The organism is Micromonospora aridisoli (assembly GCF_056150025.1).
The window spans coordinates 62246-177588 of the sequence record NZ_JAXCFK010000011.1 but is presented as its reverse complement, the minus strand read 5'-3'; the positions used below and the strand labels follow the sequence as shown (position 1 = coordinate 177588).

Genomic DNA, 115343 nt, shown 5'->3' with positions numbered 1-115343 from the left:
GGCGAGGTCGAGGACTACACCCGCGTCACCGTGCTGCCGATCGGCGGTGTGTCACTGGCCGGACGGGCCGTGGGTGACGTGATCCACCTGCTCGCCGAACTGATCGAGAACGGCCTGTCGTTCTCCCCGCCGCACACCACGGTCGAGGTACGCGGACAGTTGGTCGCAAACGGCTTCGCCATCGAAATCGAGGACCGTGGTCTCGGCATGACCGAGGAGGACCTCGCCGCGGCCAACCACCGCATCGTGGACCGCTCCGAGCTGAACCTCGCCGACGCGTCCCGGCTGGGCCTCTACGTGGTGAGCCGGCTGACCGACCGGCACGGTGTACGGGTGCGGCTCAAGGAGTCCGCGTACGGCGGGACGACCGCCGTGGTGCTGATCCCGACCAATCTGATCATCGTGAACGACACCGAGCCGAGTGTCCCGGTCGGTACCCGCAGGGACGCCCCGGCGCTGCCCGCCGGACCGGCCGCGACGGGGCCGGCCGAGCGGGCCGCCACGCCCGTGGCCCTCGCCGCACCGGCGGCTCCCACCGCACGGTCGGCGGCCGAGCTCGCCACACAGTCGGACACCGCCGCCGACCGCGATCAGACCGAGGCCGTCCGCGACACTCCGGCGGAAGCGCAGCTGGCTGCCGGCGACGATGCCGACGGATCCGGGCTGCCGACCAGATCGCGACGTCGGCCGGGGCACTCCGCGGCTCTGGACGGGCCGACCATCCCGATCGGACTGCCGGTCACCTCCGCGCCCGGCGAGGGCATGCCGTGGCCGCCGCGCCGGCCGGCCGATCTCGGACCGGGAGTCGACGCCGGCGGGAGCCCCGGCGGGGGCGAGTCGGCCGAGTCGGCGACCCCGCCGGGGCCGGGCGGCCCCACCGCTGCCGAGATCGAGGCGGACCGCACCGAGTCCGGCCTGCCGGTCCGGGTACGCCAGGCGAGTCTGGCACCAGCGCTGAGGGGCGAGCCCGAGGCCCTGGAGGAGGACGACGTGATCCGCGAGCCCGAACAGGTTCGGCGCATGATGAGTTCGTACCAGACCGGCACCCGGCGGGGACGCTCCGACGCCGCCCGGCTGCTCGGTGGTGGCGGTCGGCCCGGACCCGACGAAGAGTCCGACGACGCCGATCAACAGGCGACCTGACCGGGGTGTAGCTGGCCCGGCGAGCCGGGCGAGAACGGTCAGGCCCAGATGAGCACGGCGAAGAGCCGGGGGAGAAGAGGACGACGAAGTGGCGCAGAAGACGGCTTCGAGTGCCGACCTGACGTGGTTGCTGGATGACCTGGTCGGCCGGGTCAAGCAGGCCGAGCACGCGGTCGCGCTGTCCGCCGACGGTCTGCTGATGGCCTCCTCGCAGGGGCTCAGCCGCGACGACGGCGAGCACCTGGCGGCGATGGCGGCCGGCATCCAGAGCCTGGCCCGCGGCGCGGGCAAGCGGTTCGGCGGCGGGCAGGTGCAGCAGACAATCATCGAGATGCAGTCGTCGTTCCTGTTCGTCACAGCCGCCGGCCGCAATGCCTGCCTCGCGGTGCTGGCGAGCGAGGACGCCGACGTCGGTCTGATCGCGTACGAGATGGCCATGCTCGTCACCCGGGTCGGCAAGTACGTCGCGTCGCCGTCACGGTCAGCCGAGCAGACCAACGGGGAGAAGTAACCCATATGACGGTGCAGGGAGACTCCGCCGACCACCAGTGGGTGGACGACCATGCTGGTCCGGTGGTTCGTCCGTACTTGGTGACCGGCGGCCGGGCCCGTCCGGTCACCGGCACGTTCGATCTGATCTCCCTGGTGACGGCGACCCGCAAGGACGTCTCTCCGGAGGTCGGCCTGGGCCCGGAGCACCTGGCGATCGTCGGACTGTGCCAGCGGATGCAGTCCGTCGCCGAGATCGCGGCACACCTGGACCTGCCGGTAGGCACCGTGCGGGTCCTGCTCGGCGATCTGGTGGCGCGCAACCTGGTACAGATCCGCGAGCCGCACACCACTGTCGGACTACCCGACCACAGCATCTTCGAGGCGGTTATCAATGGACTACGGGCACTCTGAGCGGCCGTCGGGCGCGGCCGCGCTGCCCACAGCGATCAAGATCCTGGTCGCCGGTGGCTTCGGGGTGGGCAAGACCACGCTGGTCGGCGCGGTCAGTGAGACGCGCCCGCTGCGGACCGAGGAGGTGCTGACCGAGTCGGGGGTGGGGATCGACGACCTCGCCGGGGTCGAGACGAAGCGGACGACCACCGTGGCGATGGACTTCGGTCGGATCACCATCAGCGAGGACCTGGTGCTGTACCTGTTCGGCACCCCGGGCCAGGACCGGTTCTGGTTCGTCTGGGACGAGCTGGCACTCGGTGCCATCGGTGCGGTGGTGCTGGCCGACACCCGTAGGCTGGCCGACTGCTTCCCCTCCATCGACTACTTCGAGGGACGGGGGACACCGTTCCTCGTCGCGGTCAACTGCTTCGAGGGAGCCCGGCAGTACCGGCTCGACGAGGTGCAGGCGGCGCTCAACCTCGACCCCGAGGTGCCGGTGCTGCTCTGCGACGCCCGGCAGCGGGAGTCGGCCAAGGAGGTGCTCATCACGCTGGTGGAGCACGCCATGAAGATCCGGGACGCCCGCCGCGCCGAGTGACCCGGACGCCAGACGACCGAGGGCTCCCACCCGGCACGGGTGGGAGCCCTCATGGCATCGCGGTCAGTTGGAGATCATGCGGCGCAGCACGTACTGCAGGATGCCACCGTGCCGGTAGTAGTCCGCCTCGCCCGGGGTGTCGATCCGGACCACCGCGTCGAACTCGACGCCGCCGTCGGTGCTGACCCTCACCGTGCGCGGGGTCGAGCCGTCGTTGAGCGCGGTCACCCCGGTGATGGTGAACGTCTCGGTGCCGGTCAGCCCCAGCGACTCGGCGTTCTCCCCGGCCGGGAACTGCAACGGCAGCACGCCCATGCCGATGAGGTTGGAGCGGTGGATCCGCTCGTAGGACTCGGCGATGACCGCCTGCACGCCGAGCAGCATGGTGCCCTTGGCCGCCCAGTCCCGGGACGAGCCGGAACCGTACTCCTTGCCGGCCAGGATGACCAGCGGCACGCCCGCCTCCTGGTACGCCATGGCGGCGTCGTAGATCGAGGTCTGCTCCCCGGTCAGGTGGTTGACCGTGAAGCCGCCCTCCACGCCCGGTACCAACTGGTTACGCAGCCTGATGTTGGCGAAGGTGCCCCGGATCATCACCTCGTGGTTGCCCCGGCGGGAGCCGTAGGAGTTGAACTCGTGTCGGGGCACGCCGTGCTCGGCGAGGTACGTTCCGGCGGGGGAGTCGGCCTTGATGGAACCGGCCGGCGAGATGTGGTCGGTGGTCACGGAGTCGCCGAGCTTGGCCAGCACCCGGGCACCGGCGATGTCGGTCACCGGCTCCGGCTGCTGCCGCATGCCCTCGAAGTACGGGGGCTTGCGGACGTAGGTGGAGTCGCCGTCCCAAGCGAAGGTGTCCCCGGTCGGGGTCGGCAACGACTGCCAGCGCTCGTCACCGGCGAAGACGTCGGCGTACGCGGAGCTGAAGCCGGTGGCGCCGATCGCCGAGGCGATGACGTCCTGGATCTCGGCGGTGTTCGGCCAGATGTCGCGCAGGAAGACCGGGTTGCCCTCGCTGTCCTCACCGAGCGGCTCGTTGGCCAGGTCGATGTCCATCGTGCCGGCGAGGGCGTACGCGACCACCAACGGCGGCGACGCCAGGTAGTTCATCTTCACGTCCGGGTTGATCCGGCCCTCGAAGTTGCGGTTGCCGGAGAGCACCGAGACGACCGCGAGGTCGGCCTCGTTAACCGCGGCGGAGATCTCCTCCGGCAGCGGGCCGGAGTTGCCGATGCAGGTGGTGCAGCCGTAGCCGACCAGGTGGAAGCCGAGCTTCTCCAGGTACGGGGTGAGGCCGGCCCGCTCGTAGTAGTCCATGACGACCTTGGACCCGGGCGCGAGGGTGGTCTTCACCCACGGCTTGCGGTTCAGGCCCTTGTCCACGGCGTTGCGGGCGAGCAGTGCCGCGCCGATCATCACCTGCGGGTTGGACGTGTTGGTGCAGGAGGTGATGGCGGCGATCACCACGGCGCCGTGGTCCAGCTCGTAGGTGTTGCCGTCGGCGCCGGTGACGTGGATCGGGTTGCTGGCCCGCCCGCCGGACCCGACCGCGGCGGTCACCAGGTCACGCGGGGCGTCGGCCGGGTCGTTGATCTCGTTGGCGGGTGCGTCGCTGGCCGGGAAGGACTCGGCGCTGGCCTCGTCGGCCGGGCCGGCGGTGCCGAACGGCTTCTCCTGCTGCGGCACGCCGGGGCGGCGGCCCGGGTCACCGCCGGTCTCGTCGGCCGCGACGTAGTCGGTGAGCGCGGCCCGGAAGAGCGTCTTGGCGCTGCCCAGGGGCACCCGGTCCTGCGGGCGCTTCGGGCCGGCGAGCGAGGGCTCGATGGTGCCCAGGTCGAGTTCCAGGTGCTCGGAGTAGGCGGGCTCGTGGGCCGGGTCGTGCCAGAGTCCCTGCTCCTTGGCGTACGCCTCGACCAGCGCCACCTGCTGCGGATCGCGGCCGGTCAGCTCCAGGTAGCGGACGGTCTCGGCGTCGATCGGGAAGATGGCGACGGTGGAGCCGTACTCCGGGGACATGTTGCCGATGGTGGCCCGGTTCGCCAGCGGCACCGCGCTCACGCCCGGGCCGTAGAACTCGACGAACTTGCCGACCACGCCGTGCTTGCGCAGCATCTCGGTGATGGTGAGCACCAGGTCGGTGGCGGTGGTGCCGGCCGGCATCTCGCCGGAGAGCTTGAAGCCGACGACCCGCGGGATCAGCATGCTGACCGGCTGGCCGAGCATCGCGGCCTCGGCCTCGATGCCGCCGACGCCCCAGCCCAGCACCCCGAGCCCGTTGACCATCGTGGTGTGCGAGTCGGTGCCGACGACGGTGTCCGGGTACGCCTGGCCGCCGCGCTCCATGATCGTGCGGGCCAGGTACTCGATGTTGACCTGGTGCACGATGCCGGTGCCCGGCGGGACCACCTTGAACTCGTTGAACGCGCTCTGCCCCCAGCGCAGGAACTGGTAGCGCTCCTTGTTGCGCGCGTACTCCAGCTCGACGTTGCGTTCGAAGGCGTCCTCGCGGCCGAACAGATCGGCGATGACGGAGTGGTCGATGACCAGCTCGGCGGGGGCGAGGGGGTTCACCTTGGTCGGGTCCCCACCGAGGTCGCGGACGGCCTCACGCATGGTGGCCAGGTCGACCACGCAGGGTACGCCGGTGAAGTCCTGCATTAGCACCCGGGCCGGGGTGAACTGGATCTCGACGTTCGGGTCCGCGGTCGGGTCCCAGGCGCCGAGCTGGCGGATGTGCTCGGCGGTGATGTTCGCGCCGTCCTCTGTCCGCAGCAGGTTCTCCAGGAGGATCTTCAGGCTGTAGGGGAGCCGTTCGTGACCCTCCACCTTATTGATCTTGAAAATCTCGTAGCTCGCGTCTCCGACGCGTAGCTGGGTCTTCGCACCGAAGGTGTCGAGGCTCGCCACGTCGTACTCCTTCACACCAGCGACCGTGAGTAGTCCTGAGCAGTCTTTCGTACCGGCCGGAGCGCCGCCGTGCTTAGGCAACACTTACCGCCGATTCTCGCCGTCAACAAAACCGTACGTCCGTCTTGCTATTCGTGCAACCCGGTGTCATCGTTCGGACGTTCGGACTGGAGGTGCACACATGATTCACCACGTCCAGCTCGCCTGCCCGCCGGGCTCCGAGGAACTGTCGCGGGCCTTCTACGTCGGGGTCCTCGGCCTGACCGAGCTGGCCAAACCGCCCGCTCTGGCGGCCCGCGGCGGTTGCTGGTTCCACGGGTACGGAGCCGAACTCCACCTCGGCGTGGAGGACGACTTCCGCCCGGCGCGCAAAGCGCATCCCGCTCTGCTCTGGCCCGATCCGGACGCCCTCGCCGCTCTCGCCGCCCGGCTGGCAGCCGCGGGATACCCGGTCACCTGGGGTGACGACGAACTGCCCGGGCTGCGCCGCTTCCACACCCAGGACGCCCACGGCAACCGCCTGGAGTTCCTCGCCCCCGCCCCCTGACCCACGACCCCCCGCCCATGCCCCCCGCGGGACCGGGAGACGCGTCCTCGCTGGGGTGGGTGGGGATGACGAAGGGCCGACCCCGGGTGGGGTCGGCCCTTCGTGGTGTTCGGTTGGTCAGGAGGTGGCGTAGCCGCGGGTGGCGATCCAGTTGGCCAGGTCCTTGGTGGTCATCCAGTAGGACGCCTGGTTCGGGTCGGCCGAGTCGGCGATCTTCACCTGCTCGCCACCGTCGCGGTAGCCGACGACGCTGACGTAGTGGCCACCCTCGAAGCTGTGCATGGTGCCGTCGATGTCGGTGGCGGTACCGGCGATGTTGGCGACGATGGCCCGACCGGCGTCCACCGTGCGGACGACGTCCTCGCGCAGCTTGTCGGCCTGCTTGGCGTCGGCCTTGGCGCCGGAGATCTCGACCGACTTGTAGACGTCCTTGCCGGTCTCCTTGTTCAGCACCGGGGTGATGTCGTTGATCGAGTTGGTGCCGGCCTCGGTGGTGCCCATCCGCTTGGCCATGTCGTGCTGGTCGATGTTCTTACCCTGCACCGACAGGGCGTTGCGGGTGGCGGCGGGGCCACAGTAGTAGAAGGTGTCCTGAGCCTGGTAGCGCACGTCGAGCTGACGCTCGCCGCCGGGCTTGCGCTCGGCCTGCACCTGCACGACCGGCTTGGTCGCGGGAGCGGCCTGGGCGGCGATGGCGGGGCCGGCGATGCCACCGGCGGTGGCGGCGGCTGCGGCGATGGTCAGGGCGGTCTTGCGCAGGATGGTGGTAGCCATGATGATCTGCACCTTTCGGTCGGGGGTGCGCGGCGCGCGCCGCAGGGGGGTGCGGTGGGCCGCGTTCAGAAAGGGGATGTTGGTCGTCGGGGGATCGGGGATCCTGCTCGCGACGTCCGGGGATGTAACGCCCGGGGGTTGGGGGTCATTCCGGTCCCGGGGGGTGCGGCGCGGGGGGCGCTCGCGGTTACCGGGGATGTAACGCCGGGCGGCGGGGGGTCATTCCGGCCGGCCCGGGGGCCGCGCTCGGAGGCGCCGTGGTTACGCCATGTACAACGACGCGGGTGCGGGCCGGATTCCGTCGTGGCGGTGACCGGCCTCACCGCGAATCAACCCATAGCGGACATGTGGCACCACGGTGCCGGACACCCCGCGCTGGCACCGATCACCGGGCCCGGGGCGGGGTGCTACCGGAGCCGGGGCAACCGCCGGACGAGATGGCGGTGTGTCCGGCTTCGGGGTCGAGATACCGGGCGGGCGTTTTCGGGCGGGGCGAGGGGGAAAGCCGGCGGACGGAGCGGCCACGAACGAGGGAGGGGCCCAGTGCGGCAGCAGGACCGGTCCATCGCCATCGAGGAGCGCCGGTCGCCGGTCGCCGGGGCACCGTTGTGGTGCGACGCGCAGGATTTCGGACTTCGGGGCGACGGCGTGACGAACGACCAGCCTGCGCTCTCCGCTCTGGTCGACCGCCTCGGCGAGGGGTACGCGGCCGATGGCCGGGCCCGGGTCATCTACTGCCCGCCGGGGATCTACTCCATCCGGGACGCGGGGACGGTCTGGCGCAGCGGGGTGTCCCTGGTGGGCGCGGGGTCCGGAGCGACCCGGTTCATGCTGAGCAACGAGGGTAACCGTGCCGATCCGACGCCGCTGGCCTTCTGGACCACCGTGCAGCACGGCGCCGACCGGGACCGGCACATCGCCGACTGCACCTTCGCCGACTTCGAGATCGACGGCTCGGGCGTGGCCATGGCGGAGTACAACTATCTGGCCAAGGGACTCGGCCTGCAGTACGTCGTACGGGGTGTGTTCCGCAACCTCTACATACACCACACCGGCGCCACCGGACTCGGCTGCGACTTCCTGCAGGACAGCCTCATCGACGGCGTGGTGGTGGTCGGCTGCGGACGGCTGGACAACGGTGAGGAGATGGGTGGCGCGGGCATCGGGATCGGGATCGGGGGCTGGGGTGCGGTGGAGCGTTGCACCATCAGCAACTGCACCACTCTCGGTAACGGCACCAACGGCATCTTCCTGGAACTGCAGAAGTCGTACTGGACGCCGCCGCGCGGGTACCGCATCATCGGCTGCCACAGCCAGGCCAACCGGTTCGGCATCTCGGACTGGGGCGCTGACGGTCTGATCGTCTCGGCCTGCACGCTCACCGGCAACCTGGAGGCTGGGTTCGACGTCTCCGCGAACGGCACCGCGGGAGTCGCCGGCCGTGGCGGCATCCTCAGCGACTGCGTGATCGACCGGAACGTCCGCGACGGGATCAGCATGGGCAACACCCCCGGGCCGTACACGATCCGGGGCAATCGGATCAGCGGCAACGGGTGGTACGGGTACCACCAGCACGATCTCGGCAACGGCTATCAGGGCCCGTCGTCAGACGTGGTGATCGACAGCAACGAGTTCTGGGACAACGGGTTGGACGGTATCCGGGTGGACCGGCCGATGGTCGACGCGACGGTGGTGGACAACCGGATCCGGAACAACGGCCGGCAGTGTGCCCCGGCGGCCGGCGGCTCCGGTGAGTCGGTGCGGTACGCCCGGCGGGCCGTGTCGGACCGGTCGGCGGTGTGGCCGCCCGACGGGCACCGCGGCAAGCTGCTGCGGGTGGGGTCCCGGCTGGCCCTGGTGGTCGGTAACACCGACACCGAACTGGACCTGGCCGACCTGCGCCCGGATGCGGCAACCGCCTGGAACGAGGACGTGCCGCCGCCCGGGGCGTGCTACGAGTTGCCGGCGGCGGCACCGGTACGGGCCGGCATCGCGGTCAACGCCCACTTCGAGTCGGCGACGGTACGCGGCAACCGGATCTGGGACAACCGCGACGACCCGACGCAGAGCTACGGCATGTGGATCACCGAGCGGGGCAGTTGCGTCTCGTGCCGGATCGAGGACAATGACCTCGCCGGCAACGCCGAGGCGGCGCTGCGGCTGGACAGCCAGCCGGTGGGCGGCCGGTGGGACCGCAACCACGCCGAAGTGGACTGAGAGAAAGCTCAGTCGGCCGGGGAAATCGAGGTGGCCTCCGCGTGCCGGTCGCGCAGCCGGGCCCGGATCTCCTCCGGGGTGTACGCGCGCCGTCGCCGTTCGGCGCGGGCGATCACCACGCCGGAGGCCGCGACACCGGCCAGACCGGCCAACCCGAGAACCTTCCACCACCGCATCCCTCGCCGCATCCGCTTAGGGTAGTCCTTCATGAGCATCAGCCTGGACGAGGCGGTAGAGCTGACCCGTACCGGCGATCTGTGGGTCTTTCGTGGCCGCAGCGTGCCCGATCGGGCCATCCAGTTGACCACCAACAGCCCGGTCAACCATGTGGGTATGGCGGTGGTGCTGGACGACATGCCGCCGCTGATGTGGCATGCCGAACTGGGCCGGTCGTTGCCGGACATGTGGACCGGAGGCCACCAGCGTGGCGTGCAGCTGCACGATCTGCGGGACGCGGTCTGCGTCTGGGCCAACCGGTACGGCCAGCGAGGCTGGCTGCGTCAGCTCGAACCGCCGGCCGACGCGGAGATGGAGCGGTCGGTGCTGCGGACCATCGCCCGGTTGGACGGCACGCCGTTCCCGTCCACCGCCCAGTTGGCCTGGCGGTGGTTGCGGGGCCGGGTACCGTCGCCACGGTTGCCGCTGCCGGCGGTCCGGCGTGTTCCGGCGGCGCGGGACATGGCGCTGGAGACCGCGTACTGCGCGGAGGTCGTCGCGGTCACCTACGAGGCGATGGGCCTGCTGCCGGCGGGACGACGACCGAACTGGTACGACCCGGGCCGGTTCTGGAGCGGCGACGACCTCGGACTGCATGGCGGCGCGCGACTGGGCAGCGAGATCGAGGTGCGGATTCCGCCGCGTTGAGGTTTCGCCGAGGCGCGCCCCGGCAATTGCTTGCGGCGTGACTGCTTCCACCGATCTCGACACGCTCGCCGACTTCTTCGACCGGTACGGCGTGGCGCTGACCGCCGGGGACCTGCCCGCGATCACCGGCTGTTACGCCCTGCCCGGGCTGGTGGTGGCCGACACCTACAGCTTCTCCTTCAACTCCGCGGCGGCCGTCGCGCTGTCCTTCGTGGGTGCGGCACCTGACTACACCGAGCGTGAGCTGATCGCGGCGCATGCCGACATCGAGCAGGTGCAGCAGGTCTCCGCCCTGCTGGTGGAGGTGGCCGTGCGCTGGGAGTTCCTGGACAGCCAGGGCCGGCAGGTGCCCGGCGAGCGCTACCGTTACCTGCTGCGCAGCACCGAGGACGGGCCGGCCATCTGCACGGTCGTGCGGACGGGCTGAGCCGACCGGGTCGCCGCGGCCGTCAACCGGCCAGGCCCGCCACGTCGATGCGTCCGGGTCGGACGCCTTCCGCCCCCACCCGTTTCGCGTCCCGGGCGGACGTGACTAGGCTGGCGCGTGGGCGACGACGAGTGGGGACCTCAATGTCAGTGCGGCCGTCCGGTGATGCCACCGGTGACCGGGATGGTGACGCCATCGGTGACGAGAATCGGGACGTCACCGGTGACGAGAACGGTGACGCCCTCGACGGGGCGGCCCGTGGCAGCGCCGCGGCCCGGATGATCGCTTCCGCGCCCTGGGTGATGGTGCTGGTCGGTGTCGCGATGCTGGCGGTGCTGCTGGTGGTCGCACTGCTCGCGTTCCGTGCCCCCGAGCGGCCGGAGGCCCGGACGCCGGGCCCCCCGCTGGTGCTGCCGACAGCTGTCGGGGGCACCGAGGGGTCCGCGGCGGGCTCGACCACCCCGACCGGCTCCTCGCCCGCACCCACGGCCTCGGTCACCCCGACCGGCTCGCCCTCGCAGGTCGGGTCGCCGGCACAGCCGGTCGAGCCGTCGCGTACCGGTGCGCCCGCGCGGTCGGAGGCCACCCGGTCACCGAGCGCGTCCGCCCCCACGCCACCGGCCGGTCAGACCGGGGCGGTCACCGCCACCTACCGGGTGCAGAACAGCGGCGACGCGGACTACTTCGAGGCCCAGCTGGTGGTCCGCAACGGCACGGGACGGTCGAGCGACTGGCAGGTGGAGTTGCGCTTCAGCGGCGGCGTCACCGGCATCCGGGCCTCCAGCGGCCCGGGCGTCTCGGTGACCATCAAGGGCAGCGGCTGGTATCTGCTCAGCGGAACCGGCCAGCTCGCCGCCGGGGCTCAGCAGACGGTGCAACTGCGTTTCACGCGTACCGGCGGCGGGGAGTATCCGGCACAGTGCACGGTGAACGGGACCTCCTGCGGCGTCGGCTGACTCGACTGTCAGCTCCGTCGGGCACTTTCCGGCGCGGCTGAAGATCGTTACGCTTGCCGGGCTGCCCGCTGAGGAGAGACATGTCCGGTATGCGTCGAGCTCCGCGTCAGTTTCCGCCGCACGGTGCCGCCGTTGCCTCCTCGCCCTGGATCCTGGTGTCGGTCGGGGTCGTCATCATGGCGGTGCTGCTCGTCATCGCGGTCGGCGCGTACCGGGGCCCCGGACCGGACTTCCAGCCGGTGCCGCCGGGGCAGCCACCGGTTGCCGCCGCGCCTGTCCCGGAGCGGGCCTCGTCGACGGGGCGAGAGGCGGTGCCACCGTCCGTGGCGGTGCCGGGGCTCTCCCCACGCCGCACCGATCCACCGAGTCCGACGCCGACACCCTCGCCGGACGCGTCCCCGGCACCACCGCCACCCCCGTCCGCCGCACCGACCCGCACGGCGACTCCGCCCGCGCCCCCACCGGTTCCGCTGGAGGCCCACTACCGGGTGCTGAACACCTTTCAGGGCGGCTTCATCGCCGAGGTGCTGATCCGCAACGCGTCCCGGCGTGACCTGGCCTGGGTGGCGCGGGTGGACTATCCGGGCGGCCGGGTGGTCACGGCCTGGCTGGAAGGCGTTCCACAGGGGACGTTCAGCGGTGCCGGTGGGACCCTCGTCTACCGCAGCGGTCCGGACCTGGCCGCGGGCGCGTCGGTGTACCTGCGTTTCCACATCGAGTCCGCCCGTTCCCGCCCGGCGAGTTGCGCAGTTTCCGGACGCAGCTGCGGCGGTCTCTAGCGGACGGCACCGGGACGGCAAGCGGTTTCTCCTCTTGCGCAAGGAACTGCTGTGTTGCCGGCTTGTTTGCAAGGTATTGCAGAATGTTTCGGCAAGAGCTAGCGTGCGGGCCAATCAGCGACCAGAGGAAGGCCGTCGATGAAACCCCCGCCGACACCGCGCAAGGTCCTGCTCGCCCTCGTCTTCCTGCTCACCGTCACCCTGGTCGGCACGCCGGTCGCGGTGACCCCCGCCGCCGCCACCGCCCGGCCCGCCGCCGGAACACCGAGCGCCACCGGTGCCGTCACCTGGCGTACCGAACCCTCCGCCACGGCCCTGCTCGACGCGGGCCGCAACCGGGCGAAGGCCGAACAGTTCTACTTCGTGCTACCGGACCGGTTCGCCAACGGAGACCCGCGCAACGACCGGGGCGGCCTGACCGGGGACCGGCTGCGCACCGGGTACGACCCCACCGACAAGGGGTTCTACCAGGGCGGCGACCTCAAGGGACTGACCGAGCGGCTCGACTACATCGAAGGGCTGGGCACGACCGCCATCTGGCTCGCCCCGGTCTTCAAGAACCGGCCGGTGCAGGGCGAGGGCGACGACGTGTCGGCCGGCTACCACGGCTACTGGATCACCGACTTCACCCAGGTCGACCCGCACTTCGGCAGCCCCGCCGACCTGAAGAAGCTGGTGCAGCTCGCCCACCGGCGCGGCATCAAGGTCTACCTCGACGTCATCGTCAACCACACCGCCGACGTCATCACCTACGCCGAGGACCGGTTCAGCTACGTGGACAAGGCGACCACGCCCTACCGCGACGCGCAGGGCCGGCCCTTCGAGGACCGCAACTACGCCGACGGCAGCCGGAACTTCCCGACGGTCGACGGCGACTCCTTCCCGTACACCCCGGCCTTCGAGACCCCGGCCGACGCGAAGGTCAAGGTCCCGGCGTGGCTGAACGATCCCACCATGTACCACAACCGCGGTGACTCGACGTTCGTCGGCGAGAACAGCGAGTACGGCGACTTCTTCGGCCTCGACGACCTGTGGACCGAGCGGCCCGAGGTGGTCCGCGGCATGACGAAGATCTACGCGGACTGGGTGCGGGCCACCGGTGTCGACGGGTTCCGGCTGGACACCGTCAAACACGTCAACATGGACTTCTGGCCGCAGTTCAGCCAGGGCGTGCAGCAGGCGGCGGCCCGCGCCGGCAAGAAGGACTTCTTCATGTTCGGCGAGGTGTACAGCGCCGACCCGGAGATCGCCTCCAGCTACGTGCGACAGGGTGGACTGCCCGCCACGCTGGACTTCGGCTTCCAGGAGGCGGCGCGTGGCTACACCGCGAACGACGGATCGGCCAAGGCGTTGGCCGACGTCTACGCCCGCGACGACCTCTACGCCGCCCGGGACACTCACGCCGGCCGGCTGACCACCTTCCTCGGCAACCACGACATGGGCCGGATCGGCTCGTTCATCGCGAACGGGCCCACCGATGCGGGTACGCACCTGCGTCGCGACCAGCTCGCCCACGAGCTGATGTTCCTCACCCGCGGCCAGCCGGTGATCTACTCCGGTGACGAGCAGGGCTTCACCGGTGCCGGCGGCGACAAGGACGCCCGGCAGCCGATGTTCGCCTCGCGGACGCCGGACTACCTCGACGACGACCTGCTCGGCACCGACCGCACCCACGCGGTCGACCAGTTCGACCGGACCCACCCGCTCTACCGCACCATCGCCGAGCTCGGCCGGCTGCGCCAGGCCCACCCGGCGCTGCGCGACGGCGTGCAGGTCACCCGGTACGCTGCCGACGGGCCGGGCGTCTTCGCCGCCTCCCGGTTCGATCCGGACGACCGCACCGAGTACCTGGTGGCGGTCAACAATGCCACGAGCGCGCAGACTGTCACGGTGGACACCTGGTCGGCCGGCGCCACCTTCGCCGGCATCCACGGCACCAGCGCCCGGCCGGTGGCCGCGGGCGACGGCCGGCTGACCCTGACCGTGCCGCCACTGTCGGCGGTGGTGCACCGGGCCGGCACGCCGGTCGCGTCGCCCGACGCCAGGCCGGGCATCACCATCACCGCTCCGCAGGGGTCGGCGGCCACCCGGGCCGAGGTGACCGCCCAGGTCACCGGGGATCCGCTGGCCACCGTCACGGTCGCCAGCCGGGTGGCCGGCGGGGCGTGGACCCTGCTCGGCTCCGCCCACCGCGCGCCGTACACCGTGCACCACGACCTGACCGGCCTGGCCGCCGGAACGAAGATCGAGTACAAGGCGGTGGTCCGCGACGGACGGGGCCGGACCGCGACCGCCCGCTCCACCGCCAGCGTGGGCACCCCCGAGCTGTCCGGCTCGTCACGCGACTGGCTGGTGGTCCACCACCAACGCCCCGACGGCGACTACGACGACTGGGGGCTGTACGCCTGGGGCGACATCGACCCGGCGTACGTCACCGAGTGGCCGCAGGGGCAGCCGTTCGCCGGCACGGACGCGTATGGGCGGTTCGCCTGGGTGAAGCTCAAGCCCGGGGCGAAGACGGTCGGTTTCCTGGTGGTCGACGCCGACGGCAACAAGGACGTCGACAACGACCGGACCGTCGACGTGACACAGACCGGTGAGGTCTGGGTCAAGCAGGGCGACCCGGCGACGTACCAGACCCGGGAGGAGGCCGCGGGCGGACCCGCCCCGCCGGTCGAGGAGGGCGTGGCGGTCATCCACTACCACCGGCCCGACGGCGACTACGACGGCTGGGGCCTGCACCTGTGGGACGGCGCGGCCACCCCCACCGACTGGGCGAAGCCGATGCCGCCGACCCGGATCGACTCCTTCGGCGCCGAGTTCCGGGTGCCGCTGGCCGAGGGCGCGACGGGGCTGAGCTACATCGTCCACAAGGGGGACGAGAAGGACCTGCCGCAGGATCAGCGGCTCGACTTCGCCGACGCCGGCCGGGAGGTCTGGTTGCTCGCCGCCACACCGGGCCGGCTGCTGCCGGCGACGGCCGCCGGCACCGGTACGGACACCGACATCAGCCGGCAGAAGGCGCACTGGATCGACAGGTCCACCGTGGCCTGGCGCACCGGCCCCACCGACGGGAAGGCGTACGCCCTGGTCACCGCGCCCACGGGCGGGGTGCGCGTGGTCGACGGCGAACTGGTCGGGACGTACACCTCGCTGCCGTTGACCGCGCGGCGCAACGGGCTCACCGAGGCCCAGCGCGCCGCCTTCCCGCACCTGTGGGACCACCGCACCTTCACCCTGGACCGGCGTGACCTGGCCAAGGTGCCGGCGGCGCTGCGCGGGCAGGTGCTGGTGACCGAGCGGGCCGCCGACGGCACCCTGCTCGGTGCCACCGGCGTCCAGGTGCCCGGCGTGCTCGACGACGTGTACGCACCGGCCACCAAGGCCAATCTCGGTGCCACGTTCTCCGGCGGGGTGCCGACCCTGTCGGTCTGGGCGCCCACCGCCCGGACGGTGTCACTGGAGCTGTACGACTCGCCGACGGCCACCGCGCGCCCGGTGGCGATGCGCCGCGACGATCGCACCGGCGTGTGGTCGGTACGCGGTGCCCGTGACTGGAACGGCAAGTACTACCGCTACCGGGTGCAGGCCTGGCAGCCGGCGGCGCAGCAACTGGTCACCGCGTCGGTCACCGACCCGTACTCGGTGGCGTTGGCGGCGGACTCGACGCACAGCCAGATCGTCGACCTGGCCGACCCGGCGTTGGCTCCGGCGGGCTGGGCACGGCTGCGCAAGCCGGCCGCGGTGCCTGACGCCAAGGTGCAGATCTCGGAGCTGTCGGTGCGGGACTTCTCCATCGCCGACGACACCGTGCCGCAGCCGCGGCGGGGCACCTTCCTCGCCTTCACCGACCCGGCCACCGCCGGCATGCGGCACCTGAAGGCGATCAGCGATGCCGGGGTGACCCACCTGCACCTGCTGCCCGCCTTCGACTTCGCCACCATCCCCGAACGGCGGGCCGACCAGCGACAGCCCGACTGCGACCTGGCGGCCCTGCCGCCGGACTCGGAGCGGCAGCAGGAGTGCGTGGCCGCGGTGAGGGAGACCGACGGCTACAACTGGGGGTACGACCCGCTGCACTACACCGTTCCCGAGGGCGGGTACGCGGTCGACCCGCAGGGCGCGGCACGCACCACCGAGTTCCGGCAGATGGTGGCCGGGGTCAACGGCGCGGGCCTGCGGGTGGTCATGGACGTGGTCTACAACCACACCTCGGCCGCCGGCACCGACCCGAAGTCGGTGCTGGACCAGATCGTGCCCGGCTACTACCACCGGCTGCTCGACGACGGCACGGTGGCCACCTCCACCTGCTGCGCGAACACCGCACCCGAGCACGCCATGATGGGCAAGCTGGTGGTGGACTCGCTGGTCACCTGGGCGAAGGCCTACAAGGTCGACGGGTTCCGCTTCGACCTGATGGGCCACCACCCGAAGGCGAACATCCTGGCCGTACGCGCCGCGCTGGACCGACTGACGGTGGCCCGCGACGGCGTGGACGGGAAGAACATCCTGCTCTACGGCGAGGGGTGGAACTTCGGCGAGGTGGCCGACGACGCCCGCTTCGTGCAGGCCACGCAGGCCAACATGGCCGGCACCGGGATCGGCACGTTCAACGACCGGCTGCGCGACGCGGTACGCGGCGGCGGCCCGTTCGACGACAACCCCCGCCGGCAGGGCTTCGCCTCCGGGCTGTTCACCGACCCCAACGGCGATCCGGTCAACGGCTCGGCGGCCGAGCAACGGGCCCGGCTGCTGCACCAGCACGACCTGGTCAAGGTGGGGCTGGCCGGCAACCTGCGCGGCTACCGGTTCACCGACTCGGCGGGCCGGACGGTGACCGGCGCCCAGGTCGACTACAACGGCTCGCCGGCCGGCTACACCGACGCCCCGGGGGAATCGGTCACCTACGTCGACGCGCACGACAACGAGATCCTGTACGACGCGCTGGCGTACAAACTGCCGCAGGCCACCTCCGTCACCGACCGGGCCCGGATGCAGGTGCTCGCGTTGAGCACGGTGGTGATGAGCCAGGGGGCCGGGTTCGTCACCACCGGCACCGAGCGGCTGCGGTCGAAGTCGCTGGACCGCAACTCGTACAACTCGGGGGACTGGTTCAACCAGATCCGCTGGGACTGCGCCCAGGGCAACGGCTTCGGCATCGGATTGCCGGCGGCCGAGGACAACCGCGACAAGTGGCCGTACGCGAAGCCGTTGCTGGCCGACCCGACGCTGGTGCCGGACTGCGCGGCGGTCGAGTTGACCGACGCCCGGTACGCCGAGTTGCTGCGGATCCGGGCCTCGTCGCCGGTGTTCGGACTGTCGAACGCGAAGGAGGTGCAGCGACGGGTGGCCTTCCCGCTGTCCGGTGTGGACGAAACGCCGGGGGTGCTCACCATGACCCTGGACGCCCGTGGGCTCGACGGGGCGTGGCGGTCGGTGACGGTCGTCTTCAATGCCACCCCGAAGTCCGCCACGCAGCGGCTGGCTGGGCTGCGTGGGGCGGACGTGACGCTGCACCCGGTGCTGCGTACCTCGGCCGACCCGGTGCTGCGGACGGCGGCCTTCGACCGGTCCAGCGGCACGTTCACCGTACCGGCGCGCAGCGTGGCGGTCTTCGTCCAGCGGTAGGCCGATGCGAGCCGGCCCCCTCCCGCGGCTGCGGGAGGGGGCCGGTCTGCTTAACCCCGTGCGGTCGGTGACCGCCCGTGAGGTGGTCAGCCGAAGCAGTTCGGGACCGGTGTGACGGTGCCCTCGCAGTTGGTCGGCTTGTTGGCCGTGATGGCCGACTTGTTGTCCACCTCGATGTCGGTGCCGAGGCTGAACACGCCGCCCGGCGGGTTGGTCGCGAAGTTGTACGCCACCTTGGTCTTCTCGAGGTCGATCTCGCCACCGATGGTGAAGATGCCGCCGCCCACGCCCAGCGGACCGACGGCCCGGTTGCCGTTGATCGTGCTGTTGCGGAAGGTGGCCTGACCGAAGAGGTTGAACACTCCGGCGCCGAAGAATCCGGCCTTGTTGTCGTCGATCTTGCTGTCCTCGACGCTGGCGATCGCGCCGAAGGCCAGGGCGAGACCGCCGCCCACGCCGACGGTGGTGTTCTTGGTGACCTCGACGTGCTTCAGCTCCAGGCTGCTGTCACCCGCCGCGGCCACACCGCCACCGGCGATGACCGCCGTGTTGTTGGCGATCTTCGAGTACTTGACGGTGGTGTTGCCCTCGATGTCGAGCAGACCGCCACCGAAGCCGAGGACCTCGTTGCTGGTGATCTCGCTCTTCTCGATCCAGACGGTGCCACCGTCGATGTCGTCGCGGAAGATGAACGCCGCGCCGTTGGCGATGCCGCCACCGCCGATGATCGCGTCGTTGTTCTTCACCGTGGACGCCGCCACCCGCAGCACGCCGGCGTTGAAGATGCCGCCGCCGTAGAAGAAGGCCGTGTTGTCGGCGACCGTGGTGTGGTAGAGGCTGGCCTTGCCGAAGTTGGCCAGGCCGCCGCCGACACCACCGGCCTGGTTGGCCAGGATGTGCGTCTTCTCGAACTCGGCGGTGCCGCCCGGCTGCACGAGCACGCCCGCGCCGTCGCTCGGCTCCGGCTGGGCCAGCACCGACGCCTCACCCTTGGCCTGCGCGGCCTTGAGCGCGGCACCCTTCGGCTTGGCCTGCAACAGCGGCAGGTACGGCTTGCCGGCCTGCGCCGCCTTCGTCGCCTCCACCGAGTTGGAGAAGCGTGACCACACCGCTTCCGGCGTGTCGCCGTTGACCGGCACCTCGACGGTCTGCCCGCCCTTGATGGTCAGACCCTTGACGGTCAGGTGCCCGCCTCGGCCCACGTTGAGGATCCGGAAGTGGTCGGCGGTGGCATCCCGGACGATTTTGGTGTCGTCGCCCTTGAGCACCACGTGCTCCTCGATCACGGGCAAGCCGTTGCCGTAGCTGTCGGAGCGGGTCAGCTTGTAGGTGCAGCCCTTCGCCAGCTCCAGCACGCCGCCGTGATTCTCGTTGGCGAAGATGATCGACTGGATCAGCTTGTCGGTGTCGCAGGGCACCTCCTTCCCGCGGTCCTTGTGGTCGTACCGGCCACGGTCGTCCCGGCCACGGTCGTCACCACGGTCGTCCCGGCCGCGGTCGTCGCCGCGGTCGCCCTTCTTGCCCTTGTGTCCCTCGGGTGCCTCCGCGCCCTGGTCGCCGTCCCTGCTGACCTGCTGGGCGGTGGACCAGCGGAGACCGTCGGTGCCGACCGCGCCGGCGCCGGTGGCGACTCCGACGGCGGCGATGCTGACCACGCCGGTGAGCCCGGCGACGCCACTGGCGAGCCAGAGCTTGCGACGCCGCTTGGGCGTCGCCTCCGGCTCGCTGGCGTTGTTCTTAGCTGGGTAGTTGGACATCGGAGCTCTCTGCCCTCTCGTCGTACCAGACAGGGTCGTCACGCACAGGCGAGCGTCCCCTGCTACAAATCGGTTGTAGCTCCCAGAACCACCGTATGAGAATGTTCCTCGCCTCAGGGTCTTATCCGAAATAACCCCACATTAGGTGTGGGATGCGGCCAGCGGCCCCAGGGCCGCGCTGACCGACACACGGCGGCTGCTTCCGCCCGGACCCGCTCTGACCTGCCTGGATGCCCCGGACCGGGGGGAACTGGGCACAGAGGCCGGGGCTCCTCCGCACGGCTGAGCGGCGCGGAGGAGCCCCCTCTATGTGGTGGTGCTGTCCTGTTGCTCGCCCTGGCGGGTGATCAGCCGAAGCAGCGGTCCGGAATCACCGGGCTGCCCACGCAGTTGGTCGGGCGGTTGCCGGTCACGGCCGACTTCCGGTCGATCTCCACCTGCTCGTTGTCGGTCCAGATGCCGCCAGGTTGGTTGGTGGCGACGTTGTCGGCCACCTTGGTCCGGATCAGCGTGGTCACGCCGTCCTGGTTGACGATGCCGCCCGCCAGGCCGGCGGTACCCAGCGCCTGGTTGGCCGAGATCTCGGAGTCCCGCAGGGTCACCGACGCCTCGTCGTTGAACAGGCCACCGGCGACCCCTTCGGCGGCCACGTTCTCCTTGAGAACGCTGTTGGCGATGACGGCCACGGAGTCGTCGCCGATTCCCACGCCGCCGGCGTCGTCGCCCGCGAAGTTCCTCGCGACCAGTACGTGTTCCAGGCTCACCCGGCTGTCGCCGAGGGCGACCAGACCGCCGACGTCGAGGCGGCTGATGTTGTCGGTGAGTTCGCTCTGGACGGCGGTGGTGTCGCCGCCGCTGAGGAAGACGCCACCACCGAGAACTCCGGTCCGGTTGTGGCTGATCGTGCTCTTCCAGATCCAGACCGTGCCGCCCGTGCCGGCGAAGCCGTTGGGCGTCGAGCCGTTGGCGATGCCGCCGCCTCCGGTGCTGGAGTTGTTGTAAAGGATCTTGGACTCCTCGACCCGCAGGACCCCCACGCTGAACACGCCGCCGCCGAAACTGCCGGCGTTGTTCTGCTCCACGATGCTGCTACGGATCGTGGTGGTGCCGTAGTTGGCGATGCCGCCGCCGTTACGGGTCGCCTGGTTCTGCACGATCCGGCTGTGCTCCAGGTCCGCGGTGCCACCTCGCTGCACCAGGATCCCGCCCCCGTCGATGCCGTCGGCGGCGATGCCCGGCGGAGCGACCTCCGCGCCGGCGATGCCGGCCGGCGTGGCCTTTGCCCCCGGTGTCGGCTTCACCTCGACGGCCTTGGCCCCGTCGGCCGTCGGCTTCGCCCCGGCGCCGGCGGCCTTGGTCTTCGCGGCCTTGGTCTTCGTGGCCTTGGTTGCCGCCCTGCTCTCCGCGGCCTTGGCAGTCTTGGCTGCCCCGGTAGCGGCCGGCGCCTTGGCGGCCCCGGCTCCGGTCGGCTTCGCGGTGAGATCCAGGCCCGCGATCGACGGAGCAACCGAGATGCCGGGCGCGGTCTGCCCGCCCTTGACCGTCACACCCTTCAGCGTCAGGTGACCGCCTCGACCGACGTTGAGGATGCGGAACCGCTCCACGTTGGCGGCCCGCACGATCCTGCTGTCCTCCCCCTTCAGCGTGATCGGTTTGGTGATCACGGGAAGGCCGTTGCCGTCCTCGCTGCGGGTCAACTCGTACGTGCAGTACCGGGCCAGGGCGAGTACGCCGCCGTGGTTCTGGTTGGCGTGCACGATCGCCTGGATCAACTTGTCGGTGTCACAGGGCACCTCCTGCGCCCTGTCCCGATCGCTGCCGCCCTTGCGGCCATCGCGCTCGCCGGCCCGCTCGGCCTTCGGCCCGCCGCTGCCGGCCGCGTCCGGCTTCCCGGCGTCGCTGACGGTCTGCCGGGCGTTGGACTGCGCGTCCGGCCGGTCGGCGTTCCCGGACCGGTCGTCGCGGGCGCCCACCCCGCCCAGGGCGGCCAGGCCGACCACGCCGGTGAGGCCGGCCACGCCCGCGGTCAGCCACAGTTTTCGTCGTCGAAGTCCCGGTGTTCCCGGGGGCGGTGGAGCCGGGGGCGGCCCACCGTAGGAAGTGGTCACGTCATCAGACATCAGAGCCTTCCGCCCTTTCCTGCTACCAGACTGGTCCGCACCGAGCGAACGGGTGCGAGCAGCTACAAATGGGTTGCAGCCTCTGATGACCACCGTATGAGAAGGTTCCTCGCGAGAAGGACGTATCTGAAAAAACCCCGCATTGTGCTCGGATCGGGCAGCACTGCGTCATCTCGCCTCACCGGGTTGAAACTGGTTGAGCAGGGCAGATGCTTGATCCGTAGGACAGACGAGGACGGGCCCCGCGCCGGAAGCGACAGCATGTCGCCTCCGGCGCGGGGCCCGCCCGCTACTCGGTGCCGCCCGGTCCGGGCGGTAGATCAGCCCGGCAGCCGCAGCCCGGCCTCGCGCTGCTCGGCCAGCCAGGTCTCCACCTCGTCGGCCCGGCGCGGCAGGCCGGCCGACAGGTTGACCGCGCCGGAGGTGGTGACCAGGACGTCGTCCTCGATCCGGATGCCGATGCCGCGCAGTTCCTCCGGCACCAGCTCGTCCTCCGGCTGGAAGTACAGCCCCGGCTCGACGGTGAGCACGTACCCCTCGCCCAGAGTGCCGTCGCGGTACATCTCCTTGCGGGCGTTCGAGCAGTCGTGCACGTCGATGCCGAGCATGTGCCCGAAGCCGTGCAGCGTCCAGCGGCGGTAGACCATGGACTTCTCGTCCATCGCCTCGTCCACGCTCACCGGCAGCAGTCCCAGGTCGGCAAGTCCTTCGGCGAGCACCCGCATGCACGTCAGGTGGACGTCCTTGAAGGTCACGCCCGGCTTGATGAACTCGATGCCGGCCTGCTGCGAGGCGTACACGACGTCGTAGACCTGGCGCTGCAACGGGCTGAACCGCCCGTTGACCGGCAGCACCCGCGTCACGTCCGCCGTGTAGAGGTGGCGTCCCTCCACGCCCATGTCCATCAGCAGCAGCTCACCCGGTCGGGTGACGCCGTGGTTGTGCACCCAGTGCAGGATCGTGGCGTGCTCGCCCGCGCCGACGATCGAGCCGTAGCCGACGTCGTTGCCGTCGTGCCGGGCCCGCAGCGCGAAGATCCCCTCCAGCAGTCGTTCGGAGACGCCCCGGTCCGCCGGCAGCGCCCGGGCCACGTCCTCGAAGCCACGTACGGTGGCGTCGACCGCCTCCTGGAGCTGGGCGATCTCCCACTCGTCCTTGACCAGCTTCTGCTCGGAGATGGCGATGGCCAGCTCGCGGTCGCGGGCCGGCTGCCCCTCCTCACGCGGACCGTCCCAGGACCGCACCGCGGTGTCCACCCGGGCGTCGAAGCCGCGCAGCACCCGGGTCCGCGCGGGCGCCAGCTCGGCCAGCGCGGCGTCCAGCTCGGTCAGGTCGGCGGTGGGCAGGCCCAGCTCGGTCGACTTCTCGGTCAGGGTGTGCCGTCGGCCCACCCACAGCTCGCCGTGGCGGCTGCGGAAGAACTCGTCGTTCTCCCGGGACGAGCGCGGACGCATGTACAGCGTGGCGTCGTGCCCGGAGCCGTTCGGCCGCAGCACCAGCACGCTGTCCGGGTCGTGGTCACCGGTGAGGTACGCGAAGTCACTGCCGGGCCGGAACCGGTACTCGGTGTCGTTGGCGCGTACCTTCTCCCCGCCGGTGGGGATCACCAGCGTCTCGCCCGGGAAGGCCGCCGAGAGGGCGGCCCGGCGCTTGGCGTAGTTCGGTACCTCGGGCCGCGGGCCGACCGGCAGGGTGGTTTCCCGCCAGCCCTGCCGCATGAACGACAGGAACGCCGGTGGGAAATCCGGGTCGTGCGACTCGGTGCCGTCGGCCGGCTTGCCGTCGGTGCGTTCCTCGGTCATGCCCCGCTCCCTTCGCCTCATTGCTGGTCCCGACGGTACCGCGAACCCGGTCCCGGGCCGAGCCGCCGGTGGCCGTCCCGGTCACCCGGCAGTGCCGCGACGGCCGATCAGCACGCGTGGAAAGATGACGGACATGTGCGGACTCCTGGCTTTCTTCAGTGCGCGCGGCGACGCCGCCGCCCACCGCGACAACATCGCCGGGGCGTTGGAATGCCTGCACCACCGCGGCCCGGACGAGACCGGTGTCGAAGTGGTCGGCGACGCCTCCGGCCGGTACGCGGACGGGGTGTTCGCCCACAAGCGGTTGGCGATCATCGACGTCGCGCTCAGCCACGAGCCGCTGCCCTACGCCGACGGCCGGTACCTGCTGACCTTCAACGGCGAGATCTACAACTACATCGAGCTGCGCGAGGAGCTGATCCGCGACTTCGGCGCCCGGTTCGCCACCAACGGCGACGGGGAGGTCATCGTCGCCGGCTACCACTACTGGGGCGAGCAGGTACTCACCCGGCTGCGGGGCATGTTCGCCTTCGTCATCTGGGACCGGCAGGAGCGTCGCGCGTTCGGTGCCCGCGACTACTACGGCATCAAGCCGCTGCACTACCTGGAGACCGCCGACGGGCTCTACCTCGCCTCGGAGAAGAAGGCCCTGCTGCCCTTCGCCCAGTCCGCGTACGCCGGGGACGCCGGGGTCGACACGGCCAACCTCAGCCACTACCTGACCCTGCAGTACGTCCCGGAGCCCGGCACCCTGCACAAGGGGATCAGCCGGATCGGCTCGGGGGAGTACCTCACCTGGACCCCGGGCGGCCGGATCGACGTGCGGCGCTGGTACCGGCCGGTGTTCCGGCCCGCGCCGGTCTCCGACGAGCAGAAGCTCTACCACGAGATCCGGGAGACGCTCCGCGAGAGCGTACGCATGCACATGCGCTCCGACGTGCCGGTCGGCTCGTTCCTGTCCAGCGGGATCGACTCCACCGCGGTGGTGGCCCTGGCCCGGGAGTTCAACCCGAACATCCTGACCTTCACCGTCGGCTACGACGTGCCGGGATACTCGGAGATCGACGTCGCCCAGGACTCGGCCCGTCATCTCGACGTGACCACCATCCCGACCAAGATCGGGCCGCAGGACATGATCGAGGCGCTGCCGAAGATCGTGTGGCACCTGGACGACCCGGTCGCCGACCCGGCTCTGGTGCCGCTCTACTTCGTCGCCAAGAAGGCCGCCGAGCACGTCACCGTGGTGCTCTCCGGCGAGGGCGCCGACGAGTTCTTCGGCGGATACACGATCTACCGCGAGCCGCTCTCGCTGAGCAGTGTCAACGGGCTGCCCGGCGGGGTGCAGAAGGGCCTGCGGGCGGTCTCCAAGGCGATCCCGCAGGGGGTCAAGGGCAAGAGCTTCCTGGAGCGCGGCACCACGCCGATCGAGGAGCGCTACTACGGCAACGCGCGGATGTTCACCGAGGAGGAGAAGCAGCACCTGCTGCGTCGCTACGACCCGTCGGTGCGCTACACCGACGTCACCGCGCCGATCTACGCCGAGTGCACCGAGTTGGACGACGTCACCAAGATGCAGTACGTCGACCTCTACACCTGGCTGCGGGGCGACATCCTGGTGAAGGCGGACCGAATCTCCATGGCGCACTCGCTGGAGGTGCGGGTGCCCTTCCTCGACCGTGAGGTGTTCGAGGTGGCGGCGAAGATCCCGGTCGAGCTGAAACTGCCGCCGCGCTCCGACGCCACCAAGTACGCCATGCGCCAGGCGTTGCAGGGCGTGGTGCCGCCGGCCATCGTCAACCGCAAGAAGCTGGGGTTCCCCACCCCGACCCGGGTGTGGCTGCGCGGCGAGATGTACGAGTGGGCCCGGCACGTGCTGACCACCTCCGGTGCCGGCGACCTGCTCGACCTGTCGTACGCGCTGCGCCTGCTGGAGGAGCACAAGCGGGAGGAGTTCGACCACTCCCGCAAGGTGTGGACCGTGCTGATCTTCTGCATCTGGCACGCGATCTTCGTCGCGAAGACCCTCGACCCCGGCATCCAGCGCAACCAGTCGGCCCTGCTGACCAAGCCCGTCGTCGGCTCGATGGTGCGCTGAGGTGCAAGGAAGGGCCCCCTGTTAACGCCTCGCGTATAGCAGGGGGCCCTTCTTAACGCCTGACTGGGGTCAGCTACGGGCGCAGGTGACCGTGGGCGTCGCGTTGTTGCCGCTGGCGAGGAACCCGAAGGTCGTACTGCCGTTGGCCGCGAGGTTGCCGTTGTACGACACGTTGCGGGCCGTCACCGACGATCCGGACGTGGTCTGGGTCGCGTTCCAGACCTGGCTGATCGACTGACCGCTGGGCCAGGTCCAACTCGCGGTCCAGCCGTTCATCGCCGACGTACCGGTGTTCCGGACCGTGACCTCGGCCTGGAAACCACCCGACCAGCTGTTGGTCACGTTGATGGTGGCGCTGCAGCCACCGGTCCCCGGCGGCGGGGTCGTCGGGTTCGGCGGCGGGGTGGTCGGGTTCGGCGGGGGCGTGGTCGGGTTCGGCGGCGGGGTGGTCGGGTTGGGCGGCGGAGTGCTGCCGGAGCCGATGCCGGTCACCTCACCGTTGCCACCGTCGAAGACCACGTCGGAGCAGCCGAAGAAGTTCTCCTGGCTGTCCGAGCGGACCCACCGGGAGTAGATGATGTGCCGGCCGCTCTTGTTCGCCGGCAGGGTGCCGGTGAAGTAGTAGTGGCCGTCGTTGGTGCCGACCGCGCCGCGCTGCGGCGGGTTGGTCACCGTCAGGAACGGCTGGGCCTCCAGGTCACTCCAGGCCAGCGCCCGGGTCGGGCTCCAGCTGTCCCGGGTCACGTAGAAGTAGAACGTGCCCGGGTGGTGGGCCCAGTTGCTGTACCGGAACTCCATGCTGCGACCGGCCGTCAGGTGGGTCAGCGGCCAGTCGTTGCGGGCCAGGTCGTAGCCGCGGAAGCCGGTGGCCCCGCCGCTGCACAGCTGGCCGTCGGGGATGAAGCCGGTGGTTCGGCCGCCCGCGTCGGAACGCAGCACGCTGAACCAGTTGTAGAGCGAGTTCGTCCCGCTCTGGGCGACGGCGGCGGCGCAGGCCGGGTTGTTCGGCCGGATCTCACCGGTCTGGGTGAGGCCGTCGCGCCAACACAGGAAGGTGCGGGCACCCGGCGTCATCGCCGCGCCGTGCGCGGCGGCCGGGTTGGGGGTGGCGATCACGACGACCGCTCCCGCGAGAAGAGTGAAAGCCGCAGTGACGAGCGCGGCCAAACGTGGACGTTTCACGGGTTCTCCTGACTCGCGGGGCGCATTTGCGTGGGTGCGCCCCGCCGAACGCGCGGATGGCGGAATGGTGCCGCCCCCGCTGTTGGGGCGGATGCGACTACGCGGCGACCGTGCGGATGGGAACGGATGGCCCAGCCAGCACCTGTCGCCAGCGGAGTGTCGACGCGTGAATGCCCTCGCGCGATGTGAGACCCGGCGCCGATGACGCGCAGCCCCGCGTCATCCGGCAGCAATATCCCACCATGCCGGCTCGCTTGATGCAATAGCCGTCTCTCGATGTGCGGGACGGGCCCGGTTCGCGGTGCCCGGGGCGCACCAATACGGTGGCTTCGCGCCCAGGTGATCGCTGTGCCAGCCTGGGCGTCAGCAACGGCCGACGGAGGGACCTGACCATGGGATACGCGGTGGTGCTCGGCGAGGCGCTCGTCGACCTGCTGGACGCCGAGTGCGACGGCAAGCCCGTCTACCGGCAGGCGATCGGTGGTGGCCCGCTGAACGTCGCCGTCGGTGTCGCCCGGCTCGGTGGCGCGGTGCAGTTCGCCGGATCGCTCGGTGACGACGTGCTCGCCGGCCGGATCCGCGACTTCCTCACCGCCGAGCGGGTGGGACTGGCCGGCGCGGTGACCGCCGCGGTGCCGACCACGCTGGCCGTGGCCACCTTCTCCGGTGCGGAACCTGACTTCCGCTTCTACGGCGAACCGCCGTCCTACTCGTTGCTCGGCCCCGACGAACTCGACGTCGCGCTGGTCGAGGACGCCGACGTGCTCTACTGCGGCTCGATCGTGCTACTGGCTCCGGCGACGCTGGCCGCCGCCCGTCGAGCCTGGGCCGCGACCCGAGGGCTGCGGGTGTTCGATCCGAACGTCCGGCCCCGGCTGCTGGCCGGCCCTCAGGCGTTGGCCGAGCTGCGCGAGGTGGTCGCCGAGTTCGCCGCCGGAGCGCACCTGGTCAAGCTCAGCGCCGCCGACGCGGAACTGCTTTATCCGGGTGAACCGGCCGAGTCGGTGGCGGCCCACCTGCGCGAGCTGGGCGCGGCCACCGTCGTGGTCACCCTGGGGGCCGCCGGCGCGGTGGTCGCCGCCGCCGACACCGAGCCGGTACGCGTACCCGCGCCGAAGGTCGACGCGATCGACGCCACCGGCGGCGGTGACTCGGTGATGGCCGCCCTCGTCGCCGACCTGCTGATAGACGGCGAGCCGGTCGAGCCGGCCGGCTGGCACGAGCGGGTGGCCTACGCGTTGCGGGTCGCCGGCCTCGTCTGCGAACGCCCCGGCGGCGCGGTCGCGATGCCCACCCGCGCCGAGGTGCTCCAGCGCTTCGGCGGCTGAAGCCTCGCCACGGGCATCCCAGCGTCGGTGACGGCACCGGCTGGCCCGCCCGCACCGGTGCTGCGTCCGCCGCCGGTGCCCGGTGTGCTGGTGTGCGGTGTACGGCCTGCGTGGTTGGTGCCCGGTGCGCTACGTTCGTGGCCGGTCCTCGGCGTGCGGCGTCCGCGCCGGCGTGCGGCGTCCGTGGCCGGTCCTCGGCGTGCGGCGTCCGCGCTGGCGTGCGGCGTCCGTGGCCGGTCCTCGCGTGCGGCGTCCGCGGCCGGTGGCCGGTGGCCGGCGTCGATCAGGCGGTGCCGTCCAGTTCTGCGTAACCGCGCCGGGCGGCGGTGAGCGCGTGGCGGGCCGGGAACGGGGCATCGGCGGCGACCCGCTCCGGCGGCGCTCCGGCGGTGTGCCCGGCCCGGATCAGCCAGGCCAGCTCCACCAGCTGGGCGTGCTGCGCCCGGACGAAATCCGCGTCGACCGGGTCGCCGTGCCCTGGTACGACCACCGTCGACGGCGAGGTGGACCGCGACAGCTCGGCCAGGGCGTCGGGCCACTGCAACGGGTAGGAGTCCTCGAACGCCGGTGGGCCGGCCTGCTCGACCAGATCGCCGGCGACCAGCAGGTCGGCGTCGGGAACCTGGATCACGAGGTCGGCGTCGGTGTGACCCCGGCCGGGGTGGCGCAGCACCACCCGCCGGCCACCGATGTCGAGGACGGCCTCGGTACGCACCGTGTGGGTGGGTGCCAGCAGCACGGTGTCGGCCAGTTCGGCGGCGAGTTCGGGATGTTCCGCGTGCAGCTCGGCGTACGCCTCCCGGCGCAGCCGGTCCGCCTCGTCGCGGATCGCCACGGCGGCCAGCTCGTGCGCCCAGACCGGGCGGGGTGGGTCACCGGCGAGCGTGGCGTTGCCGAAACAGTGGTCGAAATGGTGGTGGGTGTTCACCAGGGTCAGCGGGTCGGTGGTGACCGCGTGTACGGCGGTGGCCAGCTCGGCCGCCTGCCCCGTGGTGGAGAGTGTGTCGACCAGCAGCGCGGCCCCGTCCCCCAGCACCAGCGTGACGTTGACCGCGAGCACGGGCTCACGCAGCACGAGGACCCGGTCGGCGACCTCGACGAACCGGCCGGTCGTCGTCATGCCGCCCCACCGGCGCGTTCCAGGAACCGGTGCCGATCCACCAGCACCCGCTCCACCCGGCCCTCGGCGACGGTCTGCCCGTCCTCGGTGACCGCGATCTCGAACACCAGCCGACGCCGGTCGACCTCGGTCAGCCGCGCCTGCGCCGCCACCGTGCGGCCCACCGGCGTCGCGGCCAGGTGCTCCATGTCCACCCGGGTACCCACCGTGGTCGACCCGCTCGGCAGGTGGCGGGCGGTCGCGGCCACCGTCGCCGCCTCGGCCAGCGCCAGCACCCGTGGCGTACCGAGCACCGGAACGTCACCGGAGCCGAGCGCCTGAGCGGTGTCGGCGTCGGTGACCGTCAACTCGACCCGGGCGGCCAGACCCGGGGCCAGGGCATGATCCGGTAGCTCCCGCATGGCCACAGCGTAGGTGGTCGGCGGGGCCTGGGCCACGCGCCCGGGCAGATGCGCGACGTCCGCGACGACATCGCAGGTGCTCCTGCCTCCGCTGGCGCGCGGGCCGCCGCTAACCTTGTCCGCGATGTCTGCCGCGACCGACACCCAGCCCCCGGCCCCGACCGAGCCGCCCGCCCCGCTCGACGGTGGGCGTCGCCGTGTGATCGCGATGTCGATCTGGGGGGCCGCCTTCGTGGCGGGCTGGCTGGTCATCGGTCTGCCGACCGACCCGGTCTACGCGTTCTTCTGGATCTGGGCCGGCACCATCGCCTGGTACTCCGCCCGCCCGTGGCGCAGTCACCTGCGCTTCGCCCGGGACTGGGTGCCGGTGGTGCTGCTGCTGGTCATCTACAACCTCTCCCGTGGGTTCGCTTACCACGACGGGACGGTGCCGCACGCCTACGAGCTGATCCTGGCGGACCGCCTGATGTTCGGCTGGGCGATGGACGGCCAGGTGCCGACCGTCTGGTTGCAGCAGCATCTTTACCAGCCCGAGGTGCGCTGGTGGGACGTCCTCGTCAGCTGGGTGTACTTCTCGCACTTCGTGGCGGCGCTCGCCGCGGCCGCGGTGCTCTGGATGCGTGCGCGCAGCCGGTGGGCCGCGTTCATGCGTCGCTGGTTCTTCCTCTGCGCCACCGGCCTGGTCACGTACTTCCTCTACCCGGCCGCGCCACCGTGGTGGGCGGCGCAGAACGGCCTGATCGAGGAGGTCGCCCGGATCTCCACCCGGGGCTGGAAGGCGTTCGGCATGCACGGCGCGGGCAACCTGCTCAACGCCGGGCAACTGGCCTCCAACCCGGTGGCCGCGATGCCGTCGCTGCACACCGCCTTCGCCCTGTTCGTGGTGGTGTTCTTCCTGCCCGGCGTCCGGCGTCGCTGGTGGCCCCTGCTGCTGGCCTACCCGCTGGCGATGACCTTCACGCTGGTCTACAGCGGCGAGCACTACGTGATCGACGTGCTGGTCGGTTGGGTGTACGTCGGGATGACCTTCCTGGCGGTCGGTTGGGCCGAACGCTGGTGGGCCCGCCGAAAGACCCGCTCCACCCCACCCACCCCCACCACTCCACCCGACCCCACCACCCCACCCGACCCCACCACCCCACCCGACCCCGCCACCCCACCCGACCCCGCCACCCCGCCTGCCACCACCACCCCCACCGACGCACCCTCCATCCCGTCCCCCCGCTGACCGCAACCGCACCCACCGACTCGCGGATCTTGCACTTTCGGTCGCCGTGATGCGGCTCATGTCCCGTTATGCGGGGACGAAAAGTGCATGATCGCGGGTGTGCGTTTGGGCGGGTGGGGGTCAGGAGGGGCGGCGGGCGGCTCGGCCACGAGCGGTGAGTTCCGCCGCCAACGCCCAGGCGTCGGCGACGTCGCGGTCCACCGCCGCCGCGCCGGCCCCGCCGGCCGTGTCGGCGTGCACGGTGGCCAACCCGAGCAGCCGCTGCACCGGTCCCTGCACCACCCGTACGCTCTGCAACCGCGCGTACGGCACGATGGTCAGCCGTCGGGTGAGCAGACCGGAGCGGACGGCGAAGACCTGCTCGGTCAGGCCGGCACCGAGGACGTGGCGGCTGAGCGGGTTGACCCAGCGCGCCCGGGCCGGTGGTGGCCGCAGCGGCAGCGCGGAGAGCACCACCCCGGGCAGCACCTCGGCAACGATCATCTCACCGGTCGGCTGGTCGCCGACGGGCAGCAGGCGGTCCGGCCGGTTGCGCTGATCGGGCTCGCCGGCGGCGTAACCGGCCACCTCCAGGCGCAGCCGCAGCCAGCCCTTGACCCGCCAGAGCAGCGGCCAGGTCACCCCGACGGTCTGCACCCGGTGCAACGGTACGGTCTGCACCCGGGTTTCCAGCAGGCCGTTGCGGATCCGCAGCCGGTCGTGATCGCGGGCGAGCTGGAACCGCCAGTCGTCGAGGACCCGGCGGATCGGTTGCAGCAGGACGCCGGCCATCGCGGTGAGCGTGCTCGCCACCGCGATGAAGGACCAGGAGCCCTCGGACAGGAACTGCGTCGCCACGAAGGCCACCCCGAAGGGCAGCAGGAACGCCTGCGGGGTCAGCAACTGACTGATGAGCAGGTCCCGGTTGCTCACGGCGTGCAGCGGACGGCCGGGCGGCCGGGCCGCCTCGGCGCCCTCGGGTGTCGGCTGCCCGGTCGGAGCCGGTGCCGCGCCGGTGGCGTCGCCGGCCAGGGCCAGCAGGCGCTGCCGCAGCGCCGAGGCCTCGGCGACACTGAGGTACGCCAACGGTGCCTCGGTCTTGCCGCCGCCGACGACCTCCAGCCGTAGCTCCGCCAGCCCGGTCAGCTGAGCGAGCAAAGGCCGGACCACCTCGACGGCCTGGAGTCGTTCCAGCGGGATCGCCCGGGTGCGTCGCCAGAGCAGCCCTTCGTGGATGCGCAGTTCCCGGCCGACCACCTGGTAGCCGGTGTTGTACCAACTGACCACGGCCAGCACGCTCGCACCGAGCGCGAGCACGATCACCATCGCCACGAACCAGCCGAGCCCGACCCGGGACAGCGTCGACCAGGACAACCCGGCGATCACCACGACCAGCGACTTGGCCCCGTGCAGGGCGGGGCTCAACGGATGCAGCCGTTGCCGTGCCGGCGGACCCTGCGGCGGCCCGGCCCACCCGGCTGAGGGATACGGCGCTCCCGGTGGATACGGCGCTCCCGGTGGATACGGCGCTCCCGGTGGATACGGCGCTCCCGGCGGATACGGCGCTCCCGGCGGATACGGCGGGCCGGGTGGGTGCGGCGTTCCCGGTGGGAGTGGCGCTCCCTGCGGTCCCGGCGGGTACGGCGCTCCCTGCGGGTACGGCGCTCCCGGTGGGTACGGCCGGCCGGGTGGACCACTTGGTGGCCAGCCCGCCCCGGGCGGCCAGGCTTTCGGTCCGGGGTGCGGGCCTGGGCCGGGTGGCGGCGCCGGTGGCCAGGTCTGCGGCGCGGCATTCGGCTGTGTGTCGCCAACCTGCTGTGCCGGGCCGGCGGGCTGCGTCGCTCCATCGGGTGGCGGGCCGGGTTCCGGATACGGGCCGGACCCTGGGCCCTCGCCCGACGATGCTGCCCCAGCGGGCGCGTTCGGTGGGGCGTCGTCAGCGATGGGTGGGGTTCGGTCCTGGCCCGAACCGGCCGACCCGCTCAAAGTCCCTCCGCCCGGTCCTCGCCGAGCGCGGTGAGGCGGTCCCGAAGCCGGGACGCCTCCGCGGGACGCAGCCCGGGCACCCGGGCGTCGCTCGCCGCGGCCGCGGTGTGCAACTGCACCGTCGCCAGGTCGAACGCCCGCTCCAGCGGGCCGGCGCTGACGTCGACGAACTGCATCCGCGAGTACGGGACGATGGACAACCGCCGGACCAGCAGGCCGTGCCGGACCAGCAGATCGTCCTCGCGCTCGGCGTAGCCCCAGGCGCGTACCGCCCGGACGATGGTCACCGACCGCCAGAGGGCGAACAGCCCTACCGCGCCGAGTGCCACACCGAACGGCCAGGAACCGGTCAGCGCCCAGCCGACACCGAGCACGGCCGAGACGAAGGCGACTCCGGCGGCCAGGCGCAGCAGCTCCACCCAGATCAGATCGGTCGATATCGACTGCCAGCGTACGGTGTCCGGCCACGGTTCGAGCGGGTTGGCCGGCGCGGGCGACGGCAGGGCGCCAGATGCGTCATCGCTCACGGGACAGCCTTGTCGGTCGCGACTGCGGGGCTCGCAAGCTCACTCCTCGCGCTCACGGTGCCGCCTCTCCGTTGTACGAGTCCACTCTTCGAGCGTAGGCGATCCGGCCAGCGGGGTGACCTCACGCAGAAAGCCTCGCGCGCCGAGGAAATCACCGAGCGACGTCCGGTGCACGTCGCAGGCGAGCCAGGTCTTGCGCCGCTCGGGCGGGTGCAGGCGGGGATTGTTCCAACGCAGCGACCAGCAGGCCGGGGCACGACACCCACGGGCCGAACAGATCAGGACCTCGGTGGGGGTGTCGGGGTCGGTCATCCCGCTCAGTCTATGACGGCGGGGGAGAGTGAGCGCCGGGCGGCCACGGGGGAAGCCGCCCGGCGACGGATGAATGGTACACACGCCGGGGCGGCCTTTGTCCACTGGCGATCGGCGATTCCTCCGTCCCGGAACGGCGTGGCGGAAATCGGTCGCTCCCTCCGTCGGTACTCAGCCGGGCATGCGAGGCTTGGTACCGCACACGCCGCGACGACCGATCACGCTGTGGAGGACCAGTGGCCCAGCCGACCACGCCCGACGCCCCGCCACCGAACGGGGCGCAACCGCAGGCAGCCGCGCTGTCGACCACTCCGGCGCAGGACGCCACCCTGCTGGAGCGGGCGCTGTTCGAGATCAAGCGCGTGATCGTCGGGCAGGACCGGATGGTGGAGCGGATGTTCGTCGCGCTGCTCGCCCGTGGGCACTGTCTGCTGGAGGGGGTGCCGGGGGTGGCCAAGACCCTCGCGGTGGAGACCCTCGCCAGGGTGGTCGGCGGGTCGTTCGCCCGGGTGCAGTTCACCCCGGACCTGGTACCGGCCGACATCATGGGCACCAGGATCTACCGGCAGTCCAGTGAGAAGTTCGACGTCGAACTGGGGCCCGTCTTCGTCAACTTCCTGCTCGCCGACGAGATCAACCGGGCGCCGGCGAAGGTGCAGTCGGCACTGCTGGAGGTGATGAGCGAGCGGCAGGTCTCGATCGGGGGTGAAAGCCACCGGGTGCCGAACCCGTTCCTGGTGATGGCGACGCAGAACCCGATCGAGCAGGAGGGGGTCTATCCGCTGCCGGAGGCGCAGCGGGACCGCTTCCTGATGAAGATCATCGTGGGGTACCCGACGGACGCCGAGGAGCGGGAGATCGTCTACCGGATGGGCGTCGCCCCGCCCGAACCCGCCGCGGTGTTCGACACCGACGATCTGATCGCCCTGCAACACAGGGCCGACCAGGTCTTCGTGCACAACGCCCTGGTCGACTACGCGGTCCGGCTGGTGCTGGCCACCCGTACGCCCGCGGAACACGGCATGCCCGACGTCGCGCAACTGATCCAGTACGGCGCCAGTCCCCGGGCCTCGCTCGGCCTGGTCCGCGCGACCCGGGCGCTGGCGCTGCTGCGCGGCCGTGACTACGCCCTGCCGCAGGACGTGCAGGACATCGCGCCGGACATCCTGCGGCACCGACTGGTGCTCAGCTACGACGCGCTCGCCGACGACGTGCCGGCCGACCACGTGGTGCACCGGGTGATGTCCACCATTCCGCTGCCCTCGGTGGCGCCGCGGCAGCAGGCCACCCCGCCCGCCGGGGCGGTGGCACCTACGTCGGGGTGGCCCGGGCAGCGACCGTGACCTCGACCACCCCTCGACCCGGTCAGCCGGACCGGCACGCGGCCAGCAGCCGCTCCGGTGCGGTGCTGGCCCGGCTGCAACTGCTGGTGACCCGCAAGCTCGACGGGCTCCTTCAGGGCGACTACGCGGGCCTGCTGCCCGGGCCGGGCAGCGAGGCGGGCGAGTCGCGTGAGTACCGGCCCGGCGACGACGTGCGTCGGATGGACTGGCCGGTCACCGCCCGTACCACCACCCCGCACGTGCGGCGTACCGTGGCCGACCGTGAGCTGGAAACGTGGCTGGCGGTGGACCTGTCGGCGAGCCTGGACTTCGGTACCGGCCAGTGGCTCAAGCGGGACGTGGTGATCGCGGCGGCGGCGGCGATCACCCACCTGACCGTACGGGGCGGCAACCGGATCGGCGCGGTGGTGGGCAGCGGGGGTGACCTCCCCACGCCACGGCGGGGCCGACGCGCCCCGACCGTGCCGCCGGGACCGGGACGACTGGTCAGGCTGCCCGCCCGCTCCGGACGCAAGGAGGCCCAGGGCATGCTGCGGGCCATCGCGGGCACCGAGATTCGGCCGGGACGCGGCGACCTCGGCGCGCTGATCGACATGCTCAACCGGCCGCCCCGGCGGCGCGGTGTCGCGGTGGTCATCTCCGACTTCCTCGCCCCGCCGGCGCAGTGGGCGCGTCCGTTGCGCAAGCTACGGGTACGGCACGATCTGCTCGCGGTCGAGGTGGTCGATCCGCGTGAGTTGGAGCTGCCTGACGTGGGGGTGCTGCCGGTGGTCGACCCGGAGACCGGCGAGCTGCACGAGGTGCAGACCGCGGACCCGGGACTGCGGCACCGCTACGCGGCGGCCGCCGCGGCGCAACGTGCCGAGATCTCCGCCGCGTTGCGCTCCGCCGGCGCCGCCCACCTGCGACTGCGTACGGACCGAGACTGGCTGCTGGACATGGTGCGCTTCGTGGCCGCGCAGCGGCACGCCCGCACCCGGGGGACGACGCGATGATTCGACTGCTGCAACCGTGGTGGCTGCTGGCCGTGCTGCCGGTGCTCGCCCTCGCCGCGCTGTACGTCTGGCGGCAGTTGCGCCGCCGTGACTACGCGCTGCGGTTCACCAACGTGGACCTGCTGCGCACCGTGGCGCCGAAGGGGCTGGGCTGGCGGCGGCACGTGCCGGCGACCGCCTTCCTGCTCGCGCTGCTGGTGTTGGCCGGCGCGCTGGCCCGGCCGGCGGTCGACACCCGGGAACCGCTGGAACGGGCCACCATCATGTTGGCCATCGACGTGTCCTTGTCGATGCAGGCCGACGACGTGCCCCCGAACCGGCTGGAGGCCGCCCAGGAGGCGGCGAAGCAGTTCGTGGCGGAGCTGCCGGCGACGTACAACGTGGGGTTGGTCTCGTTCGCCAAGTCGGCCAACGTGCTGGTGCCGCCGACCAAGGACCGCCCGGCGGTGACCAGCGCCATCGACGGGCTGGTGCTCGCCGAGGCGACCGCCACCGGCGAGGCGGTCTTCACCTGTCTGGAGGCGATCCGCTCGGTGCCGGCCGACGGCGCGGCCGGTATCCCGCCGGCCCGGATCGTGCTGCTGTCGGACGGCTACCGCACGGCGGGACGGTCGGTGGAGGAGGCGGCCGCGGCGGCGCAGGCGGCGAACGTGCCGGTCTCCACCATCGCCTTCGGCACCGATTCCGGCCATGTCGACATCGGTGGTCAGTTGCAGCGGGTGCCGGTGGACCGGCTCGCCCTGGCCGAGCTGGCCGAGACCACCGAGGGCTTCTTCTACGAGGCGGCCACGGTCAGCGAGCTGAAGCAGGTGTACCAGGACATGGGCAGCTCGATCGGGTTCCGGACCGAGCCGAGGGAGATCACCCAGTGGTACGCGGGCATCGCCCTGCTGCTGGCCCTGTGCGCGGGCGCGTTCAGCCTGCTCTGGTCCTCCCGCATGATCTGACCGGACCGCCGGTGACGGCTCAGTGGTTGCCGCTGGCGAGGACGAAGAGGACGGCCACCCAGACGGCGGCGAGGGTGAAGCCCAGCGGGGCGACGTAGCGGCTCATGACAGCTCCGACGTGGCGACTCGGCGACCCGGGCAGGGCGGGCCGCGTAAGGGGTGGATCGGGGACGCGCACACGCGAAGTCGTGACCGGACTGCTTACCGGCGGCACCCGTCCGACCGCCGCCACGGCGTCAGCCGGACGGTGGGACGAGGGCGCGGGGAGCGGTGCCAGCTCAGGCGGAGCGGGGCTCAGCGTGGCTGGCGGTCGGCCCGGCCACGACTGGGAGGATCGCTATCTGGCACAGCGATCACCTCCTGGGGTCGGGTTCCGGGGCGACGCGGGCCGCCGAGCGACCCGCAAACGCGGATCATCGTACACCCGGGACCCGGGATCGGCGTACTCGGCCGACCGGCCCACGGATCGTCGCCGTTCATCGGCCTGACTCGGTTCTACCGTCCCGCGGTGCGGGTCGTGGTCGGGGCCGGCGTGACGTGCGGCGGGTTAGTGATTACCGTGCGGTAACGCCTAGTCTCCAAGCCGCAGCGATCTTTGGAGGGGACGCACCGTGTCGCGAACTGTGCTGGTAACCGGGGGCAACCGGGGGATCGGTCTGGCCATCGCCCAGGCTTTCGCCAAGCAGGGCGACCGGGTGGCGATCACCCACCGGGGGAGCGGCGCGCCCGAGGGGTTGTTCGGCGTGCGTTGCGACATCACCGACGCCGAGTCGGTGGACGCGGCCTTCGCGGCGGTCGAGGCGGAGCTGGGGCCGGTCGAGGTGTTGGTCGCCAACGCGGGCATCACCGACGACACACTGCTGCTGCGCATGTCGGAGGAGCAGTTCACCCGGGTGCTGGACACCAACCTGACCGGCGCGTACCGCTGCGCCAAGCGGGCCTCCGGGAAGATGCTGCGGGCCAGGTGGGGACGAATGATCTTCATCTCCTCGGTGGTCGGCCTCTCCGGCGGCGCCGGCCAGGTCAACTACGCGGCCAGCAAGGCCGGCCTGGTCGGGGTGGCCCGCTCGATCACCCGGGAGCTGGGCGGCCGCAACATCACCGCCAATGTGGTCGCGCCGGGTTTCATCGAGACCGACATGACCGCGGTGCTGGCCGAGGAGCGCAAGGCGGAGATCCTCAAGTCCATCCCGGCAGGTCGGATGGCCAGCCCGGACGAGGTCGCCTCGGTGGTCACCTGGCTGGCGGGCGACAGCGCCGGGTACGTCTCCGGCGCGGTCATCCCGGTCGACGGTGGCCTGGGCATGGGTCACTGAATCCCTAGCACGGAGGAATGAGCTTAATGTCCGGACTGCTGGCCGGTAAGCGGCTGCTCGTCACCGGCGTCATCACCGACGCCTCGATCGCGTTCTCGGTGGCGAAGCTCGCGCAGGAGAACGGTGCCCAAGTCGTGCTCACCGGCTACGGCCGACTCTCGCTCGTGGAGCGGATCGCCAAGCGGCTGCCCGAGCCGGCGCCCGTGATCGAGCTGGACGTGACCGACCCCGAGCACCTCGCCGGGCTGGCCGACAAGGTCCGCGAGCACGTCGACGGTCTCGACGGGGTGGTGCACTCGATCGGGTTCGCCCCGCAGAGCTGCCTCGGTGGCGGGTTCCTCGACGCCTCCTGGGAGGACGTGGCGACGGCGCTGCACGTCTCGACGTACTCCTACAAGTCCCTGGCGGTCGCGGCGCTGCCGCTGATGTCACCGGGCGGTTCGGTGGTCGGGCTGACCTTCGACGCCAGCCAGGCGTGGCCGGTCTACGACTGGATGGGCGTGGCCAAGGCCGGGCTGGAGTCGGCCTCCCGCTACCTCGCCCTGCACCTGGGCAAGCAGGGCATCCGCAGCAACCTGGTGGCCGCCGGCCCGTTGCGCACCATGGCCGCGAAGTCGATCCCGGGCTTCGAGCAGTTCGAGGACGCCTGGGCGGGGCGGGCCCCGCTGGGCTGGGACCTCACCGACCAGGAACCCGCCGCCCGGGCCTGTCTGGCCCTGCTGTCGGACTGGTTCCCGGCGACCACCGGCGAGATCGTGCACGTCGACGGTGGCTACCACGCGGTCGGCGCCTGAGGCGAAAAGGAAGGGCCCCTTCTTAACGCCTGCGGTATAGCAGGGGCCCCCTCTTAACGACCGGGACCCGGGGGCGTTGCCGGGTCGCCGCAGACCACCGGGAAGAATGGCCCCATGGCGTACGACGCGGTGGTGCTGGTGTCCTTCGGCGGCCCGGAGGGGCCCGACGACGTGATGCCGTTCCTGCAGAACGTGACCCGCGGGCGGGGCGTCCCGCCGGAGCGGCTGGCCGAGGTCGCCGAGCACTACCAGCACTTCGGTGGTGTCTCTCCGATCAACCAGCAGTGCCGAGAACTGTTGGCGGCGGTCCGCACCGACTTCGCCGCCAACGGGCTCGAACTGCCGGTGTACTGGGGTAACCGGAACTGGGCGCCGATGCTCGCCGACACGGTGGCGCAGATGCGCGACGACGGGGTACGGCGGGCGCTGGCCTTCGTCACCAGCGCCTTCGGCGGCTACTCGTCCTGCCGGCAGTACCAGGAGGACATCACCGCCGCCCGGGCGGCGGTCGGCCCGGATGCGCCGGTGATCGAGAAGCTACGGCAGTTCTGGGACCACCCCGGATTCGTCGAGCCGCACGTCGACGCGGTACGCGCCGCGCTGGCCCAGCTCGACCCGGCCCGCCGGGACACGACCCGGCTCGTCTTCACCGCGCACTCGGTGCCGATCTCGGCGGCCGACAGCGCCGGCCCGCACGGGGGCCGGTACACCGCCCAGCTCGCCGAGACGGCCCGGCTGGTGCACGCGGCGGCGGCCCCCGACCTCGCGTACGACCTGGTCTGGCAGAGCCGTTCCGGCCCGCCCCACGTGCCGTGGCTGGAGCCGGACGTCAACGACCACCTGGAGACGCTCGCCGAGCAGGGCGTGACCGCGGTGGTGGTGAGCCCGATCGGCTTCGTCTCCGACCACCTGGAGGTGGTGTGGGACCTGGACACCGAGGCGTCGGACACGGCCAAGCGGCTCGGCCTGGACTTCGTCCGCGCCGGCACGCCCGGAACCGACCCCCGTTACGTGACCATGGTGCGGGAACTGGTGCGGGAGCGCATCGACCCGGACGGGGCGACCCTGCGCCGCCGCCTCGGTCAGCTGCCGATGTGGGACACCTGCCCCACGGTCTGCTGCGTCCCACCCCGCCGTCCGTCCTGACCGCTGCCGTCCGCCCTGGCCGCCGCGGCGAACCCGACGACACCCCTGGGGATGATCATGCATGACCGTAAGCCCGTCGAGAGCTGGCTCAGCGACATGGACGGGGTGCTGGTGCACGAGGGCCAGCCGGTGCCGGGCGCGCCGGAGTTCGTCAAGCGTCTGCGCAACTCCGGCAAGCCCTTCCTGGTGCTGACCAACAACTCGATCTACACGCCACGGGATCTGCAGGCCCGGTTGGCCCGGATGGGCCTGGACGTGCCGGAGCAGGCGATCTGGTCGTCCGCCCTGGCCACCGCCCAGTTCCTGGCCGACCAGCGGCCGGGCGGCACGGCGTACGTGATCGGCGAGGCCGGGCTGACCACGGCCCTGCACGCGGTGGGCTACGTGCTCAGCGACTTCGCCCCCGACTACGTGGTGCTGGGGGAGACCCGCACCTACAGCTTCGAGGCGATCACCAAGGCCGTCCGGCTGATCAACGACGGGGCGCGGTTCATCTGCACCAACCCCGACGCCACCGGGCCGTCGGTGGAGGGTGCCCTGCCGGCCGCCGGCTCGGTCGCGGCGATGATCTCCAAGGCGACCGGCGTGGAGCCGTACTTCGTCGGCAAGCCCAACCCGATGATGATGCGGTCGGCGCTGAACACGATCAACGCGCACTCGGAGAGCACCGCGATGATCGGCGACCGGATGGACACCGACATCCTCTGCGGCCTGGAAGCCGGGCTGGAGACCATCCTCGTGCTGACCGGCATCAGCACCCGCGTGGAGGCGGAACGCTACCCCTACCGTCCGTCCCGGATCGTCAACTCCGTCGCCGACCTGATCGACGAGATCTGACCCGCTGAACCTCCTCGTTGATCATGAGGTTGGCGGCACTGTTGGAGATCATCTCCGCCGCTAACCCCATGACCAACAAGACGCGGCGAGGCGAGGCGCCGGGTGGGTGGGGTCAGGGGCGGAGGGGGGCGTTGCAGGCGGCGACGAGGGCCTGGCGGCAGGCGGCGGTGAGCGGACGCAGGGCCGCGTCGCGTTGCTGGGCCTCGTAGTTGTTGACCGCTCCGCCGGGTGCCGCGTGGCCGGCCAGGGCGAGCACCCGGTCGAGCACGGCGGCGCGGGCGAACAGCCGGCGGGACCGCGGGTCGAAGCCGGGCGGCAGATCGGTGGTGCCGTCGGGGCGGCGCAACGCCTCCAGTGCGCCGGCCAGCTCCGGGCGCCACTGGGCCACGTCTAGCCGGGTGAGCGCGGCGGTGGTGTCGGCCAACGCGGCGGCCAGCTCCGCCTCCGCCTCGGCGGCCCCGGGCAGGGTGAGGCAGGCGGCGGGGGCGTCCGCCGGCAGCGGGTGGACCCGCCAGAGCACCGTCTCGAAGGTGTCGCCGGAACCGGAGGTGTGCACGCGTACCTCCGGGATCAGCCCCAGCGCGCCGGCTATCACGGCTTCCCCGGCGAGCAGCGCGGCACCGGCGAAGTCGCCCGGACCCGGCAGGCCGCGCGGGTCACCCGGAGCCGGCAGCACCAGGCGGATCTCGTCCGGCGAGAGCTTGGCCAGGGTGGGCAGCGCCTCCCGCAGCGGCACGTCGGTCCAGGTGCCGGGGGCGTCGGCGACCAGGTGCTCCTCGGCACCGGCGACCGCGTCGGCGACCTCGTCGAAGGGCACGAGCCCGGCGCGCCACGCGCGCACCCAGGCAACGAACCGGCTCGACCGGCGCGGCGCGAGGATGGCCGCACCCGCAGCGGGGGTGGACATGCCGAAAGAGTACGTGGTGACGCCCGTCCGTGTCTCGACTGCCGCGCCCACACCTCCCGCCTGCGCCGATCATGCGGGTTGTGGCGGGTGCTTCGTCACTTCCATGGTCTGCGCCACATGCTCGATCCGGCGAAGTGGCGTGTCGTCGGCGGGCGGGGTGGTGCGGGTGGGATTAGCGTGGCGGGATGGGGCGGCGGTACGGCGAGGACGTGTTGGCGGGGGACTGGCGGCGGCGGAAGATCACCCCGGAGGTCGACGCCGAACCTGATCTCGTGGTGGAGGACGCCGAGTCCGGCTTCTGCGGCGCGGTGGTCGGCTTCGAGTCCGGCGCGGTCGTGCTGGAGGACCGGCACGGCCGGCGACGCAACTTCCCGCTGTTGCCGGCCGCGTTCCTGCTCGACGGTCGCCCGGTCACCCTGCGCCGCCCCACGAGACCGGCGGTGCCGGCCGCCCGGCGTCGGACCGCCTCCGGCTCGGTCGCGGTCGACGGGGTACGCGCCCGCGTGGCCCGGGCCAGCCGGATCTGGGTGGAGGGCGTGCACGACGCCGCCCTGGTCGAGCGGATCTGGGGCGACGACCTGCGGATCGAGGGTGTGGTGGTGGAGCCGCTGTCCGGCATCGACGCCCTCGACGCCGAGGTACGCGACTTCGGCCCCGGCCCGGGCCGGCGCCTCGGCGTGCTGGTCGACCACCTGGTGCCCGGCTCCAAGGAGAGCCGCATCGTGGCCCGGGTCAACTCCCCGCACGTGCTGGTGACCGGTCACCCCTACGTCGACGTGTGGCAGGCGGTGAAGCCGGCCGCGGTGGGCATCGCGGCGTGGCCGGTGGTGCCTCCGGGACGGCCGTGGAAGGAAGGCGTCTGCGCCGCGCTCGGCGTGGCTGAGCCCGCCGACATGTGGCGGCACATCCTCTCCCGGGTGAACACCTTCGCCGACGTGGAGACACCGCTGATCAACGCGATGGAACGGCTGATCGACTTCGTCACCGAGCCGGCGTGACCCGCTGGCCGACACGGCCGCCACCGGCGATGGCGTCGACCGCTACCGTGGACGGCCAGGTCCCTACCATCCCGGGGGTACGCGCGTGAGCCGGTTCGGGCAGCTGCGGCAGCGGTTGCGTCAGGCGTACGAGGCGGGACGCGAGTCGGTGCGTACGGCCCGCGAGCGGGAGCAGACGCGGCGGGCGGAACAGGCGGCGGAGCATGATCGGCTGATTCCCGAGCCGGCGACGCCGGCCGACGACGGTGCCGTGTCGACGACGAGCCGGGACGACGCGGACGTGCCCCGGGGCCTGCGGATCGCCGCCGCCTGGTCGTGGCGGCTGATCGTCATCGGCATCGTCGGCTGGGCGTTGCTGCGGGTCCTGGGCGCCATCCGCGTCGTGATCGTCCCGTTGCTGGTGGCGCTGCTGCTGGCCGCCCTGCTGGCACCCGCCGTCGGCTGGCTGCTGCGCGCCCGGTTCCCGCGTACGCTGGCCACCGCCGTGGTGCTGATCGGCGGGCTGGCAGCGGTGGTCGGCACGCTGACCCTGGTGGTCAACGAGTTCATCGCCGGTCTGCCGGAGCTGAGCTCCAGCGCCGCGGCCGGCATCGGGCAGATCCAGAACTGGCTGCGCGACGGCCCGCTGAACCTCTCCGACGGCCAGCTCGACCGGTACATCGAGGCCGGACAGAACTGGATCAACGAGAACTCGCAGACGTTGACCAGCAACGCGATCTCCACCGCCGGCACCGTGGTCGAGGTGTTCACCGGCGCGCTGCTGGTGCTCTTCGCGACCTTCTTCTTCCTGCGCGACGGGAACCGGATCTGGCGGTTCCTCGTCCGGATGTTCCCGACCGCGGCCCGCTGGCGGGTCAACGACGCCGGGCGTGCCTCCTGGCTGACCCTGGTCGCCTACGTACGCGCCACGGTGCTGGTGGCCTTCATCGACGCGGTGGGCATCGGGATCGCGCTCGTGCTGTTCGACGTGCCGTTCGCCTTCCCGCTGGCCGCGCTGGTCTTCCTCGGCGCGTTCATTCCGATCGTGGGCGCCACGCTGTCCGGGGCGGTGGCGGTCCTGGTCGCCCTCGTCGACGGCGGCTGGGTCACCGCCCTGATCATCCTCGGTGCGGTGATCGTGGTGCAGCAGGTGGAGGGCAACATCCTCCAGCCGTGGATCATGGGCCGGGCGGTGGCCCTGCACCCGCTGCCCGTGGTGCTGGCGGTGACCGCCGGAGTGGTGCTGGAGGGCATCGTCGGCGCGCTGGTCGCGGTGCCGCTGATCGCGGTGCTCAACACGGCGGTGCGCCGTCTGAACCGACCACGGCCGTCCCCGCCACCACCGGTGCCGGAGGCCGTGGTGGTCAGCTCCACCCCGGTCTGACCGCGCCGACGGTCAGGGTTCGTCGTCCGGGCTACGCGTGAAGACGAAGGTGGCGATGTCGAGTGCGACCGGGCGGCCGGCCTCGTCCCGGAGCACCGCCAGCACCTCGCCGTTCTCGACGCCGCTGACCCCGCGCCACCGGTCGGGGCCCTCGGGGGCGTAGCGGCTGATCCGCTCGCCGCGCAGCGTGCCGACCAGCTCCCCGGTGGCCTGGTCCCAGCCGAGGTCGAGCGGGGTGCCCATCCACCACCAGCGGCCGGTCAACGGTGCCAGGTCGGCCGGGGGCGGTGCGTCGACCGGCGACCACGGCCGGGCCGGTACCGGCTCGGCGTCGAGGACGTGGGTGAGGATCTGGTGGCCCAGCGGCCCGATGCCGCCGGTGCGGAAGCCGTACGAGTTGGCGAAGCCGACGATGCCGGTGCGACTGGGGCGGTGCACGGCCAGCGCGGCCACGTAGCCGGGCATCGAGCCGCCGTGCCCGACGTGGACCCGTTCGCCGTCGCGGGTGAGCTGGATCCCGAGGCCGTATCCCCCGCGCCAGGAGTCCAGGTCGCTGAGGATCACCGGGGCGCACATCTCGTCGAGGGTGGCGGGGTTGAGCACGGCCGGGTCCGGATCGCCGAGGAAGGCCGCCCAGCGGGCGAGATCGGTGACGGTGGACCAGAGCTGCCCGGCCGGTGCCATCGCCCGGCTGTCGGTACGCGGCTCCTCCCGCAGCGTGTCGTACCAGGGGTGCACCACGTAGCCGCGGGCGAACGGCTCGGTGGCCGCGTAGGTGGTGCGGGTCAGGCCGAGCGGCCCGAGGATCCGCTCCTGCACCAGTTGGGGCCAGGGCGTCCTGGTGATCTTTTCGAGCGCACCGCCGAGCAGCCCGTACGCCAGGTTGGAGTAGTGCCAGACGCGGTGCGGCGGGTGCGCGACCTTCGCGGCGGAGAACGCGGACAGCAGCGTGCTCAGGTCTCCGCCCTCGCTGCGCTCCCACCACGGGCCGTCGGGTTCGCGTTGCAGGCCGCCGGCGTGCCCGAGCAGGTGCCGCAGCGTGATCTCGCCGGCCGCGGTCGCCTCGGGCAGGTGCCGCCGCAGTGGGTCGTCCAGCGCCAGCCGGCCGGCGTCACGTTCCTGCATGACCAACACGGCGGTCATCGTCTTGGTGATCGAGCCGATGCGGTACTGGAGGTCGGCGTCGGGTCGCGGCTGCGTACCGGCGGTGGCGAGGTGCACCAGCGCACCGTCGCGGACCACGCCGACGATCAGCGACGGGACGTGGCCGGCGGACTGCGCGTCGGCCACCAGGGCGTCGACCTGCCGGGCGGTTTCGGGACGCAGGGGCACGAAGTCTCCCTCGGTGGTGACGGGCGCGGGCCTACGATGATGACAGTTCGATGACACGTGCACTGACATGTCACGATCGTTACGTGGATGCCGTGCTGTGGATCGTTCTGGGTGTGGTACTGGCGGTCGCTGAGATCTTCACGGCGACCCTGTTTCTGATCATGTTTGCGGTCGGCGCGTTCGCCGCCGCGGGAGCCGCAGCCCTCGGTGCGCCGGTGGCCGTACAGGCGGTCGTTTTCGCGGTCGTCTCCGCGCTGACCGTTTTCGCCGCGCGACCGGTCATTCAACGGCACAAACAGACCAGCTCCGACAGCGGCGACACCACGTTCGGCGTCGAGGCGATCGAGGGCTCGACCGCCCTGGTGCTGGAGGCCGTGGACGCCGACCGGGGCATGGTGAAGATCGACGGCGAGGTGTGGAGTGCCCGCGCCTACGACGCCACCCAGGTTTTCGCACCCGGCGAACGGGTGCAGGTTATCCAGGTCAAGGGAGCGGTAGCCCTGGTCTGGCGGGACGTCACTACTCCCGGTGAGCTACCCGAAGCGGAAAGGTGAACGGATGGAGTTCGTAGTTCCCGCCCTATTGATAGCAGTCGCACTGATCGCGGTGGTCACCCTGGCCAAGTCGGTGCGGATCGTGCCGCAACAGCGCCAGGACGTCGTCGAGCGGCTCGGCCGGTACAAGCGCACGCTGAACCCTGGTCTGAACATTCTCGTGCCGTTCATCGACGCGGTGCGTACCAAGGTCGACATGCGTGAGCAGGTGGTCAGCTTCCCGCCGCAGCCGGTGATCACCTCGGACAACCTGGTCGTGTCGATTGACACCGTCCTCTACTTCAAGGTGGTGGACTCCGTCCGGGCCACCTACGAGATCTCCAACTTCCTCCAGGCGATCGAGCAGCTGACCGTCACCACGCTGCGTAACGTGATCGGTTCGCTGGACCTGGAGCGCGCCCTGACCAGCCGGGAGGAGATCAACCGACACCTCTCGGGCGTGCTGGACGAGACCACGGGCCGGTGGGGCATCAAGGTGACCCGGGTCGAGATCAAGGCGATCGAGCCGCCGCCGAGCATCCGCGACTCGATGGAGAAGCAGATGCGCGCCGAGCGGGACCGTCGGGCGGCGATCCTGAACGCCGAGGGCCACAAGCAGTCGCAGATCCTCTCCGCCGAGGGTGAGAAGCAGGCGGCGGTGCTGCGCGCCGACGGTGACCGGCAGGCCCGGATCCTGCAGGCCGAGGGTCAGGCGAAGGCGATCCGGACCGTGTTCGACGCCATCCACCAGGCCAACCCGAGCCAGAAGGTGCTCGCCTACCAGTACCTCCAGGCGCTGCCGCAGATCGCGAACGGCACGGCCAACAAGGTTTGGATCGTGCCGGCCGAGCTGACCAAGGCCCTGGAGGGCATGGGCGGCGCACTCGGCGGCCTGAGCCAGATGGTCGGCGACGCGCCGAGCCAGGAGGCGTCCGCGGACGCCAGCGCCGTCGAGCGGGAGGCCGCCGAGGCCGCGCAGGCCGCCGCGGCGGCGGCCGCGGAGATCCACGACGAGGTACGCGTGGCCGAGGCGCAGGCCACCGGCGGCAAGAGCCCGCAGGGGCTGCCGGCACCGGAGCCGGTCTCCCCGGCGAGCCTGCTCAAGGACACCTCGGACCAGCGCGAGCGCGGCTGACCGGGGCAGGTCGGCTGCCTGCGCGGTCGGGTGACACCACCGGCCCGGACCCGTTCCACGGGTCCGGGCCGGTCCGCTTGTTCCCGGGGACACCGACAAATACGAGAAAGTCTCATGAGGTGCCCCGGTGCCTGCCACCATCGGTCCTAGTGCGGGTGGTGACCAGGCATCGGGGCGCCTCGGCGTGTCCCGGCACCGCTCGTGGACGAGCGAGGTGACGGATGGAACCGCTCAAGCGCCTGTGGTCCGCCCCGGAGGTGCCCGGGGCACACGACCCGAATGGTCCGATCGGTACCCGGCGTACCGGCGGGGGGTTCGGCGTACTCCCCTTCATCGACGAGCCGGCACCGCCCGGACCCGCCACCAACGCCAGCTGGGCCTGGTCCTTGCGGCGGCTGGCCCGCGCCGCGGTCTGGCTGCTGCCGGCGTACGCGATCCTCTACGGCGCCGTGGCGATGGCCAGCGACGGCGGGGTGGGCAACGACCCGTACCCGGCCGACGGCCGGCCGCTCTATCTGGTCGGCTGGGTGGCGGCGGTCTGGCTGGGCCTGCTGGCCCTGCTCGGGCTGGCCGGCCTGCTCGCCGCCACCCGCAGCCGGCACGCCGCGGTCGCGGGGCTGCTGGTCAGCATCGCCGGCACGGTGCTCATGCTGCCGTTCGCCGGGTTCGCCGAGCAGACCCCGGTCTTCGGCACCACGGCCCGGTCGCTGGTGCTGGTCGGCGCCGCCTGCTACAGCGTGGGCTGGCTGCTCACCGGGTGGGCGGTGGCCCGCTCGGGGATGTTCAGCATCGGTGACGGGGTGATGCTGATGATCGCCAGTCCGCTGCTCGGCCTCGGCGGGGCGTTGATCGGTTCCCTGCAGACCTTCGGGGCGATCTTCGTGCTGATCGCCGGTATCGGCATCTGCTACCGCTCGGGTCGCCTGCTGCCCCGGGAGATCCTCCGCGACGCCACCAGCGCGAGCGTCGCCACCGCCGGTCCGGCCGGGCCGCTGGGACCGGGTGGCGCGGGTCCGCTCGGTACGGCCTGAGCGGAACAGCCAAGCCGGGCCGGTGTGGCCGTTGGTTTGGAGCGGCGGGGCGTGACGGCTGTTGGCTGTCCGGCCGAGCGCGGCGACGGCCTCGCCGCGCCCGTTTGCCGACGCGGTGGAACCGTTGTCGGCCCTGCGACCGGCCGTCCCGGCTGAGGCTGTCGTACCCGAACACGGCGATTGCTTCGCTGACCGGCGCAGAGGCGGCTGGCAGTTGGCGGTGAATTGCCTGACAACTGGCAAATTGTGGTGGCCGGAAGGTGGCTTTCGCGGCAATCCTGGGGACCATGGCCCCTCCTACGCCGCTGTCGCGGCTGTTCACCGTGCTGCTGGCCGGCGTGCTCGCCGGTCTGGTCCTGGCGGTCGCCGCGCTGCCGGGCAACCTGTTGCTCGGGTTCGCCGCGAAGGCGGCCGTCGGGAACTACGCCGCCCTGCCGGACGCGTTGCGGACCCCGGCCACCCCGCAGCGGTCGTACCTCTACGCCAACGACGGCAAGACGTTGATCACCACGTTCTACGACGTCAACCGGACCGACGTGGCGCTGACGGAGATCGCGCCGGTGATGCGCCAGGCGATCGTGGCCGCCGAGGACCGGCGCTTCTACGACCACGGCGGGGTCGACCTGCGCGGCATGCTGCGCGCCCTGGTCCGCAACGTCACCGAGGGCACCGAGCAGGGCGGCTCGACGCTGACCATGCAGTACGTGCGCAACGTGCTCAAGACCGACCCGAGCCGCACCGCGGAGGAGCGGGCCGCGGCCACCGAACAGACCGTGGGACGCAAGCTCCAGGAGATCCGGTACGCCAACGCGCTGGAACAGCGTCTCGGCAAGGACGAGATCCTCAACCGCTACCTCAACATCGCGTACTTCGGCTCCGGGGCGTACGGGGTGGCCGCCGCGAGCCAGCGCTACTTCTCCAAGGCACCGGCCGACCTCACCCTCGCCGAGGCGGCCCTGCTCGCCGGCCTGGTGCAGTCGCCGGAGGCGTACAGCCCGATCGACGGTGACACCGACGCGGCCCTGGCCCGGCGTGCGTACGTGCTGGACTCCATGGTCGAGACCGGTGCGATCACCGCCGAGCAGGCCGCCTCGGCCCGGGCCGAGAAGCTGACACTGGACCCGAGCGAGCAGGCCAACGGCTGCGCCGCCACCGCCGGTGGGCGCGACGGCTGGGGCTTCTTCTGTGACTACCTGCGCCGCTGGTGGGTCGCCCAGCCGGAGTTCGGCGACACCGTCGCCGAGCGGGAGCAGGCGCTGCGGCGCGGCGGCTACACCGTGGTCACCACGCTCGACCCGCAGGTCCAGGCCACCGCGCAGCGCCAGGCCACGGGCATCTACGGGTACGACAATCCGCGCGCCGTGCCGATCGCCGCGGTCGAACCCGGCACCGGCCGCGTCCTCGCGATGGCCGTCAACCGGCACTACAGCCTCGACGCCAACCCGGGCGGGCAGGCCAACTACCCGAACACCGTCAACCCGTTGATCTCCGGTGGTCCCGGGGTCGCCGGCTACCAGGCCGGTTCCACGTTCAAGCTGTTCACCATGCTCGCCGCGCTGGAGTCCGGCCGGCCCCTGGCCACCGGCTTCGACGCGCCCAGCCGGCTGACCACCCGCTACCCGGCCGACGGCGACGGCAGCTGCGACGGCCGCTGGTGCCCGGCGAACGCCAACCCGCAGTGGATGGACGGGTACCGGATGATGTGGGACGGTTTCGGCCGCTCGGTGAACACCTACTTCGTCTGGCTGGCCGAACAGGTCGGCCCGGAGAAGGTGGTCGAGATGGCCCAGCGGCTCGGCATCACCTTCCGCGCCGAGTCCGACGCGAACTTCGCCGAGAACGACGCGGCCGACTGGGGTGCGTTCACCCTCGGCGTGGCCGCGACCACCCCGCTGGACCTGGCCAACGCGTACGCCACCGTGGCGGCCGAGGGGACGTACTGTGCGCCGCTGCCGGTGGTGTCGGTGACCGCGCCGGACGGGCAGCGGCTGCCGGTCGGTGACCCGTCCTGCCGGCGGGTCCTCGACGCGGACGTGGCCCGCGCCGCGACCGACGCGGCGCGCTGCCCGGTCGGCCAGCAGTCCGCGTTCGGGCAGTGCAACGGTGGCACCGCCACCGCCGTGAACCGGATCCTCGACGGGCGTCCGGTGGCCGGCAAGACCGGCAGTTCCGACCGCGCCGCCACGGAGAGCTTCGTCGGGTTCACCCCGCAGGTCGCGGTCGCTGGTATCGCCGCCAACCCGGACGACCCGGCGGACCTGGTCGGCGCCGCCGTGCAGGCCCGGGTGATCGACGCGGTCGCCCGGATCATCGGCACGGCGGTCGAGGGCCAGCCGGCGCAGGCGTTCACCCCACCCAGCCGAGCCCTGGTCGGCGACCCCCGCCGCCCCGTCGAACGCGACCCGCGCACCGAGCCTCGCCGTACCCCTGACAACCCCCTGTCCGACTTCCGCCGCTGGCTCCAAAACCGCGGCTGACCCGCACCCGTAATCACCCTGTTGATCATGAAGTTAGCGGCGGTGTTGATCTCCAAAACTGCCGCTAACCTCATGATCAACGGGGTGGGTGGGCGAGGGAGGAGCGGGGTTAGCGGCGGCGGGGGCGGTAGGTGGTTACGACGCTGGGTAGGCCGCGGCGGATGATGCCGGCCCAGTCGGTGTCGCCGCGCAGCACCGCCGCGGCGGTCTTGCGGGCCTGGTCGGCCGTGAAGTGCGGGGGCATCATCAGCTCGGCGGGGTCGACCAGGGCGTTGATCACGGTGGGGCGGTCGGCGCGCAGCGCGCGGTCCCAGGCGTCGGCCACCTGATCCGGGTGGTCGACCAGGTCGCCGCGGAGGCCCAGCACCTCGGCCCAGTGGTGGTAGGCGATGTCGGGCAACTGCTGGCTGTCCGGGAACATCGGGGTGCCCTCGGTGGAGCGCTGCTCCCAGCTGACGAACGCCAGATCCCGGTTGTTGAGCACCAGCACCACGAAGCGTGGATCCGACCAGCCCTGCCAGTACTTCGCTACCGTGATCAGCTCATTGACCCCGTTCATCTGCATCGCGCCGTCGCCGATGAGGGCCACCAGCGGGCGGTCCGGGTGGGCGAACTTGGCCGCCAGGGCGTACGGCATGGCACCGCCCATGGACAGCAGGGTGCCCGACAGGCTGGCCAGCATCCCCGGGCGGACCTTGACGTGCCGGGCGTACCAGGCGGTGGTGGTGCCGCAGTCGACGGCGAGCATCACGTCGTCGGGCAGACGTTCACTGAGGCTGGCGAAGAGCAGTTGGGGGTTGACCGGGTCGGCGTCCTGCTCGGCCAGTCGCCGCTGCGACTGCCGCCACGCGGCGGTGGCCCCGGCGATCGTCTGCCGCCAGCGGGTCGGCCCCGGCCCCGGACCCAGTTCGGCCAGCAGGGCGCGCAGGGTGGGCGCGGCGTCGCCGGTCAGGTTCACCTCCGTCGGGTAGCGCAGCCCGAGCTGGGTGCCGTCGTGGTCGATCTGCACCGCCCGTGCCTGGCCGGGCGGCGGGTAGAACTCCGAGTACGGCATGTTGCTGCCGACGATGAGCAGCCGGTCGCACTGGTTCATCAGTTGCCAGCTGGGCCGGGTGCCGAGCAGGCCGATCGCGCCGGTGACCCACGGTTCGCGGTGGTCCACCACGGTGAACCCGAGCAGTGCCGTCGCCACCCCCGCACCGAGGCGGTGGGCGATCTCGCGTACCTCGTTCTCGGCGCCGAGCGCGCCCTGGCCGACCAGCATGGCCACCCGCTCACCGCTGCCGAGCACCTGCGCGGCCTGCCGGATGTCCGCCTCCGACGGCACGGTCGGGCCGCTGCTCGGCACGCTGCTGGTGTGGTAGAAGCCGTGCGCGTGCGGCGGGTCGGGCACCGCCGGCAGGTCCTGCACGTCGAGCGGCAGCACCAGGGCGGTGACGGTACGCCGGGCCAGCGCGGTCCGGCACGCCCGGTCCACCAGGTGCCGTACCTGGGACGGGTGGTCGAGCTGGACCAGGAACGCCGCCGCCACGTCCTTGTATAGGGCGAGCAGGTCCACCTCCTGGTAGTAGCCGCCGCCCTCGGCGGTGAGCGCGGTGTGCCCGACCAGGGCCACCACCGGCTGATGATCCAGCTTGGCGTCGTAGAGACCGTTGAGGGCGTGGATGGCGCCGGGCCCGCTGGTCACCAGCACCGCACCGAGCGGCCCGCCGCCGTACTTGACGTGCGCCGAGGCGGCGAACCCGGCGGTCTCCTCATGGCGTACCTGGACGAACTGCGCCCGCTCGTCGGTGCGTTGCAGCGCCGAGGTCATCCCGTTGATGCCGTCACCCGGGAAGCCGAAGTAGCGGCGTACGCCCCAGCAGGCGAGCCGCTGCACGATGTGGTCCGCGACGGTGGCCTCGCGCGGCAACGGCCACGGATCCGCCGGTACGTAGGTGTCGACGTGGTCTGCGCTCACCTGGATCGCCTTTCGGGCTGCTCAACCGAGTGGCCCGACATTCCCCGCACTCACGTCACGAAACACACCAAGCTGCGCATTGATCCGGTTGGCCAGGGACCTGCCGGTCAACTGCCGGTCAATCTCCTGGATGACCCCGAGGCGTGGGAATAGCGTCCCTGGTGGCCGCTGCGGGAGACGCTTTTCAACGGGACCCTTCCGCAGCGGGCCGTCCAACACCTGTTTGTTCCGATCGGTCAGCGACCGCGGTGCGGGCATCAGCCGGACCACCCTGAACCCCGAGATTGGCTGCGAAATGACCGGAATCGTCGTCAGGCCCGCCGAGGAACTCCGCTGGGTGATTCCCCGGAACATCTCCGCCAACCGGATCGTCGACCTCACCGAGGTGCGGCGGTACATCGACGGGATCGACTTCAGGCCGCTCAAGCACCGGCTCACTCAGGGGCGTGACGTGCTGGGCAGCGAATGGAGCCCGGCACGCGCGGACCACTACGAGCGGCTCTACAAGAACTGGCTGTACCTGCGTCGTAGGCACGAGGGTGAACTGCTGCCGCCACACATCGACATCGACAGGTTCTGGCACGGCCACATCCTCGACACACGCGCGTACTTCGCACACTGTGACCGGATCTTCGGTTACTACTTCCACCACTTTCCCTATTTCGGTACCCGCGGGCCGGCCGACCGTACGAACCTCGCGACCGCCTGGCAGCAGACGCAGGACAGGTACCACGCCGAGTTCGGCGAGTACATCTGCGACTTCGTGGAGTAGAGCGTCCCGGCCATCGCCACTGCTGACCACTCCGGTGGCCGGTCCGCCGTCCCGGCCGGCGGGCCACGGCTCGACAAGAGGAACGTCGTCCAGTAGAAAACATCACCGGACATCCGTTTCCCCGTCGAGAGGCTGACGGGTCCATCTCGGATCCGGTAGGCCATGAGTGGATGGGCATGGCCCGGTTTAGTCAGATGGTGACGGCCCACCGCCGGCGGCTCGGGTTGACCCAGGAGGATGTCGCGGCCGCCACCGGCCTGGCCGTACGCAGCATCCGGGATGTGGAGAGTGGGCGGGTGTCCCGCCCGCGCGCCTCGACGGTCCGGTTGCTCGCCGAAGCGTTCAACCTGTCCGCCGCCGACCGGGTCCTCTTCATCCGTGCCGCCGATCCCGACCTGGCCGGGCCGTCGGAGGAACGACCGCAGCAACTGCCAGTGGCGGTGCCGGGTTTCGTCGGTCGCTGCCGCGAACTGGAGATCCTCGACTCGTCTCGCCACGCGGAGTCGGCGAAGCAGACGACGGTGGCCATCTTCACGATCTCCGGCATGGCCGGCGTCGGCAAGACCGCGCTCGCCCTGCACTGGGCGCACCGGGCCGCCGGCTGGTTCCCCGAAGGTCAACTCTACGTCGATCTTCGTGGCTACGACGACGCCGACGTCGTCGATCCGAGCGACGCCCTCCGCGGCTTCCTCGAGGCGCTCGGTGTGCCGGCCACCGGGATACCGGCCAGCCTGGAGGCCCGGGTGGGACTGCACCGCAGCCTGCTGGCAGACCGTCGGATGCTCCTGGTGCTCGACAACGCGCGCGACTCGGCGCAGGTGCGCCCGCTGCTGCCCGGTGCCGGCGGCTGCGTGGTCGTGGTCACCAGCCGGGACGAGCTGTCCGGGCTCATCGCGGCGGAAGGGGCGCACCCGATCCGGCTGGATGTGCTGACCAGCACCGAGTCGATGAGTCTGCTCGCCAGTCGGCTCGGTGCCCGCCGGGTGGCCGCCGAGCCGGCCGCCGCAGCGGACATCATCGACTCGACCGGTCGACTGCCGCTCGCGCTGTCGATCGTGGCGGCGCGGGTGGCGCTGCATCCCGGCTTCCCACTCGACGCCTTCGCCGCCAGCCTGCGCCCCGACGAGGCGATGCTTGACGCGCTGGCGGACGGCGACGTACGAGCCGTCTTCTCCTGGTCCTACCTGGCGCTGAGCCGGCCGGCGGCCCGACTGTTCCGCCTGCTGGGGCTCCATCCCGGACCGGACCTGACCGCCGAGGCCGCGGCGGCGCTCGCCGGTGAGACCCCGACGACCGTCGCGCCGCCGTTGCGGGAGCTGACCCGGCTGCACCTGCTCACCGAACACCTACCCGGCCGGTACGCCTTCCACGACCTGATCCGGGCGTACGCGGCCGAACTGACGCGGACCGCGGGGGAGGCCGACGAGTCGCGGGAGGCGCGGCACCGCCTGTTCGACTACTACCTGCACAGTTCCTATCCGGCGGCGGTGCTGCTCCAGCCGCAGTGGCCGGCCATCGACCCGATCCCCCCGGTGCCGTCGAACGTCAGGTCCCCGTCGGAGAACCACGACGCGGCGCTGGGCTGGTTCGCGGCGGAGCATCAGGTGCTGCTGCGGGCGGTGCGCCAGGCCGCCGAGACCGGCTTCGAGGCGTACGCCTGGCAGTTGGCCTGGGCGTTGACCACGTTCTTCGCTCCGCGTGGTCTCTGGCAAGATCAGCGCACGGCCCAGCAGATCGCGCTCACCGCAGCGGAACGCGTCGACGACCTCGCCGGCCAGGCCGTCGCCAACCGGTTGCTGTCCCGCGCCGAGACCCGCCTCGGCGACCTGGACGTGGCGGAGAAGCGACTGCTGCGCGCCCTGGACCTGCACCGTCGACTCGACGACCCGACCGGCCAGGCGCTGACGCTGCACAACCACGCCGAGGTCTGCTACATGCGCGGGCGACCCGAGGAAGGGCTCCGCCACGGACAGGAAGCGCTGCGGCTCTACCGGTCGGCCGGCAACCGCGCCGGTGAGGCACGGGCCCTGAACGCGATCGGCTGGCTCTACGCCGCCACGGGAAACTTTCCACGGGCGATCGAGAGCTGCACGGAGGCACTCGCCCAGCAGCGTGCGAGCGGCGACCACAACGGCCAGGCGGCGACGTTGGACAGTCTGGGTTTCGCCCACGACCGGCTGGGCGAGCACGATCGGGCGGCTGGCTGCTACGAGGAGGCCATCACGCTGTTCCGGGAGTCCGCGGACCGCTACCACGAGGCCGAGACCCTTCAGCGGCTCGGTGAGGTACGCGAGGCGATGGGCGACATCACCCGGGCCGTCGACGCGTGGCGGCGGGCGGCGCAGATCCTCGACGATCTCGGTGATCCGGCGGCCGAGCATGCGCACCGCGTCCTGTCGCGGCTGTCACCACCCTGACCTCGCCCGGCGCGGGCGCGACGGTGCAACGGACGCGCTCGTGTTCCACGGCATCTCGGGGTGTCGGCGCCGCGCGACGGCGCATAGCTGCCCGGACGCTGCCGATCAGCGTCGTGCGCGGCAGGTCGCAACCGGCCTCGTGCGCGGCAGGTCGCAACCGGCCTCGTGCGCGGCAGGTCGCAACCGGCCTCGTGCGCGGCAGGTCGCAACCCGCGAGTGCGGCCGGGACGGCGACCACCGGTGGGTCGGCTGATGCGACGCCGGACGTCAGCGCTGCTTGACGAAGTCCAGGAAGGACCGCCAGGCGGTCGGGTCGACGGCGAGCACCGGAACGGTCGGGTCCTTGCTGTCGCGGACGGCGACCGCGCCGGGCAGTTGTCGGCCACCTCGACGCAGTCGCCGCCGCTGGTGCCACTGCGGGTGGACCTGAGCCACCGGGCGTTACTGAGGTCCATGTCGGCTCTCAACGTCCTTGATCAGGGCGATTCTCCAGGTGCCCTACCCAGGTGCCGTCGGGCAGCCGGGCGAGCAACAGCGGCCCGTCAAGGCCGACGTCCCCGCCCTTCCCCCGTGCGGGAACGGCCCCTTCCCGCGCCCGGGTCGTCCCGCGCCCGGGGGTGAACCGGGTCCCTGCCCGTGCTCTGGGTGCGTTTCTTGCTGCTCCAGCGACAAGAAACGCACCCAAACGGTCCCTGTGGAGGTTCGCCGTGCCGACTGCCCGGCACACGCCGCTGCGGCCGATGTGGTGCTGTCGGGCCTGCGGCCTGCCGTGGCCGTGCGCTCCCACCCGTTGCTACGGGCGGAGTACGACGGCAACTCCGTCGGCCTGTCGATCTACCTCGCCGGCCTGATGTCCGAGGCCATGCGCGACCTCTATCACCTCGATCCGCACGGAGGGCCGCATCCGAAGGTGCTGTTCGAGCGGTTTCTCGCCTGGGCGACCCGACGGGAGCCACCGACGGGAGTCACCGACGTGACATCCGCGGTCATGGTCACGGGCTGGCCGGACTCGCGGTGCGTAGCGAACGGACGACGAGGCGTTCGACATCGGCCCAGGTCGGTGCCGGGTGTCCGTGGTCGGGCACCGGCCGGCGCTGCGGTCCGAAGAAGTACTGGTGGGCGACGATGCCCCGGATGGCGGCGTGCACCTCGGGATGGTCGTCGACGAAGTGGGTGAGGGCGAGGTCCAGGCAGTGGTCACGCTTGTCGGCCCGCGCGCGGCAGAACCGGACGTGGTCGTGGGCGACGCCGCTGCGTCGGTGGAAGTCGTGGGCGGCGAGCCAGCGCAGGGTACGAGCCTGCACGCGCGGGCCACACTTGGAGATCAGCCACACCCGGCCGTCGAACAGGTGGACAAGGCGGGCGATGGTCTCGACGGCGCCGGGCACCTCGGGCGTGGCCAGCATGGTCGCCTCGTCCCCGCTGAAGAAGGCGGTGTCGCCGCCACCCGGGTGGGCGGGCCCGTCGATGATGACCCGGCCGATGTCGATGCCCAGTCGGGGAAGGTTGTCCGTCATGCCGCCCAGGATGCGACGCGCCCATCCGAATGAGAACTATTGTTCGAGGCCGGCTCTATAGTTTGAGACTATGATTGGGCGGGACCTGCTGGAAGCCGACGCGCTGCGCTCGTTCGCGGTCTTCGCCGAGCACCGCAACTTCACCGCCGCCGCCGAGGCGCTGCGCATCAGCCAGCCCGCCCTGCATGTGAAGGTCCGGAAGCTGGCCGCCGCGCTCGGCGTCGAACTGTACGAACGCGACGGCCGCCGGCTGACGCTGACGGCCGCCGGTGAGCGTCTTGCCGCGTACGCGCTGGACTCACGCCGACGGGCCGAGGAGTTTCTGCGGGAACTGCACCACGAGTCGACGCCGACGCTGACCATCGCGGCCGGGCGGGGCGCGCTGCGGTGGGTGATCGGCGAACCGATCCGGCGGGTCGGTCGGCAGGGGCGCCGGGTCCAGGTGATCACCGCTGACCGGGACGGGGCCCTCGCCGCCCTCACCAGCGGGCGGGCCGACCTGGCCGTGATCGCCCACGATCCGCCCGGCCGGCAGGTCGAGGCGACGCAGATCGCCGCCTACCGACAGGTGCTCGTGCTCGACGACCGGCACCCGCTCGCCGCGCGCCGGCAGGTCCGGCTCGGCGACCTGGACGGACTTGATCTCGTCGTACCCCCGGCGGGTCGTCCCCACCGCAGGGCGCTGGACCGCGCCCTGCTCGACGCCGGAGTGCGCTGGCAGGTCGCCGCCGAGGTCGACGGCTGGGACCTGCTGGTGCACCTGGCCGCGCTGGGTGTCGGCGCCACCGTGGTCAACGGCTGCGTCGGACTTCCGGACGGCCTCCGCGCGGTCCCGATCCACGGCCTGCCGCAGATCCGGTACTGGGCCGCCTGGCGGCCACCCCGACGGGCCGTGGTGCAGGACCTGCTCGACCAGTTCGGAACCGGCCCGTGACCGACCGCCTCACCTCGACCAGCAGATTCCTCGCGTACGTGCTGCGCCACCGCCCGTCCGCCGTCGGCATCGTTCTCGACGACGGTGGCTGGGTCGAGGTGGAGGTGCTGCTCGCGGCCCTCGCCCGACACGGCCGTCCGGTCACGTCGCAGATGCTGGCCCAACTGGTCGCCGGCACCGTCAAGCAGCGTTTCGAGCTGTGCGCCGGACGGATCCGCGCCGCTCAGGGCCACTCGATCGACGTCGACCTGCGTCTCGACGCCGCCGTGCCGCCGTCGGTGCTCTACCACGGCACGGTGGCCCGCCACCTGCCCGGCATCCGTGCCGAGGGGCTGCGACCACGCGGCCGTGTCCACGTCCACCTCTCGGTGGACCAGGAGACCGCCGTCATGGTCGGTGCGCGACGCGGTGACCCGGTCGTGCTGACCGTCGACGCGGCCGGCATGCACCGACACGGCTTCGTCTTCCAACGGGCCGCCAACGGCGTCTGGCTCACCGGCCACGTCCCGGCCGACTGGATCACCGGCGGCTGGTCGACGGCGGCCGGCTGACGCCCCGACGCGCCCCCGCTACGCCGACGACGCTTGACATGCAAGCAGCCGCTTGCATATAAAGGTCCCTGTGGACGCGGACCCTGACCTGTTCAAGGCGCTCGGTGATGCGACGCGACGCACGATCCTGGACGAGTTGATCGACCGGGACGGTCAGACGCTCTTCGAGATCTGCGGCCGACTGACCATGAAGCACAACCTGACCTCGTCGCGCCAGGCCATCTCGCAGCACCTCGCGGTGCTCGAACAGGCCGGCCTGGTACGCACCCGGCGACAGGGCCGGTACAAGTTCCACCACATCGACACCAGCCCACTGCGCGCGATCGTCGAGCGGTGGCCCATCGACCAAGAGGGACCGAACCCGTGATCCGTATCAACATCACCAGCGTGCTCGTCGACGACCAGGCCAAGGCGCTCGCCTTCTACACCGAGAAGCTGGGGTTCATCAAGAAGACCGACGTGCCCGCCGGTGAGGCGCGCTGGCTCACCGTCGTGTCACCCGCCGACCCGGACGGCGTCGAGCTGCTGCTGGAACCGGACGGCCACCCGGCGGTTGGTCCGTTCAAGCAGGCCCTGGTCGCCGACGGCATCCCGTTCACGTCGTTCGCCGTCAACGACGTGTACGCCGAGGTCGAGCGGCTCAAGGGACTCGGCGTCGAGTTCACCCAGGAGGCCACCGACCTGGGCCCGGTCGTCACCGCCGTCCTCGACGACACCTGCGGCAACCTGATCCAGATCGCCACCATGAAGTAGTCAATAACCGGTGGAGTCTGGTGACTGGCGACTCACTCGCTGCGGCTAACCATCGCCGGGAGTGAATGGCGTGGTTCGGTGGCCAGGCGGCGTTGCGCCTAGCGTGCGGAGTTCATTCCAGCGTCGGCCGACGTCATGCCAAATGCTCTGTTGGTCTGCGAAAAAGCCGTCGAGCGCCTCGCGGGTCATCTCGTCGGAGGGAGTGACGGTGAGGTAGTAGTCCATTTCGTCCCGCAAGCGGTTCAGGCGATAACGGGCTTCCTCCATCATCGCCAACCTCGACTGCCAACTGAAGATGCCCTCCAGCGCTCCGAGGACGGTCACCGTCGCGACCATGGGTAGGGCCAGGCTCTTGTCGACACCAGGAACGTCGATGCCGAGCGCAACAGTCGATGCGGCGGCCAAGGTGATGGAAACGATCCTCACTCGGTGTGAGGCCCGTAGGTACCGCTTCTTGCGGAGCTTGGCCCAGTCAATGTCGGCTGAGACCAGGTCGCGAAAGTGCACGATCGCCTCGCGCAGTGGCAGGTCGGTCTGTCGGCCGGTTAGTTCGTAAAGTCCGTCTTCGGAGCGGGTCACGTCCGGATCCGGACGCGCGGACCACCATCGCATCCATACAGGTTGAGTATTGATGTGTATCTGGTTCAAGGGTTTGTCATCCCTCGGACGCCATTGGCGTCACAGCCGGCGTAGGGCGGACACCTGCGAGGTCCGGCAACGGGGTCCGGCAGAATCGGCGGGTGCCCGTCCACCTGATCACCGAGCCCGGCGACGAGCGGATCGCCGACTACCGGGCGCTGACCGACGTCGAGCTGCGGACCCGCTGGGAGCCGCCGCACGGGCTGTTCATCGCCGAGGGTGAGCTGGTGCTGCGGCGGGCGCTGCGGGCCGGCTACCCGGCCCGGTCGTACCTGGTCGACGCCAAGCGGGTCGACCAGCTCGCCGACCTCGACACCGGTGACGCACCGGTGTACGCCGCCACCCCCGACGTGCTGCGCGCGGCCACCGGGTTCCACGTGCACCGGGGCGTGCTCGCCTCGTTCCGGCGCAAGCCCGTGCCGGCCGCCGCCGAGGTGCTGGCCACCGCCGACCGGGTGGTGATCCTCGAGGACGTCAACAACCACACGAACCTGGGGGCGATCTTCCGGGCGGTGGCGGGGCTGGGCGTCGACGCCGTGCTGCTCTCACCCACCTGCGCCGACCCGCTCTACCGGCGCAGCGTACGGGTCAGCATGGGTGAGGTCTTCGCCGTGCCGTACGCGAAACTGGAACCGTGGCCGACGGCGTTGGCCGAGGTACGGGCCGCCGGGTTCACCGTGCTGGCCATGACGCCGGCACCCGACGCGGTGCCCATCCAGCGGCTGGACGCAGACCAGCGGTCCCGGGCCGCGCTGCTGCTCGGCGCCGAGGGCGCCGGGCTGACCCGGGAGGCGATGGAGGCCAGCGACGTACGGGTGGTGATCCCGATGCGCCGCGGCGTCGACTCGCTCAACGTCGCCGCGGCCACCGCCGTCGCGTGCTGGGAACTGGGCCGCGACGATCCGGTGTGAGGCACTGTCGAGCTTCGCAGGTCACGGACGGTAGCGTGTCGCGGGTGTTCCCTACCGTCCGTGAGGTCCTCGCGCTGGACCCGGTCCGCCACGGCGCGCCGCGCCTGGTCGCCGGGGAGACCGGGCTGGACCGCCGGGTGCGCTGGGTGCACGTCGCCGAGGTACCGGACATCGCCACCCTGCTCGGCGGCGGCGAACTGGTGCTCACCACGGGCATCGGGCTCCCGGCCGACGACGCGGGGCTGCGGGCGTTCATCGGCGACCTGGCCGGGGTCGGTGTCTCCGGGCTGGTGGTCGAGCTGGGCCGCCGCTACCTCGACGGCGTACCCCGGGTGATGGTCGCCGCCGCCGAACGTCACGGTCTGCCGCTGGTGGAGCTGCGTCGGGCCACCCCGTTCGTACGGATCACCGAGGCGGTGCACGCCCTGATCGTGGATGCCCAGCTCACCGAGCTGCGGGCCACCGAGGAGATCCACCAGCGGTTCACCGAACTGTCGGTGGAGGGCGCCGATCCGGGGGAGGTGGTCCGGCAGGCCGCCGAGTTGTCCGGTTGCCCGCTGGTGCTGGAGAACCTGTCCCGCCAGGTGCTCGCGTACGACCCGGCGGGGGAGAGTGCCGAGCTGCTGCTGGACGGGTGGGAGCAGCACTCGCGACGGATCCGGCCCGAGGGCCGCACGGCGTACGACCCGGACAGCGGCTGGCTGGTCACCATGGTGGGTGCCCGCGGACAGGACTGGGGTCGGCTGCTGCTGCGCTGGCCGCCGGGCGGTGACCTGGCCGGCGGGCGGCCGCTGCCGGCGTCGGCCGGGGGGCGCTCCGTTCCGGTGCCGGCTCTCGGGCGCGCCGTGGCGACCCCGGCCGACGGTGGCGGGACGCCGTCCCTGACGCCGCCGACGCGGCTCACCATCCTGGTGGAACGGGCGGCGTCCACGCTGGCCCTCGGCCGGCTGATCCGGCGGGACGCCGAGGGACTGGAGCGGCAGATCCACCGGACCCTGCTCACCGCCCTGCTCGACCACTCCTGGCCGGTGGACGAGGTGGCGTTGCGGGCCAGGGCGCTCGGGGTGGTGCTGGAGCGGCGTCATCTCATCGGCGTGGTGGTCCGCTACCGCGCCGACGACGCGGCGGGGAACGGTCCGCCCGTGGAGACGGGGCACCCGGGCGAGGCACCGGACAACACCCCCGACGCCGGGCCCGCCCGGCTGCGTGACCTCGCCGAGGCTGTCGGGCAGGCGCTGCGCGAGGCGAAGCTGACCGGTCTGACCAGCGCCCTGGACGACCAGGCGGTGGGTGCCCTGCTCGCCCTGCCCGACCCGGGCGCGGAGGAACGGGCGCTGGCCGCCTTCGCCGCCGCGCTGCGCCGGTCCCGCCCCGACCTGCCCGGGCGGGCCGACCCGCCGGGGCGCTCCGGACCCGTCGGCCGTTCCGACGACGCGGTGGCGTCGAGTGTCGCCCGGCGGTCCGTCGCCGGGCTGCTGGTTGCCGCCGGATCCGGCGTGGGCAGCTTGCGGGAGGCCCGCCGGTCGCTCATCGAGGCCCGGCAGGTCGCCGACGCGGCCCGCCGGGACCGGCGCGACCTGGCGATCTTCCGGCTGCCGCACGTCGGGCTGGCCGGGCTGCTGCACCTGCTGCGCGACGAGCCCCGGGTGCAGACCTTCGTGGAACGGCAGCTCGGCGCGCTGCTGGCGTACGACGCGCAGCACCCCCGGGAGCAGTTGCTCGACACCCTACGGGCGTACCTGGAGCAGGGCCGCAACAAGTCCGCGGCGGCCATCGCCGCCCACCTGTCCCGTCCGGCGTTCTACGAGCGGCTCGCCCGGATCGGTCGGATCCTCGACGTCGACCTCGACTCGGTCGACGCCTGCCTCTCCCTCCACGTGGCACTGCTAGCCCTGGACGCCATCCGCACCCCCTGACCCCACCGTGTTGATCAAGAGGTTTGCGTCATCTCCGATCTCCCTGACGACCAGATCTTCTTGATCAACACAGTGAGGCGCGGGGTGGCGCGGGGGCTTAGGTGAGGGTCTGGAGGGTCTTCTGGTAGGTGGGGGGGATGTGGTGGCCGGCGGTGGCGGGGGTGAAGGTGTCGGAGGTGGCGGCGGTGGTCCACGCCGCGTCGGGCACGGCGGCGACCAGGGCGGTCACCACCGGGGTGTCGCGCCAGTCGGGCTGCTGGGCGAGCAGGCTCAGCGCCACCACCGACTCCTCCACCTCACCGACGCACTCGAACGGCTTGTGCCCGTCGATGCCGAGCAGCTCGCGGTAGCCGGGGATCTGCGCCGAGTCGGCGAGCAGGTCGCCGCCGAAGATGTGGGTGAGTCGCTCGCGGGACATGAACGGGGCCAGGGCCAGGAAGACGAACCGGCACTTGGGGCAGTCGCGGCACCACCGCTCGCTGGCGTCGCGGAGCTTGAACGCCGCGTTGCAGCTGGTCACCACGTCGTCGTAGCGGTCGATGGTGGCGAACAGCCGGGCGATGTGCAGCTCCGACAGCGGACGCAGCAGGGAGAAGTACGGCTCGGCCAGCCCGGCGTGCTCGGCGAGAGCGGCCCGCAGCAAGCCCTCGGCCTCGACGCCCTTGGACCACTGGTGGTTGATCTCGTGACCGTTCCAGATCAGGTTCGGGTCGGACGCCGAGCGCTCGTTGGACATCACCACCGGGCCCAGCCCGTGCAGCACCGCCGTGGCGACCGCGATCAGCGAGTTGATCGCGGTGACCGGAATGTGGCCGTTGCGGGCGCCGGCCGCGTTCAACTCGAACAGCACCGGGTCGATGCGTCGCCGGGCGGCCAGTGGGGTGAGTCCGGAGGCCGCGTTCACCGCGTTGATCACATGGTTCGGGTTGACCGAGAAGGGCACCGGGTCGAGGCCGGCCCGGCGCAACGCCTCCAGGCTGACGATCGAGTCCTTGCCGCCGCCCACCGCCGACAGCGGGCGTCGGTCGGAGTTGTCGTACTCGGCGGCCGGCTTCACCCGCCCGCCGGGCACGCGCGGGGTCAGCTCCAGCACGTGCGGCAGCTGGTTGCGGTACGCGTACTCGGCGAGGCCCTTGGTGTAGACGGCCGTGACGAACTCGACGGCGGCCGGCCCGAGCGGTGCCGGCAGCAGCAGTTGCCCCGGCGCGGCGGTCTTGTAGTAGCTGACGCCGGCCACCACGTGCAGCAGCTCCAGCACCCGGCCCAGGGCTGCCACGGCGGCGTCGGAGGGGGACTCCTCCGGCACCGGCAACGTGATCACCTCGGTGAACCGCTGCTCGCCATCGGGCCCGGTCAGGGCATAGTCGAACAACGCCTCACCGGTGGAGAGGTCGATCGAGTAGGACGGGAAGGTGAACGCGTCCATCCGCGCCAGCTGCGTGTTGAGCACACGCCATACTAGGCCCTGGTTCGTCCGGCCGTGCCCGGCTCGGCCGGACCACGCCCTGCCGCCGTCGTACCCGAGGAGAGCCTGTGCGCCTGTCTGACCTGCGCGGACGTAGCGTCGCCGTCTGGGGGGCCGGCCGGGAGGGGCGGGCCGCGGTGACCGCGATCGCCGCCCACGGCCCGGCCGACCTCGTCGCCGTCGACGACAGCGCGAACTTCCTGTCCCTGCCGTGGGACGGGCCGCTGGCGGAGGCCGCCCCGCTGATCACCGGCGAGGAGGGCTACGCCCGCCTGGCCGCCGCCGACGTGGTGGTCCGCTCGCCGGGCGTACCGCAGACGCATCCCTGGCTGATGGAGCTGCGGCGACAGGGGGCGACGGTCACCCAGGGCACCTCGCTCTGGATGGCCGACCATGCCGAGCGCACCATCGGGGTGACCGGCAGCAAGGGCAAGAGCACCACGTCGAGCCTGATCAGTCACCTGTTGACCGCGATGGACCGGCCGAACGTCTTCGGTGGCAACATCGGGGTACCGACGCTGGACCTGCCGGAGGCGGAGCTGTACGTGCTGGAGCTGTCCAGCTACCAGTGCAGCGACCTGACCGACTCGCCCCGGGTCGCGGTGGTCACCGCCCTGTTCCCCGAACACCTCGACGCGCACGGCGGCGAGCGGGAGTACTACCGGGACAAGCTCAACCTGCTCGCGTACGGGCCGCGCACCGTGGTGGTCAACGGCGCGGACCCACGGCTGGCGTTCGAGCTGGGCGACCGGGCGGCGGTGCGGGCCGGCACCCCCGAGTCGGTGAACGTCGCCGCCGGCCCGGACGGTACCCCCTGGTTCCACCGGGTCGACCAGCCCCTCTTCCCCCGGGCGGTGCTGCCCCTGGTCGGGCGGCACAACGAGGGGAACCTCTGCGTGGCCCTGGCGGTGCTCGACGCGCTCGGCATCGACCTGGTCGACCGCAAGGACGCCCTGGCCGTGGCGGTCGCCGAATTCCAGGGACTGGCCCACCGGCTGACCGAGATCGCCGACCCGTCCGGCCTGACCTTCGTCGACGACACCCTCGCGACCAGCCCCTACGCGGCCATCCACGCGATCGACGCGTACGACGGGCGACCGTTGACCGTGATCGTCGGTGGCAACGACCGGGGAGTGGACTACACGCCGCTGCGGGACCACCTCGCCGAGCGGGAGCTGACCGTGATCGGCATCCCGGACAGCGGCCCGCGGATCATCGAGGCGCTCGACGGGCTGCCGAAGGTACGCACCGAGCTGGTTGACGACCTCGCCGACGCGGTGCAGTTGGCCCGCCAGGTCACTCCGGCCGGCGGCGTCGTGCTGCTCTCACCCGCCGCGCCCAGCTACGGCCGCTTCCGCAACTTCGAGCACCGCTCCGAGGTCTTCGCCGAGGCCGTCCGCGCCACCGCTCCCGCCTGACCCCACCCCACCTGCCCTCGGTGATCATGAAGTCTTTGCCCTCGGATCGGACAAGATGGCGCAACAACTTCATGGTCAACCTAACTGGAGGGTGGGGACGGGTCGGCGAGCAGGTCCTCCACCGCGCTATTGCCGGTCGCTCTTATGTCGGACCGGCCAGTGTGGACGGACGGTCGGTGAGGGTGGCGTGCAGGGCGCGCATGGATCGGATGGCCGAGCGGATCTCCTGCAGGTAACGGCCCGTGGTCGGGGGCGGCTCCGGCAACCGGAGCACCTCGGGCAGGGTCGGATCGACGCCGACGGTGTCGATCCGGCAGCCGTAGGGCAGGGCCAGGGTGCGCAGCGCGTCGCAGTGCTGGAACGGTACGTAGATCGGCGCGGTGACCAGCAGTATCTCGTCGCCGGGGGCGAGCCGAGCGTGGCCGGCCCAGAAGCGCTGGGTGTCGGCGGTGTGCGCGCGACGGCGCGCGGGCTCGCTCGACGGCGCGGCCAGCACCCGCACCGGCGGCGTCCCGGCCGGGCGGTAGGTCCGTGAGGACCACGAGTGGTGCGGATGGCCGGCGTCGAGGCCGTCGTCGGCGTCCGGCACGCTCACTCCGAAGCTGCGCCGCACGGCCGCGTCCAGCGCGTCGACCTCGGTGTCGCACCCGGGCACGCCGGCCTCGGCGAGGGTGCGCCGCTCCGCCTCGGACAGCGGTCGGTAGCTGCCCAGCACCGCCAGCTCACCGGTGACCGCGACACCCGGCGGTCCGTGCGCTGGCCCGGGTCGGCGACGGGCACCGGCCGGCTCGCCGTGGCGCAGCAGGTGTGCCGCGTACGCCACCCGGCGCAGGCAGGCGTGCGCCAGCCCGCCGAGCACCACCAGGTGGGCGTACCGGGGGCGGGTGGGTCGCCGGGACACCACCAGCCCGAGGGCGGTCGCGGCCGCGTACACCTGCTCGGCGGTGGCGGGCTCCAGATCCGGTTCCCGTGCCTCGGGTCGTTCCCGGCCGGCCCGGAAGTCCCAGTGCCGGGCGGAGAACTCGTCCAGCCCGGCCAGCACCGTGCCGAGGTCACCGGTGGGCCACCGGCCGCCGAAGCGCGCCACCAGATCCCGCAGCGAGGCGCTGCCGACCCAGCCGGCGATCCCCGCCTCGATCGTGCCGGTGTCGTCGGTCCCCGCGGCGTGCGGCAGAGCGACCATCGGGTACGCCGTCGCGAGCGCGTCACCGACGCCCGGCCGCGCGCCGGCGACGTCCGGCGGGATGTGCGCGCCGCTCAGATCGGGCGATCCGGTGTGCCGGGTCGACGTGGTCGGACCGGCGGTGCCGGGCGGGGCGACGGGACGCTCGGGCACGTTCCGGATCTTATCCACCACCGGTGTGTTGGCGGGCCCTCGACGCCCGATCGGTGGCCCTCGGGCCTGGTTGGTGGGTCGTACCCTGGCGGCAGTCCCGCAACGGGAGGTGGTCGATGGCCCAACCGCTGCGCCGGCCGCACGCCGGCCCGCGCGCCCACGCGGTGGGCATCGCGCGGCTGATGGGGCACACCGATCCGGTCGCGCTGATCGGCATCGCCCTGTCGATCTCCCTCTCCGTGACCCTCGACCTGACCGGCGCGGCCACCGGCGTGGAGTCGTTGCTGGCCGGCCTGATGGGCATCACCATCTCGTTGCTGGTGGACTCGATGGCCCGGGCCGAGCGACGGTTCCAGCTGCGGGCGCTGCTGGCCGGTCCGCACTGGCTGGTACGGGCGGTCCCGGAGCTCGCCACCGCCGCCACCGAGGCGGTGGACCGCCATTCGGGCACCCGGGTCGCCGAGGAGACCCAGCGACGGTTCGAGCGGTTCCAGGCCGATCTCGGTCAGCTGCGCCAGGGACGCATCGTCCGACCGGGCAGCGACTACCAGGACATGCTCGGTGCCACCCGGGACTGCGTACGCGAGTTGGCGGCACTGACCAATGTGCTGCCCCGGCTGGCCTGGTGGAGCAGTGACATCGGCCGGCGGTACTGGTCGGAGAATCTCGCCGCGCTGGCCCGGGGCGTACGGATCACCCGGATCTTCACCTACGCCGAGTTCTCCGACGAGTTGGCGGAACTGGTGGCGACGCAGCGCCGGGCGGGTGTCCGGGTGGGTCTGCTGTCGACCGCCGCGGTCCCCGCCGACCTGCACGTCAACCTGATCCTCTGGGACGGCACGGCGTGCTGGACGGCCGGTATGAGCGCGCACGGCGAGATCAACGAGAATCGGTTCTCGGTGAACGCCGTCGACATCGCTCGCGCCGCCGAGACGTTCCACGCCTGCCTCACCCGCGCCACCTTCGACCCGTGAGCGGCCTCGAGGCCGGCGATTGACCGCCCAGGGCGTGCTGTTGGTGACCGGGGTGGTCTGGGCGGTGAGCCTGATCCGTCCGCTGCGGTGGCGGGCCTTCGTCGCCGCGCTGCCGCTGCCCATGACGGCGGCGCTGCTGGCCACCGGTCACCACGTCGACGGTGGGCAGCTCGTCGGCGTGGTGGGGCTCAACCTGTTCTTCGGCGTCGTGGCGCTGGCGCACCACCGGTTCCGCTGGCCGATCCTGCTGGCCGACCTGGCGGGTGTCGGCAGCTATCTCGCGCTCGCGGCGGCGCTGCGTCCCGTCGCGCTGCCGTTCGGACCGACGCTGGCCGGCACGGTGGCCCTCTGGCTGCTCACCATGCTGGTGCTGCTACCCCGCCGCCCGGGACCCGACCCGTCGGCGAATTCGGCCGATCCGGCCCCTGATCCATCGGTGGATCCCCCCGACCCGCCCCTCGAAGCCGCGGCGCCGTCCGATGACCCGCCCCGAGATCCGGCGGTGGTGACCGTTGCACCCGTGCGCTCCGCGCCGGCCGAAGACGGCGGGCGGGTGCCGGTGGTGGCGCGGTTGCTGCTGATCCTCGCCGGTGCGACGCTGACCGGGCTGCTCGGCCAGCTGCTGCGTGGCCTGGTGGTGACCTTCCCGTACGCCGGGGTGCTGGTGGCGGTCGAGGTGCGGCGCGAACTGCCGGTCTTCTGCCGGCATTTCGCCCGCAACAGCCTGGCGCTGGTCGGGTTCCTGGTCGGGGTTCGGCTGGGCCAGGACGTCTCGGCCGGGCTGGCGCTCGTCGCCGGCTGGGTGGGCTTCGGTCTGGCCGCGGCGGCGCTGCACCTACCGGGTTCACCTGCGCGAAAATGTGGCTCAGTCGCTGATCTGGCGACTGGAATCGCGGTCCTGCCCCAGGACGGCGACGAAAAGCGTTGACGTGTTGTCAGGCGTCCCGGGTCACCGCCGGACAGTCTGACACTTGTCCGGCAGCGACGGTGGTGAAAGCGTGCGGTAACGCGACCGAAGGGGCGACGATGACCGCCGACGACCTGCTGGCCCGGCACCGGGCCGTGCTTCCGTCCTGGATGACGCTCTACTACGCCGAGCCGATCGAACTCGTCAGTGGCCAGGGCCGTCGGGTCACCGACGCGCAGGGCCGCACCTACCTGGACTTCTTCGGTGGTGTGCTGACCAACTCGCTGGGCTACGACATCGCCGAAGTCCGGGAAGCGGTGCAGCGGCAACTCGCCACCGGGATCGTGCACACCTCGACGCTCTACCTGATTCGTCAGCAGGTCGAGCTGGCGGAGAAGGTGGCGCGGCTGTCCGGTATCCCGGACGCCCGGGTCTTCTTCACCAACTCCGGCAGCGAGGCCAACGAGGCGGCGCTGCTGTTCGCCACGAACCACCGGCGGTCCCACCAGATCCTCGCGGTCCGCAACAGCTACCACGGCCGCACGTACGCGACCATGGGCGCGACCGGTAACCGGACCTGGTCACCGACCTCGCTCAACCCCCTCCAGGTGGCCTGGTTGCACTCCGGCGAGCGACTGCGCGGCCTGCTGGCCCGGCTGCCGGAGGCCGATCGCGTCGACGCCGCGGTGGAGGACCTGCGTGAGGTGCTGGCCACCCAGACCAGCGGGGACGTGGCCTGCCTCATCGCCGAACCGATCCAGGGGGTGGGCGGCTTCGTGCACGGCCCGGACGGCCTCCTGGCCGGCTGGAAGAAGGTCCTCGACGAGCACGGCATCCTGCTCATCTCCGACGAGGTGCAGACCGGCTGGGGTCGTACCGGCGAGCACTTCTGGGGCTACCAGGCCCACGGCGTCACCCCGGACCTGCTCACCTTCGCCAAGGGCATCGGCAACGGGTTCGCGCTGGCCGGGGTGGTCGGCCGGGCCGAGGTGCTGAACTCGGTCGCCGGCATCAGCTTCTCCACCTTCGGCGGCAACCCGCTCTCCACCGCCGCCGGCAACGCGGTCCTGGACTATCTGCTCGAACACGACCTTCAGGCGAACGCCGCGCGCGTCGGCCGGATCCTCGGCGACGGTCTGCGCGAGGCGGTCGCCGACCTCGACCGGGTCGGTGAGGTACGCGGCAAGGGGCTGATGCTCGGCGTCGAGTTCGTCCGTCCCGGCACCGGCGAACCCGATGCGGCCCTGGCCACCCGGATCTTCGAGGAGTGCCGGGCCGGTGGCCTGCTCACCGGCAAGGGCGGGTTGTACGGCAACGTGGTCCGGATGGGGCCGCCCTTGACGCTGACCGAGGAGGAGGCCCGCGAGGGCCTGGCCATCCTGGTGGACGCGATCCGTGCCTGCGTGGCGGAGGTGACCGCATGAATCTCATCGGGCACTTCGTCGACGGCAAGCGCACCGGCGGCATCTCGACCCGGCGCGGCGACGTGTTCGACCCGGCCACCGGCCGCCGTACCGCGGAGGTCGAGCTGGCCGGTGTCGCGGACGTCGCGGCGGCGGTCGAGGCCGCCGAGCGTGCGGCGCGGACCTGGCGGGACGCGTCGTTGGCGAAGCGGACGGCGGTGCTGTTCGCCTTCCGCGAGCTGGTCCACGCCCGTCGTGACCAGCTGGCCGAGCTGATCACCGCCGAGCACGGCAAGGTGCTCGCCGACGCCGCCGGGGAGGTGCAGCGTGGCCTGGAGGTCATCGAGTACGCCTGCGGCATCCCCTCGGCGCTGCGCGGCGGCTTCAGCGAGAACGTCTCCACCGAGGTCGACTCGTACAGCCTGCGGCAGCCGCTCGGGGTGGTCGCGGTGATCAGCCCGTTCAACTTCCCGGTGATGGTGCCGCTGTGGTTCGTCCCGGTGGCGGTGGCCGCCGGCAACGCCGTGGTGCTCAAGCCCAGCGAGAAGGATCCCAGCGCGGCGCTGCTGCTGGCCGAGCTCTTCGCCGAGGCCGGCCTGCCCGACGGGGTGTTCAACGTGGTCAACGGCGACGCCGAGGCGGTCGACGCGTTGCTGGACCATCCGGCCGTGAAGGCGGTGTCGTTCGTCGGCTCCACCCCGGTCGCCCGGCACGTGTACCAGCGTGGCACGGCGGCCGGCAAGCGGGTGCAGGCGCTCGGTGGGGCGAAGAACCACATGGTGGTGCTGCCCGACGCCGATCTGGACCTGGCCGCGGACGCGGCGGTCAACGCCGGGTTCGGCTCGGCCGGGGAGCGGTGCATGGCGATCTCCGCGCTGGTGGCAGTGGAGCCGGTCGCCGACGACCTGGTGGCACGGATCGCCCGCCGGATGGCCGGGCTGCGCACCGGTGACGGTCGACGCGGCTGCGACATGGGGCCGCTGGTCACGGCCGCGCACGCGGCCCGGGTGCGTTCCTACGTGGCGGCGGGGGTGGCCGCCGGGGCGGTGCCGGTGGTCGACGGTCGGGACGTGACCGTCGACGGCGACCCGAACGGGTTCTGGCTCGGACCCACCCTGTTCGACCGGGTCACCCCGGAGATGTCCATCTACACCGACGAGATCTTCGGGCCGGTGCTGTCGGTGCTGCGGGTCGACTCGTACGACGAGGCGGTGGCCCTGGTCAACGCCAACCCGTACGGCAACGGCACCGCGATCTTCACCAATGACGGTGGTGCCGCCCGGCGCTACCAGCACGAGGTGGAGGTCGGCATGGTCGGTGTCAACGTGCCCATCCCGGTGCCGATGGCGTACTACTCGTTCGGTGGCTGGAAGTCGTCGCTCTTCGGTGACCTGCACGCCCACGGTGCCGACGGCGTCGCCTTCTTCACCCGGGGCAAGGTGGTCACCAGCCGGTGGCTGGACCCGCGCCACGGCGGGGTCAATCTCGGCTTCCCCACCCAGACCTGAGCAGGCGCAGCGTGCCCGCCCCGGCGAGGTAGGCCACCAGCGCGGCCACCGGCAGCCCGAGCGGTTCCGGTGCGGTCTTGGCGGTCGCGCCGTTGGCCGCCAGGGCGTACACGACCGCGGCGAATCCGGCGACGGTGAGCGCGCCGCGGGCGCCCGCCCACCGGGTCGGCGCCTTCAGGTGCCGGGGGCGGCCGGTGGAGGCCTCGATCGGGCCGAAGATGGCGACCAGGACGGCCAGCACCACCGCCAGCATCAGCACCCATGGCAGGCGCCAGGCCAGCCAGGCCGCCGAACCGGCCTCCGGGGTGGGCAGCACGCCGAGCCCGTGCAGCGCACCGACCAGGAGCACCGCCGCGCTCAGGTGCCACAGGAAGACCGTCAGCACGACCGAGTTCACGGCGATGACCGCCTGCCATGGTCGGCTGCGGTGCAGCCAGCGCTCGGCCCGTGCCCGCAGCAGCAGGATCAGCCCGAGCTGGGCGGTGGCGACGGCGAGCAGCGCCACGCTGGGCGGGGCGGCGTTGGCCAGCCGCTGGCCCGGCAGGTTGATCATGCTTACCGGGTACGGGCCGGGGCCGGTGAGCAGGATCGCCACGGCGAGTCCGCCGAGGAGCATGGCGCCGGCGGCCCGCCGCGACATCGGCAGGCACCGGGTGCGCAGGCCGGTCCGCCCGCCCGCCGGACCGACCGGTCGCCGGTCGTCGGGTCCGTCACCGGGGTCGCCGGCCCGCGGCCCCTCACCCTGGCTGGCGTCACCATCTCGGCGGGTCGGGCGGCAGGTCCCCCGGCGGGCGTCGTACCAGGCGAAGCCGAGCTGGTGCACGGCGAGCCAGCCGAACAGGTAGCCGGGCAGGGCGAGGCCGGCCGGTCCGAGCGCGCGGCCCAGGTCACCGGCGGCGACCAGCAGCGCCAGCGCCAGCGGCACCAGCAGCCCGAGGCGACGGTGCAGCGCGTACATGAGGGGGGTCAGCGGCACCACCGCCAGGTAGGCGGCGAGGAACCACAGCGGGATGGTGGCGAACCAGACGACCGGGCGGACCTCGGCCGGCCCGGCACCCCCCAACCGGGCCACCAGTGCGCCACCGGCGAGCACCAGCACCAGGGCGCTGGTCGGGCGCAGCAGGCGGGCGCTGCGGCCGAGCAGCCAACCGATCGCGTCGCCGCCACGACTGCGGTGCGCGGCCAGCGAGGCGGCGTTGGCGTACCCGCCGACCAGGAAGAAGACGGGCATGACCTGGACCGCCCAGGTCAGCGGGTAGGCCCAGGGCATCGCGGTCAGCGCGGAGTGGCCGTCGGGCCGGCCGTTGTCGTACTCGACCGCCGCGATGGCCCAGTGCCCGAGGACCACCAGGACGATGGCCAGCGCCCGGAGCAGGTCGAGGTATCGCTCCCGGTCCGCCGGCGTACGAGCGGCGAGACGGGCCAGGCGGCGCATGGTCCGAGCCTATGCCAGCTTCGGGGTGACCGGGCCGGTAACGGTCCTGCCGTCAGCGATGACGGATCGCGACCGATCGATGGCCGGGTGGGCGTGGTCAGGGTGTCGCCGGGAGCAGCCGGGCGTGCAGGGCGGCGGGATCGGTGACCTCGGGCAGGGTGCGGGCGGCGAGCCAGGCCGCGGCGGCGGCACCGTCCCCGGCGGTACGCAGCGGTGCCTGCGGCCAGCGTCGCCGCGCCTCCACGCGGACCGCGGCGGCCAGCGGGGTCTCGCCGGTCAGCAGGCCGCCACCGAGCACCAGGACGCTGACGTCCCCGCGGGGACGGATCCGGGCGACCGTGGTGGCCAGGTCGGCGGCGGCCTCGTTGACCAGGGCGGTGCCCGTCGGGTCGGCGGCGACGGCGGCGTCGACCACCAGCGGGGCGAGTCGGGCCAGTTCCACCGGCGGCCGGTGGGCGACGGCCTGCACGAGCGCGTCGACGGTGTCGCGGGGACGGGACGCCACCTGGCGGGAACCGGTCAGTTCGGCGAGGATCCGCCGACCGAGGTCGCCCGGGTCGTCGCCGGCGTCGAGGGCGGCGAGCAGCCGGCGTACCGCCTGCTGGCCGAGCCAGTAGCCGGATCCGGCGTCGCCGAGCAGCCAGCCGTGCCCGTCGGCGACGCCGTCCAGCCTCAGGTCGCGTATCCGGGCGGCGATCGCTCCGGTGCCGGCGACGAGGACGGTGCCCACCCGGTCGGCGGTTGCCGAGGCGTAGGCGACCAGGGCGTCACCGTGCACCGCGTACGGGCAGCGCAGCCCGGCGTCCCGCCACGCGTCGTCGAAGGCGGCGCGGGCGGCCGGGTCGGCGCGCAGCCGTCCGGCCCCGGCCAGCCCGATCGAGGCGGCTCGGATCCGGGTGGGGTCGACGTCGGCGAGTGCCTGTCGCAGGGCCGTCCGGAGTGCGCCGGCCGCCCGCGTGGCACCGTGGCTGGTGGGGTTGCCGCCGCCGGCCCGACCGGCCCCGAGCCGCTCGCCGTCGAGCGTCACCGCGACGGCCCGGGTGGTCGTACCACCGATGTCGAGGCCGACCACGACGGTGCCGGGCATCTGCCCACCTCCTCGGTCGAGCTTGCGTTCATGCTGGTCGCGGCGGCGGTAGCAGGCAAGGGAGGGGTACGGCCGCGGTCTGTGCGCCAGGTAACAGTTTGAAAACTTCGCCCACGGTCTTGACATGGAGGGGCCTTCAGTAAGAACTTTTACCACTAACAGTTAACAGTCTTTTTTGAAAGGCGTCCCATGGTTGATCACGAGGCGGACACCTCTGCGGGCACCGCGGTGGCCGACGCCGATGGGGTTGACCGGCGGGGCGCCCCGGGCGTCGCCTCCGACGGGATCCTGGCCCGGGTCCGCACCGGCGCCGACGAACTGACCGGCGCGCTGCGCCGGGTCGCCGAGCACGTGCTCAGCGACCCGGAGGCGGCGGCCCGGGCGACCATCGTTGAGCTGGCCGAACGCAGCGGCACCTCGCCGGCCACGGTCACCCGGTTCTGCCGGGCGATGGGCTTCGACGGCTACGCCGACCTGCGGCTGGGTATCGCCGCCGAGACGGGACGGGCCCGCTCAGCCGGCTGGACCGTGGACATCGGACGCGAGATCCAGCCCGGCGACCCGCTGGAACGGGTGCTGGAGCAGATCATCGCCGCCGACACCCGGGCCATGCACGACACCGCCGCGCTGCTCGACCTCACCGAGGTCGAGCGGGCCGCCGTGGCCATCGCCGGCGCCGAGCGGGTGAACATCTTCGGCGCCAGCGGCAGCGCCTTGGTCGGCGAGGAGATGCAGTTCAGCCTGCACCGCATCGGGGTGGCCGCGTGGGCCTGGAACGACGTGCACTCCGGGCTCGCCTCCGCCGCGCTGCTGCGACCCGGTGACGTCGCGCTGGGCATCTCGCACAGTGGACAGACCCGCGAGGCCATCGAGATGCTCGCCGAGGGCGGCAGCCGGGGGGCCACCACCATCGCGTTGACCGGATTCCGCCGGTCGCCGCTGGCCGAGCTGGCCGACATCGTGCTGCTCACCGCCAGCCAGGCCACCACCTTCCGGCCGGACGCGCTGTCCGCCCGGCACCCGCAACTGGTCGTCCTCGACCTGCTCTACATCGCCGTCGCCCAGCGCACCCACGACCGTGCCCACGCGGCCTTCCGGCGTACCGCCCAGGCCGTCGACGGGCACAAGGCCGCGAGGGGAGCCAACGCATGATCAGCGCCCAGGGGTACGCGCAGGCGGTCCGGCCGGTCCTCGACCGGATCGTCGACCGGGAGTCCGAGCCGCTGGGCCGGGCCGCCGACCTGATCGCCGCCAGCCTGCGCGACGGCGGGGTGCTCCAGGCGTTTGGCGCCGGGCACTCGGAGGCGTTCGCCGCCGAACTGGTCGCCCGGGCCGGCGGACTGGTCCCCACCAACCGGATCTCCCTGCACGACCTGGTGCTGCACGGTGACGCCCCGCGTGACGTGCTCGCCGACCCGAAGCTGGAACGCGATCCGGCCGTCGCGCACCAGCTCTACGCGATCGCCGCACCGCAGCCACGGGACGTGTTCGTGGTGGCGTCCCAGTCCGGCATCAACGGTTCGGTGGTCGAACTGGCCCTGCTGGCCACCGGGCGCGGTCACCCGTTGATCGCGGTCACCTCGGTCGAGCACACCGGGCGGGTCGCCCCACGGCACCCGTCCGGCCGGCGGCTCGTCGATCTCGCCGACGTCGTGCTGGACAACGGCGCGCCGTACGGCGACGCACTGCTGCCGCTCGAGGGCGGCGGCGCGGTCTGTGCGGTCTCCTCGGTCACCTCGGCGCTGCTGGCGCAGCTGCTGACCGCGGAGGTCGTACGACGGTTCCACCAGGCGGGGGAGGTACCCCCTATCTACCTCTCCGCCAACGTCCCCGGCGGGGACGAGCACAACCTCGCCCTCGAGTCGCGGTACGCCGGGCGCCTCCGGCGAACCGCCTGACCCGACACCACAAGGAGAGTCACACGATGTCCCTTTCCCCCGATCTCAACCGCCGGACCCTGCTGCGCCGCGCGGCGGCCGCGGGCCTCCTGGTGACCCCGGCCGCCGGTCTGCTCAGCGCCTGTGCCGGCAGCACGCCGAGCCAGAACAACGACAACGCCGGGGAGAAGAGCAACGACAACCCCTTCGGTGTGCAGGACGGCAGCGCCGTGAAGGTGGTCATCTTCAACGGTGGGCTGGGTGACGCCTGGGCGAAGGAGGACCAGGCGATCTTCAACGCGAAGCACCCCAACGTCACCGTGAACATGAGCTCCACCCAGAAGATCAAGACCGAAGAGCAGCCCAAGATGGCGACGCAGCCCAGCGACGTCGTGATGAACTCGGGCGCCGACATGATGGACATCAGCACCCTGGTCAACGAGGGTGCCATCGAGCCGCTGGACGACCTGCTCACGGCACCGGCCTGGGACAGCGAGGGCACGGTCGGCGACACCCTGCTGCCGGGCACCGTCGGCGACGGCACCTACCAGGGCAAGTTCTTCGTGGTGAACGTGGCCTACACGGTCTGGGGCAACTGGTACAACGACGCCCTGTTCAGCAAGGAGGGTTGGGCGCCGCCGAAGACCTTCGACGACTTCTTCGCCCTCGCGCCGAAGATCAAGGCCAAGGGCATGGCCCCGTACGTGTACGACGCCGTGCACGGCTACTACCCGCGCTGGGCGTTGATGGCGACCGTCTGGAAGTCCGCCGGCAAGCAGGCCGTCATCGACATCGACAACCTCAAGGAGAACGCCTGGCGGGCCGAGGGCATCCTGCCGGCCCTGGAGGCGTGGGAGAAGCTGGTCAAGGACAAGCTGCTGCTGCCGGGCAAGCTCGACCACACCCAGTCCCAGCAGGCGTGGCTCGACGGCAAGGCCGCCTTCATCCAGGTCGGTACCTGGCTGAAGAACGAGATGGCGGCCACCATCCCGCCGGGCTTCGAGATGAAGATCTCCGACTACTGGGGTCTGGGCGCCACCGACAAGGCACCCAACGACGTCTACGCCGGTGCCGGTGAGGGCATCGTGGTTCCGGCCAAGGCGCCGAACAAGGCGGCGGCCAAGGAGTTCCTGCGGGCGGTGCTCTCCAAGGCCGGTTCGGCGAAGTTCGCCGAGCTGACCAAGTCCCTGGCGTCGACCAAGGGCTCCGGCGACAACGTTCAGGACGCCGCCCTGGCCAGCGCCAACGAGCTGATGAAGAACGCCGGTTCGGACCTGATCTCGATCAAGCTCTGGAACTTCTACGCCGACCTGGACAAGGAGAGCCAGAACCTGTCCGCCGAGCTGATGGCCGGCCGGCTGACCGCCGCGCAGTTCGTCGACAAGATGCAGGCCGCCGCCGACAAGGTCGCCAAGGACTCGTCCATCACCAAGCAGACCCGCGACGCCTGATCCGAACGGAAAGAGTGAGTCCCATGCGGCACGGTGTTGGTCGTTTCGTCACGGGTTTCCTGGCCCTGCCGGTCGGGCTGTACCTCTTCTACGTGGTGTGGCCCTTCCTGCAGGCCGCCGGGTACTCGCTGACCGACTGGGGAGGCTACTCCGACAGGCAGCAGTTCGTCGGGCTGGACAACTACATCCGGCTCTTCTCCGACGAACTGATCAGGAAGGCGTTCTGGCACAACGTGTTCTTCCTGATCACCGTGCCGCTGTTCACCATCGCGCTGGCCCTGTTCCTCGCGTTCCTGCTCAACGTGGGCGGACGCGAGGACAGGGCCGGCATCCGGGGCGTCTTCGGCTCCGGGTTCTACAAGGTGATCTTCTTCTTCCCGCAGGTGCTCTCCCTGGTCGTCATCGCGGTGATGTGGCAGCAGATCTACCGCGCCGACGGGCAGGGTCTGATCAACGGCCTGCTGATCAAGATCGGGCTGGTCGACGGCGACGACCCGATCACCTTCATGCACGACCCGGAGCCCTTCCTCGGCGTACCGGCGGTGCTGTGGTGGCTGCTGCTGATCGCGGTCTGGAGCGGCGCCGGCTTCTACATGGTGCTGTTCTCCGCCGCCATGCAGTCGATCCCGAAGGACGTCTACGAGGCGGCCATCCTCGACGGTGCCGGCCGCTTCCACACCTTCTTCCGGATCACCCTGCCGCTGCTGCGGGACACCGTCTCGGTGGCCTGGGTCTACCTGGGCTTCATCGCGCTGGACATGTACGCCCTGGTCTTCGTCATGACGCCCAGCCAGGGCGGCCCGAACCACGCCAGTGAGATCTTCGCGTCGGTGCTGAACTTCACCGCCTTCCAGAAGGGCCAGTTCGGCTACGCCTGCGCGATGGGCGTGGCGCTGGCGATCTTCACGATCCTGCTGGCCGCTCTCCAGCTGAGGATCACCCGTCGTGAGCGGATCGAGTACTGAGGAGACCTGGACGATGAGCACGGTGACCCACACCCCGGGTGGCCTGGCCGGCCCCGACCAGACTCCACCACCGACCCGTACGCCGGCACCGCGCGCCGCCGTCGGCGGCGGCCGGGCCGGGGCACGATTCTTCAACGGCTTCTCCCACCTGTTCCTCGCCGTCTGGGCGATCATGGTGGTCTACCCGCTGCTGTGGGTGGTGATGTCGGCGCTCAAGACCGACGCGGAGGTCATCCGCAAGCCGCTGTCCCTGATCCCCGAGCGGTTGCAGTGGGACAACTTCGCCCGGGCCTGGACCGAGGGGCACATCGGGTCGTTCTTCTTCAACACCATCCTGGTGTTGACCGGCAGCGTCTTCCTCACCATGCTGCTCGGCTCGATGGCCGCCTACGTGCTCGCCCGCTACGACTTCCCCGGCAACCGGCTGATCTACTACATGTTCCTGTCGGGGTTGACCCTGCCGATCTACCTCGCCGCGGTGCCGCTGTTCAAGGGCGTCTACAACACCGGTGTGGTGCTGCCGTTCCTCGGCCCGAACAGCCACATCATGCTGATCCTGGTCTACGTGGCCTGGTCGCTGTCGTTCACCGTCTTCTTCATGCACTCGTTCTTCCGTACCCTGCCCAACGCGATCGCCGAGGCGGGCATGGTCGACGGCGCGTCGCACAGCCGACTGTTCTTCAGCGTGATGCTGCCGATGGCCAGGCCCGGCCTGATCAGCATCGGCATCTTCAACGTCCTGGGCCAGTGGAACCAGTGGTACCTGCCGACCCTGCTCATGCAGTCGGTGGCCGGCGAGCCGAAGAACCAGGTCATCTCCCAGGGCCTGATCGAGCTGTCGGTCAACCAGGGCTACCGTTCCGACTGGTCCGGCCTGTTCGCCGGGGTCACCATGGCGATGCTGCCGGTGCTCATCGTCTACATCGTCTTCCAGCGTCAGGTGCAGTCCGGCCTCACCGCCGGGGTCGGCAAGTAAGAGAGACCGACAGTAGGGCAGTGCAGGCGAGGCGGGTCCTGGCCGAGGATGGCAAGGCAGTCAGTCGAGGGTGTCGAGGCCCAGGTGGTCGTGGAGCGCGGATCGTCCGGCGGGGGTGAGGCGTACGGCGCGGCCGGAGCCGATCCGCGCCACCCACCCGTTGCTGAGAAAGGCCTCGCACAGTTTCGCCCCGGCCAGCCCGCCGAGGTGCTCCCGCCGTTCGGTCCAGTCGAGGCAGCCGCGGACCAGCGGCCGTCGGCCCGGTCGCGGCTGCGCCGGATCCCAGCCGAGCAGGTCGGTCAACCAGGTCCGGCCGGCCGGGGTGAGGGCGAAGCCGCCGCTGCGGTCCAGCAGCCCGCGCCCGGTCATCGCGTCGGTCACTGCCACGCCGAGCCGCCCGGCGAGGTGGTCGTAGCAGGTGCGACCCCGCCGTAGGGCCGTGCTGGCGGCAACCGCCCGCAGGCTGCCCGTCGGGGCCGGAGCCGGCTCGATCCGGGCCGACAGGTCTTCCAGCAGTTGCGCCACCGAGGCGTCGGCGAGCTGCACGTACCGGTGCCGGCCCTGACGCCGTTCGACGAGCAGACCGCCCTCGACGAGGCGATTCAGGTGCCCGGTCGCGGTGGAGGGTGCGACTTCCGCGTGCCTGGCGAGTTCGCTCGCGGTCCACGCCCGGCCGTCGAGCAGCGCGAGGCAGATCGCCGCCCGCGTCTCGTCGGCCAGCAGCGCCGCGAGCGCGGCGAGGTCGGTCGCACAGGTCACCCACCCATTGTCGGGCGCGACAGTTCGGCGCGTACCGAAGGATCGCGGTCGTAGCGTTCTCCGCATGCAGGAGATCCACGGTCGCGAGGCGGCCCTCGCCGTGTTGACCGACCCGAACTTCGTGGTACCGGCCGTGGCGTCCGCGTCGGCCGGGATCGGCTGGCTGCGGGCGACCGTCGGCCGGTTCAGCGAGGGCGCCGAACACGCACGACGCCGCGCGCTGTCCGTCGCGATCCTGGACGCGATCCCGCCGGACTCGCTGCGCCACGACGGCTCGGCGCATCCCGTGGCGGTGCTGGCCCGCCGACTGGGTGTGACCGAACCCGTGGTGGAGCTGGTCCGTGACGTGGCACAGGCGTACCAGCCGGGCACCGGCGACGACGCGCGGGCCTCTGCTGCGGTGGACCGGCTGGTCACCATCTTCGGCGGCGCTTTCGACGAGCCCACCGCGGCCCGCATCGGCGTGCTCGTGCAGGCGTGCGACGCCACGGTGGCCCTGATCGACCGGGCCCGGCACCGGCGCGTCGACGACGTGCTGCGCGACGATCCGCCCGTGCCGGCGACCAGGCGGCAGGCACTGGTCACCACCACCGTGGCCGGCGTGACCGTCCAGGCCGGCGAGGTGGTCGGGGTGCGTCTCGCCGGTGAGCTGGCGTTCGGCGCGGGACCCCGGCGTTGCCCCGGACGGGCCCACGCCCTCGCGCTGGTGGCGGGAGCACGCCCATGAACAGCTTCGCGGCACTGCACCGCGCCGGTGACCCGCTGATCCTGCCGAACGCGTGGGACGTCGCGTCGGCCCGGTTCCTGGTCGAGGCCGGCTTTGCCGCGCTCGGTACCACCAGTCTCGGCGTCGCGGCCAGCAACGGCCTGCCCGACGGCGTGGCCGCCACCGAAGGCGCGACGGTGGCACTCGTCCGCCGACTGGCGTCGTTGCCCGCGCACCTCACCGCCGACATCGAGACCGGTTCCGTCGCCGGGGCGGTGGCGGTGGCCGAGGCCGGCGCGGTGGGCGTCAACCTGGAGGACGGCATGGGCCCGGCACCGGAGCACGCGGCGCTGATCCGGGCGGTGAAACGGGAGGTGCCCGACCTGTTCGTCAACGCCCGCACCGACACGCACTGGCAGCGCCCGGGCGACCTTGCCGAAGCGGTCGCCCGGGTCCGACGCTACGCGGACGCCGGCGCGGACGGGGTGTTCGTCCCCGGTCTGGCCGAGCCGGCAGACATCGCGGCGGTCGTGGCGGCGGTCGACGTGCCCGTCAACATCCTGTTCCTGCCGGACCGGCACACCGTCACCGCCCTGGCCGAGCTGGGTGTGCGGCGGATCAGCACCGGCTCCCTGCTGTTCCGGGCGGCTCTGGCCGCCATCGTGGACACCGCGACAGCGGTCCGCGACGGGCGCCCCGTCCGCTCCGGCCTCCCGTCGTACGCTCGGGTGAACGCGGGAGCTGGTGAGAGCGTCGCCCGGGACGCCGATTCCGCTGCTGCCGAGGGTGCTCCTAGGCTGAGTTGATGATCGATGGCCGCCGCGCTCGCGCTGACCGTGGTGAGCGCGTGCTGCGTCTTCCTCAACCTGGCTACGGTGTGTCGCTGACGTGCTGCGTCCGTCGAGCCCGGCGTGCCTGGCAGGTCACGACAGCGGGGCGATCTCCGATTGTCGAGTCCTGTCGCCACGTCGCCGTCGGGACCTCACCATCGCCTGCTGGCCGCGCGGAGCATCGCTTCGGTCTCCGGATCGGGCATGATTTCCCGGACCTCCTGCGCACAGCGGCAACTGGCTGCGATCTTGGCGGCCCACCCCAGCGCCTCCTCGCGGGAGGCCACGTCGACGACCACGAACCCGCCGATGACCTCCTTGGTCTCCGGGTAGGGGCCATCGGTGACCAGCCCGTCCGGGGCCACGATGCTCGCCTGCTGGCGTTCGAGTCCCGTGCCGTACACGAACACTCCGGCGTTGACGGCCTCCTGGATCACCGCGTGCGCGGCCTTACCGACGTCGGGCATCTCCTCGGCCGGGATGTGGTCCATCGCGCCGTCGTTGAACGAGATCAGGTACCGGGCCATCCGATGACTCCCTTCTTCCGGCGGCCCCGCTGGCCGCCTGTCACCTGTTCTACGAACGACCCGCCCCGGATCCGACGACGCTGCGCCAGAAAGATTGTCGGCGGGCGGCCTGACTCAGGGCGTAGTGGGTGCGGGTGTGGTGGGACCGGCGGGTTGGAACAGTTCGATCAGGTTGTCGGCGGGGTCGGTGAGCAGGATCTGCCGTCCGCCCGGCCCGCTGACCACATCGCCGTGGAACGACACCCCGGTACGGCGCAGCCGGTCGACCTCGGCATCCAGGTCATCGACGACGAGGTGGATGCGGTTGCGTCCGGCGGTGGCGGAGTCGGTGGGAGTGGCGCGGGCGCCGGAGCTGGTTGGTCCGGACAGCAGCAGACGGAGTGGGCCGCGCACGACGTCGGCGAAGGCGGGTGCCGCGCTGGTGTTGAGGGTGAACCCGAGACGGGTGGTGTAGAAGTCGACGGCGGCTTGGACGTCGTCAACGAGGTATCGGACGCTCGCGTACCTCTCGGGTGCTGTCATGGCGGATCTCCTCTGTGGGTGGGGCGGCGGTGAGCAGGGGCAGCAGGTGTCGGACGCGGGTGTCGATGTCGGTGGCGGCACGTTGGAAGGCGGAGTAGTCGGCGGTGGTCGTGGGATCGGGGACGCTCCAGTGCACCCGCCGAGGCTCGTGCGCGAAGTCGGGACAGACCTCACGGGCCTTGTCGCACAAGGTGATGACGTAGTCGTACCGGTGGTGGCTGACCGAATCGAGGTGCCGGGGCCGCCGCCCGGTGACGTCGACACCGAAGCTGTCCCGCAGCACCCGTACGGCGTGGGGGTGCAGGTCCGGCTTGGGTCGGGTGCCGGCACTGAGGACCTTGACCCGGCCGCCCGTGTGATGGTGCAGCAGAGCCTCGGCGATCGGTGAGCGGGCGCTGTTGCCGGTGCACACGAACAGCACCCCGAGATCCGGTGAACACCTCAGGTCGACGGGGGAGCGGGTGGTTTCCCGGCGCAGCGCGGGGTGCAGGGCCGTTGCCGTGTCGGCGAGCGCCCGGTGGCAGGCGTCCAGGTCGAGGTGGTAGTAGCTGTCCCGGCCGTCGAAGCTGCTGCGCGAGGTGACGACCAGCCCTCCGTCGCGCAGCAGTCGTAGGTGGTAGGAGACCAGGTTCTGCGGCTCGCCCACCTTGGCCACGAGTTCCCGGACGCGGAAGTCGCCGACCGCGAGCTCGGTCAACAGCCGCCAGCGCACCGGATGGGCGGCCAGGTGCAGGAACGACGGGGTCGTAGGGCTCGACGAAGCCATACACAGACCTTACATCAAATGCATTTGATTGATCCCCGGTTTGTGGGCCGAAGCTCGTCGATCATCCGGGTGGGCGGCCGGGTACCGCAGTAGGTGGCCGAGCCGGGTCAGCTTCCAGGTGGCGGCGAGACGCCCGACTGTTCCGGCCAGAAGGGCCACTCCTCGAAGGAACGACAGCGCCCGTCCTCGGCGAAGCGCATGATCCACAGGTCGCGGTACTCCTGGCGGACGGGGTCGCCGTACCGGACCTCGATTCGCGCCACCGCGGTGTCGCCCTCGATCGCGACGACTTCGCTGGTCATCTGGAACACCTCGTCGGGGCCGTCCCGCTCGTCCTCCCACATCCGGGCTATGGCCGGCAAGCCGGTCACCGGCTCCCGGTACGGCCCCTGCCGGTAGCTCGCCTCAGCGGTGAAGATGCTGGCCAGTGCCTGTGTTCCCGGCGTCCGCCACGCGCGCTCGTACGCCGCGATCCAGGCGAGCAGATCGTCCCTGTCCATACCTGTCAGCTTGTCATCCGACGACGTGATCCACGCCGGTATCCGGACAGCGGTGGCCGCCGGCAGCACCGTGCGCACACTGATTCACCGCACCCGCTTCCGGAACGGGGCAAGGGTGGCCCGGATCAGCTCCGTCGCGCCCCAGTCCTCGTCGAACTGCGCCAGCACGGCGAGGTGCTGTCGCAGCTGGACGATCGGCATGCGGGACTGCCAGCCGCTGTCGAGGGTGGTCAGCTCCGCGTAGACCGCGAAGAACCGCTGTGCCTCGGGTGGGGGCGCGGTCGACCACACGTGGGCGAGATCGACCTCGGCCCACATGTAGGACACGGCGGGGTCGATCAGCGCGGGCTGCCCGTCCGTCGTGGCCAGGACGTTCTGTGCCCACAGGTCGCCGTGGGTCAGGCAGGCCGGCCGGGCCGGCAGCAGGTCGGGCAACCGGTGACACAGCCGCTCCAGCGCAGCCCGGTCTTCGGGGTCGAGCGCCGCGTCGACGCGGGGCTCCCCGAGCCAGCGAAGCAGCCGATGCTGTGCGAAGAACGCGAAGCCGTCGTCGTTCCAGGTGTTGATCTGCCGGCGGCGACCCAGCCAGTTGTCACGGTGCCAGCCGAAGCGGGGATGGGTGGTGCCCAGGTGCAGCCGGGCGAGCGCGTGCGCGCACTTCTCCCAGAAGGTCTCGCTGTGCGGCCTCGGCCGCAGCACCGACAGCACGAGCAGGTCCCGGTCCGCCAGGATTACCTCGGGGGTCGCCAGGCCGCCGAGGTCGCGCAGGGCGGCCAGGCCTTCGGCCTCCGCGACGAAGACGTCGTCGGCCGGAACATCGGCGAGTGCCTTGACGAACAGCGGCGGCGCGTCCCGGCGGGTGGCTATGCCGGCGAGGGCGGCGACCCCACCCGTCGCCGGCTCCACCGTGACGACATCACGCATCCCGACCCGGTGCAGACGCTCCAACAGGGACGTCGACTGCGTCATGATGGGCTCCTTCGTCCACGTCGTGTTCATGCCAGGTCTTGGTAGGTGCCTGCCCGGTCACGGCGCAGGCCCACCTCACCGGTGGGCGAAGACGAACCCGCCCTGCACTCCCGGCTCCGGACGGTGCGTCAGTTCGGCCTCGACGGTGAAGCCGGCGGCATCCAGCCACGCCGCGACCCGGTCCGGTGGCCGCCGGTACACGTGGACGTTCATCGGGAGGCCGCCGTAACCCTCTGTCTTGAGCCGGCTGCCGTCGCCGTTGTGGAATCCGAGCAGCACGACTCCGCCCGGTCGCAGCACCCGGTGGAACTCGGAGAGGACCGTGGGGATCTCGTCGTCGGGGACGTGGATCAGGGAGAACCAGGCGAGCAGGCCGGTCAGCGAACCGTCGGGCAGTTCGAGGCTCGTCATCGTGCCGACCTCGAAACGGAGGCCGGGATGGTCCCGCCGGGCCACGTCGATCATCGTGGGTGACAGGTCGATGCCGAACGCGTCCAGGCCGAGGCTGTCGAGGTGGGCGGTGATCCGGCCGGGGCCGCAGCCGACATCGGCGACCGGCCCGTTGCCCTGGGCGCGGACCAGTTCGGCGAAGAGCGCGAGGATGCCCCGTTGGAACGGCTCCCGAGCGAGAGCGTCGCGGAGCAGGTCGGCGTAGTTGACCGCCACCGTGTCGTAGGAGGTCCGGGTGTCGTCGAGCCAACCGGGAACAGGCATGCGCCGCACAATAGCCCCGACTCGCCACGGCCCGTCGTGCTGCGCGACCGGCTGCTGCCCACTACTCCAGGTATGCGGTCAGCCGGTCGGCGAGCTGCTTCGGGTGGCTGAGCGCGACCGAGTGGCCGCCGTCGATCTCGTCCGGGGTGAGGTGGAGCCGGTCGGCGGCCACCCGGCGCAGGAACTCCGCCGGGAAGAACCTGTCCTCGCGGGCGATGAGCACCTTGGTCGGCACGTCCGGCCAGGCGTCCAGCGGCCACGGCTCGTCCCACTCGACGCTGGCCTGGTTGCGGCTGTGCGTCGGCGCCTCCGCGACGATCTCGGCCGGCACCCCGTTGTAGAACTGCTGCTCCTCGCTGAGCCCTTCGGCACTCCGGTAACCGGTGGTGTCCCACCATTCCCCGGGACGCTCACCGGGCTTCGGGATCATCGGAGTGAGCAGGACGATCAGCCGCACCGGCAGCTTCTCGGCGATCAGCGGGGCGGTGAACGCACCGTACGACTGCCCCACCACCACGAGGTCGCCGCGGTCACCGATCGCGTTGACCACCGTCTCGCGGAACTGCGCGAACCCGGCCGCCGGGTCCTCGATCGGTAACTCCGGCACCACCACGTCGTGGCCGCGGCGCGCCAACTCAGGGACCAGGAGATGCCAGTCCCACGCGCTGCCACCGCCGCCGTGGATGAGAACGAAGGTTGCCATGCCCCGAAGCCTCACACACGGGTACGACAACCCGCGCGGTTCCGGTCGGCGTCGCCGCCGGGTGGTCGGTGCCGGTGTGTCGCAGGGGCCGGGCAGAATCGCGTCCGTGCTGGTGGCGGTGGTCTCGGACGAGCGGGGCGGGGGAGTTCTGCAAACCCTCGACCCGGCGGGCACGCCGCTGGGCGCGCCCGAGCCGGTCACCGACCTGCCGGCCGCGGTGGCCGCCCGGGAGCGGGTCGACCGGCCGCGCTGGGTCTGGGCCTCCGGTGCGGCGCTCTACCCGGCGCTGCTGCGCGCCGGGGTCCGGGTGCGACGCTGTCACGACGTGGAGCTGACCGAGGGGCTGCTGCTCGGGTACGCCGGCCGGTGGGGTGAGGCTCGCGGGCTGGCCGCGGCGTGGGCACGGCTGACCGGTGCGCCGGTGCCGGCCGACCCGCCGCCGCGGGCCGCCGCACCGCCCGGTGGCGGGCAGGCCGCGCTCTTCGACACCGTGCCCGGGCCGCCGGGTCCCGGCATCACGGCGCTGACCCGGGTGTACGCCGACCAGCTCGACCGGGTCGCGGCGACCGCCGACCCGGGACGGTTCCGGCTGCTGGTGGCCGCCGAGTCGGCCGGCGCGCTGGTCGCGGCCGAGATGGGGGCGGCCGGGCTGCCCTGGCGGGCCGACGTGCACGACGCGGTCCTGGCCGAGTTGCTGGGTGAGCCGTCCCCGGTGGGCGGGCCGCCGCGCCGGCTGGCGGAGCTGGCCGGGCGGATCGCCGACGCGTTCGGGGTCCGGCAGGTGCACGCGGACAGCCCGGCCGAGCTGCTGAAGGCGTTCGCGCGGGTCGGGGTGGAGCTGCCGAACACCAGGGCCTGGGTGTTGCGCGGGGTGGACCATCCGGCGGTGCCGCTGGTTCTGGAGTACAAGGAGCTGTACCGGATCTGGACGGCGCACGGCCGGGCGTGGCGGGACGCCTGGGTGCGCGACGGCCGGTTCCAGCCGGAGTACGTGCCCGGTGGGGTGGTGTCGGGGCGCTGGGCCACCCGGGGCGGCGGCGCGTTGCAGATCCCGAAGGTGATCCGCCGCGCGGTGGTGGCGGACCCGGGCTGGCGGTTCGTGGTGGCCGACGCCGGGCAGTTGGAGCCCCGGGTGTTGGCGGCCGTCTCCGGTGACGTCCGGCTCGCCGCCGCGGGGGCCACCGGTGACCTCTACGCCGCGTTGGCCCGGGACGCGTTCGACGGCGACCGGGGCCGCGCCAAACTGGCGCTGCTCGGCGCGATGTACGGGCAGACCGGCGGGTCGGCGATACCGGCCCTGGCGGTGCTGCGGCGGAGCTACCCCACCGCGTTCGGCTACGTCGAGGCGGCGGCGCGCACCGGCGAGGCGGGTGGTCTGGTGCGCTCCTGGCTGGGGCGGACCTGCCCGCCGGGCAACGGCGGATCCGGTGCCGACGACGACGGCGTGGTCGACGCCGACCTGGCCGGTGACGCCCAGTCCCCACGGGCCCGGGCGGCCCGCTCCCGGGGCCGGTTCACCCGCAACTTCGTCATCCAGGCCACCGCCGCCGAGTGGGCGTCCACCCTGCTCGCGGTCCTTCGCGGCGAGTTGGCCGGCACCCGGGCGGAGCTGGTCTTCTTTCAGCACGACGAGGTGATCGTGCACTGCCCGGCGCAGCAGGCGGAGGGGGTCGCCGAGGCGGTTCACCGGGCCGGACGGCGGGCCACCGCGCTGCTGTTCGGGGACACTCCGGTCCGTTTCCCGTTGGACCTGTCCGTCGTGGAGTGCTACGCCGACGCGCACTGAGTGCGCGCTGGCCGTCCGTACCGGCGGCAATTGTTCATCCGAATTTCCCGGCCCATTCGTTTGGGATAGGTAATCAATTCGCCTGTTTGACCAGGCGTCTCCCGCTGTTTTGGCGGACCCACCTCGTATGTCACCCTGGCTCGGCAAACGTGACCACTTTGATCGACAAGATGTCGGTTCCCGGGAGGCGGCATGGCCAGACGCGTTTATCTGCACATCGGTGCGCCCAAGACCGGAAGCACCTATGTGCAGAACGTGCTCTGGGAAAACAGCGGCGCGTTGCAGGACGCGGGCATCCTGTTGCCGGGTAGCGCGATGGCGCACGACCAGGCGATGGCCGACCTGCGTGAGGCGTACTGGCGGGACACCGACGCCTACTGGACCTGGGACCGGTTGGCCGAGCAGGCGCGCGACTGGCCCGGCGACGTGATCATCAGCAACGAAGGGCTCGGCGCGGCGACCGGTGCCCAGGCCGCCCGGGCGGTGGAGAGTCTGGAGGCCGCGGAGGTTCACGTCATCGCGGCCGGTCGTGACCTCTGGCGCACCTTCCCGTCCTTCTGGCAGCAGAGCGTCCGGGCGCGCAGCGGTTGGCGTTTCGAGGCGTTCATGCGCGCCGTGGAACAGGGCAAGGCCGAGGCGTTCTGGGACAATCACACGGCCCCGCGCATGCTGCGCCGGTGGGGTGACCTGGTCCCCGCGGAGCGGCGGTACCTGGTGACGGTTCCGCCGCCCGGTGCCCCACGGGACCTCCTGTGGCACCGGTTCGCCGGCATCATGGGAATTCCGGTGGGGCTGTGCGAGCTGGCGGAACCGACCTCGAACCCCTCGCTCGGCGCGGCCGAGATCGAACTGCTCCGTCGGGTCAACCTGGAGCTGGGCGACCGGTACCCGCTGCGGACGCCGTACCAGAAGGTGGTCCACCGGCACCTGGTCGACGCCGTGCTCAAGCAGCGCGAGGGGGCGACGTTCGGCGTCGGTCTGGACCGCGCCGAGTGGGTGCGCGAGCTGGCCGAGCAGCAGATCAAGGAACTTCAGGACTACCCCTGCCGGATCGTCGGCGACCTGGACGAACTGCGCCCGACCACGATGCGGCAGACGACCAGCCCCGATGAGCTGGACGAGGGACACCTGCTTCAGGTCGCCGTCGAGACGATCGTCGCGATGTTGGGTCACGCCGACTCCCTCACCCAGCGGCCGGAGAACGACCGCGACAACGTCAACGTGCTCACCCGGCTCCGGACCCGGGCGGCCGGTGGCGTCAAACGTCGGCTGCGACTGGCCACCCGCCGGGAGCCCTAGCCGGCCCGGCTCGTGGTACTGCTGCCCATCGAGCGCGACGGGTCGGAGCCGCGGGAGAAAGGTCGTGCGGCGCGCGAGCGTCGCGCGGTTCGGGATGAAAAGGGTTCATTGTGCGGGACAGGAGCGCGACCGTAGGTAAGCATCGGAGGCATGGTGACCACGGCGGCGCGTCGGATCGCCGGTTGGGTGACGCCGCCGGACGCCCGGCCGGTGCGGCTGTGGCCGCTGGCCGTGGTGGCGGTGCTGGTCACCGTCTCCGCCGGGGTCGGGGCGTTGCCGCGTTGGCCCGGGGTGGTGCACCTGGTCGGCCTGCCTCCGTTGGACCTCTACGGCGACCTGCGCCTGCTGCTCACCTGGGCGCCCTCCTGGCCGCTGTTCCTGGTTGGCCTCGCCGCCGCGCTGGCCCTCCGGGTCTGCGTCCTGGTGCTGATGCTGGGCGGGTTCACCCGGGCCCGGGTGCGCTTCGCCTTGATCTTCTACCTGGTCGCGCTTCCGCTGCTGCTGGTCGCCGCCGAGGCCGTGTACGCGGCCGCGGCGTTGCTCTACTCCCGGCTGTTCTGGCCGGCGCTGACCGTGGTGGCCGTGCTGGTCATGCTGGCTGGACCGGTGCCCTGGCAGGGTCGCGACCGGTTCCTCGGCGCGTGGGCGGGCGCTGCCCGCGCCGGGTTCCGGGCCCCGGCGATGCTGGGGTACGCGGTGGTCGTCGCCGCGATCGGGGCGCTGGCCACCGCGGCGCCCGCCGTGGCGGTGTGGCTGGTACCCGCCTCCGCGCTGGCCACCGCGGCGACGATCCGGGTGCTGAGCCGACCGGCACCGCGCCGGCCGCTGTGGCGGCTGGCCGGGGTGCTGGCGCTGGTGCTGCTCGCGGCGACGGTGTTCGTCACGACCCGGCCGGTGGAGCCGGGTGAGCCGGCAGAACCCAGGGCGGGGTCGATCCTGCTGATGTCCGGGATCAACTCCGCGTCCGGGCGGGGGACCATGTTCAGCAGCCGTACCGACCAGCTGGGCTACGACTGTGACCAGACCTTCTACTTCTCCTACGCCGGGCCGGGTGACGGGCAGCCGCGCGGCCGGGCGCTGTGCCCGATCGACACGGGCTCGCCCTATGGGCCGGCGGACACCCAGCGTCCCTTCGACGAGCAGGTGGAGGTGTTCGCTGAGCAGGTCCGGCAGTTGCCGCGGCCGCTGGTGGTGATGGGTCACTCGCATGGTGCCTGGGTTGCCTGGGCGGCGGTGACCCGCGACCTCGCGCCCGAGGTGGACGTCCTGGTGCTGGTCGGCCCGTTCCCGGAGAGCATCGTCGGCTATCCGCCACCGGGCCGGGACGGGCGGGGCCGGGTGGCCGGGGACCTGCTCCGGCTGCTGGTTCCCGTCGCCGACGCGGTGGACTTCGAGTTCGAGTCGGACGCACCGGCGGCGCGGGAACTGCTGGCCGAGGCGAACACCGTCGCCCGCCTGTTCGATCGCCAGCTACCGGCGCAGACCCGGGCGGTGAGTCTCACCTCCGCCACCGACCTGCCGCTGATGCCTGACGGGTGGCGGTTACCGGTCGAGCGCAACGTGTGCCCGCTGCGGGTGGCACACCCGTACCTACCCGACCGGCCGGCGTTCTACCGGGAGGTGAACCGGTTCCTCGACGGTGAGCCGCCGTTGGGCTGCCCGCCGTGGCGGGACTGGGGACGACCGCTCGCGTCGCCCTTCGGGGTCCCCGCCGCCAAGCGCTTCGACTGAGGTGGCGGCGGCCGACGGTGACGGCAGGCGACCGGGCGACGGCGTCGACCGGCGCTGTCCGACGGGGTTCCCTCCTCGGTCGACAGACGGTGAAAACGGAGCGGTCAGATCACCGCAAAACGTAGGCTAAGCCTCACAACAATCCGGGGGGCGGTATGGGCAGGCGGGATCGGGTCGTGGTGGTGACCGGTGCGTCGAGCGGCATCGGGCGGGCCTGCGCACTGCGCTTCGCCGAGGCCGGCGGGGCCCTGGTGCTCACCGCCCGCCGCGCCGACGCGCTGGAGGAACTGGCCACCGAGTGCCGGGGACGCGGGGCCGACGTGCTGGTGGCACCGGCCGACGTCACCGACGCCGAGGCGATGGACCGGGTCGCCGCGGAGGCGGTGGCGCGGTTCGGGCGCGTCGACGTCTGGGTCAACAACGCCGCGGTCAACATGTACGGGCGCACCGAGGAGGTGCCGGCACGGCTGTGGCACCGGGTGGTCGAGACGAACCTGTTCGGCGTGTACCACGGGACCCGGGCGGTGCTGCCGTGGTTCCGTGAGCAGGGCGGCGGCACCCTGATCAACGTTTCCTCGGTGCTCGGGCACACCGGCTTCCCGCAGCAGAGCGCGTACGTGGCCAGCAAGCACGGCATCCGGGCGCTGAGCGACTGCGTACGCCAGGAGTCGTTGGACGTGAAGGGCATCACGGTCTGCACGGTCCTGCCGGGCCCGGTGGACACCCCGCTGTTCCGGGTCGCGGCGAACTGGACCGGCCGCCAGGTGGTGCCGCCGGGGCGTCCGGTCTCCGCCGACCGGGTGGCCGCCCAGGTGGTGCGCTGCGTCGACCATCCGCGCCGGGAGGTTCCGGTCGGTGGCGCGAGCCGGTTCGGCGTCCTGGCCGCCCGGATCGTGCCCGGCATGGTGGAGCGCGCCGGCGCGCGGGTGTTGAGCCGGCAACACTTCACCGACCATCCGACCGCACCAAGCGAGGGTAATCTCTTCGAGCCGCCGGACTTCGGTGCCCGGGTCGACGACGGATGGCGTCCCGAGTCGACCCGCCGGTCGCGCTGGTCGCGGGCGCTGCTCGTGACCGGCCTGCTGGTCGGTGTGGCGACCGTGGTCTCGGCCGCACACGCCGGCACCACGGGACGGTCGACGGCGCGCCGGTACGTCCGATGACGGCGCTGACCCGACCCGGCGAGGTCCGCGACCTGGCGCGTGACCTGCGTCCCGTGCCGCCGGGCGTCGAGCTGCCCGGGCCCGAGGAGCACACCGTCACCGTGCCCGCTCCGGCTGCCTGGCGGTCGCGGGCCGGCGTCGACGGGTCGTCGACGTGGCGGGTGCGGGGCCTGCGGTGGGGTACCCGTTCGGTCCGTCCGCCGATCGTGCTGGTTCACGGCCTCGGGGTGGCCGCCCGGATGGTGGCACCGACGGCCCGGCGGCTGGCCACCGGCGGCCTCGTGTTCGCCCCGGACCTGCCCGGCTGCGGGCGCAGCGACAAGCCGAAGCCGGTACCGACGATCCCCGAGCTGGGTGAGGCGCTGGCCGCCTGGCTACGGGCGAGCGCCTCGGGCCCGGCGGTGCTGGTGGGTGTCTCCCTGGGCAGCCAGGTCGCCCTGGACGCGGCGCTGCGGGTCCCGACGGCGGTCGACTCGCTGGTGCTGGCGAGCCCGATCGTCGAGCCCGCCCGTCGGCGGTGGCGCAGCCAGCTGTGGCGGTGGCAGGTGGAGCAGGCCACCCAGTCCCTGCGGCTGCGGGCCATCCAGGCCGGCGACTACCGGCGGGCCGGAGTCGGACGGGTGATCCGCACCTTCTCGTACGTGCTGGCCGAACGTCCCGAGGAGAAGGTCGTCCGGCTGCGGATGCCGGTGCTGATCTGCCGGGGCACCCGCGATCCACTCGTCTCCGACGGTTGGGTCCGGAACCTGCGTGCCCGCTGCGACGGCGACCTGGTCACGCTGCCCGGTGTGGTGCACGCGATGAGCCACGACAACCCGGTGGAACTGTCCCGCGTGGTGCTGGGCTTCCTCGACCGGGTCGAGCGTCGACGGCGGGGGGAGTGACCCGTGGGGAATGAGCCGAACTTCCTGGCCAGCTTCGACTCGGCGTCGGCGATGCTGATGGCCACCGCCAGATACCTGCGTGGCGAACCGTTCCCGGCGCTCGGGCAGCCGACGGCGCTCAAGCCGCTGGTGAAGCTCACCGACGTGCTGCCGCGCCGGCTGCGGGAGCTGGCCTTCATCGGCTCGGGCATGACCGAGGCGGTGAGCCCCCGGCGGATGCGCCGCATCAACGTGGAGGAGGTCAACGAGTGGGTGGTGAGCGAGTACCCGCAGCGCTCCTACCCGGCGGTGCTGATCGGCTCCTCGTGCGGGGCCCTGGTGCACCTGTGCGCGGCGCTGGGAATGCCCTGGTTGCCGCAGACCTTCTTCATCCCGGTCCGGCAGTGGGTGCATCCGGACGACCCGACGACCGCGATGCGCAAGGGACTGCGGCCCGGCCGCGCGCTGTTGGCGGCGAACCCCGACATCCGACTGCACCACATGCACGACGCCAACCAGGACCGCTTGATGGTCCGGGCGTTGACGTACTTCCGGTACAAGCGGCAGGTGCTCGGGCCGGCGTACGAGCGGTTCCTGCGGTCGACGTTGGAGCCGGGCGGAACCATCATCATCTCCGACTGCCGGCGTCGGTGGCGGACCACCAGCCTGGGCAGCCGGCACGTCTTCCAGCACGGAGCCGTGGGCGGCGCCACCGAGCAGGAGTTCCACGCCGGCAGTGAGCGGGTCGCCGAGTACCTCGAACGGTACGACTCGCCGGTGCGCCGCTGGCACGGTCCGGAGCCGGACAGCGTCAGCCCCGAGGCGGAGTGGGGGTTCGCTCCCGCCCTGGGCGAGGACATCGAGCGGTTCGCCCGCGAGCACGGCTACCGGCTGCGGCGGTTGGTCTTCGACACCCCGGCCAAACCCTCGCCGATGGTGGCCGACCTGTACAGGTGGTGGTACCGGCAGCGGAGGATTCCGGCCAACCGGCTGTTCGTGGAGTCGTTCATCGTGCTGGCGCCGTGGTGGACACTGCGCACCGGCACGGTGCCGTTCTGGATGACGTTCAACATGGACCCGTCGCTGCGTGACGTGCAGCGGTACCTGGACGACCGGGAGCCCTTCGACGAGATCGACCTGGCGCTGTTCCAGCACGGGGTGGAGGCGGTGGGCGCGCCGTCGGCGGAGGACTGGCGGGCGGTCACCGCGCGGGCCCGCCGTCGCGGCCGGTACATCGGCCGGGACCTGGACACCTATCCGTATGAGATGTCCATCTTCGCCCGCTACGACGAGGCGTTGCGGGAGATCCCCGCGCGGTACCCGATTCCCGGTGCGCTGACCCTGGACGAGTTCGACGGGTTCCTGGCCGAGCACGGCGACTACCAGGGCGTGCGCTGGGAGCATCTGTCGGTGCGAGCCTGATAGATACCCAATTTACACCAAATGCCCCGCCACTCTCCTCCGACCGTGGTCGTTGCAAACGATGTGCGTAGGACGGGACGGTCGGGGTCACGCGGCCCCGACCGCTCCCACGCTGGAGGGAGCGCAGCTCTGAACCGGATCGCAGGAATGATCATCGCTGCGGGGGGCGGCCGCCGCATCGGCGGGCCGGAGGCCCTGCTGCACCAGGGCGGCAAGCCCCTGGTCGACCAGATGATCGACACGCTGACGGAGGCGGGCTGCGGACAGATCGTGGTCGTCCTGGGTGCCGCGGCCGACCAGGTCCGCGAGACCGCCGACCTCAGTCGCGCCACGGTGGTGGTCAACCGCGCCTGGGGTACGGGCGTCGGTTCGTCCATCCGCGCCGGCCTCGCCGGGATCGACGACGAGCGGGTGGAGGCGGCGGTGGTGGTGCCGGTCGACATGCCGGGGCTCACCGCCGCGGCGGTGAGCCGGGTCGCCGCCCTGCCCTTCCCCGACGTGCTGGTCTGCGCCACCTACAACGGGCTGCGCGGCTATCCGATGCTGTTCGGCCGCCGGCACTGGCCGGGCATCGCCACCCTGGCCAGCGCCGACGTCGGTGCCCGGCCCTACCTGCTGGCCCACAAGGACCAGATCGTCGACATCGCCTGCGACGCGGTGGCCGACGGCAGCCGGGTCGACACCCCCGAGCTGATGGCCCTCTACGGCCTGACCGTTCCCGAACAACGGGTCGGCGTCTGACGCGGGACTCCGCTTCGGGCCGGCCCACCGGTCGCGGGCGGGTCAGGTTGGGGCAGGCAGGTCGAACAGGTCGGCGGCGGTCTGCCAGCAGACCGTCCGGAGCCAGTCGTCGCCCAGGTCGAGCCGCGCCAGGCCGGTCAGTTGGTCGGCGTACGGGTAGGGAATGTTCGGGAAGTCGCTGCCCAGCAGCACCTTGCCAGCCAGACCCAGCTCGCGCAGCCGCGGCAACTCCTCGGCCGGGAAGGGCACGAACTGGTCGAAGAACGGGGTGAACGCCATGGTGGTGTCCAGCCGTACCCGCTCGTGGCGCTCGGCGAGATCCAGGAAGGCGGGGTAGTCCGGCGCGCCCATGTGGGCGACGATCGCGGGCAGCCGCGGATGCCGGGCCAGCAGCGCGGCGAACGGGTCCGGCCCGGTGTGCGCGGTACCCACCGGCGCGTGCCCGGCGTGCACGACCACCGGTACGCCGGCCTCGGTGAGCAGGCCCCAGGCCTGCTCCAGCGCCGGATCCGTGGGTGCGAAGCCACCAACCTGGAGGTGCACCTTGAACACCCGGGCACCCGCGTCGATCGCCTCGGCCACGTAACGCGGTGCCTCCGGCTCCGGGAAGAACGTGGCCGAGGGGAGGCATCCGGGGGTGTCGCGGGCGAACTCCAGCGTCCACTGGTTCAGTTGCTCGGCCATGCCGGGCCGGTGAGCGTACGCGAGCGCGCTGAACGTCCGTACACCGAGGCGGCGCAGGTGGGCGACGCGTTCCTCGTCGCTCCACCGGTACCGGATCGGCCACTCCAGCCCCACCAGCGGGCCGGCGGAGTCGAAGTACTCCCACACCCGACGCCGCAGCCTCGGCGGCAGGAAGTGCACGTGCACGTCGGCCAGGCCGGGCAGGCCGAGCTGCCGCCAGAACCGTGGCACGGCCTCGTCGGCCGTCACGATCGCCGGGTCGACGGCCTCGACGCTCATATGTCGAGGTTGAACTTCTGCAGCACCGAGGGAGCGACCAGCCCGACCGCGGCCAGCACCGACACGATGGTCAGCGCGGTGCGGACAAAGACGATCTCGGTCCGCCCGCCGGCCCGCAGCGCGATCCGGTCCGGCAGGCTGATCGGCGTCCACATCCGACGTTTGATCGGAATCGGCCAGAGGATCGGTACGCCGGCCCGGGTGATCATGTCACCGATGATATGCACGAAGCAGCCCACCCCGACGGCGAGACCGATCATCGGATACCCCCGGTCGCCGGGGAGGTTGGCGGCGGTGAAGACGGCCGCACCGGCCGAGACCAGGGTGACGATGAGCCAGCCCGCGCGCTCGGCCCACTCGTCGAACAGGCCGCGCAGGGCCAGGCCGATCATGAAGAACAGGATGCCGATCACCGCCCACTTGCCGTACCGGGCGCACAGCGTGGTGGTGCCCCAGCCCACCAGCACGGTGAACGGGATCGTGTGGGTCAGCGTACGGTGGCCGTTGTTGCGCCTCGGGTCGCGGCTGAGCTTGGTGGCGTAGTAGACGCCCAGCGAAACCTTCTCCACCACCTCGGCGATGAACAGCGAGAAGACGCCGAAGGTGCGGGCCACGGTCGCGCCGCCCTGGTTGCGGGTGACCTTGCCGGACAGGTCGAGGTCGGGCAGCAGCGCCCCACCGGCGCAGACGGCGGTCCCGACGGCCAACGCCAACGGTGACTGCTCGTAGTCGTAGAAGTGCTGCAGCGCCCAGGACCCGCTCAGCCATACCGCCGCGCCGGACAGCGCGTGCGATGGTCCCATCATCTCGGCTCGCCCTCCCCAGGGATCTTGAGCGCCAAAACTACGTCACTGTAGTTCGTGGCGACGCCGCAGGGGGACCGCCCGTGGCGTCCACTTAGGACGACGGCTGGAGCCGGTCGGTGAACCGGGCCGATCACCAGGGAGTATGGCAGCGTGTGGCGAACGGCTGGCACGATCTGTCGGCCATGGGACGGGTCGGATCGTCCGCTGCGGCGTCGATGTCACGTCCACCAGCGTTTGCGGGGCGCGCGGACGGTCACGTCGCCGAAGATCGCGCGGCAGTTCACCTCGACCACGGGTGCGCCCACGGCGACGGGGCCGCTCAGCTTGGACTGCTTGTTGCCGAAGACGGCGCTGCCGGTGAGCCGGACCTCGGTGCCCTCCGCCACGACGATCGTGACGTTGCCGAAGATCGCCTCCGCATCGACGCGGATCACCCGGCCGGGCAGCCGGGCCTCGTGCAGCTCGATCCGGCAGTCGCCGAACACCGCCCGGGCCTCGATGCGCTCCGGCACCGGCCACGCGCCCTTGCGTACCTCGTTGCCGAAGACGGCCAGGAGCTTCTCGGCGGCCGGGACGAGTGCCCCGGCCGCAGGCCGACCCGGCACGGCCGGCAGGTCCCTGGTCACCCTGGCCAGCTCGCCGCGGGTCTGCGCGGCGTGGGCCGCGCCGGCCCGTTCGGAGTACTCGTCCAGGGTGAGCCGACCCTCGGCGGTCGCCTTGCCGAGCAACTCCACGACCTCCTCCCGTTCCCGGTCGGAGACGCGCAGCCGGTCATCGTCCTCGTGCCGTTCCCACTCTGCCACGCGCCGAGCCTACTGATCCTCGGCACCGAACCGGCTCAGAAGGGGATCTTGGTCGAGGAGCGCCCGCAGCAGGGCACTCCTCGACCAAGATCCGAACGACTAGCAGGCGGCGCTGGCGGCGAGGAGGTTGCCGTCGGGGATGGCTATCGGCTGCCGGCGCGGGGGGATGTCGGCGGCGGGGCGCCGGGACTGCGGCGCGCCGGGTTCGCGGCGGGCGGCGGCGTAGGTGCCGGCGGTGCGGGCGGCGATGGTGGCCCAGCCGTACCGCTCGCCGACCATGCTGCGCGCCTGCCGGGCGACCCGGCGGGCGAAGACCTCGTCGCCGAGGAGCTGTCCGACGGCACCGGCCAGCGCCGACGGGTCGCTGTGCGGGAAGGTGACGCCGGTGACGCCCGGCTCGACGATCTCGGCCAGCCCACCGGTGCGGGCCACGGCGAGCGGGGCCCCGGCCGCGGCGGCCTCCAGGGCGACCATGCCGAAGGGTTCGTAGAGGCTCGGCACGACCGTCGCGTCGGTGGCGCCGAGCATCGCCGGCAACTGGGTGCTGTCGAGGAAACCGGCGAAGCGTACGGTGCCGGCGAGCCCGAGCTGCCGGGTCCGGTCCTCCAGCTCGCCCCGGTAGGGGCCGTCCCCGGCGATCAGCACCCGCAGCCCGGGGTGCCGGGCGCGGAGCTGCGGTACGGCGTCGACCAGGTGCTGGACGCCCTTCTCGTAGACCAGCCGCCCGGCGTAGCCGATCAGCGGGCCGGTGCCGGCGAAGCGGGCGCGGGCCGAGGCGACGGCGCGGGGCCGGGCCCGCCAGGCCCGGTCGTCGACCCCGTTGGGCACCACGTCGATGTGGCTCCCGGGCGTCTGGAACAGCGTGGTGATCTGCTCACGCATGTAGCCGGAGCAGGCGATGACGCGGGTCGAGGCGTTGCTGAGCCAGTGTTCGACGCCGTGGATGGTGCGGTTCATCTCCTCGGGTAGCCAGCCCTGGTGTCGGCCGGCTTCGGTGGCGTGGATGGTGCTGACGAGGGGGAGGTCGAGGTGGTCGCGCAGGGTGATGGCGGTGTGGGCGACGAGCCAGTCGTGGGCGTGGATGACGTCGTAGCCGCCGGTGGTGGTGGCGCGCAGCGCGGCCCGGGTCAGGGTGTGGTTGAACGCCATGGTCCAGGCGAGGAGTGAGCTGGTGGCGAGGGGGAAGGTGACGGGGTCTTCGGCGGCGCGGACGACGCGTACTCCGTCGACGTATTCCTCCAGGGGTGCGCCGTCGGCGTGGCGGGTGACGACGGTGACCTCGTGACCGGCGGCGGCCAGCGCGACGGAGAGGGCGTGCACGTGTCGGCCGAGACCGCCGACGAGGACGGGTGGGTACTCCCAGGACAGCATCAGCACCCGCTGCGAGCGTGCGGGGTTGATGTCGATCACGTCGGCGTTCGGTGACATACGCGCCCCCTTTGAGTTGTCTCCGCGCGCCCGTCGGCAGCCCCTGACGGGCGGCGTTCGCGTTGCGGCCGGATCGGGACCAATCCTGCTCGGAACTGGCTAACCAGCGGAGACATACCCGTTGCGGCGGTGTAAAGCGCTACCGGCGGACGCGCAGCAGCTCCGCCACCGACCATGCCTGGAAGGGACATCCGGTGGCGGTGTGCGGGGCCGTGCCGTCGGCGGTCTCGCTGACCGAGCCGAGGCCGTACTCGCCCAGGTGCGCCTCCAGACCGGTGAACAGATCATCGACCGGCAGGCCGGCGCGCCGGCTGGCGTCGGCGTACGGGCCGATCAGCCACGGCCAGACCGTGCCCTGGTGGTACGCGGTGTCCCGCTCGGCCGGCCCGCCCCGGTGCCGGCCGAGGAACCCGGGGCAGTCGGGGGAGAGGCTGCGCGGGCCGAGCGGGGTCAGCAGCCCGGCGCCGAGGTGACCCAGGGCCCGCCGGTCCGGCTCCATCGGCGCGAAGGGCAGCGACCACGCCAGCAGCTGGTTGGGACGCAACAGGTCGTCGTCGTGGAAGGCGGCACCACCGAGCGGGTACGCCGGGGCGGGCGCGTCGACCACGTCGTGCAGCCAGCCGGCCGGGGTGGGGAAGCGGTCCCGGAAGCCCTTGACCGCCCGCTGGTGCAGCCGGTGCAGCCCGTCGGCTTCCTGGCCGGCCAGTTCGGCCAGCTCGGCGACTCCGGCCACCCCGTTGATCCACAGGGAGTTGACCTCGACCGGCTTGCCGTGGCGGGGGGTCACCGGAACCCCGTACACCCGGGCGTCCATCCAGGTCAGCGCGGCACCGGGGGCGCCCTGGGTGAGCAGCCCGTCGGCCGCGTCGACCACGATGCCGTACCGGGTGCCGCCGACGTGGGCGTCGATCACCGCGCGCAGCGCCGGTAGCAGCTCGTCACCGAGGTCGGTGTCGCCGGTGACGGTGACGTGCCGGCTGACCGCGTGCAGGAACCACAGCGTGCCGTCGACGGTGTTGTACTCGACCCGCCCGGTGTCCGCGGTGTTGGCCAACATCCCCTCCGACAGCGTCGCCGCGTACGAGCGCAGCAGCTCCCGGCCCAGGTCGGCCCGGCCGGTACGCAGGAACAGCCCTTCGTAGGAGATCATCGTGTCCCGCGACCAGGCGCCGAACCACGGATAGCCGGCCACCACCTCCACCGGGTTGTCGCTGGTGCGCACGACGAACGCGTCGGCGGCCAGCGCCAGGCTCGCCTCGACGTCGTCGGCGGGCCGGGCCGCCGCCACCACCTGACGGTTGCGCCGCCGGGCCGCCGCGACCACCTCGGTGGCCGGCGGGGGTGCCGGTGCCGGATCATGCGCCCAGGCCAGCACCGCCAGGGTGTCCCCGGGGCGGTGCAGGGTGTCCCGGAACTGGCCCGCGTACCACAGGTCCTCCTCCGGGTGCAGGCCCCGCGCCGCCTCCTCGCGGTGGTACACGCCCCGCCACCAGTGGCCCTGCGGCGTCCAGCCCGGTCCGGACAGCCGGTACGCCCCCTCGATCACCGCGCCGCCGTCGACCGGGTCCATCCGCAGCGGCGGCCCGTCACCGCGCCGCTCGCCGTGCGCGTCGCGCCAGGTGCAGGCGGCGGCCAGCTCCAGCTCGACCGGGCCGCCACTGACCAGTCGGTGCACCACCGCCACGCAGGAGCGGCCGTGCCACATGGCTATCTCCCGCTCGATCACCACGTCGCCGACGCGCCACCGCCAGCGCGGTAGCCCGTCGGTCAGGTCGAAGCGTTCCAACAGCTCGAAGCCGCGCGGGTCGACGTCACCGGAGACCCACTCGTGCGCGCCCAGGCGCACCCGGGCGCCGGAGGGCAGCAGCACTGCCGGATCGAGGCTGACCAGTCCCACCTTGCGGGACGCCGGGGTATCTCCCGGGATCACCAGCAGCCCGTGGTAGCGGCGGGTGCGCAGGCCGGCGACGGTCCCCATGGCGTACCCGCCGAGGCCGTCGGGCACCAGCCACTCGCGGCTGGCGGCGCTGGTCAGCTCGCCGCAGACCTGCGAACCGTAGCGAATCTCGATCAACTTTCCTCCACGGCGGCGAGGTGTAACACGACACGACGACAATGGCCGCTGTGGTGGAGTACCCCGGCGGCGTCGAAGATGTTCAGGTGATCAGTGACGGTTCGCCCCCCGCTCCGGCCCCCGACGTCGAGCGGATCCGGCTCGCCCAGGCCGATGCCGGGGAGCAGGACTGGCGCGCATGGGGTCCCTATCTGTCCGAGCGGGCGTGGGGGACGGTGCGGGAGGACTACAGCGAGCACGGCACGGCGTGGGACTACTTTCCCCACGACCATGCGCGGTCCCGAGCCTACCGGTGGTCCGAGGACGGCATGGCGGGCGTGTGCGACGACCGGCAGACCTTCTGTTTCGCCCTCGCGCTGTGGAACGGACGCGATCCGATCATCAAGGAGCGGATGTTCGGCCTCGGCGGTGACGGTGGCAACCACGGCGAGGACGCCAAGGAGTACTGGTGGTACGAGGACTCCACCCCCACCCACTCCTGGATGCGGTGGCGTTACCACTACCCGCAGGCCGCCTTCCCGTACGACGAACTGGTCGCGGTCAACGGCCTGCGGGGCCGCGACGACACCGAGTACGAGCTGGTTGACACCGGCATCTTCGACGACGACCGGTACTGGGCGGTGACCGTCGACTACGCCAAGGCCGGACCGACCGACCTGTGCATCGTGGTGACGGTGGCCAACCGGGGTGCGGAGGCCGAGCGGCTGCACGTGCTGCCGCACCTGTGGTTCCGCAACACCTGGGCGTGGGGGCTGCCCGGCGGCGACCGGGTGCCCCGCATCGTCGGTGCCGGGCGGCGGCTGGTCGGTGAGCACTGGGTGCTGGGACAGGTGGTGCTCGAAGGCGACGGCGACCCGACCCCGTTGCTCTGCGACAACGACACCAACGCCGAGCGGCTGTGGGGGCTGAAGAGCCGCACGCCGTACCCGAAGGACGGCATCAACGACCACGTGGTCGACGGCGCGGCCACGGTCAATCCCCGGTTGGAGGGCACCAAGGGCGCGCTGCACTACGTGCTGGACGTGCCGGCCGGCGGGGAGCGGCGGATCCGGCTGCGGTTGACCCGTACCGCCCCACCTCCGGGTGGCGGCACGCCGCCCCCGGCCGATCTGGGCGACGGCTTCGAGGCGGTGGTGTGGGCGCGGCGCGCCGAGGCGAACCGGTTCTTCGACGCGGTCATCCCGGCGCGGGCGAGCGCCGACGAGGCGTTGATCGCCCGGCAGGCCATCGCCGGGCTGATGTGGGGCAAGCAGTTCTACCACTTCGACGTCAAGCGGTGGCTGGAGGGCGATCCGGGTTCCACACCGCCGGCCGGGCGGCGGCACGGGCGCAACAGCGCGTGGTGGCACATGACCAGCTTCGACGTGATCTCGATGCCGGATCCGTGGGAGTACCCGTGGTACGCCGCCTGGGACCTGGCCTTCCACTGCGTGAGCATCGCCCGGGTCGATCCCGGTTTCGCCAAGGAGCAGCTGCTGCTCCTGCTGCGCGAGTGGTACCTGCACCCCAACGGGCAGGTCCCGGCGTACGAGTGGGCCTTCGGTGACGTCAACCCGCCGGTGCACGCCTGGGCGGCGTTGAAGGTGTTCGAGATCGACGGCAGCCGGGACCACGACTTCCTGGCCCGGATGATGCACAAGCTGCTGATGAACTTCACCTGGTGGGTCAACCGCAAGGACACCGGCGGCAACAACGTCTTCGAGGGCGGGTTCCTCGGGCTGGACAACGTCGGTCCGTTCGACCGTTCGGCGGCGCTGCCGGTGGCCGGGGTGCTGGAGCAGTCCGACGGCACCGGCTGGATGGCGATGTACGCGCTCAACCTGCTCGACATCGCCATCGTGCTGGCCGAGCACGACCGCACCTGGGTGGACACGGCCACGAAGTTCTTCGAGCACTTCGCCTACATCGCCGCGGCGGCGTACGACCAGGGGCTGTGGGACGACGAGGACGCCTTCTTCTACGACGTGCTGCGGCTGGCCGACGGTACGAAGGTGCCGTTGAAGGTGCGCTCGGTGGTGGGGCTGCTGCCGCTGGCCGCGGTGACCCGGCTGACCGCGCGTACCCTGCACCGGCTGCCGGAGCTGGGTGCCCGGCTGCGCTGGTTCCTGACCCACCGGCCCGAGTACGCCTCGGTGGTGGGCGCGCGGCGGCTCGGCCCGGACGGGCGGCAGCAGCGGCTGTTGTCGATGTGCGGCCCGGAGCAGGTGGTGCGGCTGCTGGCCCGGATGCTGGACACCGACGAGTTCCTCTCCGAGTACGGGCTGCGGACGCTCTCCCGCGCGCATCTGGACAAGCCGTTCGCGGTGACCCTGGGCGGGCAGGAGTTCTGTGTCGGCTACGAGCCGGCCGAGTCGACCAGCGGCCTCTTCGGCGGCAACTCCAACTGGCGGGGCCCGATCTGGATGCCGACGAACTTCCTACTGATCAGCGCGTTGCGTGACTACGCCGCGTTCTTCGGCGACGACCTTCAGGTGGAGTACCCGACCCGCTCGGGGGTGAAGAAGACCCTCGACGAGATCGCCGACGATCTGTCGGCCCGGCTGATCGCGTTGTTCACCCGCGACGGCTGGGGTCGCCGGCCGATCTACGGGGCGGCGCAGCTGTTCCAGACCCACCCGGACTGGCGTGACCTGATCGCGTTCCCGGAGTACTTCCACGGCGACAACGGCGCCGGTCTCGGGGCGTGGCACCAGACGGGGTGGACGGCTCTGGTGGCCGACCTCATCCTCACCCTGCGCCGCTGACCCGGCTCGCGCCTCCGCTCCGCTGCCGGTGCGTTCCCGCCGGGTCCACAGTGTCTGTCGGGGCGGATAGGTTCACCACCATGAGTGACTTCGTGATCCGCAGGTGGGATCTTGCGCACTACCCGGGCGATCAGGCACCACCCCACCGGCACGACCGGTCCACCGAGGGCTTCGTCGTCCTCCGGGGGCGTCTGGAGGTCCTGGTCGGCGCCGAACGTCGGATCCTGGAACAGGGCGAGCACGTGGTGATTCCGCCCGGCACCACCCACACCTTCGCCACGGTCGACCCGGAGGGCGCCGACGTCATCGCGATCATGTCTCCGGAGGTGGATCAACTCGTCGCAGCCCTGCACGAGGCGTCCACCGACGAGGAGCGGGCCACCGTCTGGGGGCGGTACCACTCGACGGTTGTCGGTTCACCCGATCACTGATCCTGCTTCAGTCGCCAATCCGTCGGGACGGGATGACCCTGCGTGAGCTGGGACTAGCATCGGCGACGTGTCCGGAGCAGACGAACCAGGCACCGAGCGGGACGGCGACCTGATCGTCACCACCGCCTGGCAGCTGGCCGAGGCAGAGGGGTGGGCGGCCGTGACCACCCGCCGGCTGGCCGAACGCGCCGACGTCGACCTCGGTGCCCTCTACCAGCTTTTCGCCGACCGGGACGCGGTGGTCGCCGCGGTCGCGGTGCGGGGCTTCGCCGACCTGGCCGCCGCGCTGACCGCGGCGCGCACCGCGGTCGACCGCCCGGCCGAGGTCTGGCCGGCGGTGATGGCGGCGTACCTGGATTTCGCGTACGACCATCCCGAGGTCTACGACGCGATGTTCGCGCACACGCCGGAGCTGACCCTCGGTGCCGAGGAGGTTCCCGAGACGGTCGCGGCGACCTTCGGTGAGCTGCGCGCCGCGCTGACCCCGCTGGCCGCCGGCCGGGACGCCGACACCCTCGCCGAGCTGGGCTGGAGCCTGCTGCACGGCATGGTCATGCTCACCCGGGGCGGACGCCTGCGCCCCGAGGCGCAGGACCAACGCGAACACCTCCTCGGCGAGACCCTCCTCAACCCCCACTGACCCCATCCAACCGGCGGGGTTGCGGGGGGTGGGGTGGGGGCGTAGGTTCGCGGGCACGCCGTCGAGTGGAGAGGAGGTCAGAACAATGTCCGATGTTCTGCGCCCCGCCCGCGGCCCGGCGTCCACGCGGATCTGACCCGGGGCGTCGCTGTCCCGGAGGTCTGCCATGGCCGATCTGGTCATCCGTCCGCTCGTCGCGGGCGAGGAAAAAGTGTTCGACTCGATGCCCGAGCCGTTGCCGCAGTTGCGGCAGTTCAGCTACGCCGACGGAATCGCCGGTGGCGGCTACCGGCCGGAGCACACCTGGGTCGCCCTGCGTGGGGACCGGGTGGTCGGCCGCGCCGCGTGGCTGCTGCCGCCCGGCTCGGTCGGTGAACCGTGGTTGGAGCGGTTCGATCTCGACGACGACCCGGAGGTCGGTGCCGCGTTGCTGCTCGCCGCGCACGAGGCGCTCGGCGGGCCGAAGATGTACTACGCGGCCCTGCCGGCGTACTGGCGTCGGCAGCCTGAGGTGCGGGCGGTGGCCGAGGCGCCGATGGCGGCGGCCCGGCTGGCGGGCCTGGTCGAGCGTGGGGAGCGGTTCAGGTTCAGCTGGGCGGGTGGGCCGGTGCCGGCGTCGTCCGGCCGGTTCTCGTTCCGTCCGGCCGTCAACCTCGCCGAGGTCGACGATCTGGTGGCCCGGGTCGTCGAGCCCGACGTGCTGACCGGCGTCGAGACCGCGCGGGTGGTCGCCGGGGTGGACCTGGCCCGCGATCCGCTGGCCTGGTTGGCCGACACGCCGCTGGGGAACTGGCGCGTCGCGCTCGCCGGTGACGAGCCGGTGGGCCTGGCGGGGCCGACGGCGGTCGCCTGCTACCCGATGATCGCCTATCTCGGTCTGCTCGACGAGACGGTCCGGGGTGAGCTGCTGGCCGACGCGGTCGGGACGTTGGCCGCCGACGGGGCGTACGAGGTGGTCGCCGACGTGGACGCGCACCGGGTGGCGGTGATGGCCGACCTGGAACGGACCGGCTTCCGGCGGATCCGCTCCCGGGTGGTCTTCGAGCCGGCTTGATCCCGACGGTCGTCCGCATCCCGACGCTTCGGCGGGATGCGGACGGCCCGCCGGCCGCGCCGGCAAATCCCGTCGCCGGCCGGGCGGATGGTCGCCTACAGTCCGCGGCGTGACGTCTGAGGTAACCATCGAGTCGGGCCGGGTGCTGGTCTTCGACGCCGACGACACCCTCTGGGAGAACAACGTCGTCTTCGAGCGGGTGATCGACGACTTCCTGGCGTGGCTGGACCACCCCACGCTCGACCGGGCGGAGCTGCGAGCCGTGCTCGACGACATCGAGCGGGCCAACGCCGTCGCCCACGGGTACGGCAGCAAGGTCTTCCTGCGCAGTCTGCGGGAGTGCCTGGAACGGTTGCGTCAGCGCCCGGCGACCGAGGCGGAGCGTCGTGAGATCGACGAGCTGGCGGTGGCACTGGTGACCCACCAGGTCGAGCTGATGCCGGGGGTCGCCGACGCGTTGGACGAGTTGGCCGGGCGGCACGAACTGTTCCTGCTCACCAAGGGCGAGCGCGAGGAGCAGCAGCGCAAGCTGGACGCCTGCGGGCTGTTGCACCACTTCACCGCCGCCCACATCGTCCCGGAGAAGGACGTCGAGACCTACCGCTGGCTGGCCCGGGAACACGCCCTGGACCCGGGGCGCGCGTGGATGATCGGCAACTCACCCCGCTCGGACATCCTGCCGGCCCGGGCCGCCGGCTGGTACGCCGTGTTCATCCCGAACGCCAACACCTGGGTGCTGGAACACGAGGAACTGGACCGGGCGGATCCGGGCGTGCTGCACTTGAGCGCCTTCCCGGACCTGCTGCGCCACTTCTGACGACATCACCGGTCACGGGTGTCTCCGAGGTTGATCAGCGTCGGGCGTGGGTCCGGTGTTACGGAACTCTGCCGGGTTTGGACGTTGCTGGAAATACTGCGGTTCGTGCCGGTCCGGCGCTTGTCGGCTCCCGGTGGGACTGCCTAGCCTCGGCTCCGGCGCCGCGGCTCGCCGGGGTGGGCCGCGGCGTCGACGTCCGGCGGTGGGGCACCGTGGAGCTGAGTGCAGGCGGGCCGGCTGCCGTGCTGGGGCTGGCCGACCCGCGGTGCCAGCACTGAGCGGGCCCGCTGCCCACATCCGGACGGGGTCAGGGCCGGAGCGTGCGGGTCCGGTCCTGACCCGGCCAGGTCCTTCCGGTCCGACCGACCGCAGGGGTCGGACCGGCCTCCGTCAGGTGATCTCGCCGCGCACGATGGCGACGGCCACCCGGCAGAACTCGTCCATGTCGGGTGCGAAGCCGGCCGCGATGTCGGGGTGCAACCCGGCCCGGGTCTCGTCCAGCAGCCGCTGGCAGACCTGCTCCACGGGCTCACCGGCGTAGCTGTCGCGAACCCGGTCGGCGGCCACCTGGAGCGCAGAGGTCAGCTGCTCCTCCAGCGGCCCGCGCAGCTTCTCCTGCACCGGGTCGCGGGGGTCCAGCGTGACATGTGGCTCCGACATCGGCGCTCCCTTCGTCGGCGGCTGCGGTACCCCACCGCTGCCGTCGGTCAAACCCCGTCCGGTACCGCGGAGACGCGTACCTGGTACGAGAAGTCCTCGGCCGGCTGTTCCCGGTAGGACAGCCGGCGGATCTGCTTGTCGTCGTCGTACAGGGCGACGTCGACCAGCACGCCGAGGTGGGCCAGGCCGATGCTGGAAACCCGCTTCTTGTCCTGGAGCACCGCGCACACTCCGCCGAGCAGGGTGCTGGCGTCGGAGGTGCGGTGCCCGGGCGGGCAGCGCAGGGTCAGGTCGATCTCGATCGGGCCGGACAGCGGCGTCCAGCCGGTCTGCTGTGCGGCCGCGCAGGCGGCCTGGAGCAGGGCGCGTACCCGCGTCGCCTGCCGATGCCCGGCGGCGAAGATGGACAGCGCTTCGGTCTTGACCGGTGGCAGGCCGCTCACCTCGAACGTCAGGGTGAGAGCGCGGGTGTCCTGCACCACGGCGGCACCTCCTCGTTGGGGACGATCCTGCCCAACCGGCATGCCGGTGAGGGGCTGTTCCCGCGAGAACCAACCGATCGGGCGGGTCGGGGTCGGCCGGTGGCGTATCGACGGCGACGGCGTACGCGCTGACGGCGAAGCGTGTTAAACGCTAGTCCACCTGACGGTCGCCCGGAAGCACCGGCCGGTCAGTCCCCCGGTGGAAAGGCGCAGAACTCGTTGCCCTCCGGGTCGGCCAGTACCCACCAGGACACCGCGTCGTCCGGCTCCCGCAGCAGCACCGCCCCGGCCCTGATCAGCGCGGTCGGCTCGGGATCGGCCAGGTCGACGTCCCAGTGCATCCGGTTCTTGACGCTCTTGCGCTCCGGCACCGGGTCGAAGACCCAGTACTCCCAGGGAAAACCGGCCGCTCCGGTGATCGAGGCGTGACCCTCGTCGCTGCCCTCGACCTCGCCGCCGACGACGCCGGCCCACCAGCTGGCCTGGGCGGCCGGGTCGGCGGAGTCCACCACCAGCTCGAAGGGCCCGGGCCGGGTCTCGTCCCCGGGGGCGAACGCGCAGAACAGGTTGCCGTCGGGGTCGGCCAGCACCCACCAGCTGATCTCCGAGTCCGGCTCGCGGACCAGCCGCGCGCCGGCGTCGAGCAGCGCCGCCGGGCTCGCCTCGGCCAGCCGCAGGTCGAGATGTACGCGAGTCTTGACGGTACGCGGCTCGGGCACCCGGTTGACCCAGATCGACTCGGCGCCGGAGCCGGCACGCGGGTCGACCCGGGCGTCGCCGTCGCCGGTGTCGACGAGGCTCCCGTCGAGCACCCGGGCCCAGAATCCGCCGAGGGCGTGCGCGTCCGTGGCGTCGAGGCAGAGGTCCTTGAAGCGTGCGATCATGCGCCCGATCATGCCGGCTGGCACCGACAGCCGCCTCCGGAACGACGCGGGCCCGCGCGGCGGGGGCTTCGCCACCCCGGTCGCGGCCGGCGGCACTCGTCGCTCCCGCTGGCCGACGACCACCCCTCCAGGGTGGCCCCTGTCGAGCTGACTCGTCTGCGCTGTCACCGGAGGATCTCGCGCCGTGCGTCGGCGGCCGTGATCCGTTCACGCCCTCAGCTCGACAGCGGGTATTCCCCTTCGGGCGATCTGCCGGAGCCCGGTTCGGAGGCCGCCCGTCGACCCGCCGTCGTCGGCCGCCGCGCGTCCCGGCCAGGGTCAGCGTGACGTGAGCCACACGGTTGGGTGTTTAGGGCGTCCCACCCCGGGCAGGTTTCGCGGCTCCACAGGTCGGGCAGTGTTGCAGCCACGAAACGCCGGGGTGCGAAGCAGCAGGTCAAACGCCCTGGCCGTCTCGCCGTGCGCCGGGGCACGGAACCCTTCCCCGGCTGTTGGCCGAGAACGAGGGGAGGGGTCATGAGCGAGCGGAGTGATCCGGTCAGCGGTCGGCGTCGACCCCGCGTACGTGTGGCGGCCACGGCCGCGGCGCTGACGTTGGTGGCGCCGATGGCGGCCTGTGCCTCCGGCGGAGACGGCGGCGTTCCCACGATCAACCTGTACTACCCGCCGGAGCAGAACCTGCAGCAGGTGGTCGACCGGTGCAACACCGAGGCCGACGGGCGGTACCGCATCGTCAACCGGGTGCTGCCGCGGGAGGCCGACGAGCAGCGGGTGCAGATGGTCCGGCGGCTCGCCGCCGAGGACAACGGCATGGACGTGCTCGGTCTCGACGTGACCTGGACGCAGGAGTTCGCCAGCGCGAACTGGATCCTGGAGTGGACCGGTCAGGACCGTGCCGAGGTGGAGCAGGGCACCCTCGAAGGCCCGTTGGATACCGCCCGGTACGAGGACAAGCTCTACGCCGCGCCGAAGAACACCAACGTCCAGTTGCTGTGGTACCGCAAGGACCTGGTGCCCGAGCCGCCCGCCACCTGGGACGAGATGATCTCGATGGCGCAGCGGCTGCGGGAACAGGGCCAGCCGTACCAGGTGCTCACCATGGGCGCCCAGTACGAGGGGCTCGTGGTGCTCTACAACACCCTCGTCGCCAGCGCCGGCGGCAACATCCTCAACGACGACGGCACCGAGGCCGTGGTGGACGACGGCGCGGTGCGGGCGCTGGAGGTGCTGCGGAACTTCGCCACCTCCGGGGTGGCCTCGCCGTCGTTCAGCAACGCCACCGAGGATCCGGTGCGGCTGGAGTTCCAGGGCGGCAACGGCGCGTTCCAGGTGAACTGGCCGTTCGTCTATCCGGCGATGCAGGAGGCCAACCCGCAGCTGGCCGAGCAGGTCGCCTGGGCCCGGGTGCCCGGTGTCGAGGGCGGTACGCCGGGTCGGGTCACCATCGGCGGCATCAACCTCGCCGTCAGCCGGTACTCCGAGCACCCGGAGGAGTCCTTCGAGGTGGCCAGGTGCCTGCGCAACGCGGAGAACCAGAAGTTCTCCGCGATCAACGACGGGGTGCCGCCGACCATCGAGAGCGTCTACGACGACCCGGAGATGGACGAGGCGTACCCGATGAAGGAGACCATCCTCGAACAGCTGCGGGAGCCGGCGGTGCGGCCGTTGACCCCCGCGTACCAGAGCATCTCCACCGTGACCTCGGCGATCCTGTCGCCCCCGGCGGCGATCGACCCGCAGGCGACCGCCGACGAGCTGCGCGACGCCGTCGCCGCCGCCCTGGAGTCGAGGGGAGTCCTCCCGTGAGTGTGAATGCCACCCCGGCCGGCGCGGACGTGGCCGCCGACGGTACCGACACCGGCGGCGGCCGGCACGCCGCAGTGCCCGCCCAGCGGGCCAACCGGCGTCGCAAGGCGCCGCTGAGCGAGAACAAGCGGGCCGAGCGCCGGCTCGGCTGGCTGCTCTGCGCCCCGGCGGCGCTGGTCATGCTGGCGGTGACCGCCTATCCGATCCTGTACTCGGTGTGGCTGTCGTTGCAGCGCTACGACCTGCGGTTCCCCGCCGAGCGGGAGTTCATCGGGTTGCAGAACTACGTCACCGTGCTGACCAACGAGTTCTGGTGGACGGCGTTCGGGGTGACCATGCTGATCACGGTGGTCACCGTGGCGGTGGAGCTGGTGCTCGGCATGGGTCTCGCGCTGATCATGCACCGGACGCTGGTCGGGCGGGGGATCGTCCGAACCTCGGCGCTGATCCCGTACGGCATCGTCACGGTCGTGGCCGCCTTCTCCTGGCGGTACGCCTGGACACCCGGCACCGGATACCTGGCCAACCTCTTCTCCGACGGGGCGCCGCTGACCGAGCGGGCCAGCTCCCTGGCGATCATCATGCTGGCGGAGATCTGGAAGACCACGCCGTTCATGGCGCTGCTGCTGATGGCCGGTCTCGCGCTGGTGCCGGAGGACCTGCTCAAGGCGGCCTCGACCGACGGCGCGACCGCCTGGCAGCGGTTCACCAAGGTGATGCTGCCGGTGATGAAGCCGGCGATCCTGGTGGCGCTGCTGTTCCGCACCCTGGACGCGTTCCGGGTCTTCGACAACATCTACGTGCTGACGGCCGGCGCCAACGACACCTCGTCGGTCTCGATGATCGCCTACAACAACCTGATCCGGGGTCTGAACCTCGGCATCGGCTCGACGATGTCGGTGCTGATCTTCATCACCGTGGCGATCATCGCGTTCATCTTCGTGAAGCTGTTCGGTACCGCTGCCCCGGGCAGCGACGACGGGGAGAGGCGCTGACATGGCTGACACCACCACTCGGGCCAAGGTTCGCTGGGGCCTGCTGGACGTCGCCGTGGTCGTCTTCGCGCTGACCCCGGTGCTGTGGATCATGTCGTTGTCGTTCAAGACCCCAGCCACCCTCACCGACGGGAAGTTCATCCCGAGGGAGTGGACACTGGAGAACTACCGGTCGATCTTCTCCACCGACCAGTTCGTCCGTGCGTTGATCAACTCGATCGGCATCGCCCTGATCGCCACCACGATCGCCGTGGTGCTCGGCGCGATGGCCGCGTACGCGATCTCGCGGCTGGACTTCCCCGGCAAGCGGGTGCTGATCGGCGTCTCCCTGCTGATCGCGATGTTCCCGCAGGTGTCACTGGTCTCGCCGCTGTTCGAGATCGAGCGGCAGCTGGGCCTCTTCGACACCTGGCCGGGCCTGATCCTGCCGTACATCACCTTCGCGCTGCCGTTGGCGATCTACACGCTGTCGGCGTTCTTCAAGCAGATCCCGTGGGACCTGGAGAAGGCCGCCAAGATGGACGGCGCCACCCAGGGGCAGGCATTCCGGCGGGTGATCGCCCCGCTGGCCGCGCCGGGACTGTTCACCACGGCCATCCTGGTCTTCATCTTCTGCTGGAACGACTTCCTGTTCGCCATCTCGCTGACCTCCACCGAGCGCTCGCGCACGGTGCCGGTGGCGTTGTCGTTCTTCACCGGTGCCTCGCAGTTCGAGGACCCGACCGGCGCGATCTGCGCCGCCGCCGTGGTGATCACCGTACCGATCATCCTGTTCGTCCTCTTCTTCCAGCGCCGCATCGTCTCCGGCCTGACCTCCGGCGCCGTCAAGGGATAGGTGAGTACTCGTGGCTGACATCGTGCTCGACAAGGTGAGCAAGAAGTTCCCGGACGGCACCACGGCGGTGCGGGACGTCGACCTGGAGATCGCCGACGGCGAGTTCGTCATCCTGGTCGGCCCGTCCGGGTGCGGCAAGTCCACCACGCTCAACATGATCGCCGGGCTGGAGGACATCAGCTCCGGTGAGCTGCGCATCGGCGGGCAGCGGGTCAACGACAAGGCACCCCGCGACCGGGACATCGCGATGGTCTTCCAGTCGTACGCGCTGTACCCGAACATGACCGTCCGGGAGAACATGGCGTTCCCGCTGCGGCTGGCCAAGCTCGACAAGGAGACGATCACCCGGAAGGTGGAGGAGGCGGCGAAGGTCCTGGAACTGACGTCGCTGCTGGACCGCAAGCCGGCCAACCTCTCCGGTGGGCAGCGGCAGCGGGTGGCGATGGGCCGGGCGATCGTCCGGCAGCCCAAGGCGTTCCTGATGGACGAGCCGCTGTCCAACCTCGACGCCAAGCTGCGGGTGCAGATGCGTACGGTGGTGTCCCGCCTGCAGAAGCAGCTCGGCACCACCACCGTCTACGTCACCCACGACCAGACCGAGGCGATGACCCTCGGCGACCGCGTGGTGATCATGCGGGGTGGCGCGATCCAGCAGGTCGGGCCGCCGCAGGAGCTGTACGACCACCCGAACAACCTCTTCGTCGCCGGGTTCATCGGCTCGCCGTCGATGAACTTCCTGACCGCCACCGTCGAGGAGGGGAGGCTGCGTACCGCCCTGGGTGACGTGCCGGTCGGCGACCGGATCCGCCGCGAGCTGGAGGGCGCCGACGCTCCTCGCGAGCTGATCCTCGGCATCCGTCCGGAGCACTTCGAGGACGCCGAACTGATCGACGAGGAGACCCGTCGCCGGGGGATGGAGTTCACCGCGCCGGTGGACATCGTCGAGTCGATGGGCTCGGACAAGTACGTCTACCTGAGCGTCGAGGGCGAGCGGGCCACCTCCGCAGAGTTGGAGGAGCTGGCCGCCGACGCCGGGGCGGCAGACTTCAGCGGTGCCGGGTCGAACCTGGTCACCCGGCTGTCGGCGGAGTCGACGGTCACCGAGGGGGAGGACCGGCGGGTCTGGTTCAACCTGGAGAAGATCCACCTGTTCGACCCGTCGAACGGCCGCAACCTGACCCTGCACGAGGGCCGCGCCGCCGGAGCGCTCGCCGACTGACCGGGGGTGCGGTGACTACTGGGTACATCTGTTGTCGTTCGGGCCACAACAGATGTACCCAGTAGCGCGTGCGGGATTCAGTGGGAGTGGCGAGGCACCGCGCTGCCACTGCCGCCGACGAGGAAGTCCAGGTCCGCGCCCTTGTCGGCCTGCTGGACGTGCTCGCTGTACAGGCGTACCCATCCCCGGTCGGCCGCCGGCTTCGGCGGCTGCCAGGCGGACCGGCGTCGGGCGAGTTCCGCCTCGTCGACGAGCAGGTCCAGGCGTCGCGTCGGGACGTCCACGCGGATCGGGTCGCCGGTGCGTACCAGCGCGAGGGGACCGCCCACCGACGCCTCCGGAGCCACGTGCAGGACGCACGTGCCGTACCCGGTACCGCTCATCCGGGCGTCGGAGATCCGCACCATGTCCGTGACGCCCTGGGCGAGCAACCGTCGGGGCATGGGCACGTTGCCCACCTCCGGAAAGCCCGGGTAGCCGCGTGGTCCGGCGTTGCGCACCACGATGACGGTGTCGGGCGTGACCTCGAGGTCCGGGTCGTCGGCGGCGACGGCGTAGTCCTCGATCTGGTCGAAGACGAGCGCCGGCCCGGTGTGCGTGAGCAGGTGGGCCGAGGCGGCGGAGACCTTCAGCACCGCCCCGGACGGCGCGAGCGACCCACGCAGCACCACGGTGCCCGATCCCGCGGGTTGGAAGGGCTCGGCCACGGTGCCGATGACCTGCCGATTCCAGCACTGGACCCCGTTGATGTTGTCGGCCACGCTTTTTCCGCTGACCGTGATCTGTTCCAGGTGCAGCAGCGGGGCGATCTCCTTC

The 115343-nt window shown here is 71.6% G+C and carries 102 protein-coding genes and 2 pseudogenes (2 of these 104 running past the window's edge); 64 read left to right on the top strand and 40 right to left on the bottom strand.

The genetic code is table 11. The features are described 5' to 3' along the window. From SM447_RS22855 to SM447_RS22840, 4 genes are all read left to right on the top strand, one after another. Positions 1-1143, top strand: the end of a protein-coding gene (locus SM447_RS22855) for a nitrate- and nitrite sensing domain-containing protein (protein ID WP_474574885.1). The gene continues 1467 nt to the left of window position 1, outside the view; 1143 of the gene's 2610 nt are visible here — the last part of the coding sequence; its start codon lies off the left edge, out of view; the stop codon is at positions 1141-1143. Positions 1144-1231: 88 nt separating this feature from the next. Further along, positions 1232-1654, top strand: a complete 423-nt coding sequence (locus tag SM447_RS22850; protein ID WP_341716732.1) for a roadblock/LC7 domain-containing protein — start codon at positions 1232-1234, stop codon at positions 1652-1654. A gap of 5 nt (positions 1655-1659) precedes the next feature. Then, positions 1660-2046, top strand: coding sequence for a DUF742 domain-containing protein (locus SM447_RS22845; protein WP_474574884.1), 387 nt, complete (start codon positions 1660-1662; stop codon positions 2044-2046). Then, the gene (locus SM447_RS22840; RefSeq protein ID WP_474574883.1) at positions 2027-2626 is read left to right on the top strand and encodes a GTP-binding protein; all 600 of its coding nucleotides are present in this window, start codon (positions 2027-2029) and stop codon (positions 2624-2626) included. The genes SM447_RS22845 and SM447_RS22840 overlap by 20 nt, the downstream gene beginning before the upstream one ends. Before the next feature lie 63 nt (positions 2627-2689). On the opposite strand, the gene SM447_RS22835 is transcribed toward SM447_RS22840, so the two are convergent. Next, a complete protein-coding gene (locus SM447_RS22835) occupies positions 2690-5545 on the bottom strand; it encodes an aconitate hydratase (protein ID WP_474574882.1) in 2856 nt (951 codons plus the stop codon). A 166-nt stretch (positions 5546-5711) separates the two neighbouring features. Here SM447_RS22835 and SM447_RS22830 point away from each other — a divergent pair, with 166 nt between their 5' ends. Continuing rightward, on the top strand, positions 5712-6077 hold the full coding sequence (locus tag SM447_RS22830) for a VOC family protein (protein WP_474574881.1): 366 nt from the start codon (positions 5712-5714) through the stop codon (positions 6075-6077). 117 nt (positions 6078-6194) lie between these two features. Here SM447_RS22830 and SM447_RS22825 read toward each other — a convergent pair whose 3' ends face one another. Further along, a complete protein-coding gene (locus SM447_RS22825) occupies positions 6195-6851 on the bottom strand; it encodes a C39 family peptidase (RefSeq protein WP_474574880.1) in 657 nt (218 codons plus the stop codon). Between the two features lie 543 nt (positions 6852-7394). Here SM447_RS22825 and SM447_RS22820 point away from each other — a divergent pair. Further along, entirely contained in the window at positions 7395-9068 is a 1674-nt protein-coding gene (locus SM447_RS22820) for a right-handed parallel beta-helix repeat-containing protein (protein ID WP_474574879.1), read from the top strand. 8 nt (positions 9069-9076) lie between these two features. Here the strand turns inward: SM447_RS22820 and SM447_RS22815 are convergent, their stop codons facing one another. After that, positions 9077-9277, bottom strand: coding sequence for a hypothetical protein (locus SM447_RS22815; protein WP_474574944.1), 201 nt, complete (start codon positions 9275-9277; stop codon positions 9077-9079). Between SM447_RS22815 and SM447_RS22810 the strand changes: the two genes are divergently transcribed. The 5 genes from SM447_RS22810 (at position 9276) to pulA (ending at position 17722) form a co-directional block, all read left to right on the top strand. Beyond that, the gene (locus SM447_RS22810) at positions 9276-9932 is read left to right on the top strand and encodes a hypothetical protein (protein ID WP_474574878.1); all 657 of its coding nucleotides are present in this window, start codon (positions 9276-9278) and stop codon (positions 9930-9932) included. The two genes, SM447_RS22815 and SM447_RS22810, sit on opposite strands and share 2 nt — an antisense overlap. Positions 9933-9969: 37 nt before the next feature. Next, entirely contained in the window at positions 9970-10359 is a 390-nt protein-coding gene (locus tag SM447_RS22805; RefSeq protein WP_474574877.1) for a hypothetical protein, read from the top strand. Between the two features lie 143 nt (positions 10360-10502). Next, a complete protein-coding gene (locus SM447_RS22800; protein ID WP_474574876.1) occupies positions 10503-11315 on the top strand; it encodes a hypothetical protein in 813 nt (270 codons plus the stop codon). A gap of 80 nt (positions 11316-11395) precedes the next feature. Further along, on the top strand, positions 11396-12094 hold the full coding sequence (locus SM447_RS22795; protein ID WP_474574875.1) for a cellulose binding domain-containing protein: 699 nt from the start codon (positions 11396-11398) through the stop codon (positions 12092-12094). Positions 12095-12232: 138 nt separating this feature from the next. Further along, positions 12233-17722 carry a pullulanase-type alpha-1,6-glucosidase gene (gene pulA, locus SM447_RS22790; protein ID WP_474574874.1) on the top strand — a complete coding sequence of 1830 codons (5490 nt, stop codon included), beginning with the start codon at positions 12233-12235 and terminating at the stop codon, positions 17720-17722. Positions 17723-17808: 86 nt separating this feature from the next. On the opposite strand, the gene SM447_RS22785 is transcribed toward pulA, so the two are convergent. The 3 genes from SM447_RS22785 to SM447_RS22775 all read right to left on the bottom strand — a co-directional run bounded on the left by SM447_RS22785 (position 17809) and on the right by SM447_RS22775 (position 23401). Continuing rightward, positions 17809-19479 carry a right-handed parallel beta-helix repeat-containing protein gene (locus SM447_RS22785; protein ID WP_474574873.1) on the bottom strand — a complete coding sequence of 557 codons (1671 nt, stop codon included), beginning with the start codon at positions 19477-19479 and terminating at the stop codon, positions 17809-17811. A 347-nt stretch (positions 19480-19826) separates the two neighbouring features. Then, complete coding sequence (locus SM447_RS22780; RefSeq protein ID WP_474574872.1) at positions 19827-21497, bottom strand: right-handed parallel beta-helix repeat-containing protein; 1671 nt, start codon at positions 21495-21497, stop codon at positions 19827-19829. A 422-nt stretch (positions 21498-21919) separates the two neighbouring features. Then, positions 21920-23401, bottom strand: a complete 1482-nt coding sequence (locus SM447_RS22775) for an aminopeptidase P family protein (RefSeq protein WP_474574871.1) — start codon at positions 23399-23401, stop codon at positions 21920-21922. 133 nt (positions 23402-23534) lie between these two features. Here SM447_RS22775 and asnB point away from each other — a divergent pair, with 133 nt between their 5' ends. After that, positions 23535-25496 (top strand): asparagine synthase (glutamine-hydrolyzing), encoded by a 1962-nt coding sequence (gene asnB, locus SM447_RS22770; RefSeq protein ID WP_474574870.1) that lies wholly within the window; start codon positions 23535-23537, stop codon positions 25494-25496. Positions 25497-25565: 69 nt separating this feature from the next. On the opposite strand, the gene SM447_RS22765 is transcribed toward asnB, so the two are convergent. Beyond that, positions 25566-26678 (bottom strand): lytic polysaccharide monooxygenase auxiliary activity family 9 protein, encoded by a 1113-nt coding sequence (locus tag SM447_RS22765; protein WP_474574869.1) that lies wholly within the window; start codon positions 26676-26678, stop codon positions 25566-25568. Positions 26679-27070: 392 nt separating this feature from the next. Between SM447_RS22765 and SM447_RS22760 the strand changes: the two genes are divergently transcribed. Next, the gene (locus SM447_RS22760; RefSeq protein WP_474574868.1) at positions 27071-28006 is read left to right on the top strand and encodes a PfkB family carbohydrate kinase; all 936 of its coding nucleotides are present in this window, start codon (positions 27071-27073) and stop codon (positions 28004-28006) included. Positions 28007-28289: 283 nt separating this feature from the next. Here the strand turns inward: SM447_RS22760 and SM447_RS22755 are convergent, their stop codons facing one another. Continuing rightward, positions 28290-29126, bottom strand: a complete 837-nt coding sequence (locus SM447_RS22755; RefSeq protein ID WP_474574867.1) for an MBL fold metallo-hydrolase — start codon at positions 29124-29126, stop codon at positions 28290-28292. Then, positions 29123-29527 carry a thioesterase family protein gene (locus SM447_RS22750; RefSeq protein WP_474574866.1) on the bottom strand — a complete coding sequence of 135 codons (405 nt, stop codon included), beginning with the start codon at positions 29525-29527 and terminating at the stop codon, positions 29123-29125. Before SM447_RS22750 ends, SM447_RS22755 begins: the two co-directional genes overlap by 4 nt. 124 nt (positions 29528-29651) lie before the next feature. Here SM447_RS22750 and SM447_RS22745 point away from each other — a divergent pair, with 124 nt between their 5' ends. After that, complete coding sequence (locus SM447_RS22745; RefSeq protein WP_474574865.1) at positions 29652-30755, top strand: phosphatase PAP2 family protein; 1104 nt, start codon at positions 29652-29654, stop codon at positions 30753-30755. A 120-nt stretch (positions 30756-30875) separates the two neighbouring features. Here the strand turns inward: SM447_RS22745 and SM447_RS22740 are convergent, their stop codons facing one another. From SM447_RS22740 to SM447_RS22730, 3 genes are all read right to left on the bottom strand, one after another. Then, positions 30876-32168: a PH domain-containing protein gene (locus SM447_RS22740; protein ID WP_474574939.1), complete on the bottom strand. Its 1293-nt coding sequence runs from the start codon at positions 32166-32168 to the stop codon at positions 30876-30878. A gap of 548 nt (positions 32169-32716) precedes the next feature. Continuing rightward, positions 32717-33247: a PH domain-containing protein gene (locus SM447_RS22735; RefSeq protein WP_474574864.1), complete on the bottom strand. Its 531-nt coding sequence runs from the start codon at positions 33245-33247 to the stop codon at positions 32717-32719. A gap of 39 nt (positions 33248-33286) precedes the next feature. Then, complete coding sequence (locus tag SM447_RS22730) at positions 33287-33559, bottom strand: hypothetical protein (RefSeq protein ID WP_474574863.1); 273 nt, start codon at positions 33557-33559, stop codon at positions 33287-33289. A gap of 236 nt (positions 33560-33795) precedes the next feature. Here SM447_RS22730 and SM447_RS22725 point away from each other — a divergent pair, with 236 nt between their 5' ends. From SM447_RS22725 to SM447_RS22715, 3 genes are read left to right on the top strand one after another with little or no spacing between them, the layout of a single operon-like run. Next, positions 33796-34902 carry an AAA family ATPase gene (locus SM447_RS22725; protein ID WP_474574862.1) on the top strand — a complete coding sequence of 369 codons (1107 nt, stop codon included), beginning with the start codon at positions 33796-33798 and terminating at the stop codon, positions 34900-34902. Next, a complete protein-coding gene (locus SM447_RS22720; RefSeq protein ID WP_474574861.1) occupies positions 34881-35897 on the top strand; it encodes a DUF58 domain-containing protein in 1017 nt (338 codons plus the stop codon). Before SM447_RS22725 ends, SM447_RS22720 begins: the two co-directional genes overlap by 22 nt. Beyond that, the gene (locus tag SM447_RS22715; RefSeq protein WP_474574860.1) at positions 35894-36844 is read left to right on the top strand and encodes a VWA domain-containing protein; all 951 of its coding nucleotides are present in this window, start codon (positions 35894-35896) and stop codon (positions 36842-36844) included. The genes SM447_RS22720 and SM447_RS22715 overlap by 4 nt, the downstream gene beginning before the upstream one ends. A 19-nt stretch (positions 36845-36863) precedes the next feature. Here the strand turns inward: SM447_RS22715 and SM447_RS22710 are convergent, their stop codons facing one another. Further along, a complete protein-coding gene (locus tag SM447_RS22710) occupies positions 36864-37022 on the bottom strand; it encodes a hypothetical protein (RefSeq protein ID WP_474574859.1) in 159 nt (52 codons plus the stop codon). Positions 37023-37455: 433 nt separating this feature from the next. On the opposite strand from SM447_RS22710, the gene fabG reads away from it, so the two are divergent. From fabG to SM447_RS22690, 4 genes are all read left to right on the top strand, one after another. Further along, the gene (fabG, locus tag SM447_RS22705; protein WP_474574858.1) at positions 37456-38160 is read left to right on the top strand and encodes a 3-oxoacyl-ACP reductase FabG; all 705 of its coding nucleotides are present in this window, start codon (positions 37456-37458) and stop codon (positions 38158-38160) included. A gap of 26 nt (positions 38161-38186) precedes the next feature. Then, the gene (fabI, locus tag SM447_RS22700) at positions 38187-38954 is read left to right on the top strand and encodes an enoyl-ACP reductase FabI (RefSeq protein ID WP_474574857.1); all 768 of its coding nucleotides are present in this window, start codon (positions 38187-38189) and stop codon (positions 38952-38954) included. Between the two features lie 114 nt (positions 38955-39068). After that, complete coding sequence (locus SM447_RS22695) at positions 39069-40100, top strand: ferrochelatase (protein WP_474574856.1); 1032 nt, start codon at positions 39069-39071, stop codon at positions 40098-40100. Between the two features lie 57 nt (positions 40101-40157). Further along, a complete protein-coding gene (locus tag SM447_RS22690; protein WP_474574855.1) occupies positions 40158-40937 on the top strand; it encodes an HAD-IIA family hydrolase in 780 nt (259 codons plus the stop codon). 112 nt (positions 40938-41049) lie between these two features. Here SM447_RS22690 and SM447_RS22685 read toward each other — a convergent pair whose 3' ends face one another. Next, positions 41050-41844 (bottom strand): hypothetical protein, encoded by a 795-nt coding sequence (locus tag SM447_RS22685; RefSeq protein ID WP_474574854.1) that lies wholly within the window; start codon positions 41842-41844, stop codon positions 41050-41052. 185 nt (positions 41845-42029) lie between these two features. On the opposite strand from SM447_RS22685, the gene SM447_RS22680 reads away from it, so the two are divergent. Beyond that, the gene (locus SM447_RS22680) at positions 42030-42842 is read left to right on the top strand and encodes a DUF3097 domain-containing protein (RefSeq protein WP_474574853.1); all 813 of its coding nucleotides are present in this window, start codon (positions 42030-42032) and stop codon (positions 42840-42842) included. Positions 42843-42927: 85 nt separating this feature from the next. Then, complete coding sequence (locus SM447_RS22675) at positions 42928-44205, top strand: AI-2E family transporter (protein ID WP_474574852.1); 1278 nt, start codon at positions 42928-42930, stop codon at positions 44203-44205. A gap of 12 nt (positions 44206-44217) precedes the next feature. Here the strand turns inward: SM447_RS22675 and SM447_RS22670 are convergent, their stop codons facing one another. Continuing rightward, positions 44218-45537, bottom strand: coding sequence for a serine hydrolase domain-containing protein (locus tag SM447_RS22670; protein WP_474574851.1), 1320 nt, complete (start codon positions 45535-45537; stop codon positions 44218-44220). A gap of 83 nt (positions 45538-45620) precedes the next feature. Between SM447_RS22670 and SM447_RS22665 the strand changes: the two genes are divergently transcribed. The 4 genes from SM447_RS22665 to SM447_RS22650 all read left to right on the top strand — a co-directional run bounded on the left by SM447_RS22665 (position 45621) and on the right by SM447_RS22650 (position 50713). Then, the gene (locus SM447_RS22665) at positions 45621-46091 is read left to right on the top strand and encodes an NfeD family protein (protein WP_474574850.1); all 471 of its coding nucleotides are present in this window, start codon (positions 45621-45623) and stop codon (positions 46089-46091) included. A gap of 4 nt (positions 46092-46095) precedes the next feature. After that, positions 46096-47205 (top strand): SPFH domain-containing protein, encoded by a 1110-nt coding sequence (locus SM447_RS22660; RefSeq protein WP_474574849.1) that lies wholly within the window; start codon positions 46096-46098, stop codon positions 47203-47205. Between the two features lie 221 nt (positions 47206-47426). After that, positions 47427-48236: a hypothetical protein gene (locus SM447_RS22655; protein ID WP_474574848.1), complete on the top strand. Its 810-nt coding sequence runs from the start codon at positions 47427-47429 to the stop codon at positions 48234-48236. A gap of 287 nt (positions 48237-48523) precedes the next feature. Next, positions 48524-50713 carry a transglycosylase domain-containing protein gene (locus SM447_RS22650; RefSeq protein WP_474574847.1) on the top strand — a complete coding sequence of 730 codons (2190 nt, stop codon included), beginning with the start codon at positions 48524-48526 and terminating at the stop codon, positions 50711-50713. A gap of 109 nt (positions 50714-50822) precedes the next feature. Here SM447_RS22650 and SM447_RS22645 read toward each other — a convergent pair whose 3' ends face one another. Next, positions 50823-52673, bottom strand: a complete 1851-nt coding sequence (locus SM447_RS22645) for a thiamine pyrophosphate-requiring protein (RefSeq protein WP_474574846.1) — start codon at positions 52671-52673, stop codon at positions 50823-50825. A 295-nt stretch (positions 52674-52968) separates the two neighbouring features. Between SM447_RS22645 and SM447_RS22640 the strand changes: the two genes are divergently transcribed. Both SM447_RS22640 and SM447_RS22635 read left to right on the top strand, forming a co-directional pair. Then, on the top strand, positions 52969-53445 hold the full coding sequence (locus tag SM447_RS22640) for a glycine-rich domain-containing protein (RefSeq protein ID WP_474574845.1): 477 nt from the start codon (positions 52969-52971) through the stop codon (positions 53443-53445). A gap of 176 nt (positions 53446-53621) precedes the next feature. Then, positions 53622-55862 (top strand): ATP-binding protein, encoded by a 2241-nt coding sequence (locus SM447_RS22635; RefSeq protein ID WP_474574844.1) that lies wholly within the window; start codon positions 53622-53624, stop codon positions 55860-55862. A 267-nt stretch (positions 55863-56129) separates the two neighbouring features. Here SM447_RS22635 and SM447_RS22630 read toward each other — a convergent pair. Continuing rightward, a pseudogene (locus tag SM447_RS22630) lies at positions 56130-56317 on the bottom strand (DUF397 domain-containing protein). Between the two features lie 237 nt (positions 56318-56554). On the opposite strand from SM447_RS22630, the pseudogene SM447_RS22625 reads away from it, so the two are divergent. Next, positions 56555-56820 (top strand): annotated as a pseudogene (locus SM447_RS22625) (hypothetical protein); the annotation flags it as partial. Positions 56821-56854: 34 nt separating this feature from the next. Here SM447_RS22625 and SM447_RS22620 read toward each other — a convergent pair. Beyond that, positions 56855-57379, bottom strand: a complete 525-nt coding sequence (locus SM447_RS22620; protein WP_474574843.1) for a hypothetical protein — start codon at positions 57377-57379, stop codon at positions 56855-56857. 70 nt (positions 57380-57449) lie between these two features. Here SM447_RS22620 and SM447_RS22615 point away from each other — a divergent pair, with 70 nt between their 5' ends. The 4 genes from SM447_RS22615 to SM447_RS22600 all read left to right on the top strand — a co-directional run bounded on the left by SM447_RS22615 (position 57450) and on the right by SM447_RS22600 (position 59617). Beyond that, a complete protein-coding gene (locus SM447_RS22615; protein ID WP_474574842.1) occupies positions 57450-58313 on the top strand; it encodes a LysR family transcriptional regulator in 864 nt (287 codons plus the stop codon). Beyond that, complete coding sequence (locus tag SM447_RS22610; protein WP_474574841.1) at positions 58310-58864, top strand: RNA 2'-phosphotransferase; 555 nt, start codon at positions 58310-58312, stop codon at positions 58862-58864. Before SM447_RS22615 ends, SM447_RS22610 begins: the two co-directional genes overlap by 4 nt. A gap of 70 nt (positions 58865-58934) precedes the next feature. Continuing rightward, on the top strand, positions 58935-59231 hold the full coding sequence (locus tag SM447_RS22605) for an ArsR/SmtB family transcription factor (protein ID WP_474574840.1): 297 nt from the start codon (positions 58935-58937) through the stop codon (positions 59229-59231). Next, positions 59231-59617, top strand: a complete 387-nt coding sequence (locus SM447_RS22600; RefSeq protein ID WP_474574938.1) for a VOC family protein — start codon at positions 59231-59233, stop codon at positions 59615-59617. The genes SM447_RS22605 and SM447_RS22600 overlap by 1 nt, the downstream gene beginning before the upstream one ends. 45 nt (positions 59618-59662) lie before the next feature. Here SM447_RS22600 and SM447_RS22595 read toward each other — a convergent pair whose 3' ends face one another. Beyond that, positions 59663-60196, bottom strand: coding sequence for an SLATT domain-containing protein (locus SM447_RS22595; RefSeq protein ID WP_474574839.1), 534 nt, complete (start codon positions 60194-60196; stop codon positions 59663-59665). Positions 60197-60288: 92 nt separating this feature from the next. Between SM447_RS22595 and SM447_RS22590 the strand changes: the two genes are divergently transcribed. Together SM447_RS22590 and SM447_RS22585 are read left to right on the top strand one after the other, a co-directional pair. Next, the gene (locus SM447_RS22590) at positions 60289-61167 is read left to right on the top strand and encodes a TrmH family RNA methyltransferase (RefSeq protein ID WP_474574937.1); all 879 of its coding nucleotides are present in this window, start codon (positions 60289-60291) and stop codon (positions 61165-61167) included. Positions 61168-61211: 44 nt separating this feature from the next. Further along, on the top strand, positions 61212-63083 hold the full coding sequence (locus SM447_RS22585) for a PucR family transcriptional regulator (RefSeq protein WP_474574838.1): 1872 nt from the start codon (positions 61212-61214) through the stop codon (positions 63081-63083). A 97-nt stretch (positions 63084-63180) separates the two neighbouring features. Here SM447_RS22585 and SM447_RS22580 read toward each other — a convergent pair whose 3' ends face one another. After that, complete coding sequence (locus SM447_RS22580) at positions 63181-64533, bottom strand: MurL-like N-terminal domain-containing (RefSeq protein ID WP_474574837.1); 1353 nt, start codon at positions 64531-64533, stop codon at positions 63181-63183. A gap of 83 nt (positions 64534-64616) precedes the next feature. On the opposite strand from SM447_RS22580, the gene murD reads away from it, so the two are divergent. Further along, positions 64617-65966, top strand: coding sequence for a UDP-N-acetylmuramoyl-L-alanine--D-glutamate ligase (gene murD / locus SM447_RS22575; RefSeq protein WP_474574836.1), 1350 nt, complete (start codon positions 64617-64619; stop codon positions 65964-65966). Positions 65967-66108: 142 nt separating this feature from the next. On the opposite strand, the gene SM447_RS22570 is transcribed toward murD, so the two are convergent. Continuing rightward, entirely contained in the window at positions 66109-67302 is a 1194-nt protein-coding gene (locus tag SM447_RS22570; protein ID WP_474574835.1) for a hypothetical protein, read from the bottom strand. 116 nt (positions 67303-67418) lie between these two features. On the opposite strand from SM447_RS22570, the gene SM447_RS22565 reads away from it, so the two are divergent. From SM447_RS22565 to SM447_RS22550, 4 genes are all read left to right on the top strand, one after another. Further along, complete coding sequence (locus SM447_RS22565) at positions 67419-68276, top strand: hypothetical protein (protein ID WP_474574834.1); 858 nt, start codon at positions 67419-67421, stop codon at positions 68274-68276. A gap of 19 nt (positions 68277-68295) precedes the next feature. Beyond that, entirely contained in the window at positions 68296-69204 is a 909-nt protein-coding gene (locus SM447_RS22560; protein WP_474574833.1) for a hypothetical protein, read from the top strand. 98 nt (positions 69205-69302) lie between these two features. After that, positions 69303-70607: an aspartate aminotransferase family protein gene (locus tag SM447_RS22555; RefSeq protein ID WP_474574832.1), complete on the top strand. Its 1305-nt coding sequence runs from the start codon at positions 69303-69305 to the stop codon at positions 70605-70607. After that, positions 70604-72094, top strand: a complete 1491-nt coding sequence (locus SM447_RS22550) for a CoA-acylating methylmalonate-semialdehyde dehydrogenase (protein WP_474574831.1) — start codon at positions 70604-70606, stop codon at positions 72092-72094. Before SM447_RS22555 ends, SM447_RS22550 begins: the two co-directional genes overlap by 4 nt. Here the strand turns inward: SM447_RS22550 and SM447_RS22545 are convergent. Together SM447_RS22545 and SM447_RS22540 are read right to left on the bottom strand one after the other, a co-directional pair. After that, positions 72066-73529: an acyltransferase family protein gene (locus tag SM447_RS22545; RefSeq protein ID WP_474574830.1), complete on the bottom strand. Its 1464-nt coding sequence runs from the start codon at positions 73527-73529 to the stop codon at positions 72066-72068. The genes SM447_RS22550 and SM447_RS22545 overlap by 29 nt on opposite strands. Before the next feature lie 97 nt (positions 73530-73626). Then, on the bottom strand, positions 73627-74616 hold the full coding sequence (locus tag SM447_RS22540; RefSeq protein ID WP_474574829.1) for an N-acetylglucosamine kinase: 990 nt from the start codon (positions 74614-74616) through the stop codon (positions 73627-73629). A gap of 189 nt (positions 74617-74805) precedes the next feature. Here SM447_RS22540 and SM447_RS22535 point away from each other — a divergent pair, with 189 nt between their 5' ends. The 5 genes from SM447_RS22535 to SM447_RS22515 are packed head-to-tail and all read left to right on the top strand — an operon-like array spanning position 74806 to position 79885. Next, positions 74806-75768, top strand: a complete 963-nt coding sequence (locus tag SM447_RS22535) for a MurR/RpiR family transcriptional regulator (protein ID WP_474574828.1) — start codon at positions 74806-74808, stop codon at positions 75766-75768. Continuing rightward, positions 75765-76514, top strand: coding sequence for a sugar isomerase domain-containing protein (locus tag SM447_RS22530; RefSeq protein WP_474574827.1), 750 nt, complete (start codon positions 75765-75767; stop codon positions 76512-76514). The genes SM447_RS22535 and SM447_RS22530 overlap by 4 nt, the downstream gene beginning before the upstream one ends. Positions 76515-76540: 26 nt before the next feature. Continuing rightward, positions 76541-77944 carry an N-acetylglucosamine/diacetylchitobiose ABC transporter substrate-binding protein gene (gene ngcE, locus SM447_RS22525; RefSeq protein ID WP_474574826.1) on the top strand — a complete coding sequence of 468 codons (1404 nt, stop codon included), beginning with the start codon at positions 76541-76543 and terminating at the stop codon, positions 77942-77944. A 23-nt stretch (positions 77945-77967) separates the two neighbouring features. After that, a complete protein-coding gene (locus SM447_RS22520; RefSeq protein ID WP_474574825.1) occupies positions 77968-78909 on the top strand; it encodes a carbohydrate ABC transporter permease in 942 nt (313 codons plus the stop codon). A 13-nt stretch (positions 78910-78922) separates the two neighbouring features. Further along, the gene (locus SM447_RS22515) at positions 78923-79885 is read left to right on the top strand and encodes a carbohydrate ABC transporter permease (protein WP_474574936.1); all 963 of its coding nucleotides are present in this window, start codon (positions 78923-78925) and stop codon (positions 79883-79885) included. A 60-nt stretch (positions 79886-79945) separates the two neighbouring features. Here the strand turns inward: SM447_RS22515 and SM447_RS22510 are convergent, their stop codons facing one another. Further along, entirely contained in the window at positions 79946-80644 is a 699-nt protein-coding gene (locus SM447_RS22510) for an ArsR/SmtB family transcription factor (RefSeq protein ID WP_474574824.1), read from the bottom strand. Between the two features lie 64 nt (positions 80645-80708). Between SM447_RS22510 and SM447_RS22505 the strand changes: the two genes are divergently transcribed. Next, the gene (locus SM447_RS22505; protein WP_474574823.1) at positions 80709-81371 is read left to right on the top strand and encodes a hypothetical protein; all 663 of its coding nucleotides are present in this window, start codon (positions 80709-80711) and stop codon (positions 81369-81371) included. Continuing rightward, positions 81368-82156, top strand: coding sequence for an isocitrate lyase/PEP mutase family protein (locus SM447_RS22500; RefSeq protein WP_474574822.1), 789 nt, complete (start codon positions 81368-81370; stop codon positions 82154-82156). Before SM447_RS22505 ends, SM447_RS22500 begins: the two co-directional genes overlap by 4 nt. A 176-nt stretch (positions 82157-82332) precedes the next feature. On the opposite strand, the gene SM447_RS22495 is transcribed toward SM447_RS22500, so the two are convergent. The 7 genes from SM447_RS22495 to SM447_RS22465 form a co-directional block, all read right to left on the bottom strand. Further along, positions 82333-82707, bottom strand: a complete 375-nt coding sequence (locus tag SM447_RS22495) for a YciI family protein (RefSeq protein WP_474574821.1) — start codon at positions 82705-82707, stop codon at positions 82333-82335. 114 nt (positions 82708-82821) lie between these two features. Continuing rightward, the gene (locus SM447_RS22490) at positions 82822-83229 is read right to left on the bottom strand and encodes a VOC family protein (RefSeq protein WP_474574820.1); all 408 of its coding nucleotides are present in this window, start codon (positions 83227-83229) and stop codon (positions 82822-82824) included. Beyond that, a complete protein-coding gene (locus tag SM447_RS22485) occupies positions 83186-83995 on the bottom strand; it encodes an arsenate reductase/protein-tyrosine-phosphatase family protein (protein WP_474574819.1) in 810 nt (269 codons plus the stop codon). The genes SM447_RS22490 and SM447_RS22485 overlap by 44 nt, the downstream gene beginning before the upstream one ends. 107 nt (positions 83996-84102) lie before the next feature. Beyond that, complete coding sequence (locus SM447_RS22480) at positions 84103-84495, bottom strand: YybH family protein (RefSeq protein WP_474574818.1); 393 nt, start codon at positions 84493-84495, stop codon at positions 84103-84105. Positions 84496-84579: 84 nt separating this feature from the next. Continuing rightward, positions 84580-85464, bottom strand: coding sequence for a fructosamine kinase family protein (locus tag SM447_RS22475; protein ID WP_474574817.1), 885 nt, complete (start codon positions 85462-85464; stop codon positions 84580-84582). Positions 85465-85539: 75 nt separating this feature from the next. Next, positions 85540-86178, bottom strand: a complete 639-nt coding sequence (locus tag SM447_RS22470) for a class I SAM-dependent DNA methyltransferase (protein ID WP_474574816.1) — start codon at positions 86176-86178, stop codon at positions 85540-85542. A 61-nt stretch (positions 86179-86239) separates the two neighbouring features. Next, a complete protein-coding gene (locus SM447_RS22465; protein WP_474574815.1) occupies positions 86240-86881 on the bottom strand; it encodes an alpha/beta fold hydrolase in 642 nt (213 codons plus the stop codon). Positions 86882-86957: 76 nt separating this feature from the next. On the opposite strand from SM447_RS22465, the gene SM447_RS22460 reads away from it, so the two are divergent. The 7 genes from SM447_RS22460 (at position 86958) to SM447_RS22430 (ending at position 95886) form a co-directional block, all read left to right on the top strand. Beyond that, entirely contained in the window at positions 86958-88667 is a 1710-nt protein-coding gene (locus SM447_RS22460) for a bifunctional 3'-5' exonuclease/DNA polymerase (RefSeq protein ID WP_474574935.1), read from the top strand. 192 nt (positions 88668-88859) lie between these two features. After that, the gene (locus SM447_RS22455; RefSeq protein ID WP_474574814.1) at positions 88860-89966 is read left to right on the top strand and encodes a hypothetical protein; all 1107 of its coding nucleotides are present in this window, start codon (positions 88860-88862) and stop codon (positions 89964-89966) included. A gap of 150 nt (positions 89967-90116) precedes the next feature. After that, complete coding sequence (locus tag SM447_RS22450; RefSeq protein ID WP_474574813.1) at positions 90117-91697, top strand: alpha/beta fold hydrolase; 1581 nt, start codon at positions 90117-90119, stop codon at positions 91695-91697. Between the two features lie 155 nt (positions 91698-91852). Continuing rightward, the gene (locus tag SM447_RS22445) at positions 91853-92860 is read left to right on the top strand and encodes an SDR family NAD(P)-dependent oxidoreductase (protein WP_474574812.1); all 1008 of its coding nucleotides are present in this window, start codon (positions 91853-91855) and stop codon (positions 92858-92860) included. Then, entirely contained in the window at positions 92857-93744 is an 888-nt protein-coding gene (locus tag SM447_RS22440) for an alpha/beta fold hydrolase (protein ID WP_474574811.1), read from the top strand. The genes SM447_RS22445 and SM447_RS22440 overlap by 4 nt, the downstream gene beginning before the upstream one ends. 3 nt (positions 93745-93747) lie before the next feature. Continuing rightward, positions 93748-95145, top strand: a complete 1398-nt coding sequence (locus tag SM447_RS22435; protein ID WP_474574810.1) for a hypothetical protein — start codon at positions 93748-93750, stop codon at positions 95143-95145. A gap of 147 nt (positions 95146-95292) precedes the next feature. Beyond that, entirely contained in the window at positions 95293-95886 is a 594-nt protein-coding gene (locus SM447_RS22430) for a nucleotidyltransferase family protein (protein ID WP_474574809.1), read from the top strand. Positions 95887-95928: 42 nt separating this feature from the next. On the opposite strand, the gene SM447_RS22425 is transcribed toward SM447_RS22430, so the two are convergent. From SM447_RS22425 to SM447_RS22405, 5 genes are all read right to left on the bottom strand, one after another. After that, the gene (locus tag SM447_RS22425; protein WP_474574808.1) at positions 95929-96849 is read right to left on the bottom strand and encodes an amidohydrolase family protein; all 921 of its coding nucleotides are present in this window, start codon (positions 96847-96849) and stop codon (positions 95929-95931) included. Then, on the bottom strand, positions 96846-97655 hold the full coding sequence (locus SM447_RS22420) for a metal-dependent hydrolase (protein WP_474574807.1): 810 nt from the start codon (positions 97653-97655) through the stop codon (positions 96846-96848). The genes SM447_RS22425 and SM447_RS22420 overlap by 4 nt, the downstream gene beginning before the upstream one ends. A gap of 218 nt (positions 97656-97873) precedes the next feature. Further along, positions 97874-98458: a DUF1707 SHOCT-like domain-containing protein gene (locus tag SM447_RS22415; RefSeq protein ID WP_474574806.1), complete on the bottom strand. Its 585-nt coding sequence runs from the start codon at positions 98456-98458 to the stop codon at positions 97874-97876. 99 nt (positions 98459-98557) lie between these two features. Further along, complete coding sequence (locus SM447_RS22410) at positions 98558-99886, bottom strand: glycosyltransferase family 4 protein (RefSeq protein ID WP_474574805.1); 1329 nt, start codon at positions 99884-99886, stop codon at positions 98558-98560. 139 nt (positions 99887-100025) lie between these two features. Then, positions 100026-101960, bottom strand: coding sequence for an amylo-alpha-1,6-glucosidase (locus SM447_RS22405; RefSeq protein WP_474574804.1), 1935 nt, complete (start codon positions 101958-101960; stop codon positions 100026-100028). A gap of 41 nt (positions 101961-102001) precedes the next feature. Here SM447_RS22405 and SM447_RS22400 point away from each other — a divergent pair, with 41 nt between their 5' ends. The 5 genes from SM447_RS22400 to SM447_RS22380 all read left to right on the top strand — a co-directional run bounded on the left by SM447_RS22400 (position 102002) and on the right by SM447_RS22380 (position 107646). After that, a complete protein-coding gene (locus SM447_RS22400; protein ID WP_474574803.1) occupies positions 102002-104704 on the top strand; it encodes an MGH1-like glycoside hydrolase domain-containing protein in 2703 nt (900 codons plus the stop codon). After that, positions 104644-105135, top strand: coding sequence for a cupin domain-containing protein (locus SM447_RS22395; protein ID WP_474574802.1), 492 nt, complete (start codon positions 104644-104646; stop codon positions 105133-105135). The genes SM447_RS22400 and SM447_RS22395 overlap by 61 nt, the downstream gene beginning before the upstream one ends. Positions 105136-105202: 67 nt before the next feature. Next, positions 105203-105775, top strand: coding sequence for a TetR/AcrR family transcriptional regulator (locus SM447_RS22390; RefSeq protein ID WP_474574801.1), 573 nt, complete (start codon positions 105203-105205; stop codon positions 105773-105775). Positions 105776-105941: 166 nt separating this feature from the next. Further along, entirely contained in the window at positions 105942-106829 is an 888-nt protein-coding gene (locus SM447_RS22385; RefSeq protein ID WP_474574800.1) for an acetyltransferase, read from the top strand. 142 nt (positions 106830-106971) lie between these two features. Continuing rightward, entirely contained in the window at positions 106972-107646 is a 675-nt protein-coding gene (locus SM447_RS22380; RefSeq protein ID WP_474574934.1) for an HAD family hydrolase, read from the top strand. 390 nt (positions 107647-108036) lie between these two features. On the opposite strand, the gene SM447_RS22375 is transcribed toward SM447_RS22380, so the two are convergent. The 3 genes from SM447_RS22375 to SM447_RS22365 all read right to left on the bottom strand — a co-directional run bounded on the left by SM447_RS22375 (position 108037) and on the right by SM447_RS22365 (position 109672). Beyond that, positions 108037-108306, bottom strand: a complete 270-nt coding sequence (locus SM447_RS22375) for a hypothetical protein (protein ID WP_474574799.1) — start codon at positions 108304-108306, stop codon at positions 108037-108039. A gap of 47 nt (positions 108307-108353) precedes the next feature. After that, positions 108354-108785, bottom strand: coding sequence for a RusA family crossover junction endodeoxyribonuclease (locus tag SM447_RS22370; protein ID WP_474574933.1), 432 nt, complete (start codon positions 108783-108785; stop codon positions 108354-108356). A 191-nt stretch (positions 108786-108976) separates the two neighbouring features. Continuing rightward, complete coding sequence (locus SM447_RS22365) at positions 108977-109672, bottom strand: VOC family protein (protein WP_474574798.1); 696 nt, start codon at positions 109670-109672, stop codon at positions 108977-108979. A 516-nt stretch (positions 109673-110188) separates the two neighbouring features. Between SM447_RS22365 and SM447_RS22360 the strand changes: the two genes are divergently transcribed. From SM447_RS22360 to SM447_RS22345, 4 genes are read left to right on the top strand one after another with little or no spacing between them, the layout of a single operon-like run. Continuing rightward, on the top strand, positions 110189-111478 hold the full coding sequence (locus SM447_RS22360) for an ABC transporter substrate-binding protein (RefSeq protein ID WP_474574797.1): 1290 nt from the start codon (positions 110189-110191) through the stop codon (positions 111476-111478). After that, positions 111475-112473 carry a carbohydrate ABC transporter permease gene (locus SM447_RS22355; protein WP_474574796.1) on the top strand — a complete coding sequence of 333 codons (999 nt, stop codon included), beginning with the start codon at positions 111475-111477 and terminating at the stop codon, positions 112471-112473. The genes SM447_RS22360 and SM447_RS22355 overlap by 4 nt, the downstream gene beginning before the upstream one ends. A gap of 1 nt (position 112474) precedes the next feature. After that, the gene (locus tag SM447_RS22350) at positions 112475-113308 is read left to right on the top strand and encodes a carbohydrate ABC transporter permease (protein WP_474574795.1); all 834 of its coding nucleotides are present in this window, start codon (positions 112475-112477) and stop codon (positions 113306-113308) included. A gap of 10 nt (positions 113309-113318) precedes the next feature. Then, positions 113319-114527, top strand: coding sequence for an ABC transporter ATP-binding protein (locus SM447_RS22345; protein WP_474574794.1), 1209 nt, complete (start codon positions 113319-113321; stop codon positions 114525-114527). Positions 114528-114604: 77 nt separating this feature from the next. Here the strand turns inward: SM447_RS22345 and SM447_RS22340 are convergent, their stop codons facing one another. After that, positions 114605-115343, bottom strand: the 3' end of a protein-coding gene (locus tag SM447_RS22340; protein ID WP_474574793.1) for an IlvD/Edd family dehydratase. Its footprint extends 989 nt past the window's final position; only the last 739 of its 1728 coding nucleotides appear in the window; its start codon lies off the right edge, out of view; its stop codon occupies positions 114605-114607.

Bases quoted from the DNA above. Each gene is read 5' to 3' on its own strand.
- SM447_RS22470 (WP_474574816.1), bottom strand. From the start codon at position 86,178: ATGCCTGTTCCCGGTTGGCTCGACGACACCCGGACCTCCTACGACACG.
- SM447_RS22775 (WP_474574871.1), bottom strand. From the start codon at position 23,401: ATGACCGAGGAACGCACCGACGGCAAGCCGGCCGACGGCACCGAGTCG.
- SM447_RS22495 (WP_474574821.1), bottom strand. From the start codon at position 82,707: ATGGCCCGGTACCTGATCTCGTTCAACGACGGCGCGATGGACCACATC.
- SM447_RS22690 (WP_474574855.1), top strand. From the start codon at position 40,158: ATGCATGACCGTAAGCCCGTCGAGAGCTGGCTCAGCGACATGGACGGG.
- SM447_RS22715 (WP_474574860.1), top strand. From the start codon at position 35,894: ATGATTCGACTGCTGCAACCGTGGTGGCTGCTGGCCGTGCTGCCGGTG.
- SM447_RS22810 (WP_474574878.1), top strand. From the start codon at position 9,276: ATGAGCATCAGCCTGGACGAGGCGGTAGAGCTGACCCGTACCGGCGAT.
- SM447_RS22365 (WP_474574798.1), bottom strand. From the start codon at position 109,672: ATGATCGCACGCTTCAAGGACCTCTGCCTCGACGCCACGGACGCGCAC.
- SM447_RS22555 (WP_474574832.1), top strand. From the start codon at position 69,303: ATGACCGCCGACGACCTGCTGGCCCGGCACCGGGCCGTGCTTCCGTCC.
- SM447_RS22530 (WP_474574827.1), top strand. From the start codon at position 75,765: ATGATCAGCGCCCAGGGGTACGCGCAGGCGGTCCGGCCGGTCCTCGAC.
- SM447_RS22640 (WP_474574845.1), top strand. From the start codon at position 52,969: ATGACCGGAATCGTCGTCAGGCCCGCCGAGGAACTCCGCTGGGTGATT.
- SM447_RS22550 (WP_474574831.1), top strand. From the start codon at position 70,604: ATGAATCTCATCGGGCACTTCGTCGACGGCAAGCGCACCGGCGGCATC.
- SM447_RS22450 (WP_474574813.1), top strand. From the start codon at position 90,117: ATGGTGACCACGGCGGCGCGTCGGATCGCCGGTTGGGTGACGCCGCCG.
- SM447_RS22360 (WP_474574797.1), top strand. From the start codon at position 110,189: ATGAGCGAGCGGAGTGATCCGGTCAGCGGTCGGCGTCGACCCCGCGTA.
- SM447_RS22730 (WP_474574863.1), bottom strand. From the start codon at position 33,559: ATGACCGACCCCGACACCCCCACCGAGGTCCTGATCTGTTCGGCCCGT.
- ngcE (WP_474574826.1), top strand. From the start codon at position 76,541: ATGTCCCTTTCCCCCGATCTCAACCGCCGGACCCTGCTGCGCCGCGCG.
- SM447_RS22545 (WP_474574830.1), bottom strand. From the start codon at position 73,529: ATGCGCCGCCTGGCCCGTCTCGCCGCTCGTACGCCGGCGGACCGGGAG.
- SM447_RS22440 (WP_474574811.1), top strand. From the start codon at position 92,857: ATGACGGCGCTGACCCGACCCGGCGAGGTCCGCGACCTGGCGCGTGAC.
- SM447_RS22505 (WP_474574823.1), top strand. From the start codon at position 80,709: ATGCAGGAGATCCACGGTCGCGAGGCGGCCCTCGCCGTGTTGACCGAC.
- SM447_RS22540 (WP_474574829.1), bottom strand. From the start codon at position 74,616: ATGCCCGGCACCGTCGTGGTCGGCCTCGACATCGGTGGTACGACCACC.
- SM447_RS22845 (WP_474574884.1), top strand. From the start codon at position 1,660: ATGACGGTGCAGGGAGACTCCGCCGACCACCAGTGGGTGGACGACCAT.
- fabI (WP_474574857.1), top strand. From the start codon at position 38,187: ATGTCCGGACTGCTGGCCGGTAAGCGGCTGCTCGTCACCGGCGTCATC.
- SM447_RS22420 (WP_474574807.1), bottom strand. From the start codon at position 97,655: ATGATGGGACCATCGCACGCGCTGTCCGGCGCGGCGGTATGGCTGAGC.
- SM447_RS22430 (WP_474574809.1), top strand. From the start codon at position 95,293: ATGATCATCGCTGCGGGGGGCGGCCGCCGCATCGGCGGGCCGGAGGCC.
- SM447_RS22490 (WP_474574820.1), bottom strand. From the start codon at position 83,229: ATGACAGCACCCGAGAGGTACGCGAGCGTCCGATACCTCGTTGACGAC.
- SM447_RS22695 (WP_474574856.1), top strand. From the start codon at position 39,069: ATGGCGTACGACGCGGTGGTGCTGGTGTCCTTCGGCGGCCCGGAGGGG.
- SM447_RS22615 (WP_474574842.1), top strand. From the start codon at position 57,450: ATGATTGGGCGGGACCTGCTGGAAGCCGACGCGCTGCGCTCGTTCGCG.
- SM447_RS22795 (WP_474574875.1), top strand. From the start codon at position 11,396: ATGTCCGGTATGCGTCGAGCTCCGCGTCAGTTTCCGCCGCACGGTGCC.
- SM447_RS22425 (WP_474574808.1), bottom strand. From the start codon at position 96,849: ATGAGCGTCGAGGCCGTCGACCCGGCGATCGTGACGGCCGACGAGGCC.
- SM447_RS22660 (WP_474574849.1), top strand. From the start codon at position 46,096: ATGGAGTTCGTAGTTCCCGCCCTATTGATAGCAGTCGCACTGATCGCG.
- SM447_RS22840 (WP_474574883.1), top strand. From the start codon at position 2,027: ATGGACTACGGGCACTCTGAGCGGCCGTCGGGCGCGGCCGCGCTGCCC.
- SM447_RS22410 (WP_474574805.1), bottom strand. From the start codon at position 99,886: ATGTCACCGAACGCCGACGTGATCGACATCAACCCCGCACGCTCGCAG.
- SM447_RS22750 (WP_474574866.1), bottom strand. From the start codon at position 29,527: ATGCGGGAGCTACCGGATCATGCCCTGGCCCCGGGTCTGGCCGCCCGG.
- SM447_RS22760 (WP_474574868.1), top strand. From the start codon at position 27,071: ATGGGATACGCGGTGGTGCTCGGCGAGGCGCTCGTCGACCTGCTGGAC.
- SM447_RS22650 (WP_474574847.1), top strand. From the start codon at position 48,524: ATGGCCCCTCCTACGCCGCTGTCGCGGCTGTTCACCGTGCTGCTGGCC.
- SM447_RS22475 (WP_474574817.1), bottom strand. From the start codon at position 85,464: ATGACGCAGTCGACGTCCCTGTTGGAGCGTCTGCACCGGGTCGGGATG.
- SM447_RS22465 (WP_474574815.1), bottom strand. From the start codon at position 86,881: ATGGCAACCTTCGTTCTCATCCACGGCGGCGGTGGCAGCGCGTGGGAC.
- SM447_RS22385 (WP_474574800.1), top strand. From the start codon at position 105,942: ATGGCCGATCTGGTCATCCGTCCGCTCGTCGCGGGCGAGGAAAAAGTG.
- asnB (WP_474574870.1), top strand. From the start codon at position 23,535: ATGTGCGGACTCCTGGCTTTCTTCAGTGCGCGCGGCGACGCCGCCGCC.
- SM447_RS22500 (WP_474574822.1), top strand. From the start codon at position 81,368: ATGAACAGCTTCGCGGCACTGCACCGCGCCGGTGACCCGCTGATCCTG.
- SM447_RS22445 (WP_474574812.1), top strand. From the start codon at position 91,853: ATGGGCAGGCGGGATCGGGTCGTGGTGGTGACCGGTGCGTCGAGCGGC.
- SM447_RS22620 (WP_474574843.1), bottom strand. From the start codon at position 57,379: ATGACGGACAACCTTCCCCGACTGGGCATCGACATCGGCCGGGTCATC.
- SM447_RS22745 (WP_474574865.1), top strand. From the start codon at position 29,652: ATGTCTGCCGCGACCGACACCCAGCCCCCGGCCCCGACCGAGCCGCCC.
- SM447_RS22535 (WP_474574828.1), top strand. From the start codon at position 74,806: ATGGTTGATCACGAGGCGGACACCTCTGCGGGCACCGCGGTGGCCGAC.
- SM447_RS22520 (WP_474574825.1), top strand. From the start codon at position 77,968: ATGCGGCACGGTGTTGGTCGTTTCGTCACGGGTTTCCTGGCCCTGCCG.
- SM447_RS22480 (WP_474574818.1), bottom strand. From the start codon at position 84,495: ATGGACAGGGACGATCTGCTCGCCTGGATCGCGGCGTACGAGCGCGCG.
- SM447_RS22685 (WP_474574854.1), bottom strand. From the start codon at position 41,844: ATGTCCACCCCCGCTGCGGGTGCGGCCATCCTCGCGCCGCGCCGGTCG.
- SM447_RS22655 (WP_474574848.1), top strand. From the start codon at position 47,427: ATGGAACCGCTCAAGCGCCTGTGGTCCGCCCCGGAGGTGCCCGGGGCA.
- SM447_RS22635 (WP_474574844.1), top strand. From the start codon at position 53,622: ATGGCCCGGTTTAGTCAGATGGTGACGGCCCACCGCCGGCGGCTCGGG.
- SM447_RS22680 (WP_474574853.1), top strand. From the start codon at position 42,030: ATGGGGCGGCGGTACGGCGAGGACGTGTTGGCGGGGGACTGGCGGCGG.
- SM447_RS22755 (WP_474574867.1), bottom strand. From the start codon at position 29,126: ATGACGACGACCGGCCGGTTCGTCGAGGTCGCCGACCGGGTCCTCGTG.
- SM447_RS22455 (WP_474574814.1), top strand. From the start codon at position 88,860: ATGGCCAGACGCGTTTATCTGCACATCGGTGCGCCCAAGACCGGAAGC.
- SM447_RS22375 (WP_474574799.1), bottom strand. From the start codon at position 108,306: ATGTCGGAGCCACATGTCACGCTGGACCCCCGCGACCCGGTGCAGGAG.
- SM447_RS22565 (WP_474574834.1), top strand. From the start codon at position 67,419: ATGGCCCAACCGCTGCGCCGGCCGCACGCCGGCCCGCGCGCCCACGCG.
- SM447_RS22830 (WP_474574881.1), top strand. From the start codon at position 5,712: ATGATTCACCACGTCCAGCTCGCCTGCCCGCCGGGCTCCGAGGAACTG.
- SM447_RS22485 (WP_474574819.1), bottom strand. From the start codon at position 83,995: ATGGCTTCGTCGAGCCCTACGACCCCGTCGTTCCTGCACCTGGCCGCC.
- SM447_RS22800 (WP_474574876.1), top strand. From the start codon at position 10,503: ATGTCAGTGCGGCCGTCCGGTGATGCCACCGGTGACCGGGATGGTGAC.
- SM447_RS22785 (WP_474574873.1), bottom strand. From the start codon at position 19,479: ATGTCCAACTACCCAGCTAAGAACAACGCCAGCGAGCCGGAGGCGACG.
- SM447_RS22515 (WP_474574936.1), top strand. From the start codon at position 78,923: ATGAGCACGGTGACCCACACCCCGGGTGGCCTGGCCGGCCCCGACCAG.
- SM447_RS22825 (WP_474574880.1), bottom strand. From the start codon at position 6,851: ATGGCTACCACCATCCTGCGCAAGACCGCCCTGACCATCGCCGCAGCC.
- SM447_RS22350 (WP_474574795.1), top strand. From the start codon at position 112,475: ATGGCTGACACCACCACTCGGGCCAAGGTTCGCTGGGGCCTGCTGGAC.
- SM447_RS22400 (WP_474574803.1), top strand. From the start codon at position 102,002: ATGGCCGCTGTGGTGGAGTACCCCGGCGGCGTCGAAGATGTTCAGGTG.
- SM447_RS22815 (WP_474574944.1), bottom strand. From the start codon at position 9,277: ATGAAGGACTACCCTAAGCGGATGCGGCGAGGGATGCGGTGGTGGAAG.
- pulA (WP_474574874.1), top strand. From the start codon at position 12,233: ATGAAACCCCCGCCGACACCGCGCAAGGTCCTGCTCGCCCTCGTCTTC.